This window comes from Thalassospira sp. (genome assembly GCF_030690045.1).
Taxonomy (GTDB): Bacteria; Pseudomonadota; Alphaproteobacteria; order Rhodospirillales; family Thalassospiraceae; genus Thalassospira.
This window is the reverse complement of sequence record NZ_JAUYHK010000014.1, coordinates 1-115,343: the sequence shown is the minus strand read 5'-3', so window position 1 is coordinate 115,343 and position 115,343 is coordinate 1. Positions and strand designations below refer to the sequence as shown.

Genomic DNA, 115,343 nt, shown 5'->3' with positions numbered 1-115,343 from the left:
ACGCAATCTGTTTGTCGTACTGGCCGTCACCGGCCTTCTGGTGCAGTTCGGTTTGCAGGCCCTGATCAATATGGCATCCGCCCTGCAATTGATGCCACCCAAGGGCATGACATTGCCCTTTGTGTCCTATGGCGGGTCTTCGACCGTCGCCCTTGCCATCGGCATGGGCTTTATTTTGGCCCTGACGCGAAAAAGAACCGGTGAATAATGCACGATCCGGCCTTGGCTTGAAGGGATATTAACCTTTCTGGGTTTTTATTTTCACAGCCCTTCATCCTATCGTGCGCAGGTTCTATGTCCAATATGGTATCCCCCGATTTTTCCGTTGCTGAAAAACCGCTGACCGGTCTGTGCATTGCCCTGACATCGGGCGGGACGGGCGGCCATATGTTTCCGGCGGTATCGCTGGCCCGCGCACTGGTTCGGCGCGGGGCCGATGTGATATTTTTCACCGATGAACGCGCCGCACGCTATACCGATGGTGTGGAGGGGGTCCGCACTATCATCCTGCCCGCCGGGGGACTGGCCGGAAAAGGCATTCGGGGCAGGATCAGCGGCCTGATCAAACTGGGCCTTGGCACGATGCAGGCCCGCCGCCACCTTGCCAAAATCCGCCCGGCTGCGGTGATCGGCTTTGGCGGTTATGCCTCGATCCCGGCAACCTTGTCAGCGAAATGGCTGGGCATTCCATTGGCACTGCATGAACAAAATGCCGTTCTGGGCCGGGCCAACCGGGTGATGGCCGGTGCAGCACAGCGCATTGCCACATCCTTTGCCAATGTCCGCATGCTGGCCGATACCGACCGGGCCAAAATCGTCTGGACCGGGAACCCGGTTCGCAGCGAAATTGCAGCCCTGAATACCGCCCCCTATGACACCCCGACCATTGATGGTCCGATCCGTATTTTGATAACCGGCGGCAGTCAGGGTGCGCGCATTCTGTCTGAAATTCTGCCCGATGCCCTGATCGCCCTGCCCGACGCCCTGCGTGCCCGGCTGCATGTCTCGCAACAGGCCCGCGCCGAAGACATCGAAGCCGTCACACAAAAATATGCCGGATCGGGCATTGATGTCACGTTACGGCCTTTTTTCGACGATATCCCCGACCGCCTGCGGCAATGCCATCTGGTCATTGCGCGTGCCGGGGCGTCAACGGTGGCAGAACTGACGGCGGCCGGTCGCCCGGCCCTGCTGGTACCCTTGCCAAATGCCATTGACGATCATCAACGCTATAACGCCGAACAGCTTGAGGCCGATGGGGCAGCGTGGCTGTTGCCACAGGACCGTTTCACGGTTGAAATATTATGCGACCGCCTGACGCAGTTGCTGGGCAATCCGGCGACCCTGATCCGCGCCGCAGAAGCCGCGCGGATCAGTGCAAAGCCGAATGCCGCCGAACGTCTGGCCGATATGGTTTTGGGATTATTGGGACTGGACCCGGCCGGACAACCGGAACCGTCCCCTGCAAAAAAAGACGTCCACGGAGATACAGTATGAACAGCCTGCCACTTGGCATCGGGAATATCCATTTTGTCGGGATTGGCGGCATCGGCATGTCCGGCATTGCCGAAATTCTGCATAATCTGGGCTATGCGGTGCAAGGATCGGATATTTCCGACAACGCCAATGTCAGCCGTCTGCGCAATCTGGGCATCCGGGTTTTTATCGGCCATGATGCGGCCAATGTCACCGACGCCAAGGTAGTGGTGATCTCAACCGCCGTCAAACCCGACAACCCCGAAGTCATCGCCGCACGCGCCAATCTGGTGCCGGTTGTCCGCCGGTCGGAAATGCTGGCCGAACTGATGCGCCTCAAAGCCGCCATCGCGGTCGGCGGCACGCACGGCAAAACCACAACAACATCCCTGATTGCCACCATGCTGGATGCCGCAGGCCTTGATCCGACCGTCATCAATGGCGGCATCATCAATTCCTATGGCACCAATGCACGCCTTGGCGATGGCGACTGGATGGTGGTGGAGGCCGATGAGTCTGATGGCACCTTCGTCAAGGTGCCCTCGACCATTTCGGTTGTGACCAATATCGACCCCGAACATCTTGATCACTGGAAAAATTTCGACCAGTTGCGCGAAGCCTTCAAAAACTTTGTCCAGAACATCCCGTTTTATGGCTTTGCCGTTTTGTGCATTGACCATCCCGAAGTCCAGGCCCTGATTGGCAAGGTAACGGATCGCCGCATTTTCACCTTTGGCTTTTCCCCGCAGGCCGATGTGCGGGCCGTCAATGTCCGCACCGATATCGGGCAAAGCACCTTTGACGTTATCATCCGCGACCGAATTGACGGTGCCGAACGGGTGATCCGCGATGTGCGTCTGCCGATGGTCGGGGATCACAATGTGTCGAACTCGTTGGCCGCGATTACCGTAGCACTGGAACTGGGCATTGCCGATGATAAAATCGTATCGGCCTTTGACGGTTTTACCGGTGTCAAGCGCCGCTTTACCAAAACCGGCGAGGTTGACGGTGTCACCATCATTGATGATTACGGGCATCATCCGGTTGAAATCCGCGCCGTTCTGAAGGCCGCCCGCAAGGCAACCCGAAACAATGTCATTGCCGTGGTCCAGCCGCACCGCTATTCACGCCTGCATGACCTGTTCGAGGAATTCTGTACCTGCTTTAACGATGCCGATACCGTGATTGTCGCCGATGTCTATGCCGCCGGGGAAACCCCGATTGACGATGCCAATCGCGACAGCCTGATCGAAGGATTGCGCAATCGCGGCCACCGGCAGGTCATCGCCCTTGATGGCCCGGAACAACTGGCCGGACTGGTGCGCGACACCGCCACACAAGGCGATCTGGTGGTATGTCTGGGGGCAGGTTCGATCAGCGCCTGGGCCAATGCCCTGCCCGCCGAACTGGAGGCCCTGAAATCCTGATGAGCACGCCCGGCCATCATACCCCGTTGATCGACCGCCTGCCCAAGGTGCGTGGCAAGTTGCGCGAAGGTGCGTCGCTGGCAAAGGTCACATGGTTTCAGGTTGGCGGCCCGGCGGATGTGATGTTTCGCCCGGATGATGCCGCCGATCTGGCGCATTTCCTGAAAAACCGGGATGCCGATATTCCGATAACGGTGATTGGTGTCGGATCGAACCTTCTGGTACGCGATGGCGGCATTCGCGGGGTGGTCATCCGGCTGGGGCGTCCCTTTACCGATATCACGATCACCAATGATGAAATCCATGTCGGGGCCGGAGCACTGGATTTGAATGTCGCACAAATTGCCCAACAGGCCGGGCTGGCCGGGCTGGAATTCCTGTCGGGCATTCCCGGCACAATTGGCGGGGCAATCCGAATGAATGCCGGGGCCTATGGCCGCGAAATCAAGGATGTTCTGATCCGGGCCGATGCTGTTGACGGCAAGGGTAACCTGCACAGCGTCACAATCGATCAAATGGATCTGTCCTATCGCCATTGCGGCCTGCCCGCAGACTGGATTTTCACATCCGCCATCTTGCGCGGCACGCCCGATCATCCCGCCGATATTGCCAAACGCATGGCCGATATTGCCGATGCCCGCACCGGATCGCAACCGGTCAAATCGCGCACCGGCGGGTCAACCTTTGCCAATCCTCTGCCGGAACGGGCATGGGAAGTCATTGATGCCGCCGGGTGCCGGGGCCTGACCATTGGCGGGGCGCAAATGTCGGAACAACATTGTAATTTTATGATCAATCTGGGAACCGCCAGCGCCCTTGACCTTGAAGAACTGGGCGAGGAAGTCCGCAAGCGGGTCAAAACCCGGTCCGGGATCGATCTGCGCTGGGAAATCCGGCGGATTGGTGAACGGCTGGGCCATTCTATCGTGGGGAAAGACGCATGAACAAACATGTCGCTGTCATTTATGGCGGCTGGTCGGCGGAACGCGACGTTTCGTTGTCTTCGGGCCGCGAAGTCATCAAGGCCCTGCGCGAAAAGGGGTATGAGGTGACGGCTATTGATGCCACCCGCGACCTGCCCGCCCAACTGGCATCGCTGACCCCGAAACCCGATGTAGTGTTCAACGCCCTGCATGGCCGTTGGGGCGAGGATGGGGTAGTACAGGGATTGCTGGAAATCCTTGGCATTCCCTATACCCATTCCGGGGTGCGGGCATCCGCCATTGCCATGGATAAAATGGCCGCCAAGGCGATGTTTGCCGAATATGACATTCCCTGTGCCCGCCATGTCTGGGTATCGCGGGACGATATCGCCAATGGCCATGCCTTGCCGCCACCCTATGTCCTGAAACCCAATAACGAAGGATCATCGGTAGGCGTTGAAATCATCCTGACCGCCGAAGAAGAACAGAACATGCTGGCACGGGACTGGGTTCATGGCGATGGCGTGATGCAGGAAGAATATATCCCCGGTCGCGAGATGACGATCGGTATCCGCGATGGTAAGGCGATGGAAATCATCGAAATCATGACCGGCAATCATGCCTTTTATGATTATCAGTCGAAATATGTCGCCGGTGGATCGGAACACATCATCCCCGCCAACATCCCCGAACCCCTGAGCATCCGCCTGAAACAATTTGCCGAACAGGCCTATCGGGCGCTGGGATGCAAGGGCGTTGCCCGGGCCGATTTCCGCTATGACCCGCTTCATGACCGAGTTGTCATTCTGGAAATGAACACCCAGCCGGGCCTGACACCGACATCACTGGTGCCTGATGCTGCCCGTCACGAAGGCATGAGCTTTGCCGATATTGTCGCATGGATGGTCGAGGACGCCTCATGCGAACGATAGCCGAACAGGCCCGCGAACGCAGCGAAAAGGTCAAAAGCCAGACCGGAACCACCGCCACATTGCGGCGCGTCGCCCGGTTTTGCTGGTGGACCAGCCTGATTGCAATTGGCGTTCTGGGCCCGATTGCCCTGATCAATAGCGGCAAAACGGCGCAATGGATGGAAATTGCCCATGCCGAACTGATCGACCTGTCGGTCAAAGCCGGAATGGTTGTCGAAAATATCGAGGTTTCGGGCCGTCATAAAACCGACCCCGATGCCCTTCTGGCGGCCATCGGCCAGAAACCCGGATCGCCGATTGTCACCTTTGACGTTGTTGCCGCCCGCGAACGTATCGAACAATTATCATGGGTGCGCAAGGCGCTGGTCGAACGCCGCCTGCCCCATACCATTATTGTCGAGATCGAGGAACGCCGCCCCCTTGCCCTGTGGCAACGCGATGACGGTCATGTCCTGATTGATAGTGACGGTGCCCAATTACAGGATTACGCACTGGGCGATTATCTGAATCTGCCGGTTCTGGTCGGCGAAGATGCACCGCAACATGCCGCCGAAATGATCGATGCCCTTTCATCCGTGCCGCGCCTGTTTGAACAGGTGACAGGCGCACAACGCATTGGTGAACGGCGCTGGAACATCCAGATGGCGAACGGCATGTTTATCCGTCTGCCCGAAAACGATATCAAAAAGGCCTGGGCGCGGCTGGATCAGCTGGATCAGGAAAATGACCTGTTATCGCGCGATGTCTTGATTGTCGATTTGCGTCTGCCCGACCGGACTTTTGTCCGTCTGACGCCTGATGCCGCCGAAAATCGCCGCAATCCGAAAAAAGAAGGCGCTGTCTAATCTTGCCCCGGCGGCGGGCAACCTGCCATTTGCCCATGCCGTTTTGCAAAACGTTCCTGTATATTAAAGTATTATATCCGGGCCCCTTAACCAATTTGCAACCGCTTGTGGCCGAAAACCGGCATAACAGCAATAATGACCGAGCAAACAATTGGCACGCAGCAAAACGAGATCAGGATTGATCGCGGCCCTGGATATTGGAACATCCAAGGTCTGTTGTTTTATTGCGCGCCCTGACAAGGCCGGACAGCCGAAGATAATCGGCATCGGCCATAATATGTCCAAGGGCCTGCAAAGTGGTTCCATCGCAAATCTTGACGCCGCACAGGAAGTTGTTCTTGCCGCGGTAAATGCGGCTGAGAAAATGGCGGGGCAAACCATTGATTCTGTCATCGTCAATCTGTCGGGCGGCCGCCCGGTGTCGGAAACCCATACGGTTGAAGTTGCCCTGGGGTCCCGCCCGATTGGTAATCTTGAAATCCGCAAACTGAATGACCACAAAGAAGCCCTGCTGCGTCAGGCAGGCGACGAATTGATCCATACCGTGCCGCTGGGTTTCCGGGTTGACGATGCGCAAGGCCTACAAGATCCGCGTGGCATGTATGGATCGGTGGTCGGTCTTGACCTGCATTTCGTCCGCACCCAGATTGCCGCCCTGCGCAATCTTGAAACCCTGCTGGCGCGCTGTCATCTGTCGATTGAGGAAACCGTGGTCACCCCGTTGGCATCGGGTCTTGCCGCCCTGACCCCGGATCAGCGCGAACTGGGTGCCACCGTGATCGATATGGGAGCGGGCACCACCAGCGTCGCGGTTTTTTACGGCGGACAAGTGATTTATACCGCGACCCTGCCGGTTGGCGGGGCACATGTCACCCGCGATATTGCCTATGGGCTGAACACCTCGCTGTCGCACGCCGAACGGATGAAAACCCTGCATGGCAGCGCCCTGACATCGCCATCCGACGATCAGGAAATCCTTGCGGTTCCGGTGATTGGCGATGAAGACGAAAACAACGTCAATCATGTACCGCGTTCCATGCTGATCAACATCATCAAGCCACGCCTTGAAGAAACATTTGAATTGATCCGCGATCAACTTGAAGAACATGGTCTGGCACAAATCAGCGGGCGCAGCATCGTTCTGACCGGCGGGGCCAGCCAGTTAAACGCCATTGGCGATCTGGCCGGACAGATGTTTGAACGATCCGCCGTGATTGCCCGCCCTCACGGGGTATCCGGCCTTGCCGAAGCCACCGGTGGTCCGGCCTTTTCGGCCTGTGTCGGCTTGTTATTGCGGTCGGTTGAACATCAAAACGATCCGCTCAGCGAAGCCATGCACCATATTCGCCAGTCCGGCGGACGGTGGGGCCGTTTGGGAGCGTGGCTAAAGGAAAATTTCTGAAACAGGTGTTTTTAGCACCCTTTAACGCTGTTTTTTCCGGAATCATTAAAAATATCGCATCTGCGGGCCAAGCATTAATACGGCAATAACCCTTTGCCAGCTAAAACGAATGTCAGGGTCTTGTCACGACTTGGGGAAGGTTGTGACAATCCCGAAGCTCTAAGCGCGGAGAAGGAAGAGCAAACATGAGCACAATCAATTTTTCTGTTCCGGAAACGGAAGAGAATTTAAAACCAAAAATTACGGTCATTGGCGTCGGTGGCGCCGGTGGGAACGCCGTCAACAACATGATCGCATCCGAACTTGAAGGATGTGATTTCGTCGTCGCCAATACCGACTCACAGGCCCTGATCCAGACCAGAGCCTCGCGGAAATTGCAGCTTGGCCGCAAGATCACGCAGGGTCTTGGCGCAGGCGCCCGTCCGGATGCCGGCAGTGCGGCCGCCGAAGAATCGATGGAAGAAATTCTGGCCCAGCTTGAAGGCAGCCACATGGTGTTCATCACCGCAGGCATGGGTGGCGGAACCGGCACCGGGGCCGCCCCGGTGATCGCACGCGCCGCCAAGGAAGCCGGGATTCTGACCGTTGGCGTCGTAACCAAGCCGTTTCATTTTGAAGGCACGCGCCGTATGCGCACCGCCGAGCAGGGGATCGAACAACTTCAACAATATGTTGATACCCTGATCATTATCCCGAACCAGAATTTGTTCCGGGTTGCAAATGAAAAAACTACCTTCGCAGATGCCTTTCAGATGGCCGACGATGTGTTGCGCAATGGCGTGCGGTCGATCACCGATCTGATGATGGTGCCGGGTCTGGTCAATCTTGACTTTGCCGATATTCGCACCGTCATGAGCGAAATGGGCAAGGCGATGATGGGCACAGGCGAAGCTACCGGCGAAAAACGCGCCCTTGAGGCCGCCGAAGCCGCTATTGCCAATCCGTTGCTCGAAGATGCCTCGATGAAGGGTGCACGCGCCGTTCTGATCAACATCACCGGCGGCATGGACATGGCGCTGTATGAAGTTGACGAAGCCGCCAACCGCATCCGCGAAGAAGTCGATCCCGAAGCCAACATCATTTTCGGTTCGACTTTCGATCCGAATATTGAAGGTGCGCTGCGCGTTTCCGTCGTGGCAACCGGCATTGACGCCGAAGAAGTCCGCCGTCCGAAACCGACCACCATTCCCCTGACCGGTCTTGCCGGTGGCAAAGCCGCCACCGCACAACCGGCCACTCCCTCGCTAGGTCAGTATGGCGCAACGCCACCGGCTGCCAGTGCTCCGGCACAGCAGGGCGGTTTTGCCGATGAGGGATATCAGGGGGGCGGGTCGGTCGATGAAATCCCGGCTGAACGTTTTGCCGCTACCGGCCATGCCCAGCAGCCCGGCCTTGCCAATCCGGCTGCCGACACGACTGAAACCGGTTCAATCGAACTGGGCCAGACGGTTCTGAAAACCCGTCCGGCACCACGCCCGGCCCCTCGTCCGGCACAGACAGCAACGCACCGCACCGATGACAGCGCCGATATGCAGTTCATCCCGCCGCGTGCTGCCCGTCCAAGCGATGCCGAAGCCCCCGGCCCCGATGTTTTCGAGGCCGCCGATGCCCAGAATGCCGTGCGCCCGCGTTTCAGCAATGGCATCCGCAGCCTGTTTGGCAAGGGGTCCTCGCCCGCCGGTGACCCGCATTATGATGCCCCGCGTCAGGCCGCCCCGCAGCCGCAGGCACCGGCACCGCGTCAAACCGAACTGGGTCTGGACACCGAACCATCCCCGCAACTGAAGGCCGACCCCACGGTCCGGGCGAAAACCTCGTCCGCTGCCGATGACCTTCTGGAAATCCCTGCTTTCTTGCGACGTCAGGCCAACTGACCGCAATTCTCCGCGCATAAGGGGAAAGGCTTTTGCCTTTCCCCTTTTTTAATAGGTAAATCGCCAGAAAATCTGCATAATAAATTGATTTATATGCATATTTAATCAGTTACAAAGCGTAACAAAGAGTGATTTGCCGCCTTGCGACGTCCCGGTTAGGGTGTCAGCATAACAAATGACGGTATTTCACCGTTTTAACCGGTCTTCCCAACTGAAAGCCTTTGGGGGTTAACGTGAATAACATTGCTGATATCAGCACCGCTTTTGGCGATGCGCGCGCCACAGATCAATCTGTCATCCGCCAGCGCACCCTGAAGTCCTCAATTGGCTGTGCCGGTGTTGGTCTTCATTCCGGCCATAAAATCCAGATCACCCTGCATCCGGCCCCGGCTGATCATGGCATTGTGTTTCGCCGTGTTGACCTTGCCGGTGCGCCATTGATCCCGGCCCGGTTCGACCGGGTGGTCGATACCCGTTTATGCACCTGCATCGGCGATGCCGCCACCGGCATCAAGATCGGCACGATTGAACATCTGATGGCCGCCCTTGCCGGGCAGCGCATCGACAATGCCCTGATCGACATTGATGCCGACGAAATCCCGGTGATGGATGGCAGTTCCGCCCCCTTTACCTTCCTGATCGATTGTGTTGGCGTCGAAGAACTTGACGCCCCGCGCATGGTAATCGAGGTTCTCAAACCGGTTGAAATCGAACATAACGGTTGCCGCGTTGCTGTTGAACCGGCGAACGGTTTCCATATTGATTTTGAAATTGAATTTGCCAGCAAGGCAATTGCCAACCAGCGCCTTGACGTCAGTTTTGGCGATGGCATTTTTGTCAATAATCTGGCCCGTGCCCGGACTTTCGGCTTTTTGCACGAAGTCGAAGCCATGCGCGCTGCCGGTCTTGCCCTTGGCGGGTCGCTGGACAATGCCGTTGTCCTGTCGGGCGACGAAGTGATGAACGAAGAAGGCCTTCGTTACGAAGATGAATTCGTCCGTCACAAAATTCTTGATGCGCTGGGCGATCTCTATACTGCCGGGCATCAGTTGCAGGGCAAGGTAACGGCCTATAAATCGGGCCATATGCTCAATAACATGCTGTTGCAGAAAATGTTTGCCGACGAAGACGCATGGCGTTTCATCCCGATGCGCAGCAGCCGTGCTGTCCGCCCCGAACCGGCTAGCACCCCGGTTCTTGCCACAGCCTGAAAAACATTATTTCTTTTAAAAACAGGCGGTCTTTCAAGGCCGCCTGTTTTTATTTGCGCCGATATGATGATAAAAGCCGAATTGGAGCAACACAACTACTTGCCCCCTCCCCCTGATCGCATGATATAGTCCCCGTGAAATTCGTCCTTCTGCGCCACAAATCCAAGGAACGCCCCTGTGCTTCGTTCGGCTACCCCGAAAAAAGTGATCGCAATCTGCGGCCTGACCCTGTTGCTTGCCGCCTGTGCAGGCAAGGAAGAACCGGCCTATGTTGAACGCCCGGTTTCCGAACTGTATAACAGTGCGCAGGATTTGCTGAACGCCAAGGATTATGTCAAGGCCTCCGCCGCCTTTGACGAGGTGGAACGCCAGCATCCCTATTCGGTCTGGGCAACCAAATCGCAATTGATGGCCGCCTATTCCTATTATCAAGACAATAAATACGACGACGCGATTTCAACGATTGACCGGTTTATTTCCCTGCATCCGGCCAATGCCGATGCCGCCTATGCCTATTATCTCAAGGCATTGTGCTATTACGAACAAATATCCGATGTTGGCCGCGATCAGGCGATGACGCAAAACGCCATGCAGGCGCTTGACGATGTCATCCGTCGCTTCCCCGAAAGCCAATATGCCCGCGATGCCAAACTGAAAAAAGACCTGACCGTTGACCACCTTGCCGGCAAGGAAATGAGTGTCGGCCGTTATTATCAGAAACGCGGCGAATATCTGGCGGCGATCAACCGGTTCAAATCGGTTCTGGACAATCACCAGACCACCACCCACGTTCCCGAGGCGCTGGCACGTCTGACCGAATCCTATCTGGCACTGGGTCTGGAAGGCGAGGCACAACGCACGGCATCTGTTCTGGGTCACAACTTCCCCGGCAGTGAATGGTATCAGGATTCCTATGACATGTTGCTGGGTAATGAACCCGCCGCACGCGAAGACGATTCATGGTGGCATACCGCGACCAAACCGTTGACCAACCTGTTCTGATTATTACAAACTTACCCTGCCCGCATTCATTGGTAATCCGTCCGGACAGTGACAGATTGCCAGATCAGTGATATGTGAAGGGCCTGACATGCCTGCTTCAGACTTGCTTTCGCGCGACCTGTTTTAACAACATCAGTGCCCCGCCATGCTTCGACGCCTCAGCATCCGAAATGTTGTCCTGATCGACCGGCTGGATCTTGATTTCCGCGACGGGTTAAGTGTGCTGACCGGGGAAACCGGGGCCGGTAAATCCATCCTTCTCGATTCCCTTGGCCTGGCGCTCGGCACCCGCGCCGATAGCGGCCTTGTCCGTCATGGTTGTGACAAGGCAAGTGTATCGGCGGCCTTTGGCCTGCCGCCCGGGCACCCGGCCTTTACCCTGTTGCGCGAACAGGATATCGACACCACTGACGATGAACTGGTGGTGCGTCGTATTATCACCGCCGATGGTCGGTCCCGCGCCTATATTAATGATCAACCGGTATCGGTCGGGCTTCTGCGCGATATTGGCAATTTGTGCGTTGAAATTCAGGGGCAGTTCGATCAGCACGGCCTGCTTGATCCGTCCACCCACCGCGCCACCCTTGATTCGCATGGCAATCTGGCAGCTTCGGCCCTGAATGTCCGCGAATGCTGGCGCAACTGGCGGGCGACCGAAAAGGAACTGGCAACCACACAGGCCCGTATCGACAAGGCCCGCAAGGAAGAAGAATGGCTGCGCCATGCGGTGGACGAATTGGAAAAGCTCGGCCCTGAAGAAGGCGAAGAACAACGCCTTGCCGAAGAACGCCAATTTTTGATGCATGGCGAAAAACTGATTGCCGCCCTGACCGATGCCGAAAGTGAATTGTCACGTGGCAAGGGTGCCGAAAGTGCGTTGCGATCTGCGCAGCGCCATCTGGAACGTGAAGTCCAGAAAGCCGAAGGCCGGTTTGAACCGATCATCGAGGCGCTGGACCGTGCCGCCATTGAACTGGAAGAAGCCGGACGGGCGATTGCCCGCGCCCAGGCCGACCTCAATCTGGATCCGGGCCATCAGGAAAGCGTCGAGGAACGGCTGTTTGCCCTGCGGGCGGCGGCACGCAAATATAATGTGCCGGTCGATGGCCTGAATCCGTTGATGAAAGATTTTCGCGGCCAGATCACCCAGCTTGAATTTGGGGAAAAGGAACTGGACCGCCTCAAGGCCGCCGTTCACCAACAACGCGCCACCTATGTCGCGGCAGCCGAAAAACTGCATGCCGCCCGCAAAAATGCCGCCCGCAGTCTTGATACCGCGATCAATGCCGAATTGCCGCCTCTGCGTATGGAAAAGGCCCGCTTTGTCACCGATATCCTTCTTCTGGAAGAACCGGAATGGGGTGTGGAAGGCATTGATCGCGTGCAATTCACCGTTGCCACCAATCCCGGCAGCCCGCCCGGCGCGCTCAATAAAATCGCATCGGGCGGTGAATTGTCCCGGTTTCTTCTGGCGCTCAAGGTTGTGTTGGCGCGGGTTTCTGCCGTCCCCAGCATGGTTTTTGACGAGGTTGACAGTGGTGTTGGCGGTGCCACCGCCGCCGCTATTGGCGAACGCCTGCATCGTCTGGCCGAAGAACGACAGATTTTGGTGATCACCCACAGCCCACAGGTCGCCGCCCGTGGTCGCACCCATTTCAACATCGCCAAGCGCGAAACCAATGGCGCGATGATTACCACCGTTAATGAACTGGTCGATGGCGAACGGCGCGAGGAAATCGCCCGTATGCTGGCCGGTCACAGCATCACCGCCGAAGCCCGCGCCGCCGCTGACAGCCTTCTGGACCGCGCCGGTGCGCAAGGTCTTGCCGCATCATCGTAACGGATACCCGGAAATGAACGCCGAAACCGCGCCCCCTACTTCTCTGGTTCCTGACATGCCTGCCACCGGGACCGAGGCACGTCAGCAACATGCCGACATCTCTGAGCGCATTCTTCGCTATAACGAAGCTTATTATATTCAGGATGAACCTCTGGTTCCCGATGCGCAATATGATGCCCTGTTCAATCGCCTGATCGAGCTTGAGGCGCGTTACCCGACCTTGAAGAAAAACAGCCCGACCCAGAATGTCGGCGCGGCCCCGGCCGATGGCTTTGCCAAAATCAAACATGCCCGCCCCATGCTGTCGTTGGCCAATGCCTTCTCGCGCGAGGATATTGTCGATTTTCTAGCCCGTATTCGCCGGTTTCTGAATATCGGGGCATCCTCGCCGGTTGATCTGGTGGGCGAACCGAAAATCGACGGCCTGTCCCTGTCACTGCGGTATGAAAACCGCGTTCTGGTCAGTGCCGCCACCCGTGGTGATGGCACCGAAGGCGAAGACGTCACCGCCAATGTTGCCCATATTGCCGACATCCCCAAACATTTGTCCGACGATGCCCCCGATATTCTGGAAGTGCGCGGCGAAGTCTATATGGCACGGTCCGATTTTCAGCGCCTGAACCAGACCCAGGCAGAAACCGGCGGCAAGACATTTGCCAATCCGCGTAACGCAGCGGCGGGATCGTTGCGGCAACTGGACCCGGCCATCAGCGCCAAACGCCCCTTGCGGTTTTTTGCCTACAGTTTCGGTGAATTATCCGAAAGCCTTGCCGAAACCCATTGGGATTTCATTACCAAAATTGGCGGCTGGGGCTTTGTCACCAATCCGCATACCACCCTTTTGCACACCGCCGATGACATCATGGCGTTCTATGACGAAATGGCCAATCAACGCGCAGATCTGGATTACGATATCGACGGCATTGTCTATAAGGTCAATCATTTTGAACTGCAATTGCGCCTTGGCTTTGTCAGCCGGTCACCACGCTGGGCGATTGCCCATAAATTCCCGGCAGAACAGGCAAAAACCCGCCTGCTGGCAATTGAAATCCAGGTGGGTCGCACCGGCGCCCTGACCCCGGTCGCCCGTCTGGAACCGGTCACGGTCGGCGGTGTTGTGGTGTCAAACGCCACCTTGCATAACCGCGATGAAATTGAACGGCTGGGCGTGCGGATCGGCGATCTGGTCACAGTGCAGCGCGCCGGGGATGTGATCCCGCAAATTCTGGATTTCATCCCTGAAGAACGTCCTGCGGATTCCGTCCCCTATCAGTTTCCCGATACCTGCCCGAAATGCGGCAGCCACGCCATACGCGAAGAAGGCGAGGTCGTCACGCGCTGTTCTGGCGGCCTGATTTGCCCGGCGCAGGCGGTGGAACGTCTGAAACATTTTGTCTCGCGCAACGCCTTTGACATCGAAGGCATGGGCGGCAAACATATCGAGGCATTTTTTGATCTGGGCTGGGTCACATCGCCCGCCGATATTTTCAGACTGGAAGACTCACATAGCGATGAACTGGTCAAACTTGAAGGTTGGGGTCCGAAATCCGCCGAAAACCTGTTTGCCAGTATCAATGAACGGCGCACCATCCCGCTGGACCGGTTTATCTATGCGCTTGGCATCCGGCAGATCGGGCAGGCCACGGCCAGATTGCTGGCACGGCATTACGGGTCGCTGGCACAATGGCGGCAGGCGATCCTTGATGCCCGCAATCCGGATGGAGAAGCCCTGCGCGATTTGATCAATATTGACCAGATCGGACCGGGCGTGGCCCACGACCTGATCGAATTCATGGCCGAGGATCATAACCGGGATGTTCTGGATGATTTGCAATCGGTGCTGATCATCGAAGATGTCAGCCCCCCGGTCACGGTTGAAAGCCCGGTAACCGGCAAAACCGTGGTCTTTACCGGCAAACTGGACCTGTTTTCGCGCAACGAGGCCAAGGTCAAAGCCGAACAATTGGGCGCCAAGGTTGCCGGTTCCATTTCGGCAAAAACCGATTACCTGGTTGCAGGACCGGGTGCGGGTTCCAAATTAAAGAAGGCAGAAGAACTGGGCGTGACTGTTCTTGATGAACAGGGCTGGCTTGATCTGATTGCCCCATAACATCCGCATTGCGGGAAAAAGGATAGAAAAATGGAAGACCTCAGCAGCTTTTTTCACCGCTATGCCGATGCCTATTTGCGATTTGACCCGACCTTGATGGAAGAATTTTTCCATTTCCCCTGTCTGATCAACGATCTGGGCGGGGTCCATGCCATTGCCGATGCTGACGCCCTGCGCCAATATCACATCCCGTTTTTCGCCGAACTGAAAAACGCCGACCTTGCCATGAGCAAGGCCATGCTGACCGATCAACAATCCGCCCTGCCCGGTGGCGCCCGCGCGCTGGTATCATTCCGGTTTGGCAACCGCGACAATAATCTGATTTTTGATTGCGATTATTCCTTTGCCCTGCTGCGACATGACAGCCACTGGAAAATCGTTTTCGCGCAACTGGGCGAAATCCGTTACAGTGATTTGTTCTGACGCCCCCGGCGCACCGCACGCGAAGGTTTGCCACGCACCAAAGCACCGGCAACATTGCCTGCGGCTTCGCGACCCAGGATGGCCTCGACATCCTCAATCCGGTCCAGAAATTTTAACAGACCGTATCCCTGAAAATACCTTATCCCGTGCCGGATTCCGGCGGCGATCTGATCGGTTGTTTCACAACGACATAAAATAATTCGCCCGGCAACACCGGTCGGCAAGGCCGCCAGTCCGGCTTCCAGATCGGCAACGGGTGTTGCATTCACCTTCAGAAACGCGACTAACGTCCGTTCTTCCTCACTCAGTTCCGCCAGTTCGGAAACGGGAATCCCGTCCAGCGCCATGCTGATTCCGTAATGATCAAGCCGCGCCCGGATGCCCCGACAAACCGACAGATTACTGCGCCACATCGGCAGGGCAATTTCAACCGTCATCTGGCGCACCTGTTCCATCGGCAAGGTGTCCAGCATGCGTTGAAAATTCGGGCCGACCACCCCCACCGGGTTAAGATTTAAAAAGCGTCGCCCGTGCGGGGTGCTGCGTTCCTTGGTGATATGCGACAAAACCCGGCTGTCGAGCAATTCGGTAAAACGCGCAAACATCCACGCATCCTGCAAAATCGCCTTGCCGGTGATCTGTTCCATCGCGGCGATCGAAACCCACATTTCCTCGCCAAAAACCGATGGTGCGGTATTTTTTTCAAGGTTCCAGATGGTTTGCAACCGCACATGCATCGACATGTCGGCCTGCCCGACAATCCGTTCAAGTTCGATCAATTGTCCCAACTGGGCCAGATCGGACGGGGCATCCTGATGGAAATCCGCGACATCATCCGCCGCCTGCCCGGCACCGGGCATATGACCAAGATATCCAACGCAACATTTGGCGAATTCGGGCACCTGATGTTCAAGATCAAACAGGCGACTGACCAGACTGCCATAGCGACGCGACATCAGAAAATAATTGATCTGCTCAACCAAGGCCAACATCCGGTCACACTGATCATTGGCAAAGACCAATGACACCGTATGCCCGCCCAGTCGTCTGGCCTGCAAACTGCGATTTGTCAGGCTGCGTTCTTCCAAAAACCGGATAAAGGCCTGAAACACGATCCGGCTGCGCGTCGCCGGAATCCCGGAAAAATCAAGTACGACCGAACTGTATCCCGGCTTTTGCAATCCTTCGCGCACAAGGCCATCGATCAGTTGTTGCTGGATCACCCTGTTCATGGTCAGGCCCTTTCGGAAATCGCCTCAACCTTCACCGACCGACAGCCAGTTACGGATGCCGGAAAGTCAATTTCAAGACCTTCCAATCACCAGACCAATGTATATATAATTTATTGATTGCTTATGTTTGATGTGAATCAACTGATCTTACAGTTATGACAATCATCAATTACAATAAATAAAAACGACGACTTATTGCTTCCCGGTAAAACGCAAACTCGTTATCGCCGAACTTCTGCGCCCGAAGGTTCATCGTCCGTTTCCTTGATGCCGATGTCGTTCTGCGCCGGTTTTGCCGATGGCATCCAGCGCAATGGGTGGGCCAAAAGCCGCCCCATCCCCGCCAGTGTCAGACCGTTTTTCAACAAGGCCACCCCGGCGGTGACAAAGGCAAAACCGATGATTTGCGGCAGGCTTAACACCTCACCCAACAACACCCATGCGGCAAAAAAGGTCAGGGCCGGGCCGGAAAGCGAAATCAGCGAAGCCTGCGTTGCGCCAATCCGCCGAATGCCTTCATACAGCAGGAAAAACGGAATGACCGTGCAAAAAATGGAAATGCCCGCAGTCCACAAAATGCCTTCGACAGTAAAGCCCATCGGGCGTGTGACCACCAGTTCATAGCCAATCATCCACGCCCCGGCCATGGTATTGACCAAGGCAGCAAAATGCATCGAACCAATCACCGTGATCATGCGTTGCCCGTAATAAAGATACGCCGCATAGGTCAGTGCCGAGCCAAACGCCCACAACGCCCCGACCCAAACATTATCGGCCACCGCCCCGATGCCGTCCGGTGCCACGACCAGAACCAGCCCGATATAGGTCACACCAAAACAGGCCAGTTGTCGCATCGGTGGAAATCGCCAGCGATGCAGACATTCCAGCAACAAAACAATCGCCGGAAAGGTAAACAGCACAATGCGCGATACCGTGACATCAATGATCGATACGGCGGTAAAATCGCACAGCGAAGCAGCAAAAAACAGCCCGCCATACAACAGGCCCCAACCGATATCCTGCTTTTGCATTTTGCGGTCGCCGGGCCGGTGTTTGCCAAACAGGTAAACGCCGATCCAGAAAAACGGCATGGCGATCAAAAACCGCAACAGCAACAAGCCATCCACCGTCATGCCGGTGGCATAAACATATTTCGCCAGCAACCCCTTCATGGCAAGGGCCGCCGTGGCAAGCAGCACCAGCGTCAGGGCCGATCCGGATGGTTTTACAGATGTCATGGCGGGCGGGTTCCGATCTCTCTTTATCCCTCAATCCTAGCCCGCATCAGACATTAATCAATTACAATTAAATGCTAGCAGTTATCAGTTTATTTGATATCATTAACCCCACATAAAAACACGTCCCGGAAACGTAACGGAAACCCGCCCCATGGATATCAAGCAGCTTCGCAGTTTCGTGCATATCGCCGAACTTGGCAGTCTGTCACGCGCCGCAGAACGCCTGAACCTGTCGCAACCCGCCCTCAGCCGCCAGTTGGGCCTGCTCGAAGAAACGCTCGATACCCAATTGCTCGAACGCACCGGGCGCGGGGTCAAACTGACCGAAGCCGGGCGGATGCTGGCGGAACGCGCCCGTGCCATTCTGGGCGATCTGGCAAGGCTTGAGGCCGATCTGAGCGAACGGCGCGATCAGGTGACAGGCCATGTCAATATCGGCCTTCCGCCCAGTGCGGGCATCGTCATTACCGGGATTCTGGTGGAAACCGTGCGAGAACGATACCCCGATTTGCGCCTGTCCATTGCCGAGGATCTGACCGGCGATGTTCAGGAAGGCCTGCTATCGGGGCGGATTGATGTCGGGGTTTTGCATGATGGCATGATTTCGCGCAGCCTGCATGCCGAACCGCTCTGGCGCGAGGATCTGTTTCTGATTTCGCATCCTTCGCTGGTGCCGGAAAATGCCTTTGATATCGATTTTGAAGATGTTCTTGGCCTGCCCCTGATCATGCCAACCCCCAAACACGGCCTGAGGGCCAAAATGCAGGAAGCCGCCTTTCGCGCCGGTCGCCCCCTGATCCCGGTGGTAGAAGCCGATGCGTTGCGGGTTCTGGTTGATCTGGTTCATCGCGGACTGGGCCATACGGTTTTGCCGCGCAGTTCGCTGGTCTCGGACCTGTCAACCGGGCGGCTCAAGGCACGGCGCATCATCAATCCGCAAATGTCGCGCAAGGTAATGCTGTCATGGTTGCAGGAACGCCCGCTTAGCGCCGGGGCGCAGGCGGTGATCAACACCTTGCGCGAACTGGCCGGAACCTTGCCGATGGCCGATAAAAGGCAAAACTGAAAATCCCGGCGCAAAACATCGCGCCGGGATCAATATCCGGGATCAACGATCAGACTTCTGCATCGGCATTCGAGGATTGCCGCCAGATATTCAAACCGCCATCGGTGGCGTATTTGTCGATTTCGGTCAGTTCATCGAGTGAAAATGACAGATTTTTCAACGCATCAAGGCTGTCATCAAGCTGTTCCACCGTCCGCGCCCCAATCAGCGCCGATGTGATTTCCGGGCGTCGCAACACCCAGGCAATCGCCATTTGCGCCAGACTTTGCCCGCGCTGCTGCGCGATATCGTTCAGCTTTTTCACCCGTGCCAGATTTTCATCACTCAGCATTTCCGGGCGGAAAGACGGCGCACGGGCGGCGCGTGCCTGATCGGGCACCCCGTTCAGATATTTGCTGGTCAACAATCCCTGTGCCAGCGGCGAAAAGGCAATACATCCCATGCCGAGCTCACCCAGCGTTTCCAGCAATCCATCCTCGACCCAGCGATTAAGCATCGAATAGGACGGCTGATGAATGATGCAGGGCGTGCCAAGGTCTTTCAGGATTGCCTGCGCCTTTCGGGTCATTTCCGGGGAATAGGACGACAGGCCGACATATAATGCCTTGCCCTGACGCACCACCTGATCAAGGGCCCCCATGGTTTCGGCCAACGGCGTTTCCGGATCGACCCGGTGCGAATAGAAAATATCGACATAATCGATCCCCATCCGTTTCAGGCTTTGATCCAGACTGGAAATCAGATATTTGCGCGATCCCCATTCCCCATAAGGACCGGGCCACATGCGATAACCGGCCTTGGTCGAAATCACCAGTTCATCGCGATGGGCGCGGAAATCCTTTTGCAGGATCACCCCAAAATTTTCCTCGGACGATCCGGCGGGCGGGCCATAATTATTGGCAAGATCAAAATGCGTCACCCCGCAGTCAAAGGCACGGCGCACCATGGCACGCTGATTTTCAAACGGATCAATCCCGCCAAAATTCTGCCACAAGCCAAGGGTGATCGGCGGCAGTTTCAACCCGCTGCGCCCACACCGGTTATAGGATGCTGTTTCGTACCGTGCCGCGTCCGGCAACCAGCCTTCTTGCAACGATGCCATTTTTTCCTCCTGATATTTTTAAAAATCCCCGATCATCCGCCCGGAATTGAATCGATCCAATATTCTATTGATACGCCATCAATTGCCCTGCTGTCAGCGCCGAAATCAAAAAGGCCACCCGATATCCGGATGGCCTTTGAAGGGAATGCTGTATGGTCAGGCTGTCGGACGACATAGCGGGGCCGTCGCCTTTTGCAGCCACAAACGATGATCTTCGTCCAGATCATCGGCATACATGCCATAGACTTGGGCATGATAATCATTCAGCCATTTCAATTCGTCATCTTCCAGCAACGCCACATCAATCAGGCGGCGTTCAATCGGGGAAAAGGTCAGGGTTTCAAAACCCAGCATCGGGCGATCCGCACCGGACGGGGCCTTGATTTCGGTTACCGCCATCAGGTTTTCAATGCGGATGCCATATTCGCCTTCCTTGTAGTATCCCGGTTCGTTCGACAGGATCATGCCCGGTTTCAGGGCGATGGTATTGGCCGCCTTGGAAATCCGCGCCGGTCCTTCGTGAACGCCCAGATAACTGCCAACCCCGTGCCCGGTGCCATGATCATAATCCAGCCCCGCCGCCCACAGGGGCGCACGCGCGATGGTGTCAAGCTGCTGACCGGTGGTGCCGACCGGGAAAATCGCCCGCGCCAACGCAATATGCCCTTTCAAAACCCGCGTGAAGCGGTCCCGGTGTTCATCGGACGGTGTGCCGACGATGGTGGTGCGGGTGATATCGGTGGTGCCGTCCAGATATTGCCCGCCGGAATCAATCAGGAAAATCTCGCCGGGTTGCAGTTTGCGATTGGTTTCCGGGGTACAACGATAATGGCACAATGCCCCATTGGGGCCGCTGCCGGGAATGGTGGTAAAACTGCTGCCGCGAAACAGCGGGTCTTCGGCGCGCAAGGCCAACAATTTTGCCGCCGCCCCTTCTTCATCAAGATCACCCTGTGCCACCGCATTTTCCAGCCAGGCAAAATAACGGATGATTTTCTGACCATCTCGGCAATGGGCGCGGCGCGATCCTTCCAGTTCCACCTCGTTCTTGCAGGCCTTGGGCAAGGCAACCGGATCGCGCCCGACCCGGACCGTCGCGCCGGCATCAAGCAATTGCAACCGGAACCAGTCCGCCCCCGTCGCATCATCCAGCCGCACCGATATATTGCCAAGGGCACGCAGCGCAGCAGTCAGTTCACCGGGATGGCGCAGATTGGCATCCCCCCGCAGCCAATTTTTGCTTTCTTCGGGGAATTTGCGTTCATCCATAAATACATCCACCGACCCGTCGCCAAAAATAATGGCATAGCCCAGCGCCAGCGGCGTTTGCGGCACATCACCACCGCGAATATTAAGCAACCACGCCAGACTGTCCGGGGCCGAAATAATCGCTGCTTCGCATTCCAGCGTGCTCAGACTCCGGGCGATTTGCATGCGTTTGTCATGGCTGGATTTCCCGGCATGGGCCATCGCCTGCGGGCGGACCGGGGCAACGGGCATGGCGGGTTGATGATCCCACAGGGCATCAATCGGATTGGGGTCAATCGCCACCAGTTCCGCCCCCACTCCCTCGCAGGCTTCGCGCAATTGCGTTGCCTGTTTGACCGTATGGACCCACGGATCATAGGCCAGTTTCTGTCCGGGCTTCAGATGATCATGAATCCAGCCAACCGGCGGTTCATCGACCAGATGGCGGTATTCATACAAATCACGATCCACCTGTTGGCGGACCTGAATGGTATAGCGGCCATCGACAAAAATCGCGGCGGCATTTTGCATCACCACCGCCGCCCCCGCCGAGCCGGTAAAGCCGGTCAGCCATGCCAGACGTTCGGCGCGGGCCGGAACATATTCACCCTGATGTTCATCGGCACGCGGAATGACAAATCCCTCGATTCCCTTGGCCGCCAGATAGGCCCGCAAACGCGAAAGCCGGTCTTGAGCATTGAAATGGTCTTTGGCCTGCCAGAAAGACGGGGCGCGTTCCGCACGCGCAGCCAGTAATTCCACCTTCAATTCATCGCTGACATCGGTGCCCAGCAGATCAAACCAGTCGGTCCGGCTGGTGCCGTCGGCACTGGCAAGAATACCGTCGATCAGATCGATAACGCCGGTCACGTCCCGGTTTACGCGGTCGCGTTTCAGCAAACCGGCAAGATGTGCTTCGCCCGAATAGGTCATATAGGTCCTCATATTGCTGCCTGCCAGCCCGCCGGGATCGGGCGGACGCCTAAGGGATTTTGCTTATTGTATACAATCCATCCTGCCGGAAATCAAACCCGCGATCAGCGTTTCTGCATGGATATATCCAAGCCATGTTCAGGAGGTATGCATGCCCTGCATTACTGGCAATGCACAAATTAACGATTTTTTATTATGACAGGGAAGTGACAAAAAAATGTCCAGTCGGGACATTAATTTGCAGGAGAAAATGCTCGGTGGTCCGTTTTCCGATTACTGCCCAAAGTGTTCATCAATCGCGTCGTCGCCAGACAGCCTATGACGGCCTTGAGTGCCTTTCCCAAAAGGAACGTATTGCGCTCGGCTTTGAAACAGGTTCCGCCCAACTGGGGTCTGACGCCAAATTGATGACCAGTCCGGACAGTGAAGCCGTTCGCGGCATCTGAAACAACGGATCAGTTCCCGCCCGACCGTTTTTTGCTGCGTGATTGATGGCTCGCGAGATTGAGGTTCACAATCTTCGTGATTTTTTTGTTTCTTCCCTCTGAAACGGCCCCGCTTCCCTAGCGGGGCCGTTTCTTTTTGCGCAACCGGCATCGCCCTGCCATGATCGGTAAAACATAGATCATCATGGGGAATGCGAAAATGTCCAAAACCGTTCTGATCACCGGTGGTTCACGCGGCATCGGTCGCGCCACCGCCCTTCTATGCGCACAGCAGGGCTGGAACATCATTTTCAGCTATGTCGGCAATCCCGACGCCGCACAGGAAACCCGCACCGCCTGCGAACAGGCCGGGGCAAAGGTTATCTCGCATCGCTGTGACGTGACATCCGAAACCGATGTCATCGCCCTTTTTGCCGCCGGGATTAAAAGTTTTGGCCGTATTGATGCGGTGGTCAACAATGCCGGGATCGTCGCCCCGGCGGCCAGACTGGCCGATATGGACATCGCCCGCATGAAATCGGTTTTTGATACCAATGTTCTGGGGGCCTATCTGGTGGCACGCGAAACCGCCCGCCATATGTCAAAAAGCCGGGGTGGCGCAGGCGGAACACTGGTCAATATGTCCTCGATGGCCGCCCGGCTGGGATCGCCTGGCGAATATGTCGATTACGCGGGCAGCAAAGGGGCGATAGATGCCATGACCATTGGTCTGGCCCGTGAACTGGGCCCCGAAGGCATTCGGGTCAACGCCATCCGCCCCGGCATCATCGATACCGACATTCATGCCAGCGGCGGCCGCCCGGATCGCGCCCACGAACTGGGCCCGACCTGCCCGCTGGGTCGCGCCGGTACGGCTCGCGAAGTCGCCGACAGTGTGATCTGGCTGGTCGGCGACCAGTCATCCTTTGTGACCGGCGCGATTATTGATGTATCGGGTGGACGTTAACCCACCACCAGCGTCGTCCAGTTTTCAACCGGAAACCGTTTGATCAGGTTCAGTCCGACATCGCGATAGGCTGACAGAACAAACTGTTCCTGATGCGACAACAGGCCCGACAACACCACAACGCCGCCATCAGCAAGCGTTGATGTTAAATCGCGGGCCATATGGCGCAACGGACGGGCCAGAATATTGGCACAAATAATATCGTAAAACCCGGCATGGCGAATGCGGGTATCGGCAAAACCGTTGGAATGCAGGGCCGTAACCAGATCGGAAATACCGTTGATTTTGGCGTTTTCACGCGCCACCCGCACCGATGCCGGATCAATATCGGCCATCATCACCGGACAGCGCCAGATTTTCGCACATCCCATGCCCAGAATGCCCGATCCGCATCCCATATCAAGGGCATTGCGCCGTTTGCCCTGCTTTGCCAGCCAGTCGATGGCGGCCAGGCAGCCCTTGGTGGTTTGATGTTCGCCCGATCCAAACGCCAGACCGGCATCGACCTGCAAACCGATTTTCGCCAGTGGCAAATCGCCATCCCAATGCGAGCCGTGCACATAAAACCGCCCAACCGAAATCGGCTTGAAACTGCGCAGATTTTCGCTGACCCAATCTTTGGGTTCGTAACTGCCATAATGGACGACCGGAACAGAAACCCCCATCGCCCCCGCCATCAGCGACAGGGCCGTTTCAACGGCAACCTTGTCAATCTCGGTGCCCGAAAATCCTTCGATCCGCCACGGCGCATCCGGGTCGCCCGGTCGTTCAAAATGCGACAGGGCATCACAATGATCATACAGCACGTCGGAAAAGACGCTGGCATAAGCCCCGTCAATCTCGAAAGTGAAATTATAGCAGCGTACGGTTTCGCTCATGGCTTCTCTCGCTTGGGCGGCAACACCGCCATTCTGATAATATAGTCTGATAAACAATCCGCCGGGATTAGCCCGGCAAAATGAAACTGTCGACCACCTTTTTCAGTCCGGCATCGCGAAAATCAATTTCCAGCTTGTTGCCTTCAACGGCACGGACCGTGCCGGGGCCGAATTTGCGATGTTTGACCGCATCGCCGACCTTGTATTTCGCCGAACCGGAACTGCTGATATTATAGGATTTTTCCCCATCCGACGGCACATCAATAATCTTGCTGCGCATCCGTCCCTGCCAGCCGGTACTGGCAAAACGCCGTTCGGATGCTTGTGATGCTGATGCCGTGCCGCTTTCGGACCAGGACGGCATTTTCATCCAGTCATCTGCCCCCCACGCACCGGGCGAAACCGCGCCACGTCCGCCCGAAAGCCCGGTATCGCTGGTGCGTTCGATATGGTCTTCAGGCAATTCATCGATAAAGCGCGACGGCAAGGCGCTTTGCCATTGATTGTAAATGCGGCGATTGGCGGCATAGGCCACGGTGGCGCGTTTCCGCGCCCGTGTGATGCCGACATAGGCCAGACGGCGTTCTTCCTCCAACCCCTTGATGCCACTTTCATCCATCGCACGCTGATGGGGGAAAACGCCTTCTTCCCAGCCGGGCAAAAAGACATAATCAAATTCAAGACCCTTGGCGGCATGCAGCGTCATCAGGGTGATTTTTTCGCGTTCGTCCGACTGGTCATTTTCCATCACCAGCGACACATGTTCCAGAAACACCGTCAGATTCTCGAACTCGCCAATCGCCGATACCAATTCCTTGAGGTTTTCCAGCCGCCCCGGCGCATCGGGTTCGCGGGCCTGTTGCCACATTTCGGTATAGCCGCTTTCATCCAGAACGATTTGCAACACATCGACATGGGATTTTTCCGCCAGCATCGCCCGCCAGCGATCAAAATCATCCAGCAACCCGCCCAGCGTCTGCCGCATCTTGGGCTTTAAATCCTCGGTGCCCAGCAATTCCCGCACCGCGATGGGCAACGAGACCGACCGGTCGCGGGAATATTGATGCAACATCTGCAAGGTTGCCTTGCCGATACCGCGTTTGGGCACATTGACAATGCGCTCAAAGGCCAAACTGTCATCGGGTTGCGCCACCATGCGGATATAGGCCAGCGCATCGCGAATTTCCTGGCGTTCATAAAACCGCGGCCCGCCAATCACACGGTAAGGAATGCCCAGCGTGATCAGACGTTCTTCAAATTCGCGGGTCTGAAACCCGGCACGAACCAGAACAGCCATGCGCGATGCCCCGATGCCCTCACGTTGCAGGGCCTCGACATCCTCTCCGACCAGCCGCGCCTCGGCCTCGCCATCCCACACACCCTTGACCTGCACCTTGTCGCCATGGTCAAGCTCGGTCCATAATTCCTTGCCCAGACGGCCTTCATTATGGGTAATCAGGGTGGAGGCCGCCGCCAGAATATGCGGCGTGGACCGGTAATTCTGTTCCAGCCGAACCACTTTGGCACCGGGAAAATCCTGATCAAACCGCAAGATATTGCCGACCTCGGCCCCGCGCCAGCTATAGATCGCCTGATCGTCATCACCGACACAGCAAATATTGTGATGCGCCATCGCCAGGGCACGCAACCACAAATATTGCGCAACATTGGTATCCTGATATTCATCAACCAGAATATAGCGGAAACTGTTCTGATATTGCCGCAGAATTTCCGGATTCTGTTGAAACAGCGTCAGGCAATGCAACAGCAAATCGCCAAAATCTGCCGCATTGAGCACCGCAAGACGGTCCTGATAAATCCGGTATAGTTCCTTGCATCGCCCATTTGCAAATTCGCTGGTTTCTGTCACCCGGTCGGGTGTCTGACCGCGATCTTTCCAGCGCTGGATAATCCCCATCAATTGCTTGGCAGGCCATTTTTTGGCATCGATCTGTTCGGCATCCAGAATTTGTTTCAGCAGCCGCACCTGATCGTCGGAATCCAGGATGGTGAAATTCGGTTTCAGACCGATCAGCTCTGCATGGCGGCGCAACAGCCGGGCCGCCAGCGAATGAAACGTACCCAGCCACCATCCTTCCACCGGACGGCCCAGCGCGCTTGCCACCCGTTCCTGCATTTCCCTGGCCGCACGGTTGGTAAAGGTCACGGCAAGGATTTGTTGCGGATGCAGATATTCCGGGGCGCCAGATTTGCTTTGCAGCAAATGCGCCAGCCGGGTTGTCAAAACCCGCGTCTTGCCGGTGCCCGCCCCGGCCAGCACCAGAAGCGGCCCGTCCAGGGTTTCCACCGCCGCCCGCTGTTCCGGATTCAGATTGGCAAGATAATCGGGTGCCGGGCGGTCCCCGGCAACAGGACCGCTATCCAGCCGCATGTCGGGGGCGGCACTGCCTTCATCAATTTCAAAAGGATCATTCATCATGGCCGCATATATAGCATGCCCGCCATCTTGAACCAGTACGCGATTGCGATTTGAGGCAACAAAAACGGGTTACCCGATACCCGGTAAAAAATGCCGGGTGGACTGACTTCATCCTGCTTTATAACCACTTTCCAATCCCTTGCCCCTGTCAAACCACCTGCCAGCCCCAACTGGTTTGAAAATTGCTTGGATTTCGGATGCCTGACGAACCGGTACGTTATCCCGGCAAATCATGCCCTTGGCCATGCGGGTGATGTCCGGTCTGATCAGGTTTCGTGTCTTTGATTTATAGGGGATATCGAATGACGAGTGGTATCAGTTCTCTGAGTTCCGGCATGCAGATTTATGCAAGCCAGCGTTCCGGGACAACCGCCCTCGGTGCTATCGAAGAGATCGCAGGTTTTGGCGCAGGAAGTGCCGCATCCGGGGCGCAATATACGACGGCAACATCCGGTTCGGATAATGCCGTCAGCTTTTCCGAACAGCTTTCCGAAGCCATGCGGGTCGCCATGTTGCAATTTCAGGAAAGCGACGACACGGACAAATCCGACGGTTTGCCTGATGCCCGTGACATGTTCGCAAATCTTGACAGCGACGGCGACGGTTTGCTCAGCAAGGAAGAATTCCTGGCAGGCAAGCCCGATGGTGTCAGTGATGAACAGGCCGAAAATCTGTGGAACCGGATGGCAGGCGATGATGCCACCTCCATCGGGGAAAATGATTTCCTGACGGCCATGGCATTGCGCCCGCCCGCCGCCGCTTCATCCGATGCGGCTGAAGAAGACAGCCTTGCCGGTCTTGACGGTGTGTCTGGCGAGGAAGAGGAAGAACAGCAATATCACCCGCTTGATATCGACCGGGATGGTACGGTCAGTCTGGTGGAATTGCTGACAGCACAGACTACCAGCGCCACGTTGAACCCTGCGGATTCCACCCAGAAACAGGGCGGCAACAATTCATCTGCGGTTCATCTTGATAACCGCCTGATGGCACAATTGATGTCCACCGGCGGTATGACGCAAGCCAGCAACCTTGCCGCTGCGGCCTGAACATGATCTCACCCCGGGAACACATATTTGCGTTTCCGGGGTGAGGATTGAAAACATTTTAAAATTTCTGCGCCAGTTTTTCCTGCCCTGTCCGTGAGAACAGATAGCCGACGGTGTGTCCCCCTAAGCAATCCGTCGGCCTGACATCTTTTGCCGGGCTCCCCAAGCGCCCGGCAAAAGACCCCGCAGGCAGACAGGAGCATATCGTCATGAGCAGCATCGACAGCCTCGGCAGCAGCAGCCTTGCACAAATTCTGGCAAGTCAGCGCACCACAAGCAGTTCGGGCATCGAAGCGATCGAAGGCATTTCCGCCTTTGACAGCAATACATCATCGGGCACAACCAGCAGCAGCGACACCACAATCGCCGCCGACACCGCCCTTACCTCCACCGAACAGCTTTCAGAAACCCTGAAGGCCGCCCTGCTGGCCTTGCAGGAAAGCGATTCCGGCAGCGCCACCGATAGCGACAGCGAATCCTCCTTTGCAAAAGACATGTTTGCCTCGCTTGATACCGATGCCGATGGCACCCTGACCAAAGAAGAATTTCTGGCCGGAAAGCCGGATGATGTTAGTGATGAACAGGCTGAAAACCTGTGGTCGCAAATCGCCGGTTCGGATGCCCGAAGCATGGATGAAGCCAGTTTTACCACTGCAATGTCGGCAACGCCCGCACCGCCTGCATCATCGGATGACAGCAGCAGCACATCTGGTGGCGGAAGTAGCAGCAGTTCTTCGGAAAATTATGATCCGCTTGATACCAACAAAGACGGCGTAGTCAGCCTTGAAGAACGCATGGCTGGCAATGGCAGCGGTGAAGACCAAAGCGGCCTTGGCACCAAGGTAATGGCGCAACTGATGGCATCGCTGGACGCCGCCTGATCAGTTAAACAGTTTGGGCGGCGCATCGCCGCGTTCTTCGCCCTGAATTTCCAGAAGGGCGCGGTGATAGGCCATCATCGCGTCCTTTTCATGGACAAAGCCGACCACAAGCCGGTCTTCGGCGTTGGAAATCACCGGCAAATGTTCTTCGCCCGATTGTTCCATCAGTTTGATTGCACTTTCGATACTGTCATCGGGCAGCAAAACCGGCGGTTTGATCCGCGCCACCTGCCCGGCGGTAACTTCATCGCCAATATCGGGATTAAAGGCCGCATGACGCAAATCGGCCAGCGTGATCGTACCATGCAATCGGCCGCCGTCATCGATCACAAACAATTCGCCATACGGCGCATCGACCAGTTTGCCGCGAATAGCCGGAATACCTTCGGACAGGGTAACCGTCTGGTATTTTTCATCCATGATATCGGCGACCTTCATCGTCCGCAGCAGATTGACCTCGCGGCCCCAGCGCGTATTCAGACCCCGGCATTGTAACTGCCAGGCAAAGAACGACCCGTGGCGGCTTTGATCGACAATCACCGATGCCACGACCGAGGCCACCATCACCGCCATCGTCAATTGATAATCGCCGGTCAGTTCGAATATGATCAGGGTGGTGGAAATCGGCGCACCCAGCATGGCGGCGGCCACCGCCCCCATCCCGACCAGCGTATAGGCCCCGTGGCCCGATGACAGATGCGGGAAAATTTCGGTAGCCGTCACCCCGAATGCCCCGCCCAGCATCGCGCCCAGAAACAGGGCCGGGCTGAAAATCCCGCCCGCAAAACCAAGCCCGATACACACCACAATCATTGCCGCCTTGGCAAACAGCAATTCCATCAAAAATGACCAGGAATAAGCCTGATACAGCGCATCATTCATCGCGCCATACCCCACCCCGACAATCTGCGGATAGCGAATGGCAACAATCCCGACCAAAGCCCCGGCAATGGCTGGTTGCAGCCAGCCCGGCAGCCGCGCCCATCCGGCAACCCCGCGCACCACCGGAATCGAACGGATCACCAGAATGGCACAAATGCCCGCCATCACCCCCAACAGGGCAAAGGCCGGAAATTCCAGAAAGGATTCGATGCGATAGGACGGAATCAAAAAGGCGACATCGCTGCCATAAAACAACCGGCTGATGATGGTGCCGGTCACCGAGGCCAGGACAATCGGCGCAAAGGCCGTAATGGCATAATGACCCAGCACCACTTCGTGAGCAAACAGCGCCCCGGCTATCGGCGCATTGAAGGATGCCGCCACCGCCGATGCCACGCCACAACCCAACAATGTGCGCGACGCCCCGCGCCGCAAATGCAGAATCCGCGCCAGCCACGCCCCGAATGTCGCCCCCATATGGACCACCGGTCCTTCACGACCCAGCGATGACCCGGTGCCCAGCGACACCATGCTGGCAAAGGCCGCCTTGACCCCGCACCGGGACGACATCCGCGCATCATGAAATGCCACGGCATCAACCACATCGACCACACCGTGCGGTCGTTTCCCTGGCAGAAAATAATGGATGAACAACCCGACAAACAACCCGCCCAGCGTCGGCACCAAAATCAGATGCCATGCGGGCAGAGTCGCCAGAAATCCATGCACCGATTCACGGGCCGACCCGAATGTCAGTCCCTGTATCAGCAACAATCCTTCGCGAAACAGGATGGTGCCCGCCCCGGCCATCGCGCCAACGACAAGGGCCAGGATCGACAACACAAGCTGTTCACTGCGCAAAATACGCCGCAAATGACCAACCAGCATATTTGATTTCAGCAGATTCCGGGCCAAAACAAGGATCCGTTACGAAACATGAAAAACCACAAGACCATCATCATGCCAAAGCCTTGCCAATAAAAGGTAAAGCTTTTCAAAGGTCGATGGTTCCCCTTTGCATAAAATGGACCTTTGCCGGGTGTTTACCCGTCGGTTACCCGCCTTTGACCAACGATAAGGCATAACAAAGCCAAAAGAGAGAGATGAGGCGGTCATGCAATATCAGCTTACGATCAATGGAGAGTCCCGCACCGTTGATGCCGAACCCGGCACCCCGCTGCTTTGGGTTCTGCGCGACGAATTGAAACTTACCGGCACCAAATTTGGTTGCGGCGTTGCCTATTGCGGTGCCTGCACCGTGCATGTGGATGGTTATCCGACCCGATCATGCCAGACCTTTGTCGAGGATGCGGTCGATGTCCAAATCACCACCATCGAAGGTGCAACCGACAAGATTGCCCAAGCGGTTCAGGCTGCATGGCGCGAAAAGGATGTGGTCCAGTGTGGCTGGTGCCAGTCCGGCCAAATCATGTCGGCCATTGGCCTTCTGAATGAAAACCCGAAACCGACAGATCAGGAAATCAAGGATTACATGCACGGCAATGCCTGTCGTTGTGTGACCTATGTCCGCATTAACGAAGCCATCAAGCTGGCATCTGAAAAGCTGGAGGCCTGAGCCATGACAATCACTGTTTCGCGTCGCGGCTTCCTGAAGGCAACAGCCGCAGGCACAACCGCCCTTCTGGTTGGTTTGAACACCAAAGGCGTTTTGGCGGCTGGCAGTTCTGCCGCGGCCACAACCGATCTCAATCCGTTTGTCAAAATTGATGCCGACGGCACGGTCACTGTCATCATCAAGCATTTTGAAATGGGTCAGGGAACAACCACCGGTCTGACCACCCTCGTTGCCGAAGAACTTGATGCCGACTGGGATCGTGTGCAGATCGATTTTGCCCCCTCTGACAATAACCGGTACGCCAACCTGTTCTTTGGGGCGCAGGGAACCGGCGGTTCCACCTCGATTGCAAATTCGTTCATGCAATACCGCGAAGCCGGTGCTGCTGCGCGGGATATTCTGGTGCGTGCTGCGGCCCGGCAATGGGATGTTGATGCCAGCACCATCACCGTTGAAAACGGCATCCTGACATCCGGCGGAAATTCCGGTCATTTCGGCGAATTCGTGGCTATTGCCACAACGCTTGAGGCGGTCGAAAAACCAATGGTCAAAACACCCGATCAGTTCAAACTGATCGGAAGCAACAAACTGCACCGCAAGGACAATTCCGGTAAAACCAATGGCACGGCAATGTTCGCAATGGATGTCAATCTGCCGGGCATGATCTATGCCGTGATCATGCGCAGCCCCAAATTCGGAGGCACGGTTGTCTCCTTTGACGATAGTGCCGCCAAGGAAGTCGGGGGCTTTATCGCAGCACAAACCCTGCCGAACAAGGCAGGCGTTGTTGCTTTTGGCAAAAACACATGGGCGGCGTTTCAGGCCCGTGATGCCCTGTCCGTCGAATGGGATTTCAGTCAGGCTGAAACGCGCAGCACAGATACCATGATCGCCGATCACAAGGTCCTGCTTGACGCACCTGAATTTGATGCCAACCACGAAGTCCCGCTGGCTTCTGTTGCCCCGCTGATTGCAGAAGCCGCCAAAACGATTGATGCAGAATTCACCTTTCCGTTTCTGGCCCACGCGCCACTGGAACCGGAAAATTGCGTGATCGAGCCGACCGAAAATGGCGTGCGCGTCCATGACGGCTGCCAGTTCCCGACCTTGACCCAGCCGATGGTTGCCGCCGCGCTTGACCTTGATCCGTCGCAGGTCGAAGTCAAAACGCTATATGCCGGTGGTTCGTTCGGTCGCCGGGCCAATGCAAGTTCCGACTATAATGTAGAGGCCGCAATGGCCTATGCGGTATCGGGTCGCAAGGTTCCGGTCAAACTGGTCTGGAGCCGCGAAGACGATATCAAGGGCGGCTATTATCGTCCCATGTCGGCCCATAGGGCGAAAATCGGCCTTGATGCCAATGGCAAGATCATGGGTTGGGATCATCGCGCCGCCGTCAAATCCATTGCCAAAGGCGGCCCGTTTGAAGGCATGGTGCAGAAGAACGGCGTTGATCCGACCTCTGTCGAAGGCGTCTCGGAAAGTCTGTACAGCATCCCGAATTTTGGCATCGGACTAAGCGATTTCAAAACAGCCGTCCCCATCAACTGGTGGCGTTCGGTCGGGCATAGCCATACCGGGTTTGTCATGGAAAGCCTGATGGATATGGTGGCAAAAGAAACAGGTCAGGACCCGATTGAAATGCGCCTTGCTATGCTTGATCCAAGTGGTGCCAATCAGGCCCGCATGATCGAAGCGATCAAACTGGTGCGCGAAATTTCCGGCTGGAAAGAAGGGGATCAACGCGGCTTTGCAAGCCACTATTCGTTCAATACCTGTGTGGCGGTTGTTGCCGATATTACGGTCGAAGAAACGACTGTCCACGTCAACAAGCTGTTCATGGCCGTGGAATGCGGGGTTGCCGTGAATCCCGATGTTATCCGTGCGCAGATGGAAGGCGGGGCCGGTTTTGCCCTTTCAGCAATCTTCCGCAACGAAATCACACTGACTGACGGGGAAGTCGATCAATACAACTTCCCGGATTATGAATTACTGCGCAATCAAGAGATGCCAGAAATCGAAGTCGCGATTGTTCAGTCGAACAATGCACCGACTGGCGTTGGCGAACCGGGTGTTCCCCCGACCGCTCCGGCTGTTGCCAATGCCATCTTTGCCAAAACCGGAACGCGAATCATGGATCTCCCCATGACCAGGGCCGGTTTCGACTTCGTGTAAGGCATACTGCCCGGGGGACCAAATTCTCCCCCCTCCCGCGTCCTCCGGGCAGGACTTCCCTTGAAGGGAACAAATGATGAGCAACCAACTCTCTGCAATGCTGGATGTCTGGCACGCCAACCGCGATGTCACGCAATGGGTTTTGGGTACGGTCTATCGCACCCAAGGATCGGCCTATCGCAAGGCCGGGGCGATGATGCTGATCAATGGGCATGGCCAACAATTCGGATTGCTGAGTGGCGGTTGCCTTGAAGCCGACATCATCCGCAATGCCCGCAAGGCGATGCTGACCCAAAAGGCTGTCATGCTGGTCTATGACGGCACGGACGAGGATGATCTGTCCTTCAAACTTGGTGTGGGCTGCGGCGGTGCGGTTTACATCATGCTCCAACCGATCACGGCAACCAATGATCTGGGTCTTTCGGATTTGCATCACGCCCTGCAACAGCGCGAAGGCGGCCTTTATGTCCAAAAGATTGGCGATGTTGTTGGCCATTTTCGCTCCGGAAACGTTTCGGCACCTTCCCCCGCCCATATTGAAACCCGCGCAGATGGCGAATGGCTGGTCACGCCAATCTGCCCCGAACCCCATATTCTGGTGGTTGGCGGTGGCATGGATGCCCGCCCGGTCATCAATATCGCCCATGAAATGGGATGGAAAACCACACTTGTTGATCCGCGTGCCGCCAATGCCCGCGCCGAACATTTTCCCCGTGCCGATACCATCCTGCGCAAGATTGATGACACCCTTGCCAGACACGTTACCGATCAGAAAATCGATGCGGTGATTTTGATGGCGCATAGTGTCGCCATTGATGCCGGTGCGCTTGCAGTTCTTTGCAATGCCCCGATCCGGCATCTCTCGGCTTTGGGGCCCCGTCATCGTTTCAACGATGTCTTGCATCATGCCGGGATCCATCGTGCGGATCTGGCCTTTGACATATCAAGCCCGGCGGGACTTGATATCGGGGGGCAATTGCCCGAAAGCATTGCCCTTTCGATGTTATCGGGCATTCATGCCGCCCTGTACAAACAACTTGCCGCCCCGGCCATGGCACAGGCGGCTGAATGACCCTGAACAACGCGCCTTCCCCGCAAACACCGCGTCTGGCCGCCCTGATACTGGCGGCCGGTGAAAGTGCGCGTTTTGGCGGACGCAAACAACTTGCCGATATAGGCGGTAAACCGATGATCTGCCACTGCATGGATGTGCTGGACACCATATCCGGGCTTGATCTGTTTGTCGTACTGGGTGCCTTTGCCGATGAAATCATTCCCGTACTTGGCCCGTCCCGACGGGTCATTACAAATAAAGACTGGGCCTCTGGCATGGGAAGTTCGATTGTGTCCGGCATCGCCGAAATCAATAATCGCGGCGGATATGACGGGGTGCTGATTACCCTGTGCGATCCGGTGCAACTTTGCGCAACCGATTATCGAAAACTCATTGCAACATTTGATGGTCATGCCATCACCGCCACCCGCCACAAGAACGGTTTTGGTGTCCCTGCAATCTTCCCGTCACATTTATTTGATGTACTGGCCAACCTTTCAGGCCGGACCGGTGCCCGTACTATCCTGAATGGTTCGGGGTATGATGTCATCGGTATGGATATGCCAAATGCCGGTTGCGATATCGATACCCGCGATGATCTGGTTGCGTTTCACAGGCAAAAGGCATGACTGATCTATATGATGAGTCCCGCATGTTTTGGGCTGACCGCAAACCGGAATTGCGGCATGCTGGACACCCGGCAGGCAAAAGACGACGTGAATGAAAGCAACAGCAAATATCATGGTCCTTCTGGTCGAGGACAACATGGATATCGCCGCAACCGTCAGCGACTATCTGACGATTGAAGGGATTGAATGCGACCATGCCTATGACGGGGAAACCGCCTATCAGCGGGCGCTGACCGGTGAATATGACGTCATCCTGCTGGACATCATGCTGCCCTTTCGCGATGGGATCAGTGTTTGTCGTGCCTTGCGCGACGAAGGGATCGACACGCCTGTCCTGATGCTGACCGCGCGCGACACCCTTGATGACAAAGTCGAAGGGTTCCTTGCCGGGGCGGATGACTATCTGGTCAAACCGTTCGAGCTTCAGGAACTTCTGCTGCGCACAAGGGTTCTCTCACGCCGCCGCAGTGGCGAAGTCAAACGGTTCACCCTTCGTGACCTTGTGATCGATTTTGAAGGCCGTTCAGTAACCCGTTCCGGACAAAACATCAATGTATCGCCGACCGGCTGGACGATTTTGGAAGTTCTGGCCCAAAACAGTCCGCGCGTTGTAACGCGCTCGCGCCTGTCCATGGCCCTGTGGCAAGGGGACCCGCCCGATACTAATGCGCTTAAAACGCATCTTTACAAATTGCGCCACCGGATCGACAAACCGTTTGAACAAAATCTGATCCATACAATTCCAGGCCAGGGCGTCGCCCTTCGCGAGCAATCGTCATGAAAACCTGTTGTGCACCGAAAACCAGATCCTTTTCACGCTTTGTCCGTAATTACGTCCTGCTGGGACTGGTGCTTACGCTCGTACTTTATACGGTTGTGGTCAATTTCTACATGATGTACGGCAAAAGGATGGTCACATCCTTCCAGCTTCAGGCCATCGCCGAACAATATGACGCCGAACTTGCCACAAATCCTGACACACCTTTGCCCAGCGGTTTCAATCTCGAAACCTTCACCCGTTTTGAAAATCTGCCGGGTGAATTACGTGCACTGATCTCGCCCGGTGACCTCGAAACAGGCAAGCTTGTCTATCTCGACACAGACAAATATGCCAAACAGAAACATCCTCAAAATCCGCTTTTTCTTGTCTTTCCCTATGAACTCCGCAATGGCAGCGAAATCCTGCTTTTGCAGACCTATCAGGCTGGCTATGAAGACAGCATTTATTTCACACGTCTTCGTATGCTGGCGATGCTGTCGATTCCCTTTGCCCTGGCGGTTGTCGGTATCTTTGCATGGTTTCTGTGGGTCATTGGCAAGCGCCTGACCAAACCATCGGAAAACCTGCAATCATGGGCCAACAAACTGACCGCTGAAAAACTGTCCGAGCCAATCCCCGATTTCGGGTTTGAAGAACTGAATGACGTGGCCCGCGATCTGCATCAATCACTCAGCCGCATCGATCAGTTCGTCGCGCGCGAACGTGAATTCCTCCGTCAGGCCAGTCACGAACTGCGCACCCCGATTACCATCGTTTCAGGCAATGTCGAATTGATGGAAAAAAGCCCGCTCAACCAGACACAATCGCGTGCATTGGGCCGGATTAAACGCGCCAACCGCAATATGCAGCAATTGCTTGAAACGCTTTTCTGGCTGGGTCGCGAAAATGCACCTAACGGCGAAAATGAAAAGATCAATTTTCTGGCCTTCGTCGAACAGGAAATCAGTGACCTGTCCTATCTGACGGATGGCAAAAACGTCACTTGCACTTTTATCCCCGATCAGACCGACACGATGATTTTTACATCGCGTGCCGCCCTGATGATTGTTGTCTCCAACCTGATCCGCAATGCTTTTCAACACACACCAAAGGGACAGGTCACCATCACACTGAACGGCACTGTTCTGACCGTCGAAAATACGCACAATATCTGTAATGGCGAATGCCGCACCCCGCAGGGCGAGGGCATCGGCCTGCATCTTGTCCGGCGCATCTGCAAACGGCTGGATTGGGATTGCATTCCGACCCCGCTATCTGACGGAGGCATGTCTGTCACCTTTGACCCCGGCCCGGACACACTGGTCAAAGCCGAACCCGAACGGATTACGGTTCATTAGAAATGGTCCAGAGCATGTCATTCTGATTAAGAGACTCAAGACGTGTCCTGACAATTCAAAAAACCGTCATTGATCTTTCCCCCCAGTCTGACGCATTCTGCTGGCAAAACAGGCCGCTATCACGCGACCCCATTCTGACATTCAGGATTTTCTATAAATGACCACAAGTCACACCACGACACGGGGCCCTTCCCGCCCTGTGCCAGCCTTCGTCGAATTTGTTACCCTGATGGCCCTGACAATTGGTCTGGTCGCGCTGTCGATTGACAATCTTCTGCCGGCCTTTGGCCCGATTGCGGCGGACTATGCCGTTGCCAACAGCAATGATGTCCAGATGCTGATCTATGTTTTCATGATCGGCTTTGCGGTAATGCAGATTGTCTATGGCCCGCTGGCCGACAGTTTTGGCCGTAAACCGGTTTTGATGGCAGGCTTGCTGATCTATGGCATCGGCACCGTGATGGCAATTTTCGCCGACAGTTTTGAACATCTTCTGATTGCCCGGTTTGTTCAGGGGCTGGGGGCTGCCGCCCCCCGTGTTCTGGTGATGGCAATTACGCGCGATTGTTTTGATGGCCGCGAAATGGCGCGGGTGATGTCGTTTATCATGATGATTTTCATCGTGGTGCCGGTCTTTGCCCCGGCATCCGGCAGCCTGATTCTCGCCCTTGGCAACTGGCACATGATTTTTGTCAGCACGCTGGTTCTCTCCATGATGGTTGCTATCTGGCACTGGCTGCGCATGCCCGAAACCCTGCATCCGGAATACCGGCACAAATTGTCGGCACGGCGAATTGGCCGCGACATGCTGACCACCATCACAAACCGCCAAAGCCTGGGTTACAGCACAGCGATGGGGCTGATGTTTGCCTGCCTGATGGCCTATATCGGCTCGGCCCAGCAGATTTTTGAAACCGAGGTTTACGGGCTTGGCATCTGGTTTCCGCTGGTATTTGGCCTGATCGCTGCGGCCATGAGCGTCTCGTCCTTTGTCAATGCCCGGCTGGTGCGCAAGGTCGGCATGCACAAACTGTCACAGGGCGGGCTTTTGATCCTGTGTACCGGCAGCCTGATCAATCTGGTGATTGCGCTGGTTTTTGACGGGGTGCCGCCACTGCCGGTTTTTGGCATAGGCCTGACGGTCACACTGTTTTGTTTTTCCCTGACCATGCCGAATTTCAATTCGCTGGCGATGGAACCGCTTGGCGCGATTGCCGGAACGGCATCCTCGGTAATCGGGGTTTACAGCACCCTGATTGGCGTAATTGCGGGCGGTATCATCGGACAGGCCTTTAACGGCACCGTCATCCCGCTGGTGGCGGGCTATCTGACATTGGGAATACTGACCCTGATCATCATCGCCATCATCGAACGCGGTCGTTTGTTCCACGCCACGCATCAACCCTGACCGGTCAAGAATGTCTCTTACCCCGCCAGACGAAACTGGCGGGGTTTTTGATAGGTCAGGAAGCCTGCCGGGCCAACGGTCCGCCTTCGTCATAATGACGCGGTTCGTAATTCAGGTTCGGTGCCAGCCAGCGTTCGGCCTCGGCCAAAGTCATGCTCTTGCGTCTGGCATAATCTTCGACCTGATCACGTTCGATCTTGCCAAGGCCGAAATATTTGGCATCGGGATTGGCAAAATAAAATCCGCTAACCGACGATGCCGGGGTCATGGCGCAACTTTCAGTCAGGCGCACCCCGACGGTGTTTTCCGCATCCAGCAACTGCCACAAGGTACGTTTTTCGGTATGTTCCGGGCAGGCCGGATAACCGGGTGCCGGGCGGATACCCTGATATTTTTCGCCAATCAGATCGGCATTGCTCAGTGCCTCGTCCGGGACAAAGCCCCAGAATTCCTTGCGCACCCGTTCATGCATACGTTCGGCAAAGGCTTCGGCAAAACGGTCGCCCAGCGACTTGACCAAAATGGCATTGTAATCGTCATGGTCGGCTTCAAGTTTTTTGGCAATTTCCTCGACTTCCGGCCCAGCGGTAACAACAAACCCGCCAATATAATCGACCTTCCCACTGTCTTTGGGCGCGATGTAATCGGCCAGTGCGCGGTTGGGGCGTTTGTTGTTGTCACGGAACATCTGCTGGCGCAGGGTGCGCAACATCACCGGTTCATTCTGATCGGGGGCCGGGGTAACTTCAATATCATCCCCCACCGCATTGGCAGGCCACAGACCAATCACCGCACTCGGTTTGAACCATTTTTCAACGATAATGCGTTTCAGCATCTTTTGCGCATCGTCATAGAGGGACCGCGCCGTTTCGCCGACTTTTTCATCCTGAAGAATATCAGGGAACCGGCCATGCAGTTCCCATGTTTCAAAAAACGGTTTCCAGTCAAACCGTTCCACCAGTTCGGCCAGATCGTAATCGTCAAACACCGTGATCCCCGGACGGGCCGGCACCACCGGTTCAAACGCGGCCCAATCAATCGGCACCTTGTTGGCGCGGGCCGCTTCGATGGTAAATCGCTTTTTCTCAAGCTGCTGGGCGGCATGGCGTTCGGCCATGGCTTCGTATTCCGCACGGGTTTCGGCAGCGAAATCTTTGCCCTGTGTTTTTGACAACAACTTGCTGGCAACCCCAACGGCACGCGAGGCATCGATGACATAGACCACCGGCTTGCTGTAATTCGGGGCGATTTTAACCGCCGTGTGGACCTTGGATGTCGTCGCGCCGCCAATCAACAGCGGAATGTCCAGACCTTCACGCTCCATTTCGGCGGCGACATAGGTCATTTCTTCCAAAGACGGCGTAATCAGGCCGGAAAGCCCGATCATATCGACCTTTTCCTGTCTGGCGACTTCCAGAATCTTCTGGGTCGGCACCATAACGCCAAGGTCAATCACATCGAAATTGTTACATTGCAACACCACGCCGACAATGTTCTTGCCAATGTCATGGACATCGCCCTTGACCGTCGCCATCAAAACCTTGCCGTTGGTTTCGCGTTTGCCACCCTGACCCGCCTCGATAAACGGGATCAGATAGGCGACCGCCTTTTTCATCACCCGTGCCGATTTGACCACCTGGGGCAAAAACATCTTGCCCGCACCAAACAGGTCTCCGACAAAATTCATGCCGTCCATCAGGGGGCCTTCGATCACATCCAGCGGCTTTTCCGCCTGCAAGCGGGCCTCTTCAACGTCGTCTTCGACAAATTCGGTGATGCCATTGACCAGCGCATGCTTCAGGCGTTCATTGACCGGCTTGCCGCGCCATTCCAGATCAACCTTTTTCTCCGGCCCGCCATCGCCCTTGTATTTATCGGCGACTTCCAGCAGTCGATCGGTGGCGTCCGGGCGACGGTTCAGGATCACATCCTCGACCCGTTCGCGCAGATCGGCCGGGATTTCCTCATAGACCACCAGTTGCCCGGCATTGACAATGCCCATATCCATACCCGCCTGAATGGCGTGGTACAGAAACACCGAATGCATCGCTTCGCGCACCGGATTATTGCCCCGGAACGAGAAAGACACATTCGATACCCCGCCGGAAATCTTCGCATAGGGCAGTCTGGCCTTGATCAGCTTGCAGGCTTCGATGAAATCAACGGCGTAATTGTTGTGTTCCTCGATACCCGTGGCGACAGCAAAGATGTTCGGATCGAAAATAATGTCCTCGGGCGGAAAATCGACCTGATCAACCAGAATGCGATAACTGCGTTCGCAAATGTCAATTTTGCGCGCAACCGTATCGGCCTGTCCCTGTTCGTCAAACGCCATGACCACCACTGCCGCCCCATACCGGCGCAACAGTCTGGCCTGCCGGATGAACGGTTCCGGGCCTTCCTTGAGACTGATCGAATTAACGATGCCCTTGCCCTGCAAACATTTCAGACCGGCCTCGATCACGTTCCATTTGGAACTGTCAACCATGATCGGCACACGGGAAATGTCGGGTTCGGCCGCCACCAGATTGATGAAATTCACCATCGCGGTTTCGGCGTCCAGCATCGCATCATCCATGTTGATGTCGATGATCTGGGCACCGTTTTCGACCTGTTCACGGGCAACATCAAGGGCGGCTTCGTAATTTTCCTCGACGATCAGCTTTTTGAACTTGATCGACCCGGCAACGTTGGTCCGTTCGCCGATATTGATGAATCTGGAAATGTCGGTCATCGCTGTTTTCGATCTCTCTCGGCTCAAGCGGCTTCAAAGGGTTCAAGGCCCGAAAGGCGCATTTTAGGCGTTAATTTGGGGACAAGGCGCGGCTTGCAATCCTTCACCGCATGGGCAATCGCCTTGATGTGGGCCGGGGTGGTGCCACAACATCCCCCCAAAAGATTGATAAAACCCTTTTCCGCCCATTCCCTGACCAAAGCCGCCATTTCATTGTCGGTCTGGTCATATTCGCCAAATTCATTGGGCAATCCGGCATTGGGATAAACCGAAACCCGGCATTCGGCAATACGCGACAATTCAACCACATAGGGGCGAAGCTGCTCTGCACCCAATGCGCAATTCAAGCCAATCGAAAACGGCCGCGCATGACGAACCGAATTATAAAACGCCTCAGTCGTCTGACCCGACAGGGTGCGACCCGACGCATCGGTGATCGTGCCCGAAATCATCACCGGCACTTTTTCACCACGTTCTTCCAGAACCTCGTCAATCGCAAACAATGCCGCCTTGGCGTTCAGCGTATCGAAAATCGTTTCAACCAGCAACGTATCCGCCCCGCCATCCAGCAAACCATTGGCGGCTTCCTTATAGGCAATCCGCAATTCGTCAAAGGTCACACCCCGATAACCGGGATTATTGACATCGGGCGAAATCGACGCAGTACGGTTGGTCGGCCCGATGGCACCATTGACAAAACGCACATCACCCGGATGGGTGGCCTCCCATTCGTCACAGGCTTCGCGGGCCAGTTTGGCGCTGGCGTAATTGATTTCATAAGCCAGTTCTTCCATGCCGTAATCGGCCTGGGCAATCGTCGTCGCACTGAAAGTATTGGTGCCGTTCAGATCGGCCCCGGCGGCAATATATTGCGAATGAATATCCTTGATGATCTGTGGCTGGGTCAGGGACAGCAAATCATTATTGCCCTTCACATCCTGTTTCCAGTCGGCAAACCGGGTGCCGCGATAATCGGCTTCGTCCAGTTTGTGTTTCTGGATCATGGTGCCCATCGCCCCGTCCAAAATCAGGATTTTCTCGGCCGCACGTTTATAAAGAAGGTCAATGCGTGTCTGACGGTCATTCATGATTTTTTCCAATCCCGTTATCTTATGCGGCAAGGGCCGCTGCACCGCGAATGCCCAGTGCGTGGCAAATCGCATAGGTCAAATCAGCGCGGTTAAGCGTATAAAAATGAAAATCCGTCACCCCTTCGGAGATCAGGCCTTCAACCTGTGAAATCGCTTCGTGGAAGGCGACCATTCGGCGCGTTTCCGGATCTGCGTCCAGTCCCTCGAACCGCCAGCGGAACCGGTCCGGCACCCCCGCCCCACACATATCGGCAAATTTCAGCAAGGTGGCAAAATTGGTCACCGGCAAAATACCCGGCACCAGCGGAGCCGTAATGCCTGCCTTGGCGCATTTATCGCGAAACCGCAGGAAAGCATCGTTATCAAAGAAAAACTGCGTCACCGCCCGGCTGGCCCCGGCATCAATCTTGTGTTTCAGATAATCGATTTCAAATTCGGCACTGGGCGCATCGGGATGGGTTTCTGGATAGGCCGCAACCGAAATATCAAAATCGGCAATTTTTTTAAGCCCCTCAACCAGATCAACCGCATAGGGGTATCCGCCCGGTGTTGGAATATAACGTCCGCCCGCCTCGGGCAAATCGCCGCGCAGGGCCACGATGCTGCGAATGCCTTCATCCCAATATGTCCGGGCGATCTGTTCGATTTCGTCGCGGGTATGACCGACACAGGTCAGATGGGCCGCCGCCGGAATGCCGGTTTCGCGCTGAATACGGGTCACACTGCTGTGTGTGCGGTCGCGGGTTGATCCACCCGCACCATAAGTCACCGACACAAAGGACGGGTTCAACGGGGCCAGACGATGGATCGACCGCCACATGGTTTCTTCCATCTGTTCGGTTTTCGGCGGAAAAAATTCAAACGACACCCGAATGTCGTTCTGACCAAAAGCCGTTTCTGTGCTGCCCGTCTGAACCGTCATCTGTTTTATCCTGTCTTGTGACGCCGCCCCGGTCTTGTTCTCCCGGTGTCGTCTGCTGATTGAATGTCTTTATTCGGCGGCCTTGGCCGCAATACTTTTGGGTTCCGCTGCCTGCGCAATCCACAACCGCACCGTCAACGGTTTGCCGGGCAGATTGATCACATCGCACGATGTCAGGCCTGCGGCCTCGAACCAACCGGTCATTGCCGGATCATCAAATCCCAGACGGCGATGTGCATGTTCTTCGCGCAAATCCTCGCGGTCATGGGCGGCGAAATCGACCACGACAAGCCGCCCGCCGGGGGCCAGCAACCGGGCCGCCTCGGCAATCGCGGTTTCGGGTTTTTCGGCATAATGCAAAACCTGATGCAGGGTAATCAGATCAAATGTCGCTGCCGGATAGGGCAATTGATACATGTCGGCCTGCCGGACCAGACAATTGCCCAGTTCGGCGCGCTGCAACCGTGCACGGGCCACCGCCAACATCTCGCGCGACATGTCCACGCCAACCCCTTCTTCGGCATATCGGCCCAGTAATTCCAGAATACGCCCGGTGCCGGTGCCGACATCCAGAATGCGCGCGCCGGACAAATCGCCTGCGGCGGACAACAGGGCCTGTTCAACTTCAGCCTCGTCGATATGCAGGGACCGAATCCGGTCCCATTCCCCGGCATTGGCCCGGAAATATTCAGTGGCAATCTGTTCGCGCTGTTTTTTGACCTGTTCCAACCTGTCGCGATCCAGTGACAGCGTTTCATCCCCAAGCGGCAACAGGGCAAGGATCGGCTGCAATAATTCCGCCCCCGGCCCATTATGGGGGGTGCGGTAAAAAACCCATGTACCCTCGCGGAACCGCACCAGCAACCCGGCCTCGCACAACAATTTAAGATGGCGCGACACACGCGGCTGACTCTGGCCGATAATCTGGGTAATTTCGCTGACGGTCAGTTCGCATTCGGCACAGATCACCAGCAAACGCAACCTTGTTGCCTCCGCCGCAGCCCGCAATCCTGCCAGAATCTGATCCATCTCGCCCTCCTGATTTCCCATGCAGATATAAAGATATCTTTATGTTTATTCAAGAAATTTCTTCACGCCACATTCCCGGACCAGCAGTGCAAAAATGTCACACCTGCTCCGTCAACATGACATGAGAATTTTTTGTCTGCTGGTGTTTAAACGAACCCTATGCTACCCAAATAACAAGCGAGACGTATAGGGTGGCGTTCACGAACCATCGTGCTGCGTTGCGTATCCCGGCGGGCAAACCCGCCATCCGGATCGCATCAGGGGTGACGTGTCGTTTTGGGGACCATTAGGTTGTTTTGTAAGTAATTGGCAAAAATAATGAAATTGCGAAACATACGGGCACTTTCCATCGGGGCCGCCCTGTCGGTATTGACCGCTTGCGCATCGACGCAACCCGCACAGGACCAGACAGATTTTGATCCGATCGAACCGGTTAACCGGGTCGTTCATCATTTCAATCAGGCTGTCGATTTCGTCATCCTGTATCCGGCGGCCATGGCCTATGGCGAACTTGCCCCCGAGGGAATGAAGACCTCTGTGCGCAGTTTCACCCGCAATCTTGGCGAACCGCTGAATGCTTTCAATGCGTTGTTTCAGGGCGACCCGGTTCAGGCCGCCGATTCGATGCAACGCTTTATTATGAATTCGACCATGGGTCTGCTTGGTTTTTATGACCTTGCGGCTGATTTTGGCATCCCGTACCGCAAGGAAGATTTCGGTCAAACCCTTGCGCATTACGGCATTGGTGCCGGTCCTTATATCGTGCTGCCGTTGCTGGGTCCGTCGAATCTGCGTGATACCACCGGCATCGTTGCCGATTATTTCATGGACCCGGTAACATGGGCGGCTGAAAACAGCGACACCACCAATGCCGTGCGTTGGGGTGCCATAGGTATGCGGGCAATTGATGCGCGTTATCGTGCCGCCGACCAGCTTGCCGAACTTGAACGGACATCCATTGACTATTATGCTGCGCTGCGCAGTCTTTATCGCCAGAACCGCAATGCGATGATTCGCAATGGCGCACCGGTGATGGCTGCCGATTATGATGAAAGCGCATCGTTCGATTTTGACGATGATATTCAGGAAGTAACAGCAGCCCAATGATCCAGATTTTATCGCCTCTCAAACCCGGTAAATTGATTGTCGCCATGTCGATTTTGGCGATTGCCGGGCTGGGAAGCACATCCGGTGTTCTTGCCGCTGACCGACCCGTTACGGAAATCGCCGCCACCCAGGGGACCCCTTCGGATTTCATCCGAGGTCTGGGAGAACGCGCGATTGCCGAACTGACCGGCAACGACATTGACGACACCACCCGCCGTCAGCGTTTTGTGACGCTGATGGATGACCATTTCAAGATGGATATGGTCGCACGGTTTGTTCTGGGCCGGTACTGGCGCGAATTGTCGGATGCCGAACTGGCCGATTTTGCCGATTTGTTGCAAGATTATCTGGCACTGGCCTATGCTAATCAGTTCCGCAATTTCAATGGCGAACAATTTGTCGTTGGCAATGCCACCGTCAACAATAATGACACCTTTGTCGCATCGCAAGTTCTGCGCGCCGATGGCCCGCCGATCAATATCAGTTGGCGCCTGCGCGATTTTGACGGCGAATATCGCATCATCGACATCAGTGTCGAGGGGCTTAGCATGGGCATCACCCAGCGCGATGAATTTGCCTCGGTCATTCAGAATAATGGCGGTCGCGTCAGCGCCTTGACCGATGCCCTGAAACAGAAAATCGGGAAATAATCCGGTTTTCTTTCTGTCTTGGCCTTTTTAAAACCACCCGGTTTCGGGTGGTTTTTTTATGGCATGATCCCGCCCCCAAACCAGCAAAAAGGCCGCCCCTTCCGGGACGGCCTTTTGGTCACTCAACCGCGGGTCAACGGCTTGTATTTGATCCGGTGCGGACGGTCGGCCGCATCACCAAACCGACGTTTGTAATCGGCTTCGTATTCCTGATAATTGCCCTCAAACCATTCGACATGCGAATTGCCTTCATAGGCCAGAATATGGGTCGCGATACGGTCAAGGAAGAACCGATCGTGCGAGATGACCACGGCACAACCGGCAAATTCCAGCAACGCTTCTTCAAGGGCGCGCAGGGTATCGACATCCAGATCGTTGGTCGGTTCGTCAAGCAGCAGGACATTCGCACCGGTCCGCAACATCTTGGCAAGATGAACACGGTTGCGTTCCCCGCCGGACAATTGTCCGACCTTTTTCTGCTGATCCGCCCCCTTGAAGGCGAATTGCGACACATAGGCACGGGAATTCATCACCCGTTTACCCAGAACGATTTCGTCCAGACCATCGGAAATTTCCTGCCAGACCGTCTTGTTCGGGTCCAGGGCATCACGCGACTGATCGACATAGCCCAGCTTGACGGTTTCGCCGATTTTCAACGTGCCGGAATCGGGTTTGTCCTGCCCGGTGATCATTTTAAACAGGGTGGTTTTACCCGCCCCGTTCGGGCCGATCACCCCGACAATCCCGCCCGGCGGCAAGCGGAAATGCAAATCATCAAACAGCAATTTGTCATCGAACGCCTTGGTCAGGCCTTCGGCGGTGATCACCTCGTTCCCAAGGCGTTCGGCAATCGGAATAACGATTTTGGTGGAATCGGGCACCGCATTGGCGGCCTGAGCGACCAGATCGTCATAAGCCCGGACACGCGCCTTGCTTTTGGCCTGACGGCCCTTGGGATTCTGCCGGATCCAGTCCAGTTCTTCGGCAAGCTGTTTCTGGCGGTTACCTTCCTGACGGGATTCCTGGGCCAAACGTTTCTGTTTCTGTTCCAGCCACGACGAATAATTGCCTTCGTACGGAATGCCCTGTCCACGATCCAGTTCCAGAATCCAGCCGGTCACATTATCAAGGAAATACCGGTCATGGGTGACCAGAACAACCGTGCCTTCATATTCTTCCAGATGGCGTTCCAGCCATGCCACCGATTCCGCATCCAGATGGTTGGTCGGTTCGTCAAGCAGCAGCATATCGGGTTTCGACAGCAACAGGCGGCACAAGGCAACCCGGCGGCGTTCCCCGCCCGACAGTTTGGTCACATCCGAATCCTTGGGCGGGCAGCGAAGCGCATCCATGGCGATTTCAAGGGTGCGTTCCAGATCCCAACCATTGGCGGCGTCAATACGTTCCTGCAATTCGCCCTGTTCGGCCAACAGGTCATTCATTTCATCGTCGGTCATCGGTTCGGCAAAGCGCGCACTGATCTCGTTAAAACGCGCCAGATCGTCCACAACCGAACCGCAACCTTCCATGACATTGCCCAGAACATCCTTGGCCGGGTCAAGATGCGGTTCCTGTTCCAGATACCCCACCCGGACACCTTCGGCCGGCCAGGCTTCGCCGCCATATTCCTTTTCGATCCCGGCCATGATTTTCAGCAGGGTCGATTTACCCGCGCCGTTGTTCCCCAGAACACCGATCTTCACACCCGGTAAAAAGGACAGCGTGATGCCCTTGAACAATTCGCGACCGCCTTGCAGAACCTTGGTCAGGTCCTTCATGACGTAAATATACTGGTAGGATGCCATTAAATTCCCCATCCGAAGTGATGATTGGCCCCGATGATCCGGGGCGCATATGCGGTTGCCCGTTTGTAACCGAGGCGCCCCCGACAAACAACGGCAAAGACAGCATGGCTGTGTACAGCCTGCCTGAACCACTGGCGACCCGATACTATCCCAACGGATGCCAAACCAAAAATATCACCACCCCACCGATTATCCTCTTGCCCGCCAGACACGCACAAGGCACTCTCGCGAAAGGTTAATAATTCATTTCAGAACATTTCGGAACATGTCGGCAGATGACGCTCAAATCCGAAAAAAAGACTTTTCCTGTCCACCATATCGGCACATCGCCGACGATGGAGGTTAAATATTGGCCGGAATCCGACGACCATCAGTTTCATGGCAATCTGTCTGCCGATATGGCACAGGATGCCCTGCGGGCAATTGGCCTGCCCGTTTATGTCAAAAATCATATCGGGCAATTTGTCGGTTTCAACACAGCCTTTTCGCTGTTGCTCGACAAGGCACCGACCGAAATTCTCGGCCGCACCATCGAAGACCTGATCAGCGACCCGTCTTTATGTGAAAAAGCCCGCGATACGGATCGCACCATTTTGCAAAATGGCGGCAATGTGACCTACGAAGCCAGCCTCAGCATGGCCGATGGCACCGAACAGTTTGTCATGTTTGGCAAATCGCGCCTCACGGGCCGCAATGGCGACCCAAACGGCCTGATCGGCATGGCGCTGGATCTGACCGCCCGGTTTCAGGCCGAACAGGCCGTGCGCTCGATGGCCCTGACCGATCCGGTCACCGGCATTGCCAACCGCAACCATTTTTACGTTTCACTTGAAAGTGCGTTCAAACGCGCCCGGCGTTCGGGGCGGACATTCGGCTTGCTGCTGGTCGATCTGGATGGTTATAAAACGGTGAATGACCAATATGGTCATATTGTCGGCGATGCCGTTCTGGCCAGTGTCGCGCGGCATCTGTGCGATACCCTGCGCGACAGCGATCTGGTCGCACGATATGGCGGCGATGAATTTGCCGTCATTACCGAAGACCTTGCCGGGCCGAACGATGCCGACGCCATTGCCGCCAAAATTCTGGCCGCCCTGAATGAACCGCTGGAACGGCACGATCACCCGGTCGTACGACTGGGGGCCAGCATCGGCATTGCCTGTTGCCCGACCGATGGCGACAGCATACAGACCCTGTTGTCCAAGGCCGATGCCGCCCTTTATCATGCCAAGGGCAATGGTCGCTGCTGTCATTTTTCATGGACCCAGATGCGAAAAATGGCCGACGCGGCACCCGATATCGCCTGAAATCCCCCTGAAATGCTCTCAAAAACCGGAAAATCGGGCAAAATCAGCCCCTTTTGGAAAATTTACTGATAGAAACTCGCAACCGCGCATCCCGCAGGAAACGGCGCTTTTGCAAGACATTCCAGCGCGTTATCCCATTTTTTCCACTTGCCAATACGACTAATGATTATCTTCTGGCACGCGCCAAAAGCTGTTAGTGAGCAAGTAAGGTGAAACAACCGTCGATGGACAGGTTGTCGATCCATTTATGTAATCGCCAGATATCAAAAGACCCAAACAACAACAATCTGGCGGGGGAAGTTTTCATATCTAGGAAGGAGACGCGCTATGGATAAATCCGGCGCAGCCTACTGGAAACGCAATCTCAGGCTGGTGACGATCTCTTTGATCATCTGGTTTGTCGTTTCTTACGGCTTCGGTATCTTGTTCGTCGATGCGATGAACAATATCACAATTGCGGGCTTTCAACTTGGTTTCTGGTTTGCCCAGCAGGGATCCATCTATGTGTTTGTGGCACTGATCTTTGTTTATGTCGCCAACATGAACAAGCTGGATCGGGAATTCGGCGTTCGCGAAGACGATTGATAACGTCGTTCATTTTCTAGATCCGGGGAGACAGACAAGATGGATCTCAAGACACTAACCTATATCGTCGTCGGCCTTAGCTTCGCGCTGTATATCGCGATTGCTATCTGGTCACGCGCAAGCACCACCGGCGAATTTTATGTCGCAGGTAAAGGTGTCAATCCTGTCGTCAATGGTATGGCGACCGCCGCAGACTGGATGTCTGCCGCATCCTTTATTTCGATGGCCGGCCTGATTGCCTTTTTGGGCTATGGCGGTTCGGTTTACCTGATGGGCTGGACCGGTGGTTACTGCCTGCTGGCGATGTTGCTGGCACCGTATTTGCGCAAATATGGCAAATTCACCGTACCTGAATTTATCGGCGACCGTTTCTATTCCAAAACAGCCCGTATCGTTGCGGTGATTTGCCTCATCTTCATCTCGTTCACCTATGTGGCGGGCCAGATGCGTGGCGTTGGTATCGTGTTTTCGCGCTTCCTCGAAGTCGAAATCCTCACCGGCCTTGCTGTCGGTATGAGCATCGTCTTCATCTATGCCGTTCTTGGCGGTATGAAGGGCATTACCTATACCCAGGTCGCACAATATTGCGTGCTGATCATTGCCTACACTGTTCCGGCAATCTTCATTGCCTTCCAGTTGACCGGCAATCCGATTCCGCAGTTGGCCTTTGGCTCGACGGTAACGGGCACCGGCGACTTCATGCTGGATCGTCTTGATCAGGTCGTGACCGAACTGGGCTTCCTCGCCTATACCACATCAAACAAAACCACCATCGACATTTTCTGCATTACCTTGGCCCTGATGGTGGGTACGGCCGGTCTGCCGCATGTGATCGTCCGTTTCTTCACCGTGCCGAAAGTCCGCGACGCTCGTTCGTCTGCTGGCTGGGCGCTGGTCTTTATCGCCCTGCTTTACACCACCGCACCGGCTGTCGGCGCGATGGCCCGTCTGAACCTGACCGAAACCATCCAGATCGGTGCGGTTGGCGATCCTGAAGGCAACCTTGCCTATGAAGATCGTCCGGACTGGTTTGGCCGTTGGGAAACCACCGGTCTTCTGACCTTTACCGACAAAAACGGCGATGGTCGTATCCAGTACTATAACGATGCCAATGCCAATTTCGCTGCACAGGCTGCCCAATATGGCTGGGCTGGCAACGAACTGCGCGTTGACAACGACATCATGGTTCTGGCCAACCCGGAAATCGCCCAATTGCCGAACTGGGTGATTGCCCTGGTGGCAGCAGGCGGGATTGCCGCCGCACTGTCAACGGCAGCGGGTCTGTTGCTGGTGATTTCGTCCAGTATCTCACATGACCTTCTCAAGGGGACCTTCACCCCGGACATGACCGAGAAACAGGAATTGCTGGCCGGACGTGCAGCAGCGGCGGTTGCCATCCTGATCGCCGGTTATCTGGGATATAATCCTCCGGGCTTTGTGGCGCAGGTGGTTGCCTTCGCCTTTGGTCTCGCGGCTGCATCCCTGTTCCCGGTTATTATGATGGGCATCTTCTCCAAGAAGGTGAACCGCGAAGGCGCGATTGCCGGGATGCTGGTCGGTCTGGTCTTCACCATGGGCTATATCATGGCGTACAAGGGTATCTTTATCCCTGTGCTGATTGAAAACGTCCCCGCCAACTGGTTCCTCGGCATCTCGCCGGAAGGTATCGGCGTGGTCGGTATGCTCCTGAACTTTGCTGTTGCTTTCGGGGTGTCAAAAGTCACCGCCGAACCGCCTGCACATATTCAGGAAATGGTCGAAAATATCCGTATCCCGCAAGGGGCCGGAGCAGCCGTTGACCATTAATCCGGTCAACCGGTTTGCCTGAAACCTGTTGCTGGCCCCCGGGACGTTTGTTCTGGGGGCCATTTTCTTTTCGGAATGATAACAGGGTGCATTATGGCACCGCCAACCTCCGGCCCCTTTTGCGAGGCAAGACATGACACTGGAACTGAGTGACATCCGTGATTTTCTCAAGCGCCATCACCCGTTTGGTCTGTTACCCGATGGTGCACTTGCCGATTTACCATCGCGCCTGACGGCGCGCTATTTCCGCAAGGGTTCGGTCATTCTCGATGTTGAACAGACCTGTCTTCACCTGCATATCATCCGCAGCGGCGCGGTCGAAACCCGCGACCCGTCCGGCAATTTGCTGGCCCGGCTGTCCGAAGGCGAATGTTTTGGTGTGCGTGCCATGTTCCGGGGCGGCAAGGCCGCCAACCGCATCACCGCGATCGAGGATTGTCTGGTCTATCAATTGCCGGAACAGGATTTCCATGCGCTGGCCGGGCAATATCCGCAATTTTCCTATTTCTTTGAACTGATGGGCGGGGCGCGCCTGCGCGGCGGCATGCAACTGATCGAAGAACGCGATGATGACCAGTTAAAACTGATGAGCCTGCGGGTCTCCGACCTGATTGCCCGCGCTGTTGTCAGTCTGGAGGCCACCGCCACCATCCGCGAGGCCGGACAGCGTATGAGTTCGGAACGGGTATCGTGCCTGTTGCTGATGGCAGGCGAAAAAATTGTCGGCATCATAACCGACCGCGATTTGCGCAACCGGGTGGTCGCCCTGGGCCGCGATCTGAACGAACCGGTCTCAAACATCATGACCGCCAACCCGATCAGCATCCGCCCCGATGCCTATGCCTTTGACGCCTTGCTGACAATGACGCGGCACAATATCCGCCATTTGCCCGTCCTTGACGATGGCAAGCCGGTTGGCGTTGTCACCACCACCAATCTTCTGGCCCGGCAATCCTTGTCGGCGGTCTATATGGCCGGGAATATCAGTAAACGCGACACAGCCGAAGGCATGGCCGAAGTCATCGCCCAGGTGCCGGAATTGCTCAGCCATCTGATCGAGGCCGGGGCGACATCGCAAAATGCCGGGCATATCGTCACCACCCTGTCGGATTCGACCACCGCCCGTCTTTTAATGCTGGCCGAGGAAAAATTCGGCCCGCCGCCCGTGCCCTATGTCTGGCTGGCCGGGGGATCGCAAGGCCGACAGGAACAAACCGCCCTGTCCGATCAGGATAATTGCCTGATCCTTGACGATGCTTATGACGCCGCAAAACACGGCGATTATTTCAAGGCGATGGCCGATTATGTCTGCGACGGATTGAATGTCGCGGGCTATGTCTATTGCCCCGGCGACATGATGGCGAAAACAGATGAATGGCGCCAACCGGTCCGGGTCTGGCAGCAATATTTCAACAAATGGATCGAACAGCCTGAACCCAAGGCCCTGATGCTGTGTTCGGTCTGGTTTGATCTGCGACCGATCCACGGCAGCACGGAAATTTTCGACGAATTGCACCGGATGATACGCACAAAGGCGAATGGCAACCGCATTTTTCTGGCCTATATGGTTGGCAATGCCCTGACCCATCATGTGCCGCTGGGATTTTTCCGCAATTTTGTGATGATCCGGGGTGGCGACCATCATCAGACGCTGGATATGAAACATAATGGTGTGATCCCGATTGTCGATATCGCCCGTATTCATGCGCTGGGCAATGGCATTGCCAGCGTCAATACCTATGAACGCCTGCATGCCGCCATGCAAACCAGCTCCATCAGCCAGCAAGGGGCACGGGATCTTCTTGATGCCTATGAATTTATCAGCATCACCCGCCTCAAACACCAAACCCGCCAGATCCGCGAGGGTCAGGCCCCCAACAATTTCCTGCATCCCGACAGCCTGTCTGCCTTTGAACGCAGCCACCTCAAGGATGCCTTTTCGGTCATCAAATCCATGCAAAATGCCCTTGAAACCAGTTTTGGCAAAAGCGGCACCTAGGGTCAGATAAAATGGGCTTGCGACAGAAAATCTTCGACAGTCGTCCCTATCGCCAGATCATCCAGCGACAGGCGACCGGGCCGTTGCGCGCCTTTTACGATATCCCGCCGGTTTCCGGCGACAAGGCGATCCGCGATGTCGAATTCATCGCGCTGGACCTTGAAACCACCGGACTGAACCCTAAAAAGGACGAAATCGTCAGTATCGGCTGGATTCTGGTGCGCCAGATGGCGGTTGATTTCGGGTCCTGCGAACATCTTCTGGTCCGGCCCAAGGCCGACATGACCGAAAGTTCGGCCATCGTGCATCATATTTTCGACAGCCATGTTGAAAATGCCCCCGATATCGGGGTGGCCCTGCATCATTTATTGCCGATCCTGGCCGGGCGGGTGATGATTTCGCATCATTCCCCGATCGAGGTCGGGTTTCTCGGGCAGGCCTGCAAAAAATATTTCGGGGCCCACTTGCAGGTGCCGACCGTCGATACCCTGATCCTTGCCCTGCGCGATGTCCACCGGCGCGGGCAACCTTTCCGGCCCGGTGCCCTGAAACTGCAAAATCTGCGCAAGCAACACAATCTTCCGCCCTATCAGGCGCATAATGCGCTGGCCGATGCGATTGCGGCGGCCGAACTGTTTCTGGCACAAATGAGCAAGCGTGATCCGAAAGGCGACCTTGAGCTTCGCGACGTCCTGCGTTAACCAGATAAGATAAAGCCTTTTTGGAGAATTTCGGCACAGATGTATGTTTTTATTTTTACGACCGTCGTCATTGGCTTTGCCTGTGCCGGACTGGTGATGATCGGATCGCGCCTGTTACGGCGCAAGGCCCCGAAATATATGGTGCCGATTGCCGCCGGTCTGGGCATGTTTGTTTATATGATCTGGGATGATTATACATGGTTTGACCGCTATGCCGGGCGGATGCCGCCGGAAATCCTGATCGTCGAAAGCTATGAAACCCAAACCGCCTTTGCCCCCTGGACGCTTCTGGTCGCCCAGACGGATCGGTTTACTGCGATTGACACCCGCAAAACCGTCCCCAATCCGGGCAATCCCCGGCAAAAACGCATCACCACCCTGCTGGCGAAAAAGGGATCGGAAACACTGGCCCTCAATCATCTGATGGATTGTTCGCGCCGCGCACGGGCCTATATCACCACCGACATGCCACTTGATGACAACGGGTTTCCGGTTGAAATCACCGAATGGTTTGAGCTGACATCAGATGACACCTTGCTGGCCTATGCCTGTAGCTAAGCCGGGTTCCCCTGCAAACTTTCAAAACAGGCCCCGAAACGAGCCTATGTAAAATCAGAATTTGTGAGACTGCCCGGAATTTGGATTTCGGGCAGTTTTTTCATGTACGGCTTATTGGACGCCATTTCCGATTGCGGATGTATTCGAGGAAAGCCCGCATGGCCGCGCTGGTATGCCGTCGGCTCGGATAATACAGATACCAGCTCGGCAGCTTTTTCTTCCAGTCACCGAGCAATTCGATAACTCTGCCCTGTTCCAGATCGTCCCGGACATAATCCTCAAACAGATGAGCGATTCCCGATCCCGCAAGTGCAGCCTGGAGCTCCTGATGCGCTGAACTCAGCGTCAACCGGCCTTTCGGGCTGATTTCCACTTCGTCCCCGTCCTTCTCAAATTTCCACGTGACCATGGTTCCGCCGGGAAAACGGCGACGAATACAGTCGTGCTGTAAAAGATCGTGCGGTGAGTCGGGTCGACCGCGCTTGCGAAGATAATCGGGCGAGGCCACGATTGCATATCGCAAGGCGGGGCCCAAAGGCATGGCGATCATGTCCTGGGCGAGTTGATGCCCGAAGCGTACGCCTGCGTCGAACCCCTGCTCCACAATATCAATGATCGCAGCATCACTAATAATCTCGACATTAATGTCGGGATAAATTTTCATGAACTCAAACGTTAGCGGGCACAGAATATGGTCGGCAGCCGGGCCCGGTGCATTGATCCGCACGGTTCCGGACGGATACTCCCGAAGCTGATTGAGATCGTCTATCGCTGTTCTGATGTCGTGAAGGGCGGGCCCAAGTCGCTTGAGAAGCCGTGCTCCTGCTTCAGTAGGCGCAACGCTGCGTGTCGTTCGGTTCAGCAGCCGGATGCCCAACGCTTCCTCAAGCACGCTGATCGATTGGCTGATGGCTGACGATGACACACCCCTGCCAAGCGCGGCGGCTCTAAAGCCACCACAGCGCACGACGTCTTCAAAAATCTCCAGGCTGTCAAGGCGTAGCGGCCGCATTGCAAAGTCCTGCTTAATAAGTTGATCCATTTTTATTAGCTTATCCGCACACCCGATCTGTGTCATCCTTAGAAGACATGCTACGAGGCCGTCGCTTGCGGATAAGCGTGGCCCTGACCGACACGATATTTGGATGGGATGGCAAGTATGAGCGGAATCACATTAAATCGCAGGAAGATCATGCTGACAGCAGCGTCGGCAGCGGCAGGGCTGATCTTGCCAACCGGTGGCATGGCCTTTGCGCAAACTGCGTCCGGCGCGTCGCCCCTTGCCCAAGGTGGAAATGTCGGCCATTACCGCTTTCGCGTCGGCGACATCTCCGCAACCGTGTTGAGCGACGGGCTGATCGGCGGTCCTCCGCGGATCTACGCCAGCAATGCGCCGGAGACCGAACTGGAAGAAGTTCTGAGACAGGCTTTCCTGCCAACGGACCGCCTGACGCTGAATCTCAACACGCTTCTTATAGAAGCGAATGGCAGGCGGATCCTCCTCGAAGCCGGAGCCGGGCAGACCATGGGGCCGCAAGGCGGTCGCATCTTCGCGAACCTTGCCGCCATCGGTTTACGGCCCGAGGACATCGATGTTGTGGTTATCTCGCACACCCATCCGGACCATGTCGGCAACCTTCGAACAACCGACGGCGGCAAGGCATTTCCGCGTGCGGTCGTCTTTGCGCCTCGTGCAGATTGGGATTTCTTCGTCCGTAACGATCCGGACCTTTCCTACATGCCGGTGCCCGAGGATTTCCGACGCAATTTCGCTGCGGCGATCCGGCAGAGCGTCGAACCCGTCACGAACGGGATTGAGTTATACGAAGCTGGCGAGGAGATCGTCACCGGGCTGACCACGCTTCCGGCATTGGGCCACACACCCGGCATGGCGAATTTCCTTGTTCAATCCGGAAACGATCAACTCCTGCTGACGGCCGACCTCGCTTACCACCCGATCGTCAATGTCGATCGGTCATGGCTGCCCGGGCCAGATCGCGACAAGGATACCGCTCTTGCCTCCCGCCGCCGCATCTTCGACATGGCAGCAGCAGACCGGCTCCTCGTTCTCGGCTTTCACTATCCGTTCCCGGGTCTTGGCCGAATGCTCAAGACGGATACGGGCTATGCCTGGGTCCCGGTCAATTGGGAATTTTGATCCGGCACATAACGGAGGCCCCGCAGGCGACGGCATCGCGGCTTTCGCCCCTCATCCGCGAACACGCATGGGGATATTACACAGGTTCCGAAACGGGCCGGTTTCCTGGTTCAGTTTACCGGGGTCACCAGCACCCCAGTATCGAACCACGCCGCAAGGTTATCCACAACCAATTGCGCCATCGCATCGCGGGTCTCAACCGTGCCACTGGCATGGTGCGGATATAAAACCACATTTTCCAGCCCGGCAAAGCCCCGGTCCATATGCGGTTCATTGGCAAAAACATCCAGCCCCGCCCCGGCAATCACCCCATCGCGCAGGGCGGCAATCAGGGCCGGTTCATCCACCACCGATCCACGGGCGATATTGACCACATATCCCGAAGGGCCAAGGGCACGCAGCACCGCATCATTGACAATGCCCTTTGTCGCCTCCCCACCCGGGCAGGAAATCATCAATATATCGGCCCATCTGGCAAGCCCGGTCAGTTCCGCCTCGTAATGATATTCGACCGGCTTTTTGCTACGGCCATAATATCCGATTTCCATGCCAATCGGAGTGGCTCGGCTGGCAATCGCCTGCCCGATCCGGCCCAGCCCGACAATGCCCAGTTTCTTGCCGCGTGCCGTGGTGGTCAGCGGCATGGCACCCTTTGCCGACCAGTTGCCACTGCGCGCCCATTGATCCCCCACCACCAGACGCCGCAGGGTGGCCAGCATCAACATGATTGCGGTATCGGCCACATCATCATTCAGGACATCGGGGGTATTGGATACCTTGATCCCCCGCGTGCGACAGGCATCGATATCAATGGAATCATATCCGACGCCAAAACTGGTGATGACCTTCAGGTTCGGCAATCTGTCAATCAGCACGGTTGGCACCCCGACCCCTGCTGTACTGACAAGCGCGGTTATTTTATCGGCCACATCCGCCACAAACCCGTCCTTGTCCGCCGCCTGATCATAGCGATGCAGGATATATTTCGCCGCCAGTACGTCCATATGACGCGGACGAATGGCCGAAACAACAAGAACATGGCAGGACATGCGGCAACTCCGTAACTGCAAAACAGAAAAGCCAGCCTAAGGGACAGCGCCCGTTAAGACAAGAAAGCAGGGGAGCATTACGTCTTTTGATGCATCAAAAGCGGTGCGACAAGCAGGGCTGACAATGCAGAAAGATCTTTCAGGTCGCTTACCGTATAAACGCCTTGGGCATGCAGGATGCTGATCGCGCCGATCGATTGCCCCGCCGCGACCACCGGCACACTCAGACAGGACTCACATCCAAGGCTTTTGATCAGTTCATGATCTGGAAACGTCGTGCGCATCGCGGCTTCGTCCGGCCCGAACCACGGTGCCTGATCCTGCAAAACGGTCTGGCCCCACCTGGTCGGTCCCATTTTCTTGCCGGTCGATGTCGGGTATTTTTCCGGGTTGTTCGACCAGACCCGCTGACAAAAATCATCGCCGCTGTTCCATGCAAAAAAGGTCATCAAACGCGGGGTAAAACGGTTTTGATAAAGGGCGGCAACGGCCTCGAAAGAGGATTGCGGCTGGGTAGCGTCGGCATAGGCAACGGCCAGTTGGCCAAGGGAAATATCAGTCATAAAGCGAACCCGGCAACCAAAGAGCAATTTCAGGGAACCAGACAAGCAGCGCGATTGCGCCGAGCATCAGGATAAAGAATGGAAAGGCATAAACCGCCACCCGCCCGACAGGTTGCCCCGTCAGGCTTTGCAGGATGAAAAGATTGAACCCGACCGGCGGTGTAATCTGGCCCAGTTCGACAGTCACAATCAGAAAGATACCAAACCATACCGGATCAATCCCGGCCTGCAATGCAAGCGGCAGGGTAATCGGCAGGCTCATCACAATGATCGATACCCCATCCAGAAAAAGGCCCAGCACAAGGTAAAACAGGGTCAAAACAACAATCAGCATGGTCGGCGACAACTGCCATCCCCCGATGGTACGGGCGATTTCGGTCGGGATATGCAGATAACCCATGGCAGTTGAAAGAAATGCCGCCGCAATCAGGATCGAACAGATCATCGCACTGCTGACCACCGCCCCCAGCAAGGTCCGGATCAGCATCACAAGTGAAAACTGACGCAGGCAAACCGTGATGACAATCGCCCCAAACACACCAACCGCGGCGGCCTCGGACGGTGTTGCAACCCCCGAATAAATGGCGCCAAGAACAATGACCATCAAGGACATGATCGGCAGCAAATCGACAAGGGCACGACCAAACTGGCGCAAATCCGTTCGCGTATCGGCCTTTGGGGCAATGTCGGGCTGAATAACCGCCCGCAACACAATATAGGATGAAAACAGAACGGCAATCATGATGCCCGGCAAAACACCGGCAGCAAACAGGCGACTGATCGAAACTTCGGCCAGAATACCATAAACAATCATGACGATGGATGGCGGAATCAACAGGCCAAAGCTGCCTGCCCCGGCAAGGGAGCCAAGGGACAAGGACTGATCATATCCGCGCCGTGACAGCTCGCTGGTGGTGATTTTCCCAACCGTTGCGGCGGTTGCCGCACTCGATCCGCTGACCGCAGCAAACAGCGTACAGCCCAGAACATTGGTATGCAGCAACCGGCCCGGCAGCCAGTTTACAAACGGGGTAAGGCCGCGAAAAATGCGATCTGAAATATCGGTCCGGAAAATAATCTCGCCCATCCAGATAAACATCGGAATGGCCGCCAGTTCCCAGGTCGTCGAATAACGATAAACGATATTGGCGGCAATCGTCCCGATGCGCCCAATATCCATACCGGCCACCAGCGCAAGCGATATGCCACTGACCGCCAGCAAGCCGACAAAAATCCAGACGCCAAGGCCAAGAAACAAAAAGATCAGGGCAAGAACCAATCCCGCCGACAGAAGTGCATCCATAAAAATCCGGTCTCCGGTTACAATTTCAATGCGTGAAACGACACAAAATCATGACGTTTTGGCATCGGGATCCGGTCCCGCGATGAATTGTCTGAGGATGAGGGCAACCAATTGAAGAAACAGCAGACACAATCCGGTCAGGATCACGCCTTCTGGAATCCACATCGGTACTTCTGCAATGCTGCTGCTGACCGAATTGCGGGCCCATGCGCGCGCCACCCGCAACCAGACGAATGAAATCAGCACCCAGACAACGCCAAGCCCGACAAGACAACTGAAAATTTCAAGGCATTTGCGATATCTGACCGAAACATGGCCCAGCAACAATTCGACACGAATGATGGCCCCCTCGCCAAGCGCATGGGGCAACGCCAGAAACGTCGCCGCCGCAACCCCATACCCCACCATTTCATCCATGATGAAGGTTGAACTGTCAAAAACGGTACGCAGAACAATTTCAAACAGGATGAATGACACCATCACAATCAACGTCAAGGCTGACAGATACGCGCCGAACTTCGACAGACTCTCGATGAATTTGACAAGGAGTTTCATTTTGCCATTCGCAGTCATTCTGTCAGGCAGGGTGGATGCCATACCTGACAGAGGGTTGAAAGAGATACGGACTACTGCGCCAGCAGCGACTGATAGGTCTCCATCAGCGTTTGCGCATCGTCGCCAACACGGTCTTTCCACTGTTCCACTTCGGGGGCAGACGACGTTTGCAGCAGGGACAACAAATCCGCAGATACTTGCGTTGTCACCGTGACCTTGTGTTCAGCCAGTTTGGCATAATTGTCACGCACCCGGTTTTCCAGTGCTTCCCAACCATATGCTTCGGCCTTTTTTGCCGACTCAAGAACCGCTTTTTGTTCTTCTTCGCTCAGCGCGTCAAAGGCATCGCGGTTCATATGCGTCACCTGCAACGGCAGGGCATAATTCACTTCGGTAAAATCCGAAAGATATTCCCAGAACTGTGATCCGGCACCGCCATCGGCCGAGGTCAAAACGGCATCAATCCCATTGGTCGTCAATTGCGGCACGATATCGCCCCAGCTTAACTGAACCGGCGATGCCCCTGCTGCCTGCAAGGTCTTGGTCCCCGGCGTATCAAAAGTCCTGATTTTCAGGCCCTTGAGAGCCTCGACCGTCTCAACCGGCTGATTGGCCCAAAAGCCCGAGGCCGGCCACGGTGCGGCATATAAAAAGACCTGATTGTCCGCCTCAAGGGCTTTTTCATAATAAGGGCGGGTGACTTCATAAAGCTTCTGCGTATCGTCGATCGAGGTGGCCAGAAATGGCAGGGACGACACCAGAAAGATCGGGTTGATCCCCGACCAGGCCCCCGAAAACGACGATGCCAGCTGGACCGCACCATCGCCGACCGCATCATAATGATCGACCGATTTGTAACCAAGTGCGCCACCATGATGAACGGTGACATTGATCGCACCGGCAGTTTCCTCGCCAAGGGTCTTCGCAAAAAAATCGGCGGTCTGGGCATGAATGGAACTGACGGGGTATTCGCTCGACATATCAAACTTGGCGTCGGCATGGGCCACCGTCGCCCCCATTCCCAGCAAGGCGGCAAGGACCGGCAGGTTAATCTTGTTCATTGTACTTTCCTTTGTGTTCAGGTTCAGCGATCACATAACCGGCCTTACAGGGAACCGGTATTCTTGAATATCCGGCCGCCCTTCATGATCAGGGGCATATGCAAACCCTGACGGGTCAGCAACGACAAATCCTCAAGCGGGTTGCCATCCACCACAATCATATCGGCAAAGGCACCCGGCGCGATAACGCCGATTTCCCCGACTTTGCGCAGCACCCTGGCCGCATCGATGGTGGCAGACCGGATGACATCGCGGGCTGGCAGATACCGCCCGCGCAGCAGGAATTCCTCGGACTGGTGATCATGCATTTCACCCAAAAGGTCAGAACCATACCCCATCACGACACCAGCCTTGTGCAGATGTGTCAGGCATTCCAGACCGGCCCCCCGAACATCTTCGATCTTGGCAACCGATTCCGCCGGAAGGCCAAACCGTGCCCCTTCCCGCGCCAGCAGGTCATAGGTGATATTGGTCGGGATTACGACGGCACCTGCCTCACGTACAAGGCTGGCGGTTTCGGGTTTCATCAGATTGGCGTGTTCAATCGATTCCACCCCGCATTCAAGGGCGCGGCGAATGGCTTCGTCGGTATAAAGATGCCCGGATACATAAAGCTGTGCGTTCTTTGCTTCTTCCACCGCCGCCTTAAGCTCCTCGGTCGAAAATGCCAGCACCGCAATCGGGTCGGTCGGGGACGAAACCCCGCCATTGGCCATCACCTTGATGAAATCGGCACCGCCCTTGATCTGTTCTCGGGCCGCCCGGCGCACTTCATCGACACCATTCACCACCACGCCCAGCGACCCGATCTGGTTTTTGTAATAATCAACCGACCGCTGGTTGTGACGGCCACGATAATCGGTATGACCGCCGATTTGCGACAATGCCTTGCCACAAATCACCAGACGCGGGGCAGGCAGGTTATCCTGTTCAACGGCCTCGACCAGACCATAATCCGCGCCGCCCAGATCGCGCACGGTGGTAAAACCGCGCATCAGCATCCGTTCCATGATTTTGGCAGACCGCAATGCGACAAGCGAATTCGGGAGATCGGCGTTTTTGCCAAGGCTGGTCGTCGTCGCAATCACATGCACATGGCAATCGATCAGCCCCGGCATCAGGGTCTTGCCCCGCAAATCGATCACATCGGCATCCGGCGAGGTCGCATCGGCCGAAACTTCGCAAATACGATCCCCCTCAATCAGGATGTTCTGCGGTTCGGTCGGTTCGGCCAGCGAACCATCGACGATACGGGCATTCTTGATCAGTGTAAGCGTCATGGGTTTTCTTCTTTTGTGGTGGAGCAAGGGAGAAATTGACGGGGTTTTTTCATCAACGATAGGCAAGCGTCGGCAGCCAGAGTGATATCGCCGGTATCAGGATGAGGATGATCAGGGTGAAGAAATCCATGGCGATGAACCATCCGACACCGCGAAAGACTTCCGGCAATGTCACAAGGTTTCCAAGGGCCCCCTTGATCATATAGACATTCAGCCCGACCGGCGGGGTGACAAGCCCGATTTCCAGAAGCTTGATCAGGATGATCCCGAACCATACCGGGTCCAGCCCCGCCCCATGCACCAGCGGCAGGATCAGCGGCAGCGTCAGCAGCAACAGACCGATTGAATCAATCAACATGCCCAGCACGACATAAATCACCGTCACCGCAAGGAATATCCACCACGGTTCTGCACTAACCCCCAGGATGGCATCGGAAAATGCCGCCGGAAGACCGCTCAGCGCAAGGAAACGGGTAAAAAACACCGACCCGATCAGGATCACGAAAATCCCGGTTGACGCCACAATGGTATCGCGCAAGGCAAGCCGGATGGCATCCCGTGTCAGGGTGCCGCGCACCGCCGCAATGACCGTCGCAACAAATGCGCCGATGGCACCCGCTTCGGTCGGGGAAAACATGCCGGAAAAAATCCCGCCCAGCACCGAAAAAATCAAAACCGGTAATGGCCAGATTGTTCTGAGTGCCGCCCGTTTTTCTTCTCTGGTCGCGCGCACCGTCACCGTCCCGGCCAGCGACGGTTTCAGCTTCACCCGGATCATGATCATGGCCATATAGATCAGGGCCGAAAGCACACCGGGAATGAACCCGGCCATAAAAAGCTGTCCCACCGAAACCTTGGCATAGACCCCATACAGGATCAAAAGAACGCTGGGCGGAATCAGGGACCCCAATGTCCCAGACGCGGCAATGGTGCCGGTTGCCAGTCCCTTGTCGTAATTGTTGCGCAACATTTCGGGTACAGCGATGCGCGACATCGCCGATGCCGTCGCAACACTGGACCCGGCGGCGGCGGCAAAAAAGGCGCAGGCACCGACACTGGCAATCGCAAGACCGCCCGGCAGACGCGACAGATACAGCCGCAAGGCCTCAAACAGCCCCTTGGTCATCTGGGTCGATGAACAGATAAACCCCATCAAAAGAAACATCGGGGCGGCGGTCAGTTCCCACTGTCCGACATATTCAAAAGGCGTTGCCGATATGGTGCCCAGCGCCACATTGATGTTGAACATCGCCGCGATCCCGCCAATCGAGACAAGGCCAAGGCTGATCCCGATCGGGATGCGCAGGGCAATCAGGCCAAGCGCAACAAGAGTGCCGATAATACCGATATCAAGATTGCTCATTTCGCCCTCTTACAGCGCACGCCAGCGGCTTAAGGATTTCAGCAGGTTACACAGGATGGCCAAAAGGCATCCGACAAACCCGACCGGCAAGGCCCAGCGGCTGGGCCAGATATAAAACAGAAAATTGGACATGATGGTTTCCTGGGACTGCGTTGCCCGGATGGCATCGATCATGCTTTGCCATGCCAAAAACCCAAAAAACGCAAACCCGGCACCACAGGCCAGAACATACAGAATGACCTGAGCCGAACGGGGCATTTGCTGCACAAACAAATCCACACGAATATGCTCGTTATGCAATTCCACATACCCGGCCGCCAGAAAAATGGCGCACACCATGTAGTAATAGGAAACCACCTCAAGCGTCCCGGTAATCCCGACATCCAGAACCATTCTCAGCAGCACATCTGCCGTCACATGAACCATCATCAGCACGACAAAAATGGCCGATATCACAAGGAATGCCGTATTCAGCCACGCGACGCTGCGATACAGCAGGTTTGGTGCGCCGGTTTGGACATCGGCCAAATCACCATCGGAATTAAGGGACATTGCAAACACTCTGCTGTGTGCCGGAATTGAAATTCAGTGCCGGTTTATCGCGGCCCCAAACAGGCAGGCGAACTGGTGCCGCGCCCGGATGGATGCGGCACCAAAACCTTACTGAATACCGTAGGTCGCCGGATCAAGGGTGCCGTAGATTTCCTTGCGGGCCATGTCGGCCAGTGCCCCAATGTCGGAACGATCGACATTTTCAAGCAGCTTTTCCCATTTGATATAGGTAAAGCGGAAATCCTCGATCAGGGATGCGGCATCGGACACACCGTATTTTTCCTGGGCAATATTATAGATGTCCCCCAGAACCTTCTCGCGGAAATCCTCGACCGATGCCATCAGTTCCGGCGAAGGCTGATAGATTTCATTGCCCTTCTCTTTTGCTTCTTCAAGGGCCGCATCGGAACGGGCAAGATAATTGACAACCATATTGGCCATGCCATGCGCCGTCGCATCCATCAGTTGCTTGCGCTGTTCCGAGGTCAGATCAGCCCAGAAACCGGTGTTAAATCCCCATTCCGGACCGGACCAGTACATGCCGGTCGGAAGCACGGTGGTATAACGCGCAACTTCCCACAACGAACGGTCAATCAGATCATTCGCCGCATTGGTGGCACAATCCAGTGTGCCGCGTTCAAGGCCGGTATACATCTCGCTTGACGGAACATTGACCGGAATGCCGCCAACTTCCTCGACCCATTTGGAAACGCTCGATCCTGCCGTTCTGATCCGTTTACCCTTGATTTCCTCAAGTGTGCGCACAGGTTTGTTGCAAAACAGGATATAGGGCGGCGTGGCATAGGCTCCCAGATAAACGATGCCGTTATCCGCCCATTCCTTCAACTGAACCTCGTTATGCATGCTGAAATCGGCAACCGCAAAAATGGCGGTCAAGGGATCGGAATAGTTAAAGCCAAGTTCCTGAACCGCATTGGCAACAGGCAGTTCCGACGGCGTATAAACCGCCGCAATATTGGCGACATTGGCGATATTGTCACGGGCCCCCTGAAGATTGGCACGCGGGGCCAGCAAAACACTGCCGGTATAAACTTCGGGGTTCAGATCGCCGCCCGATATTTCTTTCACCGTTTTGGCCCATTCGATATAGCCAAATTTGGTCAGCGGATGTTCCGCATCATAAAACGAATTGGCGATAAAGCCGGTTTCCGCATGCAGCGGCAAGGCAGCCCCGCCCGCCAGCAATGCGGCAACAAACGGGATAATTTTTTTCGTGCTGAGCATCAAAGTCTCCTGATTCAGATCGTGAGATCGCCATCCTGATTTGGGAAAATATCCCCACCGGTTTGCGGATCCCCGTCTTCCGGTTCTTGTTTACAACAAAAACATACAGACTAGCCTGCTTGTAAATGTCAACTGTTATAATTAGGCTTTGGGATTGAGGATGGTTGGAATAAGGTCCCAATCGCCAGTGAATGCAGGAGTATATCGTCTTATGGCATTGGAAAATCAGGCTGCGGGGCCGTTGGACACACCAAATGAAAAACCGGCCCGCCGCACGCGCAGAACCCAGTCGGAACGTTCCAGCGATACGCGAAAACGCGTATGCATGGCGACGTTACAGGCGCTGACCGAAATCGGCTATGAACGCATTTCGACTCAGGAAATCGCCAAACGGGCACATGTCTCGCGCGGTGCCCTGACCCATCAGTTCCCGACCCGCAACGAACTGATCGTCGCCGCCTTTGAATATCTGATCCAGTCCTGGGAATATGACTGGCCCTTTGACGACACGCAGGGCCACCCCAAAATGCAAACCGACGAGCTGATCGACGTTCTGTGGGACAAACTGTTTGCGCCCGATACCTATATGGCGGCCCTTGAACTAATGCTCGCGGCACGGCTTGACGATGATCTGGGCATAAATTTGCGCAATGCCATGTCGCGCTGGACCACCAAACGCGACAATATCATCGCCGAAATCCTTGGCGTGACGCAGGATTGCGAACAAACCCGCACCTTCATCCAGATCAATCTCTGTATGCTGCGCGGCCTCGCCGTCCATAAAAGCTTCGACAGCGAACCGGACGCCGCCCGCAAGATGCTCGACCAGTGGAAGGAAATCCTGCGCGAATTGTCAAAATCCGGGCAGTTTCTGAGGTGAACAATACCGATTAACGATACACGGCAATGGCTCCGGCGAAATCTTCCCCCACCAGGCAAGGCATCATATCGCATACTGGTTGGATCAGGGGATCGGTAACGCCCGTAGCCTTGAAATTTGCCTCGTAATTGCACCAGGCCTGATAAAAATCGCGATCCGGCGGTCCTTTATCAAACAGCCAACGAGACAGCCCGGCAATGTCGCGATGCGGGTCGCGATATTCGATATCAATACCAATCAGCATATCGGGCCGCGCGGCAAGAGCCACAGCAACGGTATCGCGGCTGTGGCTGATACTCGCGCAAAATTGCATTTCCCCGCGCCGGATAACCGGTCGTCCCGACGGAGTGCGAACAGCATCAAACCTGGATGCAGTTCCTGCCAGCACCGTCTGCGCAAGGACATCCAACACCCGCCACGCGCAGGCCGAACTTGCGCGGCGACGTTCTGCCCGTGTGTCTGGCAAACCCGGCAACCGGCACCAATGCCAGAAAATCGTGTTATCAAAAGCCGTTTCAATCTGCATCAGTTCTAAATTCGGTATCCATTTGGCAAGTTTCAGTTGTATCAACCGTAATGATTTAATTAAAACCAATGTGTTCGCCCTGTCCGGGCAGACCATTTTATTCGGATCACATGGATCATAACAACAAAAGGCAGGTTGGATATGCGCAGTTTAAAATTTGCAGTCGTCGGAATACTCGCCCTTGTCATGGCCGCGTGCCGAACCACCCCGGTCGAGAACGTCAGCAGCCAACCGTTTCCGGCCGATGCCGCGAAACTGAGCATGGCACAGATTGAAGAAACCATTATCAAAGCTGCCGGTGGACGCGAATGGATCGTAACCCGCAAAGGTGAGGGCGAACTGATCGCCACCTATTCCCCACGCAACCATACAGCCAAGGTCGAGATTGATTTCGACCAAACTGCATTTTCCATCACCTATGCTGACAGCACCAACCTGAATTATGATGGTACTTCGATCCATTATAATTACAATCGGTGGGTCAATAATCTGCGACAGGATATTTTGCGCGATGTGTCGGCACAGGCCACCCTCGCAAATTAGGGTTTCATATGACGCTGCTGCACGCCCGGATGACGCATTGGGCGTTTTGGGAAAACCGCGATGACCATCCGGTTCTGAAAACCCGAACACCTGACGGCGTGATAACCCCGACCATTGGAATGACCAGTGCCAATCTGGCGCACAGCCTGAAACCGGTATGGCGGCGGCGGCTTGATCTGTATGGTCGTGCCGCCGCCGAGGTTCTGGCAAGCACCCTTGCGCCGGGGGGAAATCCTCCTGTCGTTTTTGCCTCCCGGCACGGCAATATCAGCCGCACACTGAAACTTTTGCATCAGGTGGCAATAGGTGAAACCCTGTCGCCTGCCGATTTCAGCATGTCGGTTCATAATGCCCCTGTCGGAATTGCCTCCATCAACTGGTCGATTACGCAAAGCCATACGGCAATTGCCGCCGGTGCCGACAGCTTTGTCGCCGGAATGACCGAAACCCTGTGCCAACTGGCAGATCAGGGCGAGCCGGTTATCCTGTGTTATGTTGATCTGGCACTGCCCGATGTTTATAACGATAACGATCCTGACGATATTTTCGGGGTTGCCTTTGCCGCCCGGCTGGAACCAGCAGGTCAAAAATCCGGCGATGTTTTCGGGTTCAGTCCTGAAACCCGACGCCTGCCCGATCCTCAGCCCCATCGACAAATCTGCGCCCTTGCCGCTTTCCTTGAAAACCCCGACGGTGCGTTCTGTCTTGCCGGAAAAACAGCAGGATGGTCGATAACGCATAATGACTAGGGGGACCAATCGGGGGATAAACTGGTACTGGCGGCTGGGGGCAACGGGGTTTGCCTTTTGCATCTTTGGGCTTGGCGGGCTTTTTTTGGCGGTCACCCTTTTTCCCGCCATGATGGTGATTTTGCAAAACCGGGCCAGGCGGCGCAAATATGCCCAGTTTGTCATCTGTCGCGGCTTTCGCGTTTTCACATGGATGCTGGACGTGACCGGTGTGGCACAGGCCGATACGGCCCATATCGAACGTCTGCGGTCTGCTCGTGGCGCGTTGATTATCGCCAATCATCCGACCCTTTTGGATGTTGTGATGATTTTGGCCCAAATGGACCGGTGTCAATGTGTGGTCAAGCACGAACTGTTTCGCAACCCGTTCATGGCGGGCGTGGTGCGGGCGGCGGGATTTATTCGGAATGACGACAATCCGGAAAACCTGATCGCACAGGCGCGCGCGCATTTGCAATCGGGTGCCTGCATCCTGATTTTCCCCGAAGGCACACGAACACCCAGCGGGGGCAAACTGGGCCCGCTACAACGCGGCGTTGCGAATATCGCGATAGAAACACAAGTCGACTTGATTCCTGTAGTTGTGCACTGTAATCACGACACATTGAAAAAGGGGGTACCGTGGTATCGCATTCCGCCATCGAAGATTCGTTATCGGTTGATGGTCGATACCCCGCTATCAATTGGGGACATTGCTGATCCGTCATTGTCACGCGCCAAACAGGCACGTGCCGTAACACGGGTCATCAAGAATTATTTTCTGGACAAACTGACCGATGACTTCGCTGGAAACAGAACTTAAAGCCTTCATTATTGAGACGCTTAATCTCGAAGACATAAGTGTCGAGGATATCGACAGCGAAGAAGCCCTGTTTGTGGACGGGTTGGGGCTTGATTCCATTGACGCCCTCGAACTTGGCGTCGCCCTTCAGAAAAAATATGATGTGCGGATTGATGCCAAAAACGAGGATGTCAAAACCCATTTTGCATCCGTGCGCAATCTGGCCAAATTCATTCAGACATCGGGCAAGGAGGGATAATCATGCAAAGCCGCGACGACGTTTATCAACAGCTGCGCGATTATCTGGTCGATCTTTTTGAAGTTCCGGCCGAAGACATCACCCCGAATGCCCGACTGATGGAAGACCTTGATCTGGACAGTATTGATGCCGTCGATCTGATCGTCAAATTTCAGGAAATCACCGGCAAGAAAATCCCGGCACTTGAATTCCGGTCTGTGCGTACCGTCGATGATGTCGTCGAGAAAATTCATGTCCTGGTCAGTTCTTAAACGGGTCGCGACATTTGCGCTTGCCTGCCTGGGCGTTGCCTATCCGGTTCTGGTCTATTTCGGGCTGACGACATTTTCCCCACGAATCATTCTGACCGGATTGATGATTGTCGTTCTGCTGCGTGCAACAATGTTTGCCGTCACAAAGCGGTATGTCGCAACCGGGCTTGTCGTCATGGTCGCGATCATTCTTGCAATTGCCGGGATCGCCAGCGAACTGGTCGCCATCCGCTTTTATCCGGTGATCGTCAGTCTGACGATGGGAACGGTATTCACGATTACGCTGTTTTCAAAAGCCCCGATGATCGAACGCCTCGCCCGGATCAAAATGCCGGACCTTGATGACTATGCGATTACCTACACAAGAACACTGACGAAAGTCTGGATCGGGTTCTTTATCGCCAATGCGATGATTTCGGGATGGACGGCATATTATGCCAGTATGGCAATCTGGACGCTTTATAACGGTCTGGTTTCCTACATTCTGATGGGCGTGCTGTTTATTGGTGAGTGGCCGGTCCGGCGCATCCTGCGCGCCCGGCATGATCGCAAAATCAAGGGCAACGCATGAACGGTTTTATCGAAAACCTTCACAACCCGGAAAATGCCGCCACCCTGTTGTGTATCGAAAGTGGCAAGGTCTTTCGTGTGGGCGATGTCTGCCCCGATATCGGGCGGCTTTCCCCGGTCCTGCGGCCCTATGATCGCATCGCCATTCATTGCCAGTCGGCCCGATTGTTCCTGATTGCCCTGACGGCCGCCTGGCGGGCTGGATCGACTGTGATTTTCCCGGCAACAGACCGCGCAGCGTATCTTGACGCCATTGCCGACCGATTTGATCTGTATCTTGACGATGCCGCAATCCTTGAAAAACTGTCCGCCCCCTGCCTGCCCCCTTCGGAAAACGACACGCTCCCGAACGCACAGGATTGCCGGGCGGTGTTTTTCACCTCCGGCTCAACCGGGGCACCCAAACCGGTTCACAAGAATCTGGCCCAGATTGAGGCCGAAATCAGTGTGCAGGAACCGCTGTGGCAACCGCGCATTCCGACCGACGCAAAAATAGCAGGATTGGTATCGCATCAGCATATTTACGGCCTGATTTTCCGGATCATCTGGCCGGTGATGACCAAGCGCGCCTTCTCCGCCGATCCCGCCGCCTATTGGGAAATGATGCAGGGCGATTTGCGTGATGGCGATGTTCTGATCACAAGCCCGGCTCATCTCAAAAACCTGCATCCCGACCTTGTCAACGTACCGCGTCCGTCGATGATTTTTTCGTCCGGTGGCCCGCTTGATCTGACATCGGCCCGCGAAACCACAGAAATGCTGGGTACTTGCCCGACAGAAATATATGGCAGTACCGAAACCGGCGGCATAGCCCATCGTCAGCAGATGGATGCCAACAGCATCTGGCTCCCCTTGCCCGGCGTCGATATCGGCCTGAACGATGCCGGATGCCTGCGGGTTCGCGCCAGATATATTGCCGGGGATGACTGGTATCAAACCGAAGATATTGCCGATATTGACACAAAAACCGGCTGCTTTCGGCTGCGCGGACGTGCGGACCGGGTGGTCAAGATCGAAGGCAAACGCATTTCGCTTGGCGCGGTTGAACGCCATTTGCGTAATTGCGATCTGGTCGAGGATGCGATTGCCCTGCTCCCGGACGAGAATGACCACAGACTGGGTGTCGTGGCTGTCTTGACGCCAGCAGGCTGTGACATGCTTGATGACATCGGACGGTTTCGCATGGGACGTCAATTACGGCGCGAAATTGCAAAATTCGAGGATGACGCCGCCCTGCCGCAACGCTGGCGCTTTGTTGAACATCTGCCATCCGACAGTCAGGGCAAGCGCCCGCTTCATCTCTTGCGCGCTCTGTTTGCCGACAAGGAACCCGGACCCCCGGAAATCGTTATACAAAGTCGCGATGGTGATCGGGTCAATCTGTCACTGCACCTGTCGGCCGATCTTGTTTATTTCCATGGGCATTTTCCCGACATGCCGATCCTGCCCGGTGTCGTGCAATTGCATTGGGCGGTCCATCAGGCAGCGACAATCTTTGATATACCCGTCACCATTGGCGAAGTGGCACAGCTTAAATACCGAAAACCGATCACACCGGGGTCAAATGTCATGCTGGAACTTGATTGCGACCGGAAAAACGCGAAAGTCAAATTCCGCTATTACTCAGTAACAGAAGGTGATCACAGCTCCGGCATTTTGAAGTGGCGCGAGGTTTTTGCATGAAAATGTGTGCGGTCATCCCGACCCATAATCATCATCACGTCCTTGGCGATGTGGTGGCGCGCATTCGTGCGTATGATCTGCCAATTTTTATCATCAATGACGGATCAAACGCAAAAACCCGCAACGTGGCTTCAGCCCTGCACAATCCGGAAAACGGCATTACCTGCCATCATCTGGATGAAAATGGCGGCAAGGGCGTTGCCGTCATGGCCGGTATCGCAATGGCCGACCGCGCCGGTTTTACCCACGCAATTCAGGTTGACGCCGACGGGCAGCACAACCTTGACCGGATCAAGGATATGATCCGCACCGCGCACGAACATCCCGAAGCCCTGATCACCGGTCTGCCGGTCTATGATGACAGCATTCCGGCAAAACGCCGGATCGGCCGTTGGGTTTCGCATGTCTGGGTCTGGATCGAAACATTATCGACCCATATTCGGGACAGCATGTGCGGCTTTCGCGTCTACCCCGTTTCCGCAAGTCTTGCTGTCTGGCGCGAGGAAGGATGCGGTCACAAAATGGATTTCGACACCGAACTGATGGTTCGGCTTTACTGGCGCGGCGTCCCGGTTTTGCATATCCCGACCGAAGTCACCTATCCCGAGGACAACACATCAAATTTCCGGATGTGGGATGACAATGTTCTGATCAGTTGGATGCATACGCGGCTGTTCTTTGGCATGCTGATCCGCCTTCCCGGTTTCATTCTGAACGGCGGGCATTTCGGGCCGAAAATCCGCAAAACCGGAATCGTCAAAAACCCCGGCGAAAGTTCCGGCCATTGGGCCGAAATCGACGAACGTGGTATTTATTGGGGTGCCCGGTTTCTGGGCATGGTCTATCGTTTTGGCGGGCGCAGACTTTGCCTGGCCGTCATGTTTCCGGTCATCGCCTATTTCTTTGCCACCGGGCGGATGGCCCGCCGCGCATCACACGATGTCCTGACCCGCATTGCCAAAATCAAGGGCACCTCGAAACCGACATGGCGGGACAGTTTCCGCCATTTCATGACTTTCGGGGAAAGTGCACTCGATAAAATCGCGGCATGGTCCGGTGCAATGAAGATCGACGATCTTGATCTTCCTGATCATGCCCAAAGCCTGTTTTCCTATATGCCGCGCGATCAGGCCGCGATTCTGTTTGTATCGCATTTTGGCAATATCGAACTGGTGCGTGCGATTGCCAGCCGGGATCGCGATTTTCGTGTTAATGTCCTGTTGCATCAGAAAAATGCGGCACGCTTTGGCCGGGTCTTGCAAAAGCTGGCCCCGGAAAGTCAGGTTGATCTGATCGAGGTTGCCGATATCGGCCCGGATACCGCCATCTTGCTGCGTGAAAAAGTTGCACGCGGTGAATGGATCGTGATTGCGGCGGATCGTCTGGCGATTGGTGCCCGTGACAAATCGGTCAGGGTGCCCTTTTTGGGCAGCCCGGCATCCTTTCCACAGGGTCCGTTCATCCTTGCCCATCTTTTGCAATGCCCGGTTTTCATGGTTGCGGCATGGCGCAATGGCAAACGCTTTGACATCGCCTGGGAAAAGCTTGCCGATCAAATCATTCTGCCGCGCACGGATCGAACCGGAAAAATCGCACATTATGCCGGGCAATATGCCGAATGGCTGGAAAAGCTTGTTGTTACGCAGCCGCTGCAATGGTTCAATTTCTATGATTTCTGGGCGAAAAAAAAGGACGACAATGAATAACAGCCGCACCCCTGTTTTGTTTGGTCAGGATCATTTGCGCATCGAGGATATCGTTGCACTGGCCGAACAGCGCGCCCAGCCTGTCCTTTCAACCGATCCGGAATTTTGCGCCCGCATTCAGGCCGGGGCGGATTTTCTGGATCGTCAATTGCGCGATCACGGTCATATCTATGGCGTTACCACCGGTTATGGCGATTCCGTATCGCGGCGTGTACCGCCGGAACTGGTTGCCGAATTACCCCTGCATCTTAGCCGTTTTCACGGCTGTGGTCTGGGAGAATTGCTGTCCCCGAATCAGGCACGTGCGGTTCTGGCGGTGCGTCTGGCATCGCTTTGTACCGGTTATTCCGGTGTCAGCCCTGATTTATTGCGGCAATTGGCAGGCCTTCTTGAACACGACATCACCCCCCTGATACCGCAAGAAGGATCGGTCGGTGCCAGTGGCGATTTGACACCTCTATCGTACGTTGCCGCCACCCTGATCGGGGAACGCGATGTGATCTATCGTGGCAATCAAACCACCGCCGCAACAGCCCTTGCCAAATCCGGTTTAACACCCTTAACCCTGCGTCCCAAAGAAGCCCTGGCGATTATGAATGGCACAGCGGTGATGACCGCCCTGATGTGTCAGGCCTTTGTCCGGGCCGATTATCTGTGCAAATTGACCGCCCGCATCACATCCCTTGCCAGTATCGGATTGCTGGGCAATCCGGCGCATTTTGATAAACGCCTGTTTGCCGCCAAGCCCCATCCGGGGCAGGCCCGCATCGCGGCCTTTATCGAAGGAGACCTTGGCGATCTTGGTTCGGGTTATGTCCCCGCCCGTTTGCAAGATCGTTATTCGCTGCGCTGTGCGCCGCATGTGATCGGCGTTCTGGCCGATATGATGCCGACATTCCGAACCACGCTGGAAACCGAACTTAACAGTGCCAATGACAATCCCCTGATTGATGTAGAAGGCGAAACCATCCTGCATGGCGGGCATTTTTACGGCGGGCATGTTGCCTTTGTCGCCGACGGCATGAAAATCCTGATTGCCAATCTGGCCGATCTGATGGATCGGCAGATGGCGCTTCTGGTCGATACCAAATTCAATCACGGCCTGCCGTCCAACCTGTCGGGGTCCACCCCGGATCGCGCATCGATCAATCACGGCCTTAAGGCCGTTCAGATCGGTGCGTCGGCATGGACGGCCGAGGCGCTTAAAAACACCATGCCGGCCAGCGTGTTTTCGCGATCCACCGAATGCCACAATCAGGACAAGGTCAGCATGGGCACGATTGCCGCACGCGATTGCCTACGGATTTTGCAACTGACCGAACAGGTTGCCGCCGCCAGCCTGATCGCCGTGCGACAGGCCATCGTGCTGCGCATAAAAAATGGCGACGTCAAAGACAGCCAGCTTGGTCGCGATCTTGCCGGTTTCCTTGACGCCCTTGGCACCGACATCCCCTTCATTGCCGAAGACCAGCCCCTTGAAGGCACCTTGCGCCTGCTGATAACACGCATTCAGGATCGGCACTGGTCGCTTTATGGCGGGGATATCGCAGAATGATCAGCGCATCGGTCCATGAAACGGTTCAGTTTTATCACCTTGACCCGATGAATGTGGTCTGGCATGGCAATTATGTGCAGTTTTTTGAGAATGCCCGCTGCGCCCTGCTTGATAAAATGGATTACAATTATCCGCAAATGGATGCGTCGGGTTATGTCTGGCCGGTGGTCGATATGCGGATCAAATATGTCCGCCCGTGCCGGTTTGCGCAGGAAATCACCATTACGGCAACGCTGCTGGAATATGAAAACCGGCTTAAAATCAATTATCTGATATCTGATACCAAAACCGGCGAAAAACTGACCAAGGGTTTCACCATTCAGGTCGCCGTGGAAAAAAACAGCGGCGAAATGCTGTATCGCAGCCCTGATTTCTTCATCGCCCGGATGGAGGCTCTGGTTTGAGCAAAATCGGCCATATCACCGCCACCGCCCTGACGGCGGTTCTTCTGGTTTGCGCAACGGTCACGCCCCCTCATGCCCAATCCCGAAATCCGGCGGGGATCGGACAGGATCAGTATTTGCAGGGCCAATTTTCGATGGACCGTCATCTGGCCGGATTTGACAAACCGCTGACCTCGGAGGGTGAATTTACCCTGTCCCCGGCAACCGGCCTGATCTGGCATACGATAACGCCGTTTCCCGGCATGACCGTGCTTGATGATCATGGCATCACGCGGATCGATGATCAGAATAACCGCGAAAACCTTGCCGGTGGCGATCAGTTTCGCCCTTTTATCGAACTGATTTCGGCGGTCCTGGCCGGGAATTGGGACCCGTTGCGCGAACGGTTTGATATTGTGCAGCAAACAGCCAAAGGTAACGATCCGTGGCAAATTGTCCTGACCCCAAAGGGGGGAAGCCCAATAGCCGGGCAAATCAGCAAAATCACCGCCACCGGCACGCAATTTGTCGATGTCGTGCAAATAGCAAAACCGTCCGGGGATCGTGATGCCATCACCCTGTCGGGTCAGGAATTGCACGATATGCCCTTGCCCGCCGATCTTGCCGATATTTTTGCAGGTCCGGCAAACTGATGACAATGCGCGCATCCATCTGGGCAATCTGCCTGCTGGTGATGGCCGTCTTTGGTGGCGCGCAACTGGTGGGCGGGCATACCGGAATTGATGCCGATTTCCTGTCGCTGATCGGGCAGGAACAAACCGGCGATGGCACCACCCCCGATGATATCCATACAGTACGCGATCTTCTGGCGCAGGATGGCCGACAGGCCATTTTCATGCTGTTTTCCCCGGATCGCACCAAACTGGAAACCGCAGGCACCCATCTGGCCAACGCGCTTTCGACCCTTGCCGGAACGAGCAGCATCACATTGCCCGGTCAGGGTGCGGATCGCCTGAACGAGCTGATGGATTTTTACGGCCCCTATGCGCACGGATTGCTTTCAGATACGGATCGGGAAACCCTGCAAAATGGCGAGGGCCACCGCCTTTATCGCCGGGCGGTACAAAATTTGTATTCTCCTGTCACAACGCTTGGCAGTCAGACGCTTCAGCATGACCCGTTTGCCCTGTTACCTGCCTTTTTATCCGGGCTGGGCGACAAACTGGGCAACGGGGCTGGTATCATCCAACGCGATGGACAATTTTATCTGCCCCTTATGGTCCGTCTTTCACCCGATCTGCGCCAAACCGGACAGGATTCAATCTGGGTCACGGGTGCGAACGATGCGATTAACGCCACCCTTGCCACGGCACCCGGCCTGAAAATTGCCAAAACCGGGCAGGTTTTCTTTGCCGTGGCCGAAGCCACGCGCGCCAAATCCGACGTGCAACGCATTGCAATCCTGGCGACCATCGGCATTGTTCTGATGATCGGGCTGGTATTTTATTCCCCCGTGCCGCTGATCGGCGCACTTCTGGTTGTCGGCAGCGGGCTGATTGCAGGCATGGCAGCCGTCACCCTGATTTTCCCGGCGATCCACGCGATTGCGCTGGTCTTTGGCGCAAGTCTGATCGGGATATCGGTCGATTATGCCCTGCATTATCTGGTGATGCCGCCCCATAGCGGCACCGCACAGGAACGCATCGCCAAAATCCGGCCGGGGTTAAGCCTTGGCCTTCTGACATCCGTCATCGGCTTTGGCGCGCTTTCCGTCAGCCCGACCCAACTTTTGGCGCAGATCGCGGTGTATTCCGTCGCCGGGCTGATCGCCGCCTATATCAGTGTGTTATGCCTTCTGCCTCTTATCCCGTGCCGCAAGGTTCAAACCTCATCACCAATCCATCGCTTTCACCATATCCTGCAAACCGGCCTTGCCAAAACGCGCACAGGCTTTATCGCCCGGCTTTGCCTTGCTGCGGCAATTTTTGCGGGGTTGATGGCGTGTCTTGTCGTGATTCCCGGCAATAACGATATAAGGCAACTGGGCCATGGCAACCCCGCCCTGATTCAGGAGGCAGCGCAAATTTCCGATGTGATGGGAATTGGCGGGCAACCGTTATTTCTGCAAATCCGTGGACAGGATGGCGAGGCCCGATTGCAAACCGCCGAGGCGGTGCGCAATGCCCTGACCCCGCTTTTGGCCAACGGATCGCTTGGCGGTATGATCGGGCTGGCTGATGTCATTCCCTCCATTGCACGACAAAGCGAAAACCGCAAACAGGTCAATGATGGACTGTATCGCCCGTTTGCCGATCAGCTTTCAGAACTCTTGCCGGTTACGGTGGCGGCACCCGATGAAAAGGCTCCGTTCCTGATCTTCGATGACCGGGCGGCATTGAACCTGCCCGAAATCACCGGTTTGCGTCTTGACGGTTCCGATATCATCCGACTGCGTGCCGCAACCGGAATTGATGCCATTACAACCGCGATTGCCGCGATCCCCGATACGCATGTGATTGATCCAGGCGCGACGATTTCTGCGCAATTTGCGCAATATCGCCACTGGGCGCTGATTGCACTTGGCATATCGCTGGGCGTTGCCGGTATTCTGGCGATTGTGCGATATGGCCTGATCAGGGGAATTTGTGTCTTTGCCGCCCCGGCGGGCGCAATCCTGATCGCGGTGATCGGGGGGCATTTGATCGGCATATCGCAGAATTTCTTTACCACCATGGCACTGTTTCTGGTGTTCGCGATTGGCGCAGATTATGTGCTGTTTCTGGCCGAAAGTCGCAATAGTGACCACAACAACGATACCCATCTGGCGGTCTTGTTATCCCTGATCAGCAGCGTTCTGACCTTTGGCCTGCTGGCAAGCAGTTCAGTGCCGCTGGTTAGCGATATCGGTTCGGTCATTGCCATCGGGCTTGTTGGGGCGTGGTTTCTCGCTTACTGGATGACCGCCCCGACCATCAAAAACAACAAGGAAACACCCCGTGACACCTGATTGCGATATTGCCGTGATTGGTGCCGGTCCGGCCGGATCGGTTGCCGCAAAATTTCTGCACGACGCCGGACTTGCCGTCACCGTGCTGGAGGCGCAAACATTTCCGCGATTTGTCATTGGCGAAAGCCTGTTGCCAAATTGCATGAATGTGATTGAACGGGCCGGTTTGCTGGATGCCGTCACAGCCGCCGGGTTTCAGTTCAAAAACGGGGCAGTTTTTGAATGTGGCCCACAGTATAAATCCATCGATTTTCGCGAAAATTTTGAACCCGTCGGCTGGGGCACAACATTTCAGGTGCAACGCGCCCGGTTCGATCAGATTTTGGCCGGTGAAACCGCCCGTGCCGGTGTCGATATGCGGTTCGGGCACAAGGTCACGGATGCCTGCCTGAAAGACGGCGATTGCCGCCTTGATTTTACCGATGCGGATGGCAAACCCGGCCAGTTGCGCACCGGATTTGTGGTGGATGCCAGCGGTTATGGCCGGGTATTGCCGCGCATGTTGGGCATTGCGCAACCCGGCAAATCCATCGAACGCCGGGCATTGTTTACCCATATGCGCGATCACATCACCGATCCCGCCTATGACCGGGAAAAAATCCTGATTACGGTCCACCCGGTTCGGTACGAAATCTGGTACTGGCTGATCCCGTTTTCCGACGGCACCGCATCGGTCGGAGTGATTTACCCCGATAACGATCCGACATTTGCCGCAATGACCGATCAGGATATTTTCAAACAACTGATCGACGATACACGTCTTGGAATCCTTTTATCGAACGCCGAACCGATCCGCGATATCTGTGCCATTGCCGGATACAGCGCCCAATCCGGACAGCTTTATGGCGATGGTTATGCCTTGCTCGGCAATTCGGCCGGGTTCCTTGACCCGGTATTTTCATCCGGTGTGACAATTGCCATGCATTCGGCGGAACTGGTGGCAAAGGCACTTGTCACCCGCCATCATGGCAAACCGGTTGACTGGGAACAGGATTTTGCGGCCCCCCTTTCCAGAGGGGTCGACACCTTTCGGGCCTATGTCGATGCCTGGTATGACGGGCGGTTGCAGACGATCATTTTCAATCAGCCCGATGATGATTCCCAACTGAAACGTATGGTCGTTTCGATCCTTGCAGGCTATGCATGGAATATGGAAAACCCGCTGGTTGCCAAAACCGGCCGTTATCTGGAAATGTTGCACGATCTATGCGCACCGTCATCCTGACCATTCTTTTATCGCTTGGCCTTGCTGCCTGCGGCACGCCTGCTGATCTGTCGCGCCTGTCCATGCCCGATCTGTCCATGCCGGCCCTGTTTTCGGGCGGGGTAAAACAGACCGTGATGCTGGATGACAATGCGGAATTCACCCTGCCCGGCAATCCGTGGGCGGGGGATGACAACCTTGACATCAGCCAGCAAATTCAGGCCCGCTGGGCCAAGGATGAACAGGGCACCTTTCAGGCCCGCATCGCACTTGCGCCCGGCGCGGTAAAAATCGTGATGATTGACGATCTTGGCCGACGGGCGATTGATATCGACTGGGATGCCGATGCCTTAACGATCCAGACGGCGGACTGGTTGCCCGAAACATTTGATGCCCGTCGGTTGCTTGCTGATATCGTGATGGTTTACTGGCCGCTTGATGCCCTCAAAAAGGCCCTGCCCGGTAGCATGTCGGTCACTGAAATCTTGGAACAACGTGTGATCCGCATAAATGCAACAGGCCGGATTTATGCCCGGATCGACCGCCCGTCGCGCGATATCTGGCAAGGCGTCGCCAGCCTGCGCAATGAACGGTTTGGCTATGACATCGCCATTCGATCACAACGCATGGACCCGTGACCATGCGCACTGATCCGGTCTGGCTATCCTCCCTTGGTATTGTTTCATCGCTTGGCAACGGCCTTGATGAAACCCGCGACACCATGTTTGGTGACCGGCCCGCCGATATGATGGCGCGGGACGGTTTTCTGTCTGACCGTCCTGTCATGCTTGGTTCTGTTACCGCCAAACTGCCACCCCTGCCCGATCATTTACAGCGCCATGACACACGGAATAACCGCCTGCTATGGGCCGCCGCCGCTCAGATCAAAACCGAAATCGCGGCGCTGATTGCGCAATACGGACGCGACCGCATCGGCATCATTCTGGGCACCAGCACATCGGGGATCGAAGAAGGCACGCAGGATTATCAGTCTTTGCTGGAAACCGGCAGCTTCCCTTCCGGCTTTTTATACAGCCATCAGGAAATCGGATCACCGGGGGATTTCCTGCGCGATGCGTTTGATCTGGGCGGCCCGGTCTATGTGATTTCAACGGCCTGTTCATCCAGTGCCAAGGCCTTCGCTGCCGGAGCCCGTCTGATCCGTACCGGGTTGTGTGATGCTGTTCTGGTTGGCGGTGTTGACAGTCTGTGCCGCCTGACCGTACGGGGATTTGATGCATTGCAATCGGTTGCCCTGGGCATCTGCAACCCCATGAGCAAAAACCGCGACGGGATCAATATCGGCGAAGGTGCCGCTCTTTTTATCATGCAGCGTGCCGCCGGTGACATTGCCCTGCTTGGGGTTGGTGAAAGTTCCGACGCCCATCACCCCAACGCCCCGCATCCCGATGGCAAGGGGGCCGCCGCCGCCATGCAAAATGCGCTGGATCATGCCGGAATAATGCCATCCGACATTGCGTATCTGAACCTGCATGGCACGGCCACACCGCTAAATGACGGGATGGAATCCCGTGCCGTTCGGGATGTCTTGGGTGATAACGTCCCATCCAGTTCGACCAAACCGATGACCGGCCATACGCTCGGTGCCGCCGGTGCAATAGAAGCCGCAATTTTGTGGCTGTCATTGCAGGATGCCCCCAATGGGGCGCCATTGCCCCGCCATATCTGGGACGGTGTCGCAGACGCAGATATTCCGCCCCTTCATCTGGTCGTGGCCCATAATGCCCGCCTTGCCCCAATGACAAAATGCGCGATGATGAGCAATTCCTTCGCCTTTGGCGGCAGCAATGTCTCGGTCATTCTGGGGCGCGGCTGGCATGACGGGAATACACCGGCATGAACAGCAACAAGGACCAAAATCCGTTCCCTCCGGTCGCCAGTCTGGTGCTGCATGCCGCCCCGATGCTGCTGATTGATCGGGTCATTGCGGCGGATGAGGACAGCATGCAGACCGAAATTTACATTACCAAAAACAGCCTGTTCTTTATCCCCCGCCACGGGGTGCCGGGCTATGTCGGGATTGAATATATTGCGCAAACAGTTGCGGCCTATAGCGGCTGGCGCGCGCAACAGGCCGAACCGGGCAGCAAACCCAAAATCGGATTTTTGCTGGGGTCGCGCAAAATGACGATGACCCGCGACTGGTTTGCCGCCGATACCCGGCTTGAAGTTCATGTCAAAAACATCTTTGAAGACGGCGAAATGGGTGTCTTTGACGGTGAAATCCGCGATGGCAATGATGTGGTTGTCAGTGCACGCATAAATGTCTATCAACCCGAAGATCCATCCGGGCCATCCGAACCTTCGGCCAGCACAAGAAAAGACACGGCAGAACAATGACAGAAACCATCTTGGTAACAGGGGCCAGCAAGGGCATCGGGGCGGCAACCGCCCGCCGTCTGGCAAAGGACGGCTTTGATATTGTTGTCCATTATCATTCTGACCGCGACGGCGCGCAAAAGGTTCTGGATGACGTTATCGCTCTTGGTCGGGCCGGACGCCTGATCCGGTTTGATCTTGCCGACCGGTCGGCAACCCGTCTCGCGCTGGAAAATGAACTGGGCGAATATGGCGCACCTTACGGGGTGATCCTCAATGCCGGGCTGACCCGCGACGGGCCGTTTCCCGCGCTGGAAGACGATGACTGGGATCGGGTTCTGCACACCAATCTTGATGGTTTTTACAATGTGATCAAACCGCTGGTGATGCCGATGGTTCAGCGACGCAAGGGGGGCCGGATCGTCGCCCTGACATCGATTGCCGGCATCGCGGGCAATCGCGGACAGGTCAATTATGCCGCGTCCAAGGCCGGGATTATCGGGGCGGTCAAATCGCTTGCCCTTGAACTTGCCAAACGCAAAATCACGGTCAATGCGGTTGCCCCAGGTGTTATTGCCACACAGATGACCGATGATCTGCCCGAAGACGAGGTAAAGGCCATGATCCCGATGCGCCGCTATGGCACAACGGACGAGGTTGCGGCCACCATCGCGTTTTTATGCAGCGCAGATGCCTCCTATATCACCCGTCAGGTCATCAGCGTGAATGGGGGGATGCTATGACCCGGCGCGTTGTCGTCACCGGCATGGCCGGAATTACCGCCCTTGGCAATGACTGGGCCACAATTTCATCGCGTATGGCCGCAGGCGAAACCGGCATTCGGCGAATGCATGACTGGGATGGCAAATATGATCTGCGAACCCGCCTTGCCGCCCCGGTCGCGGATTTCAACCTGAAAGGAAAATTCAACCGCAAACAATTGCGCAGTATGGGCCGGGTCGCACAAATGGCCGTCGCCGCAACCGACAATGCCCTTGAAATGGCGGGCTTGCGCAATGACACCGCCCTGTTGCAAGGCGGGCGGCTTGGCATTGCATATGGGTCATCCTTTGGCAGCACACCACCGGTCATTGCCTTTACCCGCCTGATGGAAACGGGCGACAGCAATGGCATCACCGCGACCAGCTATATCCAGATGATGAGCCATACCGCTGCGGTCAATATCGGGGTTCTTTATGGCATTTCAGGACGGATCATTCCGACATCAACCGCCTGCACATCGGGCAGCATGGGCATCGGTTACGCCTATGAGGCGATTAAATTCGGCATGCAGGATGTGATGATCGCAGGCGGGGCCGAAGAACTTTGCCCGACCATGGTTGCCGTCTTCGATACCCTGTTTGCCACCAGCACCTGCAACGATACCCCGGAACTGACCCCGCGCCCCTATGATGCGCGACGCGACGGCCTTGTGATTGGCGAAGGGGCCGGTACGCTGATTTTGGAAGAATACACACATGCCAAAGCCCGCGGTGCGACCATCTATGGGGAAATTATCGGCTTTTCCAGCAATTCTGACGGTGCGCATGTGACGCAACCCGCCGCCGACAAAATGCAAATTGCCCTTGGCAAATCGCTTGAAACTGCCGGTTTACAGCCGGGTGACATTGATGTGATCAATGGCCACGGCACCGCAACCGATCATGGTGATCTCGCCGAAACCACGGCAACACGCGCTGTCTTTAACCGCGCCATCCCGATCCATACCCTGAAAGGCCATTTCGGTCACAGCCTTGGCGCATGCGGTGCCATCGAGGCATGGCTGGGCCTTGAAATGATGCGCGAAGGCTCCTTCGTCGCTACGGCCAATCTGGCACAGATCGACCCGCAATGCGCCGACCTGGATTATATCTATAGCACCCCCCGCAAGATGACCGCCGAACATCTGATGAGCAACAATTTCGCCTTTGGCGGAATTAATACGTCACTGATTTTTCGGCAGGTTTGATCTGCGTAAAATTGGTTATCTTTTGATAGTGTATTTTCATCATCGAAAAATTCTACACAGATCTACCCGCACAGCCGAGGCGGTGCGTCGTACAATGCGGCAATCCCCCGCTTTCAATGGGGGATTACCAAAGTTTTTATGCCCCCGGAGGGTGTCAGGCGCCACAAAAGGTGACATTTGACTTGCTTCTAAATCAATTACTTAGCATTTCAAATTGACACAAAACTGCAGGATTGGCAGAGAAAGTGACATTTCTCATTTTCGCCATGACCGCGTAGTTCAAAAAGCTTTTATGCATCAAAAACCAACGAGAATTTTCGTCACCCTGCATTAAACACCGAACACCTTATGTGTCCCGCCTCTGCTATGAATGCCCGTTGTCAGCCCTGGCGAGGACTGACGGCAGGAATGGGCTCTGTGGGCGGCGCTTGTTGAAGCGGGAATCTATACGAGGCAACTTCCCCCGGCCCAGATCAAGGCCTTTGCGATGTCGCGAGGGACGCGAACCAAGACGGATCGTATCGACGCGGAACTCATCGCCCGGTTTATGCTGTTCCGCCCAGAAGCCGGACGGACATTGCCAAGTGATAATCTGCGCATTCTCAGAACCTTAACGACAAGAAGGGCTCAAATCGTGGATATGCGCAAGCGACTTTCGATGCAGATAGCGGCGCGCCAAAAGCAAGGCATTTCCGCCGATGTTGAGGATATGGACGATGTCCTCAAGGCCTTGCTCAATACCTGGATCGGAGACATCGAAAGTCGGATTGAAAGTGTCACTGCACAGGAGAAAACCACTGCTGTGAAAGCAAATCTCCTGCGATCGATTCCCGGCATTGGACCGGTTTCAGCGGCCATGCTAATCGCAGAAATGCCGGAACTCGGTCGGATGACATCAAGGCGAGGCGGCGGGCATTGCGACATGTGTTGTTCCAAGCCGCACTCGCCGCGCATATCACAACCCAATGCTAAAGCCCGTCGCACAACGCCTCAAGGAGCGTGGAAAACCGCACAAGCTTGTCATCATCGCAATCGCAAACGCGATCCTCAAAACCGGTGAAACATGGCGACATCAACCTGACCGATAGACACAGTTGCTGTCAGAGCTTTGCAATAAACTTAAAGATTCCTCCCCCAAAGGCACAAATTTTGCCCGAGATGCTCAATCAGCATTTCGGTAAGTACTTGAACTTTTCGTACAGGGTGCTGGCCAGGTGGTCGGACAACATATGCGGCCGCAGGTGGCGGAGGGTAACTTGTCATGACCGGAATCAGTGCACCGGATCTTAAATATTCACAGATCAAGCTGTCGGGAAGGTACGCAAGGCCCAGCCCGGCTGTTGCCGCAGCGGTAAGAGCTATGCCGTTGTCGGATTTGAAGCGTCCCTGTGGCTGGACCGTGATGACCTTGTCGCAATCCATAAATTTCCAGGACTCTGTTCCCTGCATAAGGGCCTGATGCGCTATGAGTTCCTCTGGCGTTTCCGGAGCTCCATGTGCCTCGATGTAAGACGGGCTTGCGACAAGTTTCAAATAGACGGGGCCGATGCGTTTGGCGAGCAGGTTGGAATTCCGAAGGTAGCCCACCCGGATCGCGCAATCAAAACCTTCGGTAATAAGGTCAACAAAGCGGTCGCTATAGGAAGCATGAAGCTGAAGCTGGGGATAACGCTGTGCCATGTTCGCAAGCATGGGGGCAAAGTGTATCGGCCCCAAGGAGAGCGGCATGGCAATTCGAAGGCGACCGCGAAGATCACCCGTTGGCATAATCGTGTCCCTTGCCAGTTCGATTTCGGCACTGATCCTTGCGGCGTGTTCTCGAAATGCAACGCCGGCTTCAGTGAGGGCGGCACCGCGTGTTGTTCGCGCAAGAAGCTGGACACCAAGCGCTGCTTCAAGCCGAAAGAGCCTGCGACTGACAATTGATTTGGATACACCGAGCCGTCGCGCAGCGGGCGAAACTCCCCCCGCATCGGCAACCCCAACGAATGTTTCTAAGTCTTCTATATTCAATTTGGCGTTCTCTATTTCACAACACTGCAGCACGCGAAGGGGTGTTTGTTTACCGCGCGCGGAACTAAGCATGTCCATCTCATTGATGAACAGCGGGTGCTGGTTGTGACCTCAGAAAAAGACGTTTTGAAAAGAGCGCTAAAGCAAGGCCGGACCGGCTTGGCTGTCGTGGAAGCATTCCGTCACAGCGGCTCAATCCGGCAGTGGGATGTGCTCATCACGGTCATTGATAGGAAGATCGAAACGTCCCTTGCCCCAGTTTGCTGCGCGCCATTCGGCTTTGGCTTCTTCGATGCGCTCCTTGGATGAGGCAACGAAGTTCCACCAGATGTAACGTGGTCCTTCAAGGGTGGCGCCGCCGAGGATCATGAGCCGCGCGCCTCTTTCGCCAGCCGATACGGTGATTTTATCTCCTGGACGGAAGACCATCATTTGAGAGGGTTGATATTCCTGTCCGGCGATCAATATTGAGCCTTCAACGATGTAGATGCCTCTGTCCTCGTGATTGTCGGGCAAAGGCAATCGCCTTCCCGCTTCAAGCACCACATCTGCGTAAAAGGTTTCGGAGAACATTGTCGCAGGCGCAACCTTGCCATAGGCGTTCCCGAGAATAAGCCGAACCGTGACGCCAGAATCCTCGATTATCGGCAGCGTCTCTTTGTTATGGTGCTCGAATATCGGCGCCATATCCTCATATTGGTCGGGCAGGGCTAGCCAGGTCTGTATCCCGAACAAACTGTTGGGACCGCTCCGGGCCGTCGCAGAAGTCCGCTCCGAGTGGGTGACGCCACGCCCGGCAACCATCCAGTTCAACTCGCCGGGACGGATGATCTGATCTGCCCCTGTACTGTCCCGATGATGGAAATCACCGCGAAAAAGATACGTAACTGTGCCAAGACCAGTATGCGGGTGAGGTCTTACATCGACACCTTGACCGGTCAGGAACTCGGCCGGTCCGGCTTGATCAAAGAAGATGAAAGGCCCCACCATTTGCCGCTTTGGCGCAGGCAAGGCGCGACGAACTTCGAAATCGCCAAGATCCCGCGCGCGCGGGACAATAAGTGTCTCAATCGCGTCCGTATCTACATCATCGGGGCAGCCCGGTTGCAATGCTGGATTCCAACTCATACGCATCTTCCTCTCTGATCATTTTCTCGTTCTGATCTGGCATGCACGATGCTCTACCAGGCCGACGGATACCTCAGAGTGGCGTATGTTTTTTCGCTCCGCTAGTCACGCTATGCGCTTAACTGTGTCGCGCGAAGTGGAATGTCTGCCGGGAATACGCTTGTCCGGGACCTCTGGGTTGGCTCTTGCTGGCATGTCAGGGGCTTTGTTCCCAGAGATGGGGATTGGATTGGACATGTTCAATGAGCATTTCGGTCAGTATGCGCACTTTCCGGTCCGGGTAACTTCCGGGTGGACGGACCACATAGGCAGCCCCGGATTTGGGTGGATATTGAGGCATCACCGGAACGAGAGCACCGGAGACCAGATATTCATGGGTAAGGCAATTGGGAAGACACCCAATGCCAAGACCTTCTGCGGCAGCAGCGGTCAGTGCTATGCCATTGTCGGACTTGAAACGCCCTTGCGGCTGCACCGTAACGATTTTGTCACCGTCCATCAGATGCCAGGACTCGGTGCCCTGTAGAACGGCTTGGTGGAATGCAATGTCTTCGGGCGTTTCAGGTGCGCCATGCGTCTTGATGTATGAGGGGCTTGCAACGAGCTTGCCATGGATCGGCGCAATGTGCTTTGCAATAAGGTTGGAATCGGGAAGAAGGCCCAACCGGATCGCACAATCAAATCCCTCGGCAATAAGGTCTACGAAGCGATCACTATAGCAGGCATTGATCTGAAGCTGGGGATGGCGTTGCGCCATTTTTGCAAGCACGGGGGCAAAGTGTGTCGGACCGAACGAAAGCGGCATGGCGATACGAAGCCGGCCACAAAGTTCACCCGTTGGCAGCAGTGTGTCTTTTGCCAACTCCAATTCATCCCGAATCCGCGCAGCATGTTCGCGAAATGTAGTCCCGGCTTCGGTAAGTGCCGCCCCTCGGGTCGTGCGCGCCAGAAGCTGGACACCAAGCGCCGATTCCAGACGCAAAAGCCGTCGACTGACGATTGATTTGGATAGACCCAGTCGACGCGCAGCAGGGGAAATTCCCCCGGAATCAGCAACTTCTACAAATGTTTCTAATTCTTCTATATCCAATTTCGTGTTCCCCGTGTTGCGACACAGCATATCATATACGGGCACTAGTGTCTTATCCAGAGACCTGCGACTGTCGATTCATAGGGCACCTGAAAAATCAAATCGAGCAAACGAGCCCTGATTACAAAGACAGAAGAGGACAGTCTTATGAATATTCGTAATGGCCTTGATTCACTCCTTCGCCCCGAAGACTCCGTACTTGTGCTGATCGACCATCAGCCCTACCAGCTTGCGAACCTGAACAGCCACGATCCTCATATGGTGGTGAACAATACGGTGGGGCTGGCGAAAGCAGCCAAAGCTTTCGGTGTTCCTACTATCCTGACAACCGTGATCGCACGTCAGGGCGGGAACATTTTTCCCCAGATTACCGATGTTTTCCCCGGACAGGAAATCATTGACCGGACTTTGATCAACACTTGGCAAGACCCAAAAGTGGTAGATATCGTCAAGGAAACAGGCCGCAAACAACTTGTCATTGCAGGCCTGTGGACCGAAGTCTGTGTTGCGATGCCAACGATTCAGGCCCTTGGCGAAGGGTGGGACGTTACGGTCGTCACCGATGCATCCGGCGGTGTTTCAGTCGAAGCCCACGAAGTCGCCATCCAGCGCATGATCGCGGCTGGGGCGAATATGATGACCTGGATGGCAGTGGCTTCGGAATGGCATCGCGATTGGGCTCGGAGCGAGCACATTGCCGAGTTTTCGGAAATACTCAAGCAACACGCTGGCGCAAGCGGCATCGCGTACTTGTGGGAGCAGCAACTGCTTAATACGCCTGTACCCGGTCAGGGATAATCAATGGACTGATCAGACTCCAGATGAACGCCCGAGGGTTTGTCACGGCTCTTCATCACTTCTTGAGAGTCAGACCAGAAACGGCACCTTGCTTTGTAAAAAGGCAGGGAAACTATTGGGCTACTTTAACCCTTTCTGTTTCGTTGAACAAATTATTGCCTTGGGTGCGCGATGGAATTATCATCCTATCTTGCTTTTATCCTGATCAGCGCAGCTCAAAGCGCGACGCCTGGTCCATCGACATTGTTTCTCGTAAACAATGCTCTTGCCTTTGGGTGGCGTCGCGCATTGGGTGTGCTGAGCGGTGACCTTGTCGCAATTGCACTGCTGGCGACACTTTCGGTGGTGGGCCTGGGTGCTTTGCTCGAAGCGTATCCGCTGATTTTTCTCAGCCTGCGCTTGCTCGGTGCGCTCTATGTCTTGTGGCTGGGATGGACCTATCTCAGACCCACCGACCAACCGCAAGAGGCCAAGGGAACTGCTGAGATAGCACGTGGACGCGCCGGATTGGCTCTCTGGTTTCACTCATTTGGTGTCGGGATCAGCAATCCAAAGGCCGTTCTGTTTTTTGCGGCACTGTTCCCGCAGTTTATTCCCGCTGAGAGCGGCCCACCTGTTCTGGCACTTCTGGTTTTAACGTTCGTCGTTGCAAAGCTTGTTGTTCTGGGTGGTTACGCGATCGGAGCGCGGCACGTCGTAAGGCTATTTCACAAGCCGGAACATGCAAGGCGTGGTCGTGCGTTAACCGGCATCATATTTGTCGTTTTTGGTGTGCTTATGATCGTGTCTGCGATCCCGACTTCCTAGGCCTAGGCCATTCCCCGGCGTTTATTGCATTCAGGCAATGACGTTCTCTCAAACAGGAGACCTAAAATGGAAAAGCTTGAACTTCTTACCCCGAAAAACTCGCAGCTCATCTTCATTGATCACCAGCCGCAGATGGCCTTCGGCGTTCAGTCGATTGACCGTCAGGTTCTTAAAAACAATACCGTTGGCCTTGCAAAGGCCGCCAGGATTTTCAACATTCCGACGACAATCACGACGGTCGAAACCGAAAGCTTCTCTGGCCATACCTATCCTGAACTTCTGGCAGTCTTCCCCGAAGCCCCGCTTCTGGAACGCACCTCGATGAATTCCTGGGATGATCAGAAAGTCCGAGATGCCCTGGCTGCCAATGGCCGCAAGAAAGTGATCGTTTCCGGTTTATGGACTGAAGTCTGCAACAACTCGTTCGCGTTCTGTGCAATGCTTGAAGGCGGATATGAAATCTACATGGTCGCAGATGCATCAGGCGGCACATCCGTTGATGCCCACAAATACGCCATGGATCGCATGGTTCAGGCCGGTGTCGTGCCGGTCACCTGGCAGCAGGTTCTTCTTGAGTGGCAGCGCGACTGGGCACATCGCGAAACCTACAACGATGTCATGGCACTCGTGAAAGAACATTCCGGCGCCTACGGCATGGGTGTCGATTACGCCTACACCATGGTTCATAAGGCGCCGGAACGGGTTGAACACGGCCAGCGTCTTGCGCCGAAGGCAGCATCCTAAAACAACAAAGGAAGCACGGCAGAGAGAACACTCTGTCGTGCCTTTCTTTTTTGATACCGACCGCAGCGCAATCATTCCAAGGCATTGCAGATAAACACGCTGTTGGTTTGATGCCGATGAAAAGCTTCAATTCGAAGGTGGTTAAAGATGAAACGGCGCGCATTTGTTCAGGGTCTCGCAGCCAGCACCACGCTTGGTGCAATTCCATTCAAACTGGCAAGGAGCAACGAAATGAACCAGACGGCACAAACCATTATCTATAACGCCAGAGTCACAACGCTTGATCCAAAGAAGCCAGAAGTGGACGCCATTGCGATTACCGATGGCAAGGTTCTTGCGATCGGGGACGAGGCCAGCATGCGCCGACTGGCCGACAGCAAGACCAAAATGATCAATGCTGGTGGACGTCGGGTCATTCCGGGTCTGAATGACAGTCACACCCACCTTATTCGTGGCGGTCTTAACTTCAATATGGAATTGCGTTGGGAAAATGTGCCGTCAATTGCCGATGCCCTGCGCATGCTTAAGGCGCAGGCTGCCGTTACACCGGCCCCGCAGTGGGTACGTGTTGTCGGTGGCTGGTCGGAATTCCAGTTTGCCGAACGCCGGATGCCAACCCTTGATGAAATCAATGCGGCGGCACCCGATACGCCGGTTTTTATTCTGCACCTTTATGGACGCGCCCTTTTGAACCGTGCAGCAATCAAGGTTCTTGGTTTTGATAAAAACACCCCAAACCCACCGGGCGGTGTCATTGAAAAGGATGCCAAGGGCAACCCGACCGGTCTTTTATTGGCAAAACCGTCTGCTTTGATCCTGTATTCGACGCTGGCCAAGGGGCCGAAGCTTCCGATTGAGGATCAGATCAATTCCACCCGTCACTATATGCGCGAAATGAACCGTCTGGGCATCACCAGCGTGATTGATGCTGGCGGCGGGGGCCAAAATTATCCCGAAGATTATGATGTCATTCAGCGTCTGCATGATGACGGGCAGATGACGGTTCGCATCGCCTATAACCTGTTTGCGCAAAATGCCGGGAACGAGCTGAGCGATTATGAACGCTGGGTCGGGATGACCGAACCGGGGGCTGGCGACGATATGCTGCGGATGAATGGGGCTGGTGAAAACCTTGCCTGGTCTGCCGCGGATTTTGAGAACTTCCTTGAACCGCGCCCCGATCCGGCACCGGTTATGGAAAGCGAACTGGAACCCATCGTCGAATTGCTGGCCGAACGGGAATGGCCGTTCCGCATTCATGCGACTTATGATGAAACCATCGACCGTTTCCTTGGTGTATTCGAACGGGTGAATGGCAAACAGCCGTTCAAGACACGGTTCATCATTGATCATGCCGAAACCGTTTCCGAACGCAATATCGAACGGATCAAGGCACTGGGCGGTGGTATTGCGATTCAGCATCGGATGGCATTCCAGGGTGAATATTTCGTCGATCGTTACGGCAAGGATGCGGCCATGGCGACCCCGCCGGTCAGCAAAATGTTGGAATATGGTCTTCCTGTTGGTGCAGGAACGGATGCAACCCGCGTTGCATCCTATGATCCCTGGGTCGGCCTGTACTGGCTTACCACCGGTAAAACAGTTGGCGGCATGCCGCTTTACGACAATGACAATGTCCTTGATCGTGAAACCGCACTTATGCTGTGGACAAAGGGTTCCGCATGGTTCTCGGGCGAGGCGGATGTCAAAGGTACGCTGGCACCCGGACAATATGCCGATCTGGCAATCCTTTCCGCTGACTATCTGAGCGTTCCACCCGAAGAAATTCGCCGGATCAATTCGGTCCTGACCATGGTTGGCGGTGAAGTGGTCTATGGCGAAGATGGTTATCAGTCCCTGTCGCCGGACATCCCGCCGGCATCTCCCTCCTGGAGCCCGGTTTTGCATCACGAAAGCCCCGGTCAGCGCCCGGAATCCGGCGCGCGTCATACGGAGCGCTCATGCCATGACGCTTGCAATCATGGCTGTGGTGTCCACGGACATGATCACGGGATCGCCTGGAATAACCCTGTGCCGGTTGCCGATGCGAAATCGTTCTGGGGCGCGCTTGGCTGTTCTTGTTTTGCAGTCTAACCAGGGAGGAGAGAATGAACCTGTCCCCTTACATCGTTTCTCTTGGCATCGGACTTGGCGTTGGCGTTGTCTATGCCTTGCTGGGAACCCGATCACCAGCCCCTCCTGTGATTGCCCTGCTGGGACTGCTCGGCATGCTCGCCGGTGAAACCGCTGTCACTTGGGTCAAAGACAGAATGTCACTTGAGGAAGCGGCGGCACATTGCCTGCATGGCAAATCCTTTCACATGGCAAGTGATGACAATCGCACTCAAACCGGGTGTGACTCAGCATCGCCTGAGAAAAAATCATAACCCCCTGGTGCGCCGGTCAATTCCAATCGGAAACCGGCGCACCGAACCAGATCTGTTACGGCGCAACTGCCAAATTCCGTTTCCTTTACCATGAGAACAAAGTCATGACGCCAACCCCCATTTCGAAATTGTTAAACAGCTTCGCACTGGAACTTATTGTCCGGGTTGCTCTGACCTGTCCGTTCTGGCTGTCTGGTTTGGCAAAACTGTTCAACTGGTCGGCGGCGATAGGTGAGATGAACCATTTTGGACTTTCACCCGCAGCACCGCTGGCAGCAGGCATTATTCTTCTGCAACTGAGTGGTTCTATTGCAATCATTCTGGGGCGCCAGGTGTGGCTGGCTGCCGGCGCATTGGGAATATTTACCGCGGTGGCGACCTTCACTGCACATGCGTATTGGACGTTCCCGGAGGCGGAACGCGCCGCACAAAGCAACATATTCTTTGAGCATGTTGCGATCATTGCCGGGCTCGCACTTGCAGCAATTCTGTCCGAAAAAACATCCCGACGCGTTTAAAGCGTTTCGCGGTCTTGGTTGCTGACAGCGCGGTGCCATCTTCAGATCAGGAAACAGGAAAAATGAACGAGACCAAACCAGTTGATACAGGTCCATGGGCACCGTTCCGGCATCGGGCATTTGCTTTTTTGTGGGTGGCAACCGTCATATCAAATGTCGGCACCTGGATGCACGATGTCGGCGCAGGCTGGCTCATGACAGAGCTGTCCCCCTCTCCGTTGGTTGTCTCGCTGGTTCAGGCTGCGACCACATTACCCGTATTCCTGTTTGCAATCTTTGCCGGGGCGCTTGCGGATTTGCTGGATCGCAGAAAATTACTGATTGCCGTCAATTTTGTCATGGCCGGGTTGGCAGCAGGCCTGTCGGCGATGGTTTATCTGCAATTGGTTACGCCTTCGATCCTGATCCTGTTTACATTTTTGATGGGAAGCTGTGCCGCATTGATGGCACCGGCATGGCAGGCGATTGTTCCGGGGCTGGTTGACAAACCACGTCTGGGAGCTGCGATTGCCCTGAATTCCATGGGCATTAATGTCAGTCGCGCAATCGGCCCGGCATTGGCCGGGTTTCTGATTGTCAGCGTTGGTCTGGTGTCTCCCTTTGCGCTCAATGCACTCAGTTTTCTTGGGATTCTTGTCGTTCTTGTCTTCTGGAAACCTCAGGAGAATTTACAGACCATGCCGCGAGAGCGCATGATTGGTGCCATGCGCGCCGGCCTTCGTTATGTGTTTAACAGCCCGCCGGTGATTGCCACCCTGATCCGGGCTGTTGCCTTCTTTCTGTTTGCCAGCGCCTATTGGGCGATGCTGCCGCTGATTGCACGCAATATGCTTGACGGGGGGGCTCAGCTTTATGGAATTTTGCTGGCCAGTGTCGGCACAGGCGCCGTAACCGGCGCGTTTGTTCTACCAAAAATCAAGGCACGGCTTGGTGCTGACAAAACCGTTATGGCCGGTACGATCGGGACGGCTCTTGTGATGGTCAGTTTCGCTTTGGTACAGCACCCCGTCGTGGCCGTCGCGGCCTCCTTCATTGCCGGGGCGTCATGGATTGCGGTTTTATCTTCGTTGAATGTGTCTGTCCAAACGGCTTTGCCTGACTGGGTGCGTGCACGGGGGTTGTCGGTATTTCTGACGCTCTTCTTCGGGTCGATGTCAGGCGGCAGCGTGGTTTGGGGCTGGTTTGCCGAAAAGTTCTCGATTGAGACGGCTTTGCTGGCTGCCGGGACAGGCGCAATCATTCTGATGCTGGCAACAATGCGTATCCGGCTCAATCAGGGGGCGGATCTCGATCTCAGCCCATCGATGCACTGGCCTGAACCGATCCTGTCTGAAACCATTGAACAGGACCGCGGCCCGGTCATGATCAGGATTTCATACCGGATCAATCCAGAAAATCAGGAAACTTTCCATAACCTCATGAATGAAATGCGCAAGGCACGTCAGCGGCATGGTGCCTACCATTGGGGGCTTTATCAGGACAGCATTGAGCACGACCTGTTTGTCGAAACATGGTCAGAAGGGTCATGGATCGAACATTTACGTCATCACAAACGGGTATCTGGCGCGGATCGCGATATTCAGGAAAAGGTCAACCGGTTGCATCAGGGCAGTACAAAGCCGAAGGTCGATCATTTTATCATGACATCGTGAAAAGATAAATTTCGTCAGTCAGATCACAGGCCCAACAAGTGCTTCTGGTCACTTCTTGGGCCCCGTCCCTTACGAAAGAAAGTCCGTACATCAGGTTACGGCAACAGAAAGGAAAGTTGATGGCTGATGCAAGCCTGGGGCAAACGATTGGACCCGCGATCCTGTTGATGGGGGCCGCGGTTGTTGCCGTGCCATTATTCCGGCGCCTCAATCTTGGATCGGTTCTGGGCTATTTTGCTGCCGGTGTCCTTGTGGGCCCATCGGTATTCGGGTTTATCACCGATGCCGCGTCCATCCTGCATTTTTCCGAACTCGGGGTGGTCATGTTCCTGTTCGTGATCGGACTGGAATTGCGCCCGCCCAAGCTCTGGGCGATGCGGGGGCATATTTTTGGTCTGGGCCTTGTGCAGGTCGCAACCGCGATCACCATCCTTACGTTGACAGGATCGGTGGTTTTCGATCTTTCCACGTCGGTCGCCTTCGTTGCCGGGGCGGGCTTCGTCCTGTCCTCGACGGCTGTCATCATGTCGTTGCTTCAGGACAGGGGCGAGATTGCCAGCAGTGAGGGCCAGAAATCAGTTGCGATCCTCCTGTTCGAGGATTTGATGATCGTTCCTCTTCTGGCGTTGGTCGCTTTCCTGTCGCCTCTGGCAGACGGGCAGTTGGGCTGGACAAACATTCTGGTGGCGGCCGCCGCGCTGCTGGCGCTCCTGGCGGTATCGCGTTTTGGCCTAAACCCCTTCTTCGCGCTGCTGGCGCAGACACGGGCGCGAGAAGTTCTGACGGCGGGTGCGCTACTGGTCGTTCTGGGTGCTGCCCTGCTGATGGAGGTCGCTGGCCTGTCAATGGCGCTGGGCGCCTTTCTTGCTGGTGTAATGCTGTCAAGTTCAAGCTACCGGCACCAGATCGAGAACGACATTGAACCCTTTCGTGGCCTGCTGATGGGACTGTTCTTTCTGGCCGTCGGCATGTCGCTCGACCTTTCTATCGTAACCGCCGAATGGCAGCTTCTGCTGTCCATGCTGATCGCGTTGATGACTGTCAAAGGTGTCGTTGTCTACGCGGTTGCACGCCTGCTCGGCAGTTCCAATCATCGTGCTCTGCAGCGAACCTCCATGTTCCTGCAAGGCGGGGAGTTTGCCTTTGTGCTCTATGCGGCGGCGGCCTCGGGCGGCGTCATTGATGCGCGGGAAAATGTGCTGTTTTCTACGGTTGTGATCCTGTCGATGGCCCTGACACCCTTGCTCATGATCGCAACTGATCGCCTGTTTCGGGCCAAAGTTTCGATGGACGGGATTGACGTTGCCCGCGACCTTAAGGGGCGTATCCTTGTTATCGGTTTCGGCCGCTTTGGTCAGATCGCCGCCCAACTCCTGTTGTTCAAGGGGGTTGATCTTTCCGTTATTGACCGCGATCCCCAACGCATCCGCGACGCAGGCCGGTATGGCTTCAAGGTCTTTTTTGGCGATGGCGTCCGGCTTGATGTCCTGCGCAGTTCGGGGGCGGGAAACGCCGATGCCCTCATGATTTGTATCGACGATCCAAAGGCCGCAATGCAAATCGTCAAACTGGCGCAGCATGAGTTTCCTCAGGCCAAACTTCTGGTGCGCAGCTATGATCGCGGACACGCGATAGAACTGATACGTGCAGGGGTGGACTATCAGGTTCGCGAAACGGTCGAATCTGCCTATCTGATGGGAACGGCGGGCCTTCGGGCCCTGGGTTTCGCCGAGATCGATATCGAAGAAGCCACCGATGACATCCGACAGCGAGATACAGACCGCCTTTCCGAACAGGTGCAGGGAAATATCATGTCGGGCCGCGACCGGCTGCTCACCCAGCCCATCCCGGAACCGCTCAGCGGAAGATCGGCATCAAACCAGGTACCATCGCCAAAAAATCCTGAAGCAGACAGGAGAAACGCGTGAAAGCAGAAGTCTATGACAAATGCGAACGACCAGAAGCTCTGATCTCGGCCACTGCCTTCGCCGCAAGCTTAAAGCTTAGCCTTTCCCTTGGGCACCACGCATGCTGCGGTGCCTGCCAGCCACGACGTTCCAGAAGGAGAAAACACCATGGGCTATATCACGACTGACGACGGCGTACAGATTTTCTACAAGGACTGGGGACCAAAGGACGCACAGCCCATTGTGTTTCATCATGGCTGGCCGCTCAGTGCGGATGACTGGGACGCTCAAATGCTTTTCTTCCTGTCGAAGGGCTATCGCGTTATTGCGCACGACCGCCGTGGACACGGTCGATCCGAACAGGTTTCCGAAGGCCACGACATTGACCATTACGCAGCAGATGCATTCGCTGTCGCCAAGGCACTTGATTTGCGGAACGCGGTTCACATCGGCCACTCCACTGGTGGCGGCGAAGTTGCACGGTATGTAGCACGACACGGACAACCGGCAGGTCGGGTGGCCAAGGCTGTTCTTGTTGCTGCCATCACACCACTGATGTTGAAGACCGGGGACAATCCCGAAGGCACGCCAATGGAAGTTTTCGACGGTTTTCGGGCTGCTTTGGCCAGCAATCGCGCACAGTTCTTCCGCGATGTTCCGTCCGGTCCGTTCTTTGGATTCAATCGCGAAGGTATGGCTGCGAGCGAAGGCGTGATCCAGAACTGGTGGCGTCAAGGCATGATGGGCAGTGCCAAAGCACATTATGATGGTATCAAGGCGTTTTCGGAAACAGACCTGACCGACGACCTCAAAGCGATTAACGTGCCAACTTTGGTGCTACATGGAGAGGACGATCAGGTCGTTCCGATCGCCGCCTCAGCTTTGAAAGCCGTTGAACTGCTGCCAAATGGTTCCTTGAAAACTTATCCTGGGTTTTCTCATGGCATGCTGACCGTAAATGCAGATGTACTTAACGCCGACCTCTTGAAGTTCGTTGCCGACTGATGTGCCTCGTTGTTTTTCAGACAAATACGTCATGTACTGTCGAGGCTGCCGCAACCAAATGGCTTCAGCTCAGCTTCTGGCGCTATGTAAACGTAGCAAGAATACTGCGAGAGCCTAAAGCATGCCCCCATATCATACATGACGCTCTGCCTGCAGTGACCTGACGCCGACTCAGGTGTATTTCGCCAATTACCAGAAGGGCGATGCACCGTTGGTGGCGGCCACCATAGTCTCGATATGACCATAACTTGAATAATTGAGAACGAGGATTTTGGTCATATCATTATCCGAATTCAGACGTAATCAGCCCTTATAAAGCCCGGGCTTCAAGGCGATATGCTTGTACTCGATAAAGTCCTCGAGGGCGGCGAGGCCGTTGAGCCGTCCGAGACCAGACTGCTTGAAGCCGCCTTCCTCCGTATTATCATAGACTTTGGCCCAGTCATTGACCCATACGGTCCCCACCTCAAGTGCCTGGGCCAACTTCAAGGATCGGTCGACGTCACGGGTCCAGATGCTGGCGGCAAGGCCAAATTCGCTATCATTCGCGAGCCGTATCGCCTCTGCCTCGTCGTGAAACCGCTGTATTGTCAATACAGGACCGAATGTCTCCTCCTGAAGGATCGACAGGCTGTTGTCGGTGACTTCCAGCAATGCGGGCCGGAAAAACGCACCTTTCGAAAGCGGCCCGGCGGAAACAGGACCGCCCCGCACAACAACATGCGCACCTTCAGCAATTGCATTTTTGATCACCTGATCTACCCGCAGCACATTTTCTCGATCAATCAGTGGCCCCATGTCGCTTGAGGGGTCACTTGCCGGGCCAACTTTCACATCGTTCAGTTGCTGGGCAAGAGCGTCGCGAACCCGCTCAAAGATGCCGTCCTGAACAAGCAGGCGTGATCCGGTCATACAGAATTGGCCGGAAAAGACGGTCAGTGCCTTCTCGATCACAGGTAAGGCGGCATCGATATCGGCATCGTCGAACAGGATCATCGGCGTCTTACCGCCAAGCTCCATACCGAAACGCTTCATTCGTTTGGCACCAACGGCGCCAATGGCGCGGCCTGTGCCGGTGCTGCCTGTGAAGCTAATCGCGGGAACATCCGGGCTTTCGACCAAATACGCAGATCCTTCCGGACCGCTTTCAAAAAAGAGGTTGATTACGCCATTCGGGAGATCCTCGGCCTCGGCCATGATTTCTGCCATGACACTTGCAGTCTGCGCGATTTGTGCCGGAAGCTTGATCACTGCGGTGCATCCGGCTGCGAGTGCTGGCGCCAGAGAGCGAATGGTCAGAACCGCAGGAGAGTTCCAGGGCGCAATAATGCCAGCGACACCCATAGGCTGTTTCAGAATCACAGACAGGCTTCCCGGTTTCGGTGTGACCGCACGGCCGCTTTCCATCAGAACCGTTGCCGCCGAATAACGCAGTTTGCTGGGGATCATATCAATTTCGAAGGCAGCTTCACCTTTCACCTTCCCGTTTTCAAGGGACAGGATTTCTATAAGGCGATCACGGTTACACTCGAATGCAGCGGCTAGCTGATTTAGAACGTGCGACCGCAATTCATGATCATACGCCCAAGTCGTTTCTTTAAAGGCCTTTGAGGCAGCCGCAACTGCAGATTTCACGGCCTCTATACCATTTTCAGGGTAATATCCGATGATATCGTAAGTGGCCGGATCGATGGACGGCTTCAATTTCCCGTCATTTGTCTGGACACCGTTGATCCAGTTGAATGCTGTTGCCTGAACTGCCATGCCAGATTTGCCCGGGGCATTGATGGCAACCTTGTTGTCGTTGTTCGTCATTGAAGTTATCCCTTTTAATTGTCTGATGGTGCAGAACGTTTAACTGGCGCGGTGTTGTTGACCAAAGGAGCAGCGTTGGAGCGAAGGCCGGGTTTGCGAAAAGTGCGCCTCAGATGGTAAAAGACCTTTCCGACAAGGGGGTCAGTGACATTCGATACAATGATGACGACGACAAGTGTCGAGACGAGAACTCCCAGAGGAAACGGAAATTCTTTAAGCGCATCACCAAATATCGTTAGAAAAACAAGCACTGTTGGATAGACGGCGAGCCATATCCGCGTGGTCTTTTTCAACCGCGACATGAGGGAATGTTTAAGCTGTCTATACATTGAAGAAGCTCCAATACGGATGGCTCTGATTGTGCAAATCTATTGATACTGGAGGTGACACTAATGAGGTTCTCATCAATTTCCTCCTTGGCGGCATAGATCGTGCGCCATCGACTATCTAAAAAGAACCACCTTGACGGAAGAGGGCTCCGTGTCTCATTATTCCGGACAATATGTCAGCAATAACTTCTTTGGAATCTTTGAGCGGCCTTGTGGCCTTTTCCGTCACGTTGGAGCTGGGAAGCTTTGCGGCGGCAGGGCGCAAGCTTGGTCTCTCCGCATCTGCGGTCGGTAAAGCGGTTGACCGGCTCGAGCAGCGGCTTGGCGTCAAATTGCTAACGCGAACGACGCGCTCGCTCACTCTCACGGGCGAAGGGGAAATCCTTTACCGATATGCTAGCCGTATTCTCAGCGACCTGCAGGAAGCAGAACTGGAGCTATTTCGCGCGCAAAATACGCCCCAGGGGCGGCTTAAGATCAGCGTGCCAACTGTCATGGGGCGAAGCATTGTCTTGCCCGCTCTTGGTACATTCTCAGCCGACTATCCGGATGTGACGCTTGAAATCTCTCTTGATGATCTGAAAGTCGACCTGATCGAAGGCGGATATGATCTGGTGGTTCGTCTGGGAGAGCTTGAAGATTCCAATCTTCATGCCCGTCGGATCGGGCCGCACGCCTTCACTACCTGCGCCTCACCCAGCTATTTTGCGAAACATGGGACGCCGCAAACGCCAACAGACCTTGATTGTCATTGCTGTGTTTTATACCGCTTCCCGACAACGGGCCTCCCCGAAAAATGGGCATTTAAAGGCGAATATCGCGGGATGATCATCAAGCCCGGGATTGTGCTTAATGATGGAGGAGCTCTCGCCTCGGCCGCGCTGGCCGGGCTTGGAATTGTACAGGCACCGCGTTACCTCGTTACCGAGGATATCAAAGCTGGACGATTGGTATCCATACTGGATGAATTTACAGACAATCGCGGCACTGTCTCTGTTGTGTGGCCATCATCGCGAACGAAGGTGGCACGTGTGCGCGCATTTGTTAATTTCATCTCTCAATGTTTGGTAGATAAGATTTAGATCATTTGCCAAGCCTTACCGTGACTGCATTTCTTTGATTATGCGCTACCCCGGTTGGGATGGGATGCGCATAATCAACAATGGTCGGTCAATACCATGGTGACCGCATCATGATCTCCATTAAGAATTGTTGTCCTGAGGGTTGAGTTCGGCAGTTCAAGACATTTTGTCTGGAATGAAGCGACAGACAGCCTTCTACAATACATGTGCCACTTATAATATTTCTAAGATGTCGGAAATTCATAAGAACCGTCATTCGATAGGGATATACCTTTGGTGATGTCCCGCGGGTTCCACATCAGGAAAGGCACGAGGACAAAATCATGAGCGACACTCAGAACAAAACAGGTATTAATCGACGGGATTTCATCATCGGTGCATCCGGCGCCGGACTGGCCGCTATTGCCTACAGCGGTGCTTTTGCAAAAACGAATGATGGGTCGTCTTCTTTTGATGTAATCATCGTCGGAGGAGGATCGGCTGGAGCCGTTTTGGCCAGTCGTTTGAGCGAAGATTCTTCCAGACGGGTACTGCTTCTCGAAGCTGGCAAGTCGTATGCGCCGGAAAGTTATCCGGACGCCGTTCGTCTGCAAAGCATCATTGGTGGCGATTCCGAGCATGATTGGGGCTTCACCTCTGAGCCGGGATGGGGTGATACGTCTTTCCCAGTGCCCCGCGGAAAGGTTCTCGGAGGATCATCCGCAGTGAATGCCGGTGTTGCAATGCGGGCGACAACCTCCGACTTCGAGCGCTGGGCAAAGGCCGGGCTGCCCAATTGGTCGGCTTCGGACGTCTTGCCATTCTATAAAAAGAGTGAACGCACGGTAAGTGGTGCCGATGAACTTCACGGTCGTTTTGGTCCGTGGCCGATCCATCAGCTGCAGGACGATGAAATTTCAGATATGCAGCGCGCTTTTATAAAATCCGCCCAGATGGCGGGTTTCCCCAAAGTCGATGATTTTAACGGGAATCAGCCTTTAGGTGTCGGCCCTTATCCGATGAATAATCGTATGGGAGAGCGGCTTAACACTGGCATGACATATTTGTCCAAAGCTGTCCGGGCACGCGCTAATTTGACCATCAGAAGCGAAGCGCTTGTTGACCGGGTAGACATTCGCCAAGGACGTGCCGAAGCCATCATTCTCGAAAATGGAGAACGCATTACCGGTGGTGAAATTGTGCTTTCGGCGGGAGCCTATGGAACTCCGGCCATTCTGCTGCGATCAGGCGTTGGCCCTGCCGACAACCTGCGTGCAATGGATATTCCTGTTATGGCCGATCTGTCGGTAGGCCAACGATTGCAGGAGCATCCGTTTTTCTACACAATCTGGGCGGCAAAACCGGAGCGTCTTGGGCTTCCGGTTCCGCCTGTTGGCGCCATTCTTTGGGCGCAATCTTCAAAGGCTGGCCCCGGAGAAGGTGATTTCCATGTAAGTGCTGTGCATTATGGCGACCCGGCCTCTTCACCAACCGGTGCCATTTTCATGCTTGCATTGGCATTAACACGCCCGAAATCCATCGGCACTGTGACCTTGCGAGATCGCAAGGCGACGACATCACCTCGTATCGCCCTCAACATTCTCGGTGAAGCCGAGGATCGGCAGAAAATGGTTGAAGGTATCGAGATGATCCGCCGGATCACAAGTCAAGGGCCGCTTTCCGATATCATTGTTCAGGAACTCGTTCCAGGAGCCTCGCTCACTAGCTCCGCTGATCTTATGGCCGCGTTGCCAAAGGCACTTGATATCTATCACCATCCGACTTCAACGGCACCTATGGGTGGTCACAACTCCCCCCATGCGGTAACAGACTATCAAGGACGCGTGAACGATATTGGAAATCTGAGGGTTGCGGACGCATCCAGCTTCCCCGATGTACCTTCGGTTGCCACAAATCCAACCGTTATCATGCTGGCAGAACGCATCAGTGACTGGATGCGCGCGTAAAACGATGCAGCCACCCCTGCGCTTCCGCCAATAGGCCATCTTAATTATCAAAAGTCGCCCGCGATTGCCTCGGATACGAAGCCCGAGCCCCCGGCTCGGGTTTCTCGTATATGCGGAAGTTTAACCCGGTACGGCAATCATCATCACTGCATTGCCATTTGCCAAACAGCAAAACAATCTCATTCCTGACAATTGAACCTATTCACACCGGTTAAGTTGCGAGACATGCTGTTGCGCTTTCTGCGACACAGCTTTCCATCATGCCCGACTATCGCCCCTTAAGATCAAGTAATATCCATATTTTCACAGAGCTTACGAAAAATAACGCATGACCACGTGCCTGCTTTTCGCACGTGAATCGAAACTTGATTTTGAACCATTGTGGTTCGCGTTCTCGACCTCTGAAGCAGTCATCACAAACGGTTTGAATAGCTTCTAGATTTGTAGACACCTTGCCCCCTAGAAATGAGGACAAGGAGAAGATTATGAGCAGCCCCCGATTTACCGAAGATTTCAAGATTGACGCGATCAAGCAGATTACCGAGCGGGGATATTCCGTTAGTGATGTTTCGCAACGATTGGGCGTCAGCACACATTCCCTTTATGCTTGGATGAAACGGTATTCAGCGTCTCCTGGTGGCGTGGCAAGGGACGATCAGTCGTCCGAGATCAGACGGTTGAAGCAGGAACTGGCGCGTGTCACCGAGGAGCGTGACATCCTAAAAAAAGCAACCGCGTACTTCGCCAAGGATGCAAAGTAAGTACGCGTTCATCAAGGCGCATCGCGTGCAGTTCAGCATTCGTGCCATATGCCGGATGCTTTGTGTTCATCCGAGCGGATTTTATGCCTGGCGCAAGAACCCATTCAGCAAAAGAGCCACTAAAGATCAGCGGCAGACTGAGTTGCTCAAGGAAGCGTGGCAGGACAGCGGCAAGGTCTACGGTTATCGCAAGCTGCACGATGACCTGCGTGATCAGGGTGAGACGTGCTGTCCGAACCGTGTAGCCCGACTGGCAAGGCTGGCAGGGATTAAAGCACAGATTGGCTATAAACGCCGCGCCGCCAAGTATGGTGGTCAGCCCTCATCGTGCTTTTATGCTTCTATGACTTTCTCTGCCTAAAGCGATCAAACGCTACGGCTATCACAATAAACAATCCAACAAACGTTCCCTGCCAAAATGTGCTTATACCAAGCAAAATAAGACTGTTGCGGATCACTTCAATCAACAACGCACCAACCACAGCACCGAAGGCAGTGCCTCCGCCGCCGGCAAGATTGGCTCCGCCAATTACAGCAGCCGCAATTACGGTCAATTCCATGGCCTGACCAAGATTGGTCGTCACTCCGCCAAGCCAGCCAACTTCCAGAACCCCAGTAATACCGGCCATCAGCGCGGAAAACATATACACGCTGACTTTTATACGTGCGACCGGAATGCCGGTCAGAACCGCCGCGTTTTCGTTACCACCAATCGCGAACAAGTGCTGCCCCCAGCGTAATTGCCTGAACGCGAACGCCGTCAGACAAGCCAGAATCACCATGATGATCAACGGATGTGGAAGACCGAGGGTAGAACCGCCACCAAGCCAAAGCAAAAATTCATGATCCGGACCGAACTCATAGATCATTTTGTTGTCAGAAAGCACCATCGCCAAACTGCGTGCGACCGACAGCATTCCGAGCGTCACGACGAATGGCGGCATTCTTGCGTAGGCAATCAGCACACCATTGACCGCACCCACAAGCAGTGAAACTGCAAGTGCTGCAATACAACCGACCCAAAACGGCATTCCAGCGGACATGATGACGCTGACCGTCATCGCGGAGATCACCAACGTAGAGCCAACAGAAAGATCAATCCCGCCTGATGCAATGACGGCAGTCATGCCAAGCGCGACGATCCCGACAAAAGCAAAATTTCGAGTAACATTAAAAAGGTTTCTCTCGGTCGCGAAGCTGTCCGTGAGCATGGACAATGCCAAACAGGCAAACACAGCCGCCAGAAATACCCAGAAAATCTGCTGACTGGTAATCCACGCGATCAATCCATGATGCTGAGAACGGTTGATAACTTCAGCAAGAGTTGGAGTTGCCATATTCATTGTTCCTTTTCAAGTCCACTCATGCGTGCTCAATCGCGCCGGTGATCAGCCCTGTAATTTCTTCTGGCGATGACTGGGATGCTTTCTTGTCAGCAACAAGCTCCCCTCGCCGCAATACAACAACCTTGTCTGCGACCTCAAAGACATCCGGCATTCGGTGGCTGATTAGAACGACCGCTATTCCGTGGTCACTAAGCTGCCGGATAAGGTTCAGGACCTCCGCCACCTGCCGAACGGAGATTGCAGCAGTTGGCTCGTCCATCAGGACGATCTTTGCATCACTCAAAAGGGTTCGTGCGATTGCAACTGCCTGACGCTGCCCGCCGGACATTTTGTGCACCAGATCACGTGGACGGGTTTCTGATTTCAACCGCGCAAACAGCTCAGCGGATTTGCTGCGCATGAAGGCATAATCAACAACCTTGATCGGCCCGATTTTGCGGGTCGGTTCACGCCCCAAAAACACGTTCGAAGCTGCACTCAAATTATTGCAAATCGCCAGATCCTGATAGACGACTTCGATGCCAGCTTTCTGCGCATCCAACGGCTTGTGAAACTCCACTTTCTGCTCAGAAATGAGGATATCACCCGATGTTGGGGCAAAGTTCCCAGCAATCACCTTGACCAAGGTGGATTTCCCGGCCCCGTTATCCCCCATAAGTCCGACAACTTCGCCCGGTGCAATGGCAAGGGACACATTATCGAGTGCCTGAATGGCGCCATAGCGTTTGGATATGTTTTTAAGTTCAAGCACATTCATGAAGCCCCTCCTCTGCTGGCACCTCAACGTGGCAATTAGCAGACGATTTTCTTTTGTGATTTATGGCTTTTGCAGCAAGCCCAGCGCTCTCTCGGTACTTTTTCTGGTGCGATAAGCCGCGAATTGTTGATCAGCCAACACACCAAGCAAGATCACAGCCCCCATTACCGCGAAATTTAGTGAAGATGGGATTCCCAACAAGTTCACCAGGTTTTGCAGTTCTTGCAGCAACACGGCACCAAGAACAATCCCGATGACCGAACCTTCGCCCCCACGCAAAGAACATCCGCCCAACACAGCAGCCGCAATAGCGTACAGTTCATAAAAGTTACCGTGCGAAGACGGCTGGACTGACTTGGTGAACATTGCGAAATATATGGCCGCTATGGATGCGAGCACGGCACAGATAACGTATGCCATAACCGTGACGAACCGTGTATTTATCCCCGAAAAGCGCGCGGCTTCCTCGTTCTTGCCGACCGCGCAGAGGTGACGGCCAAAAACAGTGTGATGCAAAACAACCCACATCACAGCCGCCACAATGAGCATCGCAAGGAACGAGTGCGGAACGCCGAAACTCCGCCCAATTGTAAGCCATTCGAGCTGCGGATAGCTGGAGCCAAAAGGAAATCCTGCGGTGGATTCCGCTGTGTATCCACGTGCGATGCCGCGATAAATCAAAAGCCCGCACAAGGTAACGACAAATGGCTGTAGCCTAAATCTTGTAATCAGGATCCCGTGTGCCAGCCCGATCAGAACGCCAAGGCCTATGATGATCGCCACGGCCAAAGGCCACGGAACGCCGAATTTACCGACCATGTCGACAAACAACACGCCAAGCAGCGCGATCACCGATCCGACGGAAAGATCAATACCGCCCGTCATGATGACAAACCCTTGTCCAATGGCAAACAGGCCAAACAGGCCAATCAGGTTTGCAGTATTGCCAAGGTTGATGGGCGATAGAAATAGCGGGTTGTGCATATATACAATTGCGCCGACCACGATAATCAGAATACCAAGACCAATATCTTTTTTTTGCATTTCTCAGGCCTCTTCCAACACTTTACCGACGGCAAGACTGAGTACATTGCTCTCGGAAAACCGAAAGCGCGGCAATTCCCCTGTAATCAACCCGTCTTTCATCACGACAATCCTGTCAGAGACCCCGATCACTTCTTCCATATCGCTCGATATCATCATCACCCCTACTCCACGATCGGCCAGTGATCGCATCAATCCATAAATCTCGGCTTTCGCACCGACATCGATCCCCCGGGTCGGCTCATCGAAAATGATGACTTTCGGATCCATGGACAGCCACTTTGCCAAAACGACTTTTTGCTGGTTCCCACCAGACATTTCATTGGCAGAACGGCGGACATCATGTGCTTTGATCGCCAATGCGCCGCATTGGGATTCGGCAACTGCGATCTGACGCTTTTGGGAAACAAGCCCATGCGATGCGTAAGCCGACAGGTTAGCCATTGTAATGTTTTCCAATATCGGAAATTCCAGGATCAATCCGGCCCGCTTGCGGTCTTCGGGCACAAGATAAAGCCCTGCCGCGATGGCACCGGCCGGGCTATTAATCTCCGTCTTTATGCCATTAATCAAAATTTCTCCGCCAAGCTTGTCGCCAACACCAAATATTGCCTCGGCCAAGTCTGTACGCCCTGCCCCGATCAATCCTGCGACGCCAAGGATTTCTCCGGCCATCAAGTCGAAGCTGGCAACACGGTCCGGCTTCCTTTTGATCGAAAAATTTTTGACAGAAAGGACGGGTTTGGTCGCATGCACTGAAGGCGGCGTGTAAAGTGCCTTGAGGTCTCGTCCGATCATCATGCGGATCATCGCATCATGCGTAACCGCTTCACGGTCGAGCACTCCGACATTTTGACCATCACGCAGCACAACAGCCCGGTCGACACATTCCTCTACCTCACTCAGGCGATGCGAAATATAGACAACCGCAATTCCTTGCGCCTTGAGGTCGGAAATAACCTTTAGCAACATGTTGGTTTCAGAAATCGTGAGGCTTGATGTCGGCTCATCCATAATGACCAACCGCGCATTCATCGACAAAGCCTTGGCGATTTCCAGCAATTGACGTTCTGCCAATGACAATGTGGAAACCGACGTTTCTGGCTTGAATGGTGCGCCAACACGTTCAATAAGCGGCTGCGCCATTTTATTCATAGCGTTGCGATCAATCAGTCTCAGCGGACCACGAACCATCTCACGGCCGAGAAAGATGTTTGCAGAAACATCCATGTTATCAAAAACATTCAGTTCCTGATGTACAAACGCGATACCCGCTTGCTGAGATTGCTTGACGTCAAACGCGTCATACTGCTGGCCATCGAGAATGATCTTCCCCGACGTCGGGGCAATCAGCCCCCCTAGAATCTTCATCAGGGTCGATTTTCCGGCCCCGTTTTCACCAAGCAGTCCAACAACTTCACCAGCCTTGATCTGCAACGAAACATCATTAAGGGCAACCACACCGGGATATACCTTGGTGACACCTTCAAGCCTCAGATCAATCCCATGCACTGCACTCATATACCCGACTCCCCAATGTCCATTCGACATCATCAGAAAAGTGCGAGCGGGCGCACTCGCAGATTTTGTGCGTCCGCTCGCTAGGCAGGGGGAAGAAAAATTACCCGCCTATTCTTTCCTTAACGACAGCCTCGAACTCATCAACATTGGATTTGTCGATTACCTGGGTCGGCACGATGATCAAACCATCTGCGGGCACCTTGGAAGTGTCACCCTCAAGGTAATCAGCCATCAGGTGCATGCCCTGATACCCCCACTGATACGGATCCTGCACGACCGTACCGGCAAAACTGCCCTCACGGACCGCGCCAAGAGTCACGGGATCTTCATCAAAGGCAATGACGGTCACCTGCCCCAACTTGCCAGCAGCCTGCAATGCTTCGTAAATTTTGGGCGGATTGTAGGAATAGAACCCGACCATGCAATCAATGTCGGGATTTGCCGCGAGTACGTCATCGACATTTGAGCGTGCGCGCGCAAAGTCGACATCATCGCCACGCACATCCACAAGCTCAATACCACTGCCCTCAACAGCCTGACGGAAGCCTGCGATGCGCTCAATTGCGTTGTCTGCACCAAGGAAACCGACAAAACCCATGCATTTTCCGCCATTTGGCAATGCTTTCATGGCAACTTCACCGGCTTGGACTCCTGCGGCAACGTTGGATGATCCAAGATAGGCGATGCGGTTGCTTTGCGGGGCATCACTGTCGGTGGTGAAGAGCGGCACCTGGGCTGTGATGCGATTGAACGCATCAATAGAGTTCTTTGGATCTGCCGAAGAAATCATGATCGCGTCAGTCCCCCCGGCGACCAAGTCATCCATCAGCGCATTCTGCAATGCTGCAGTCCCCTGTGCAGGATACCGGAATTGCAGCTCATATTTGGGTAGTTCTGCCTGTGCTGCCTCGACCCCTGCTTCTGCAAGTTTCCAAAAGTCCGAGGCTGCATTCACGACGAATGCAAGCTGTTGCTTTTCTTGTGCAAGCGCCCCGCCAGCCAGAACCATCGACAGACCAAGGGTTGCGAATGTTGTTGCAAGTTTCATGCGTTTAATCCTCCCGATTAACGATCCGCACAACTGTATTTATGAATTATCTGTGCGGCTCTTAATTAATAATATCATTAATAATTTTGGATCAAGCGTTTTTCACCCACGGTTGCGTAAGTCGATGGTTTTAATCACAGATTAATCCATGTTTTTTGCTCTTCACTCGCAAAAACCCCGTCAAGAACGCGCATGGAGGCAATCGAATCCTCAATGCCGTAGGGCAAAGTTGCTCCTGTTAAAATGGCCCGGGCGAACATTTCTGTCTGTTCGGTGTATTGATCACACGCAGGCAGGACCTCGCAGTCCGCCAAACTGCCATCCAGGCTCTCGCCCGTGTCAACAATCAGGGCAGTTTCTTCATCTGCAGGTGCGTTGTACGGGATCATAATTTCAACGCGCGCCTTCGTGCCAATCACGCTCAAGGTCTGATACGGGCACAACTGCGTGGAAACCATGAATGACAATTGCCGACCGCCCCCGAAATCCGCGACAACACTTGCCATGCGGTCAGTCTTGAACGTGGGATCACGATCAATCAGCGCCATTACACGCAAGGGCTCGTTCTCAAACAAAAAACGACCCGCTGTGATGGGGTAGCAACCGATATCCATGACTGCACCGCCGCCGGTCTCAGGCTTGTTGCGAATATCCTGCCCGTCATTGTTAAAGTAACTGAATGCCGCCTGGATCGCCCTCACTTCACCAAGTTCGCCGCTTCTGACCATCTCCCGGACGCGGATCCATTGCGGGTGGTAGCGCACCATAAAGGCCTCAGCGACCAATACATTTTTCGGACACCCGCGTAATCGCTCTGCATCGCGCGCACTTAACCCGACGGGCTTTTCGCACAGCACATGCTTGCCTGCCTGCGCCGCGGCAAGGGTCCAGTCGACATGCATGTTGTTTGGCAATGGGTTGTAAATCGCATCGATTTCCGGATCGGCAATCAACGCCTCGTAAGACGCGTAAGACTTTTGAATTCCAAGGTCATTGGCTACCTTCGCCGACCGCCCGGCATTGCGCGATGCAATTCCCAACACATTCGATGAGGGAGATTTCTTGATTGCTGGAATAACTTTTTCCACCCCGATTTTGGCCGTTGAAAGAATGCCCCAGTTGATTTTTGCACTTGTCACGTCGTCGTCCGCCCTGTGTGAGTCCGGTAAAAATCGAGCCGGATCTGCTCACCAGACCCGGCCCAGTCCATCACGGTTTAGTATTAGTTGTCCGCGCAGAAACCCGGATCCGATTGATTGCAAACATCAAGCCCCGTAAAGAGCGGATCATCCACTTTTTTGCCATTGATCAAGTCGATCATCACGTCAGGCGCGCGATACCCCATTTCAAACGGACGTTGACCGACCTGGGCATGACTGCGCCCGTCGCGGAATGCCTGCGTCTGCGGGGGCAGCGTGTCGCCCGCAATCAGGATCAGCTCTTTGGATTTCAACCGATCCATGACCTGATCGGTAACCTGCGCATAGGCTTGCGGTGCGAACTGCGCCCAACCGCCAATCAGAATAAAGGCATCAAGATCTGGATTTGCCGTAAAGGTATCGGCCATCTGCTGATTGGCTAGATCGACTTGGTCATTCGTAAACACCGGGCAGCCGTCGATTTCCGTCCATCCATCGGTGCTATCAAGGCGCTCAATGCCTTTTGCTCCGGCAATAGTGTCCCGGAAACCAGTAGCACGCGCATTAATGTTGTCTGCTGCCACATTTCCCAGCTGCAAGCATACAGTTCCGCCGTCCGGCTTTAGCGCCATGGCTTCTTCGGCCATCTTGACGCCCATGAGATAGTTGTCCGTCCCAAGATATGTCGTGCGCAAATCACGATCTTTTTCAAGGAAGTCAGCGTCAATCGTCATAACCGGCACGTCCGGACTGATCTGACGAATGCGATTTGCCATTGCCGGCGCATTTGATGGTGAGATTGCGATCGCCGCAACGCCACGTGTCAGCAGATCATCAACGATCTGAACTTCACCGGCCTCGTCAGTACTCGATGCGGGTCCTGTGTAAAGGCACTCGTACTCCGAATCTTGGTTCTCGGACATCCACTTCTGACACCCCATATTAATTTGCTCGAAGAATGGGTTGTCCAAGCCTTTTACCACAATGGCCAATGTCTTTTTCCCATCGGCATTTGCAGCGCCAACACCTGTCGCAAAAATCAGCGCAGATGTAAGGGTTAGTAACATTTTATGTTTCACGTTTCGCTCTCCCTAGTTGGTCTGGCCCGGAATTGATTACCCCGGATACCAGATTTTCCGAGGATCGCTCGGGCTTCTCTCATATGCCCAGGCCCGCTCGATCATCCCCTCGAAATCTACTTGCGGCCGCCAACCAAATGCGTGCCGCGCCTTGGTGTTGTCCAGCCAGTTACTGTGAAACGGTGTGGGTATTTCCACCGATTCCATGCCGCGCGTTCGCACCAGGTATTCTGCCACCTGCGCGTAATCGACCGGCTCGCCCATAGAGATATTGAAAAGCTCCTGCATCGCGGTAGGATGATCAAGTGCGGCCATCAATGCAGCGACAAGATCGTCGACATGAACAAAGTTGCGTTTAAGAGACGCACCTGTTCTGTCGCGCATTAACGGCACAAAATTGCCCTCTGCAAGGCGCAAAGACTTCTCTGCGCTCATCAAGTCGCTCCAGATCGGACCACCAAACTGGTCAACCCCAAACGAAAGGGCATATTTGAAATCATCTTTTTCCATGATCCAGGGTGCGCGCAAAACGGTGCCATTCAGGCCATACTGGATCTGATATTGCTCTATCATCACCTCTTCGAGCACCTTGGTCAGCGCATAGCAGCCGCTATAAGCCTGCCTTGGGGAGGTTTCTGTGATGGGCGCCGGGTATTCCTTGAAAATATGCCCAACAGAGCAATCGCCGCCAATCAGAATGAACTGCTTCAGGGTCGGCGACTGACGCGCCGCCTCAAGAAGCAAGAACATCCCCTTGATCGCAACATCAATGACCAGATCAGGGCTTTCTTTCACTGCCGCCATATGAAGGACGTGGGTGACGCCATCCATCGCATACGCGACTGCTTCCGGGTCAGACAGAGAACCAGTAATGATCTCCACCCTTTCGCCCACCTCAATCTTCCGGTTGTGGCACAGCGCCACGACCTTGGTCGATGCATATTGCTGGTTATCAAGAAATGCCGCCAAAAATGCCTTGCCGACCTTTCCGGTTGCACCCGTGATCAAAATTTTCATTAATTATCCTCCCTATTGAATTAATAATATTAATTAATATTATTGAGTCAAGTGACCTTGAGGAGGAATGTTGATATAAATTCAACCATAAGGGTGATTACTAATTATATGGCAGGCGCACCAGACGGGTTGTCTTGATCAAGTTGAAAAGGTATTACCAATGTCGGCTTGGTGGATTAAGCATTCGCCAAACCATTCAATTCTCAGGGCCAAAACGCCACCTACCAGTCGTTTTCGCACCATCTGACGCAATCACTGCAAGATATCGCTTGGCTAAAAGACCAGAGGCAAAACGAGTTCTATGTCGCAAAAGAAACATTACGGTGGCAAAAATCGCCCGACGATGATGGATGTCGCCTCAATGGCTGGCGTATCGCAAGCAACCGTGTCGCTGGTCCTGAACGGCAGCCCCGCCAAATTGACAGAATCCACACGACAGCGCGTGATCGATTCCGCCAACAAACTTGGCTACCAGCTTGTTCGGCGTGAAAACCAGGTGGCGCCAAGCAACAAATCACGATCAGTCATTATCTTCATTGCAGATGAAATCAGCACCGACCCCTGGATGGCTCTGGCCTTCGACGGGGCGCATAACAAGGCCTTGGAATACGGAATCAATGCTTGCATGGCTGTCAGCCATGGTAATGCGAACATCGAAGCAAACATCGTCAATCAACTGGCAGACTCGAACGTCATTGGCATTATCTACGGTACAATTCTTACACGACTGGTGGAATTGCCATCGGCCCTGTCAAAGAAACCAACAGTTCTTGTCAATTGTTACGATAGCACCCGCACCCTTCCGTCAGTTTTGCCTGGTGACCTTTTGGGAGGACGGGCAGCGACAGAACGCTTGATACAAGCCGGTCGCAAACGCATTGCCATTATTAATGGCCAAAAAGGCGTCGATGCGTCGCGTGACCGCCTCAAAGGATACCGTCAGGCGCTTTCCAGCAATGACATACCGTTTGATCCGACGCTCGTCTGTCCGGGCAACTGGGAACCGTCAACCGGTTATTCGATGACTCATGAACTCATGGCACTCGATAATCCACCTGATGCGATTTTCTGCGCCAATGACCTGATGGCACTGGGGTGTTATGACGCCTTGCGCGAACTTGGATTAAGCATTCCCGATGATGTGGCTGTGATCGGCTTTGACGACCGCGAAATTGCGCAGCACACCCACCCTGCTCTTACGACGCTTATTCTTCCGCACTACGAAATGGGAGAAATTGCTGCCGAACTGCTGATAGACAGCATTGGTGGTCTTTTGGCAACACCAAACCAGATCAAGGTCGAATGCCTGATGGTCGAACGCGATTCTGTGGAGAAATCCAAAGAGAACGCTTGATCGCAGCCGCCTTATTCGGACAATCATCCACAGGTTATTGGACAGTGACAACTGTCACGTGCCACAAAAGGCGGCATTCGGCTTTCTGCGAAATCAATTACTTAACATTTTCGATTGCCAGATAAGTTGTAAGCGTCGTGTCACGGCTACCTTGACAGGGCCTGCGATATCCTTTCGGAGAGTGGATCAGTCCTGGAGGTCTATAGTTCCAAGGAAGCAGGTCGTCGATCTTGTTGATCGGATGATCTGCAATGCGCTCAAGGACGGCGCTGAGGTATTTGCGCGGATCAAGGCCCTGCATCTTTGCTGTCTTGATGAGACTGTAAATGGCCGATGGCCAAAGGCCGGATGGCGCGTTCTGCGGCATTGTTGCTGATCTCGCATCTGCCGTCATAAGCATACGTCCCACCGGGTCAGGGCATAACGCAACGCCCCGGCCAGATCGCTTTTGCCCGGTATCTTGCGCAAGGAATGCTCGAAGCAGTTTTTTGTTTCGTCAA

Annotated in this window: 101 protein-coding genes and 2 pseudogenes (1 of these 103 running past the window's edge); 67 read left to right on the top strand and 36 right to left on the bottom strand. The window is 55.0% G+C overall.

Going from position 1 to position 115,343, the window contains the following annotated elements:
• From ftsW to Q8O73_RS10935, 13 genes are all read left to right on the top strand, one after another.
• Positions 1-208, top strand: partial view of a putative lipid II flippase FtsW gene (ftsW, locus tag Q8O73_RS10995; RefSeq protein WP_305558204.1) — the 3' portion only. 932 nt of this gene lie to the left of the window's left edge; the window shows 208 of its 1,140 coding nt (coding positions 933-1,140); its start codon lies beyond the left edge, outside the window; the stop codon is at positions 206-208.
• A gap of 86 nt (positions 209-294) precedes the next feature.
• Entirely contained in the window at positions 295-1,497 is a 1,203-nt protein-coding gene (gene murG / locus Q8O73_RS10990) for an undecaprenyldiphospho-muramoylpentapeptide beta-N-acetylglucosaminyltransferase (protein ID WP_305558203.1), read from the top strand.
• Positions 1,494-2,903: a UDP-N-acetylmuramate--L-alanine ligase gene (gene murC, locus Q8O73_RS10985; protein ID WP_305558202.1), complete on the top strand. Its 1,410-nt coding sequence runs from the start codon at positions 1,494-1,496 to the stop codon at positions 2,901-2,903. Before murG ends, murC begins: the two co-directional genes overlap by 4 nt.
• Positions 2,903-3,847 (top strand): UDP-N-acetylmuramate dehydrogenase, encoded by a 945-nt coding sequence (gene murB, locus Q8O73_RS10980; RefSeq protein ID WP_305558201.1) that lies wholly within the window; start codon positions 2,903-2,905, stop codon positions 3,845-3,847. The genes murC and murB overlap by 1 nt, the downstream gene beginning before the upstream one ends.
• Complete coding sequence (locus tag Q8O73_RS10975) at positions 3,844-4,758, top strand: D-alanine--D-alanine ligase (protein WP_305558200.1); 915 nt, start codon at positions 3,844-3,846, stop codon at positions 4,756-4,758. The genes murB and Q8O73_RS10975 overlap by 4 nt, the downstream gene beginning before the upstream one ends.
• A complete protein-coding gene (locus tag Q8O73_RS10970; protein WP_305558199.1) occupies positions 4,746-5,603 on the top strand; it encodes a cell division protein FtsQ/DivIB in 858 nt (285 codons plus the stop codon). The genes Q8O73_RS10975 and Q8O73_RS10970 overlap by 13 nt, the downstream gene beginning before the upstream one ends.
• A 151-nt stretch (positions 5,604-5,754) precedes the next feature.
• Positions 5,755-7,005, top strand: a complete 1,251-nt coding sequence (gene ftsA / locus Q8O73_RS10965; RefSeq protein ID WP_305558198.1) for a cell division protein FtsA — start codon at positions 5,755-5,757, stop codon at positions 7,003-7,005.
• 185 nt (positions 7,006-7,190) lie between these two features.
• Entirely contained in the window at positions 7,191-8,879 is a 1,689-nt protein-coding gene (gene ftsZ, locus Q8O73_RS10960) for a cell division protein FtsZ (RefSeq protein ID WP_305558197.1), read from the top strand.
• A gap of 233 nt (positions 8,880-9,112) precedes the next feature.
• A complete protein-coding gene (lpxC, locus tag Q8O73_RS10955) occupies positions 9,113-10,090 on the top strand; it encodes a UDP-3-O-acyl-N-acetylglucosamine deacetylase (protein WP_305558196.1) in 978 nt (325 codons plus the stop codon).
• A 177-nt stretch (positions 10,091-10,267) separates the two neighbouring features.
• Positions 10,268-11,092 (top strand): outer membrane protein assembly factor BamD, encoded by an 825-nt coding sequence (locus Q8O73_RS10950; protein WP_305558195.1) that lies wholly within the window; start codon positions 10,268-10,270, stop codon positions 11,090-11,092.
• Positions 11,093-11,237: 145 nt separating this feature from the next.
• Positions 11,238-12,932 (top strand): DNA repair protein RecN, encoded by a 1,695-nt coding sequence (gene recN, locus Q8O73_RS10945; RefSeq protein WP_305558194.1) that lies wholly within the window; start codon positions 11,238-11,240, stop codon positions 12,930-12,932.
• A gap of 43 nt (positions 12,933-12,975) precedes the next feature.
• Positions 12,976-15,042 carry an NAD-dependent DNA ligase LigA gene (gene ligA / locus Q8O73_RS10940; RefSeq protein ID WP_371135080.1) on the top strand — a complete coding sequence of 689 codons (2,067 nt, stop codon included), beginning with the start codon at positions 12,976-12,978 and terminating at the stop codon, positions 15,040-15,042.
• Positions 15,043-15,072: 30 nt separating this feature from the next.
• Positions 15,073-15,465: a hypothetical protein gene (locus Q8O73_RS10935; protein WP_305558192.1), complete on the top strand. Its 393-nt coding sequence runs from the start codon at positions 15,073-15,075 to the stop codon at positions 15,463-15,465.
• On the opposite strand, the gene Q8O73_RS10930 is transcribed toward Q8O73_RS10935, so the two are convergent.
• The gene (locus tag Q8O73_RS10930) at positions 15,447-16,697 is read right to left on the bottom strand and encodes a hypothetical protein (protein WP_305558191.1); all 1,251 of its coding nucleotides are present in this window, start codon (positions 16,695-16,697) and stop codon (positions 15,447-15,449) included. The two genes, Q8O73_RS10935 and Q8O73_RS10930, sit on opposite strands and share 19 nt — an antisense overlap.
• Before the next feature lie 221 nt (positions 16,698-16,918).
• A complete protein-coding gene (locus tag Q8O73_RS10925; protein WP_305558190.1) occupies positions 16,919-17,935 on the bottom strand; it encodes a DMT family transporter in 1,017 nt (338 codons plus the stop codon).
• A 151-nt stretch (positions 17,936-18,086) separates the two neighbouring features.
• On the opposite strand from Q8O73_RS10925, the gene Q8O73_RS10920 reads away from it, so the two are divergent.
• Positions 18,087-19,001 (top strand): LysR family transcriptional regulator, encoded by a 915-nt coding sequence (locus Q8O73_RS10920; RefSeq protein WP_305558189.1) that lies wholly within the window; start codon positions 18,087-18,089, stop codon positions 18,999-19,001.
• A gap of 49 nt (positions 19,002-19,050) precedes the next feature.
• Here Q8O73_RS10920 and mgrA read toward each other — a convergent pair whose 3' ends face one another.
• Complete coding sequence (gene mgrA, locus Q8O73_RS10915; RefSeq protein ID WP_305558188.1) at positions 19,051-20,103, bottom strand: L-glyceraldehyde 3-phosphate reductase; 1,053 nt, start codon at positions 20,101-20,103, stop codon at positions 19,051-19,053.
• 156 nt (positions 20,104-20,259) lie between these two features.
• Entirely contained in the window at positions 20,260-22,284 is a 2,025-nt protein-coding gene (locus Q8O73_RS10910) for an aminopeptidase P family protein (RefSeq protein WP_305558187.1), read from the bottom strand.
• Positions 22,285-22,541: 257 nt separating this feature from the next.
• Here Q8O73_RS10910 and Q8O73_RS10905 point away from each other — a divergent pair, with 257 nt between their 5' ends.
• Together Q8O73_RS10905 and Q8O73_RS10900 are read left to right on the top strand one after the other, a co-directional pair.
• Positions 22,542-22,730 carry a hypothetical protein gene (locus Q8O73_RS10905; RefSeq protein WP_305558186.1) on the top strand — a complete coding sequence of 63 codons (189 nt, stop codon included), beginning with the start codon at positions 22,542-22,544 and terminating at the stop codon, positions 22,728-22,730.
• Positions 22,731-22,929: 199 nt separating this feature from the next.
• Entirely contained in the window at positions 22,930-23,676 is a 747-nt protein-coding gene (locus Q8O73_RS10900) for an SDR family oxidoreductase (protein ID WP_305558185.1), read from the top strand.
• Here the strand turns inward: Q8O73_RS10900 and Q8O73_RS10895 are convergent.
• Together Q8O73_RS10895 and Q8O73_RS10890 are read right to left on the bottom strand one after the other, a co-directional pair.
• Complete coding sequence (locus Q8O73_RS10895; protein ID WP_305558184.1) at positions 23,673-24,554, bottom strand: 50S ribosomal protein L11 methyltransferase; 882 nt, start codon at positions 24,552-24,554, stop codon at positions 23,673-23,675. The two genes, Q8O73_RS10900 and Q8O73_RS10895, sit on opposite strands and share 4 nt — an antisense overlap.
• A gap of 67 nt (positions 24,555-24,621) precedes the next feature.
• On the bottom strand, positions 24,622-26,991 hold the full coding sequence (locus Q8O73_RS10890; protein WP_305558324.1) for an ATP-dependent helicase: 2,370 nt from the start codon (positions 26,989-26,991) through the stop codon (positions 24,622-24,624).
• A 305-nt stretch (positions 26,992-27,296) separates the two neighbouring features.
• Between Q8O73_RS10890 and Q8O73_RS10885 the strand changes: the two genes are divergently transcribed.
• Entirely contained in the window at positions 27,297-28,043 is a 747-nt protein-coding gene (locus Q8O73_RS10885; RefSeq protein ID WP_305558183.1) for a hypothetical protein, read from the top strand.
• 209 nt (positions 28,044-28,252) lie between these two features.
• Complete coding sequence (locus Q8O73_RS10880; RefSeq protein ID WP_305558182.1) at positions 28,253-28,924, top strand: hypothetical protein; 672 nt, start codon at positions 28,253-28,255, stop codon at positions 28,922-28,924.
• On the opposite strand, the gene Q8O73_RS10875 is transcribed toward Q8O73_RS10880, so the two are convergent.
• Positions 28,925-30,721 (bottom strand): chloride channel protein, encoded by a 1,797-nt coding sequence (locus tag Q8O73_RS10875; protein WP_305558181.1) that lies wholly within the window; start codon positions 30,719-30,721, stop codon positions 28,925-28,927.
• Between the two features lie 199 nt (positions 30,722-30,920).
• Between Q8O73_RS10875 and Q8O73_RS10870 the strand changes: the two genes are divergently transcribed.
• The 7 genes from Q8O73_RS10870 to Q8O73_RS10840 all read left to right on the top strand — a co-directional run bounded on the left by Q8O73_RS10870 (position 30,921) and on the right by Q8O73_RS10840 (position 38,766).
• The gene (locus tag Q8O73_RS10870; RefSeq protein ID WP_305558180.1) at positions 30,921-31,382 is read left to right on the top strand and encodes a (2Fe-2S)-binding protein; all 462 of its coding nucleotides are present in this window, start codon (positions 30,921-30,923) and stop codon (positions 31,380-31,382) included.
• 3 nt (positions 31,383-31,385) lie between these two features.
• Positions 31,386-33,557 carry a xanthine dehydrogenase family protein molybdopterin-binding subunit gene (locus Q8O73_RS10865; RefSeq protein WP_305558179.1) on the top strand — a complete coding sequence of 724 codons (2,172 nt, stop codon included), beginning with the start codon at positions 31,386-31,388 and terminating at the stop codon, positions 33,555-33,557.
• A gap of 76 nt (positions 33,558-33,633) precedes the next feature.
• Positions 33,634-34,629, top strand: a complete 996-nt coding sequence (locus tag Q8O73_RS10860; protein WP_305558178.1) for an XdhC family protein — start codon at positions 33,634-33,636, stop codon at positions 34,627-34,629.
• Positions 34,626-35,240: a nucleotidyltransferase family protein gene (locus Q8O73_RS10855; RefSeq protein WP_305558177.1), complete on the top strand. Its 615-nt coding sequence runs from the start codon at positions 34,626-34,628 to the stop codon at positions 35,238-35,240. The genes Q8O73_RS10860 and Q8O73_RS10855 overlap by 4 nt, the downstream gene beginning before the upstream one ends.
• A 91-nt stretch (positions 35,241-35,331) precedes the next feature.
• Positions 35,332-36,021 (top strand): response regulator transcription factor, encoded by a 690-nt coding sequence (locus Q8O73_RS10850; RefSeq protein WP_305558176.1) that lies wholly within the window; start codon positions 35,332-35,334, stop codon positions 36,019-36,021.
• On the top strand, positions 36,018-37,358 hold the full coding sequence (locus tag Q8O73_RS10845) for a HAMP domain-containing sensor histidine kinase (RefSeq protein WP_305558175.1): 1,341 nt from the start codon (positions 36,018-36,020) through the stop codon (positions 37,356-37,358). Before Q8O73_RS10850 ends, Q8O73_RS10845 begins: the two co-directional genes overlap by 4 nt.
• 157 nt (positions 37,359-37,515) lie before the next feature.
• Positions 37,516-38,766, top strand: coding sequence for a multidrug effflux MFS transporter (locus tag Q8O73_RS10840; protein WP_305558174.1), 1,251 nt, complete (start codon positions 37,516-37,518; stop codon positions 38,764-38,766).
• Positions 38,767-38,821: 55 nt separating this feature from the next.
• On the opposite strand, the gene metH is transcribed toward Q8O73_RS10840, so the two are convergent.
• The 4 genes from metH to Q8O73_RS10820 form a co-directional block, all read right to left on the bottom strand.
• Entirely contained in the window at positions 38,822-41,500 is a 2,679-nt protein-coding gene (gene metH / locus Q8O73_RS10835; protein WP_305558173.1) for a methionine synthase, read from the bottom strand.
• A gap of 23 nt (positions 41,501-41,523) precedes the next feature.
• Positions 41,524-42,588 carry a homocysteine S-methyltransferase family protein gene (locus Q8O73_RS10830; RefSeq protein ID WP_305558172.1) on the bottom strand — a complete coding sequence of 355 codons (1,065 nt, stop codon included), beginning with the start codon at positions 42,586-42,588 and terminating at the stop codon, positions 41,524-41,526.
• A 22-nt stretch (positions 42,589-42,610) separates the two neighbouring features.
• Entirely contained in the window at positions 42,611-43,513 is a 903-nt protein-coding gene (metF, locus tag Q8O73_RS10825) for a methylenetetrahydrofolate reductase (protein ID WP_305558171.1), read from the bottom strand.
• 69 nt (positions 43,514-43,582) lie between these two features.
• The gene (locus Q8O73_RS10820; RefSeq protein ID WP_305558170.1) at positions 43,583-44,542 is read right to left on the bottom strand and encodes a metalloregulator ArsR/SmtB family transcription factor; all 960 of its coding nucleotides are present in this window, start codon (positions 44,540-44,542) and stop codon (positions 43,583-43,585) included.
• A 318-nt stretch (positions 44,543-44,860) separates the two neighbouring features.
• On the opposite strand from Q8O73_RS10820, the gene Q8O73_RS10815 reads away from it, so the two are divergent.
• On the top strand, positions 44,861-45,649 hold the full coding sequence (locus Q8O73_RS10815; RefSeq protein ID WP_305558169.1) for a VacJ family lipoprotein: 789 nt from the start codon (positions 44,861-44,863) through the stop codon (positions 45,647-45,649).
• Positions 45,646-46,299 (top strand): phospholipid-binding protein MlaC, encoded by a 654-nt coding sequence (locus Q8O73_RS10810; RefSeq protein ID WP_305558168.1) that lies wholly within the window; start codon positions 45,646-45,648, stop codon positions 46,297-46,299. Before Q8O73_RS10815 ends, Q8O73_RS10810 begins: the two co-directional genes overlap by 4 nt.
• A gap of 122 nt (positions 46,300-46,421) precedes the next feature.
• Here Q8O73_RS10810 and ettA read toward each other — a convergent pair whose 3' ends face one another.
• Positions 46,422-48,104, bottom strand: coding sequence for an energy-dependent translational throttle protein EttA (ettA, locus tag Q8O73_RS10805; protein WP_305558167.1), 1,683 nt, complete (start codon positions 48,102-48,104; stop codon positions 46,422-46,424).
• Between the two features lie 275 nt (positions 48,105-48,379).
• Between ettA and Q8O73_RS10800 the strand changes: the two genes are divergently transcribed.
• The 6 genes from Q8O73_RS10800 (at position 48,380) to Q8O73_RS10775 (ending at position 55,060) form a co-directional block, all read left to right on the top strand.
• Complete coding sequence (locus Q8O73_RS10800) at positions 48,380-49,411, top strand: bifunctional diguanylate cyclase/phosphodiesterase (RefSeq protein ID WP_305558166.1); 1,032 nt, start codon at positions 48,380-48,382, stop codon at positions 49,409-49,411.
• A 327-nt stretch (positions 49,412-49,738) separates the two neighbouring features.
• Positions 49,739-49,996, top strand: coding sequence for a DUF4212 domain-containing protein (locus Q8O73_RS10795; RefSeq protein ID WP_305558165.1), 258 nt, complete (start codon positions 49,739-49,741; stop codon positions 49,994-49,996).
• A gap of 39 nt (positions 49,997-50,035) precedes the next feature.
• On the top strand, positions 50,036-51,802 hold the full coding sequence (locus tag Q8O73_RS10790; protein WP_305558164.1) for a sodium:solute symporter family protein: 1,767 nt from the start codon (positions 50,036-50,038) through the stop codon (positions 51,800-51,802).
• Positions 51,803-51,935: 133 nt separating this feature from the next.
• Positions 51,936-53,801, top strand: coding sequence for a putative nucleotidyltransferase substrate binding domain-containing protein (locus tag Q8O73_RS10785; RefSeq protein WP_305558163.1), 1,866 nt, complete (start codon positions 51,936-51,938; stop codon positions 53,799-53,801).
• 11 nt (positions 53,802-53,812) lie between these two features.
• Complete coding sequence (locus tag Q8O73_RS10780; protein WP_305558162.1) at positions 53,813-54,502, top strand: exonuclease domain-containing protein; 690 nt, start codon at positions 53,813-53,815, stop codon at positions 54,500-54,502.
• A 39-nt stretch (positions 54,503-54,541) separates the two neighbouring features.
• Positions 54,542-55,060 carry a hypothetical protein gene (locus Q8O73_RS10775; protein WP_305558161.1) on the top strand — a complete coding sequence of 173 codons (519 nt, stop codon included), beginning with the start codon at positions 54,542-54,544 and terminating at the stop codon, positions 55,058-55,060.
• Positions 55,061-55,160: 100 nt separating this feature from the next.
• Here the strand turns inward: Q8O73_RS10775 and Q8O73_RS10770 are convergent, their stop codons facing one another.
• Complete coding sequence (locus Q8O73_RS10770) at positions 55,161-56,102, bottom strand: LysR family transcriptional regulator (RefSeq protein ID WP_305558160.1); 942 nt, start codon at positions 56,100-56,102, stop codon at positions 55,161-55,163.
• 117 nt (positions 56,103-56,219) lie between these two features.
• On the opposite strand from Q8O73_RS10770, the gene Q8O73_RS10765 reads away from it, so the two are divergent.
• Positions 56,220-57,218 carry an MBL fold metallo-hydrolase gene (locus Q8O73_RS10765; RefSeq protein WP_305558159.1) on the top strand — a complete coding sequence of 333 codons (999 nt, stop codon included), beginning with the start codon at positions 56,220-56,222 and terminating at the stop codon, positions 57,216-57,218.
• Between the two features lie 110 nt (positions 57,219-57,328).
• Here the strand turns inward: Q8O73_RS10765 and Q8O73_RS10760 are convergent, their stop codons facing one another.
• From Q8O73_RS10760 to Q8O73_RS10720, 9 genes are all read right to left on the bottom strand, one after another.
• Positions 57,329-58,267: a 2-hydroxyacid dehydrogenase gene (locus tag Q8O73_RS10760; RefSeq protein WP_305558158.1), complete on the bottom strand. Its 939-nt coding sequence runs from the start codon at positions 58,265-58,267 to the stop codon at positions 57,329-57,331.
• A 77-nt stretch (positions 58,268-58,344) separates the two neighbouring features.
• On the bottom strand, positions 58,345-58,830 hold the full coding sequence (locus Q8O73_RS10755; protein ID WP_305558157.1) for a GAF domain-containing protein: 486 nt from the start codon (positions 58,828-58,830) through the stop codon (positions 58,345-58,347).
• Entirely contained in the window at positions 58,823-60,133 is a 1,311-nt protein-coding gene (locus tag Q8O73_RS10750; RefSeq protein ID WP_305558156.1) for a TRAP transporter large permease, read from the bottom strand. The genes Q8O73_RS10755 and Q8O73_RS10750 overlap by 8 nt, the downstream gene beginning before the upstream one ends.
• A 48-nt stretch (positions 60,134-60,181) precedes the next feature.
• Positions 60,182-60,688, bottom strand: coding sequence for a TRAP transporter small permease subunit (locus tag Q8O73_RS10745; RefSeq protein ID WP_305558155.1), 507 nt, complete (start codon positions 60,686-60,688; stop codon positions 60,182-60,184).
• A gap of 71 nt (positions 60,689-60,759) precedes the next feature.
• Positions 60,760-61,749, bottom strand: coding sequence for a TRAP transporter substrate-binding protein (locus Q8O73_RS10740; protein ID WP_305558154.1), 990 nt, complete (start codon positions 61,747-61,749; stop codon positions 60,760-60,762).
• A gap of 44 nt (positions 61,750-61,793) precedes the next feature.
• Positions 61,794-63,029: an amidohydrolase family protein gene (locus tag Q8O73_RS10735; RefSeq protein WP_305558153.1), complete on the bottom strand. Its 1,236-nt coding sequence runs from the start codon at positions 63,027-63,029 to the stop codon at positions 61,794-61,796.
• 52 nt (positions 63,030-63,081) lie between these two features.
• Positions 63,082-64,392 carry a TRAP transporter large permease gene (locus Q8O73_RS10730; protein WP_305558152.1) on the bottom strand — a complete coding sequence of 437 codons (1,311 nt, stop codon included), beginning with the start codon at positions 64,390-64,392 and terminating at the stop codon, positions 63,082-63,084.
• Between the two features lie 9 nt (positions 64,393-64,401).
• A complete protein-coding gene (locus Q8O73_RS10725; protein WP_305558151.1) occupies positions 64,402-64,944 on the bottom strand; it encodes a TRAP transporter small permease in 543 nt (180 codons plus the stop codon).
• 108 nt (positions 64,945-65,052) lie between these two features.
• Positions 65,053-66,189 carry a C4-dicarboxylate TRAP transporter substrate-binding protein gene (locus Q8O73_RS10720; RefSeq protein WP_305558150.1) on the bottom strand — a complete coding sequence of 379 codons (1,137 nt, stop codon included), beginning with the start codon at positions 66,187-66,189 and terminating at the stop codon, positions 65,053-65,055.
• 325 nt (positions 66,190-66,514) lie between these two features.
• Between Q8O73_RS10720 and Q8O73_RS10715 the strand changes: the two genes are divergently transcribed.
• Complete coding sequence (locus tag Q8O73_RS10715; protein ID WP_305558149.1) at positions 66,515-67,069, top strand: TetR/AcrR family transcriptional regulator; 555 nt, start codon at positions 66,515-66,517, stop codon at positions 67,067-67,069.
• Between the two features lie 10 nt (positions 67,070-67,079).
• Here Q8O73_RS10715 and Q8O73_RS10710 read toward each other — a convergent pair whose 3' ends face one another.
• Positions 67,080-67,691, bottom strand: a complete 612-nt coding sequence (locus tag Q8O73_RS10710) for a 4'-phosphopantetheinyl transferase superfamily protein (RefSeq protein WP_305558148.1) — start codon at positions 67,689-67,691, stop codon at positions 67,080-67,082.
• Between the two features lie 45 nt (positions 67,692-67,736).
• Between Q8O73_RS10710 and Q8O73_RS10705 the strand changes: the two genes are divergently transcribed.
• The 19 genes from Q8O73_RS10705 to Q8O73_RS10615 all read left to right on the top strand — a co-directional run bounded on the left by Q8O73_RS10705 (position 67,737) and on the right by Q8O73_RS10615 (position 85,616).
• On the top strand, positions 67,737-68,138 hold the full coding sequence (locus Q8O73_RS10705) for a hypothetical protein (protein ID WP_305558147.1): 402 nt from the start codon (positions 67,737-67,739) through the stop codon (positions 68,136-68,138).
• Positions 68,139-68,146: 8 nt separating this feature from the next.
• Positions 68,147-68,887, top strand: coding sequence for a beta-ketoacyl synthase chain length factor (locus Q8O73_RS10700; RefSeq protein WP_305558146.1), 741 nt, complete (start codon positions 68,147-68,149; stop codon positions 68,885-68,887).
• Positions 68,880-69,689, top strand: coding sequence for a 1-acyl-sn-glycerol-3-phosphate acyltransferase (locus Q8O73_RS10695; protein ID WP_305558145.1), 810 nt, complete (start codon positions 68,880-68,882; stop codon positions 69,687-69,689). Before Q8O73_RS10700 ends, Q8O73_RS10695 begins: the two co-directional genes overlap by 8 nt.
• Positions 69,664-69,927, top strand: coding sequence for a phosphopantetheine-binding protein (locus Q8O73_RS10690; protein WP_305558144.1), 264 nt, complete (start codon positions 69,664-69,666; stop codon positions 69,925-69,927). Before Q8O73_RS10695 ends, Q8O73_RS10690 begins: the two co-directional genes overlap by 26 nt.
• Positions 69,928-69,929: 2 nt before the next feature.
• Positions 69,930-70,178, top strand: coding sequence for an acyl carrier protein (locus Q8O73_RS10685; protein WP_305558143.1), 249 nt, complete (start codon positions 69,930-69,932; stop codon positions 70,176-70,178).
• Positions 70,159-70,749 carry a hypothetical protein gene (locus tag Q8O73_RS10680; protein WP_305558142.1) on the top strand — a complete coding sequence of 197 codons (591 nt, stop codon included), beginning with the start codon at positions 70,159-70,161 and terminating at the stop codon, positions 70,747-70,749. The genes Q8O73_RS10685 and Q8O73_RS10680 overlap by 20 nt, the downstream gene beginning before the upstream one ends.
• Positions 70,746-72,431: an AMP-binding protein gene (locus tag Q8O73_RS10675; protein ID WP_305558141.1), complete on the top strand. Its 1,686-nt coding sequence runs from the start codon at positions 70,746-70,748 to the stop codon at positions 72,429-72,431. The genes Q8O73_RS10680 and Q8O73_RS10675 overlap by 4 nt, the downstream gene beginning before the upstream one ends.
• The gene (locus tag Q8O73_RS10670; protein WP_305558140.1) at positions 72,428-74,137 is read left to right on the top strand and encodes a glycosyltransferase; all 1,710 of its coding nucleotides are present in this window, start codon (positions 72,428-72,430) and stop codon (positions 74,135-74,137) included. The genes Q8O73_RS10675 and Q8O73_RS10670 overlap by 4 nt, the downstream gene beginning before the upstream one ends.
• Positions 74,130-75,692: a histidine ammonia-lyase gene (gene hutH / locus Q8O73_RS10665; RefSeq protein ID WP_305558139.1), complete on the top strand. Its 1,563-nt coding sequence runs from the start codon at positions 74,130-74,132 to the stop codon at positions 75,690-75,692. Before Q8O73_RS10670 ends, hutH begins: the two co-directional genes overlap by 8 nt.
• Positions 75,689-76,096: a thioesterase family protein gene (locus Q8O73_RS10660; protein ID WP_305558138.1), complete on the top strand. Its 408-nt coding sequence runs from the start codon at positions 75,689-75,691 to the stop codon at positions 76,094-76,096. The genes hutH and Q8O73_RS10660 overlap by 4 nt, the downstream gene beginning before the upstream one ends.
• Entirely contained in the window at positions 76,093-76,728 is a 636-nt protein-coding gene (locus tag Q8O73_RS10655; RefSeq protein WP_305558137.1) for an outer membrane lipoprotein carrier protein LolA, read from the top strand. Before Q8O73_RS10660 ends, Q8O73_RS10655 begins: the two co-directional genes overlap by 4 nt.
• On the top strand, positions 76,728-79,043 hold the full coding sequence (locus Q8O73_RS10650) for an MMPL family transporter (RefSeq protein WP_305558136.1): 2,316 nt from the start codon (positions 76,728-76,730) through the stop codon (positions 79,041-79,043). The genes Q8O73_RS10655 and Q8O73_RS10650 overlap by 1 nt, the downstream gene beginning before the upstream one ends.
• Complete coding sequence (locus Q8O73_RS10645; RefSeq protein WP_305558135.1) at positions 79,033-80,268, top strand: NAD(P)/FAD-dependent oxidoreductase; 1,236 nt, start codon at positions 79,033-79,035, stop codon at positions 80,266-80,268. Before Q8O73_RS10650 ends, Q8O73_RS10645 begins: the two co-directional genes overlap by 11 nt.
• Positions 80,250-80,885: a DUF3261 domain-containing protein gene (locus Q8O73_RS10640; protein WP_305558134.1), complete on the top strand. Its 636-nt coding sequence runs from the start codon at positions 80,250-80,252 to the stop codon at positions 80,883-80,885. The genes Q8O73_RS10645 and Q8O73_RS10640 overlap by 19 nt, the downstream gene beginning before the upstream one ends.
• A 2-nt stretch (positions 80,886-80,887) precedes the next feature.
• On the top strand, positions 80,888-82,108 hold the full coding sequence (locus Q8O73_RS10635) for a beta-ketoacyl-[acyl-carrier-protein] synthase family protein (RefSeq protein WP_305558133.1): 1,221 nt from the start codon (positions 80,888-80,890) through the stop codon (positions 82,106-82,108).
• Positions 82,105-82,608: a hypothetical protein gene (locus Q8O73_RS10630; protein ID WP_305558132.1), complete on the top strand. Its 504-nt coding sequence runs from the start codon at positions 82,105-82,107 to the stop codon at positions 82,606-82,608. Before Q8O73_RS10635 ends, Q8O73_RS10630 begins: the two co-directional genes overlap by 4 nt.
• Positions 82,605-83,330, top strand: a complete 726-nt coding sequence (gene fabG / locus Q8O73_RS10625) for a 3-oxoacyl-ACP reductase FabG (protein ID WP_305558131.1) — start codon at positions 82,605-82,607, stop codon at positions 83,328-83,330. The genes Q8O73_RS10630 and fabG overlap by 4 nt, the downstream gene beginning before the upstream one ends.
• Positions 83,327-84,556, top strand: a complete 1,230-nt coding sequence (locus Q8O73_RS10620) for a beta-ketoacyl-ACP synthase (RefSeq protein WP_305558130.1) — start codon at positions 83,327-83,329, stop codon at positions 84,554-84,556. The genes fabG and Q8O73_RS10620 overlap by 4 nt, the downstream gene beginning before the upstream one ends.
• A gap of 415 nt (positions 84,557-84,971) precedes the next feature.
• Positions 84,972-85,616: a transposase gene (locus Q8O73_RS10615; protein ID WP_371135078.1), complete on the top strand. Its 645-nt coding sequence runs from the start codon at positions 84,972-84,974 to the stop codon at positions 85,614-85,616.
• 59 nt (positions 85,617-85,675) lie between these two features.
• Here the strand turns inward: Q8O73_RS10615 and Q8O73_RS10610 are convergent, their stop codons facing one another.
• From Q8O73_RS10610 to Q8O73_RS10600, 3 genes are all read right to left on the bottom strand, one after another.
• Positions 85,676-86,641 carry a LysR family transcriptional regulator gene (locus Q8O73_RS10610; RefSeq protein WP_305558129.1) on the bottom strand — a complete coding sequence of 322 codons (966 nt, stop codon included), beginning with the start codon at positions 86,639-86,641 and terminating at the stop codon, positions 85,676-85,678.
• Between the two features lie 120 nt (positions 86,642-86,761).
• The gene (locus tag Q8O73_RS10605; protein ID WP_305558128.1) at positions 86,762-87,697 is read right to left on the bottom strand and encodes a pirin family protein; all 936 of its coding nucleotides are present in this window, start codon (positions 87,695-87,697) and stop codon (positions 86,762-86,764) included.
• 196 nt (positions 87,698-87,893) lie between these two features.
• Positions 87,894-88,787, bottom strand: coding sequence for a LysR family transcriptional regulator (locus Q8O73_RS10600; RefSeq protein ID WP_305558127.1), 894 nt, complete (start codon positions 88,785-88,787; stop codon positions 87,894-87,896).
• 147 nt (positions 88,788-88,934) lie between these two features.
• On the opposite strand from Q8O73_RS10600, the gene Q8O73_RS10595 reads away from it, so the two are divergent.
• From Q8O73_RS10595 to Q8O73_RS10555, 9 genes are all read left to right on the top strand, one after another.
• Complete coding sequence (locus Q8O73_RS10595; RefSeq protein ID WP_305558126.1) at positions 88,935-89,585, top strand: hydrolase; 651 nt, start codon at positions 88,935-88,937, stop codon at positions 89,583-89,585.
• A gap of 171 nt (positions 89,586-89,756) precedes the next feature.
• Positions 89,757-90,392, top strand: a complete 636-nt coding sequence (locus Q8O73_RS10590; protein WP_305558125.1) for a LysE family translocator — start codon at positions 89,757-89,759, stop codon at positions 90,390-90,392.
• Between the two features lie 66 nt (positions 90,393-90,458).
• The gene (locus tag Q8O73_RS10585) at positions 90,459-91,136 is read left to right on the top strand and encodes a hydrolase (RefSeq protein WP_305558124.1); all 678 of its coding nucleotides are present in this window, start codon (positions 90,459-90,461) and stop codon (positions 91,134-91,136) included.
• Positions 91,137-91,283: 147 nt separating this feature from the next.
• Positions 91,284-93,230, top strand: a complete 1,947-nt coding sequence (locus Q8O73_RS10580) for an amidohydrolase (RefSeq protein ID WP_305558123.1) — start codon at positions 91,284-91,286, stop codon at positions 93,228-93,230.
• A 14-nt stretch (positions 93,231-93,244) separates the two neighbouring features.
• Positions 93,245-93,523, top strand: coding sequence for a DUF1427 family protein (locus tag Q8O73_RS10575; RefSeq protein WP_305558122.1), 279 nt, complete (start codon positions 93,245-93,247; stop codon positions 93,521-93,523).
• A gap of 104 nt (positions 93,524-93,627) precedes the next feature.
• Complete coding sequence (locus Q8O73_RS10570; protein ID WP_305558121.1) at positions 93,628-94,041, top strand: DoxX family protein; 414 nt, start codon at positions 93,628-93,630, stop codon at positions 94,039-94,041.
• Between the two features lie 62 nt (positions 94,042-94,103).
• Positions 94,104-95,693 (top strand): MFS transporter, encoded by a 1,590-nt coding sequence (locus tag Q8O73_RS10565; protein ID WP_305558120.1) that lies wholly within the window; start codon positions 94,104-94,106, stop codon positions 95,691-95,693.
• A gap of 119 nt (positions 95,694-95,812) precedes the next feature.
• The gene (locus tag Q8O73_RS10560) at positions 95,813-97,621 is read left to right on the top strand and encodes a monovalent cation:proton antiporter-2 (CPA2) family protein (RefSeq protein WP_305558119.1); all 1,809 of its coding nucleotides are present in this window, start codon (positions 95,813-95,815) and stop codon (positions 97,619-97,621) included.
• Between the two features lie 147 nt (positions 97,622-97,768).
• Complete coding sequence (locus Q8O73_RS10555) at positions 97,769-98,605, top strand: alpha/beta fold hydrolase (RefSeq protein WP_305558118.1); 837 nt, start codon at positions 97,769-97,771, stop codon at positions 98,603-98,605.
• 303 nt (positions 98,606-98,908) lie between these two features.
• Here the strand turns inward: Q8O73_RS10555 and Q8O73_RS10550 are convergent, their stop codons facing one another.
• Entirely contained in the window at positions 98,909-100,420 is a 1,512-nt protein-coding gene (locus Q8O73_RS10550) for an aldehyde dehydrogenase family protein (protein ID WP_305558117.1), read from the bottom strand.
• Positions 100,421-100,940: 520 nt separating this feature from the next.
• On the opposite strand from Q8O73_RS10550, the gene Q8O73_RS10545 reads away from it, so the two are divergent.
• The 3 genes and pseudogenes from Q8O73_RS10545 to Q8O73_RS10535 form a co-directional block, all read left to right on the top strand.
• Entirely contained in the window at positions 100,941-101,831 is an 891-nt protein-coding gene (locus Q8O73_RS10545; protein WP_305558116.1) for a LysR family transcriptional regulator, read from the top strand.
• 323 nt (positions 101,832-102,154) lie between these two features.
• Complete coding sequence (locus Q8O73_RS10540; protein ID WP_305558115.1) at positions 102,155-103,777, top strand: GMC family oxidoreductase; 1,623 nt, start codon at positions 102,155-102,157, stop codon at positions 103,775-103,777.
• A gap of 485 nt (positions 103,778-104,262) precedes the next feature.
• Positions 104,263-104,863: pseudogene (locus tag Q8O73_RS10535) on the top strand (transposase); the annotation flags it as partial.
• 16 nt (positions 104,864-104,879) lie between these two features.
• Here the strand turns inward: Q8O73_RS10535 and Q8O73_RS10530 are convergent.
• The 8 genes from Q8O73_RS10530 to Q8O73_RS10495 form a co-directional block, all read right to left on the bottom strand.
• On the bottom strand, positions 104,880-105,875 hold the full coding sequence (locus Q8O73_RS10530) for an ABC transporter permease (protein ID WP_305558114.1): 996 nt from the start codon (positions 105,873-105,875) through the stop codon (positions 104,880-104,882).
• A 25-nt stretch (positions 105,876-105,900) separates the two neighbouring features.
• Entirely contained in the window at positions 105,901-106,641 is a 741-nt protein-coding gene (locus Q8O73_RS10525; protein ID WP_305558113.1) for an ATP-binding cassette domain-containing protein, read from the bottom strand.
• A gap of 60 nt (positions 106,642-106,701) precedes the next feature.
• On the bottom strand, positions 106,702-107,685 hold the full coding sequence (locus tag Q8O73_RS10520) for an ABC transporter permease (RefSeq protein ID WP_305558112.1): 984 nt from the start codon (positions 107,683-107,685) through the stop codon (positions 106,702-106,704).
• Positions 107,686-107,688: 3 nt separating this feature from the next.
• Positions 107,689-109,206 carry a sugar ABC transporter ATP-binding protein gene (locus Q8O73_RS10515; RefSeq protein ID WP_305558111.1) on the bottom strand — a complete coding sequence of 506 codons (1,518 nt, stop codon included), beginning with the start codon at positions 109,204-109,206 and terminating at the stop codon, positions 107,689-107,691.
• A gap of 100 nt (positions 109,207-109,306) precedes the next feature.
• A complete protein-coding gene (locus Q8O73_RS10510) occupies positions 109,307-110,254 on the bottom strand; it encodes a sugar-binding protein (RefSeq protein ID WP_305558110.1) in 948 nt (315 codons plus the stop codon).
• Positions 110,255-110,388: 134 nt separating this feature from the next.
• Entirely contained in the window at positions 110,389-111,393 is a 1,005-nt protein-coding gene (locus Q8O73_RS10505) for a Gfo/Idh/MocA family protein (protein WP_305558109.1), read from the bottom strand.
• A gap of 83 nt (positions 111,394-111,476) precedes the next feature.
• Positions 111,477-112,472 carry a substrate-binding domain-containing protein gene (locus Q8O73_RS10500; RefSeq protein ID WP_305558108.1) on the bottom strand — a complete coding sequence of 332 codons (996 nt, stop codon included), beginning with the start codon at positions 112,470-112,472 and terminating at the stop codon, positions 111,477-111,479.
• Between the two features lie 36 nt (positions 112,473-112,508).
• The gene (locus Q8O73_RS10495) at positions 112,509-113,489 is read right to left on the bottom strand and encodes an NAD(P)-dependent oxidoreductase (RefSeq protein ID WP_305558107.1); all 981 of its coding nucleotides are present in this window, start codon (positions 113,487-113,489) and stop codon (positions 112,509-112,511) included.
• Positions 113,490-113,790: 301 nt separating this feature from the next.
• Between Q8O73_RS10495 and Q8O73_RS10490 the strand changes: the two genes are divergently transcribed.
• Complete coding sequence (locus Q8O73_RS10490; protein ID WP_305558106.1) at positions 113,791-114,843, top strand: LacI family DNA-binding transcriptional regulator; 1,053 nt, start codon at positions 113,791-113,793, stop codon at positions 114,841-114,843.
• Between the two features lie 193 nt (positions 114,844-115,036).
• Here Q8O73_RS10490 and Q8O73_RS10485 read toward each other — a convergent pair.
• A pseudogene (locus Q8O73_RS10485) lies at positions 115,037-115,343 on the bottom strand (transposase domain-containing protein); the annotation flags it as partial.

Bases quoted from the DNA above. Each gene is read 5' to 3' on its own strand.
- Q8O73_RS10700 (WP_305558146.1), top strand. From the start codon at position 68,147: ATGACGCTGCTGCACGCCCGGATGACGCATTGGGCGTTTTGGGAAAAC.
- metH (WP_305558173.1), bottom strand. From the start codon at position 41,500: ATGACCGACATTTCCAGATTCATCAATATCGGCGAACGGACCAACGTT.
- Q8O73_RS10720 (WP_305558150.1), bottom strand. From the start codon at position 66,189: ATGCTCAGCACGAAAAAAATTATCCCGTTTGTTGCCGCATTGCTGGCG.
- Q8O73_RS10515 (WP_305558111.1), bottom strand. From the start codon at position 109,206: ATGAGTGCAGTGCATGGGATTGATCTGAGGCTTGAAGGTGTCACCAAG.
- Q8O73_RS10495 (WP_305558107.1), bottom strand. From the start codon at position 113,489: ATGAAAATTTTGATCACGGGTGCAACCGGAAAGGTCGGCAAGGCATTT.
- Q8O73_RS10845 (WP_305558175.1), top strand. From the start codon at position 36,018: ATGAAAACCTGTTGTGCACCGAAAACCAGATCCTTTTCACGCTTTGTC.
- Q8O73_RS10640 (WP_305558134.1), top strand. From the start codon at position 80,250: ATGCGCACCGTCATCCTGACCATTCTTTTATCGCTTGGCCTTGCTGCC.
- Q8O73_RS10800 (WP_305558166.1), top strand. From the start codon at position 48,380: ATGACGCTCAAATCCGAAAAAAAGACTTTTCCTGTCCACCATATCGGC.
- Q8O73_RS10815 (WP_305558169.1), top strand. From the start codon at position 44,861: ATGAAATTGCGAAACATACGGGCACTTTCCATCGGGGCCGCCCTGTCG.
- Q8O73_RS10970 (WP_305558199.1), top strand. From the start codon at position 4,746: ATGCGAACGATAGCCGAACAGGCCCGCGAACGCAGCGAAAAGGTCAAA.
- Q8O73_RS10795 (WP_305558165.1), top strand. From the start codon at position 49,739: ATGGATAAATCCGGCGCAGCCTACTGGAAACGCAATCTCAGGCTGGTG.
- Q8O73_RS10770 (WP_305558160.1), bottom strand. From the start codon at position 56,102: ATGGATCAACTTATTAAGCAGGACTTTGCAATGCGGCCGCTACGCCTT.
- Q8O73_RS10705 (WP_305558147.1), top strand. From the start codon at position 67,737: ATGCGCAGTTTAAAATTTGCAGTCGTCGGAATACTCGCCCTTGTCATG.
- Q8O73_RS10890 (WP_305558324.1), bottom strand. From the start codon at position 26,991: ATGAATGATCCTTTTGAAATTGATGAAGGCAGTGCCGCCCCCGACATG.
- Q8O73_RS10840 (WP_305558174.1), top strand. From the start codon at position 37,516: ATGACCACAAGTCACACCACGACACGGGGCCCTTCCCGCCCTGTGCCA.
- Q8O73_RS10780 (WP_305558162.1), top strand. From the start codon at position 53,813: ATGGGCTTGCGACAGAAAATCTTCGACAGTCGTCCCTATCGCCAGATC.
- Q8O73_RS10935 (WP_305558192.1), top strand. From the start codon at position 15,073: ATGGAAGACCTCAGCAGCTTTTTTCACCGCTATGCCGATGCCTATTTG.
- Q8O73_RS10635 (WP_305558133.1), top strand. From the start codon at position 80,888: ATGCGCACTGATCCGGTCTGGCTATCCTCCCTTGGTATTGTTTCATCG.
- Q8O73_RS10540 (WP_305558115.1), top strand. From the start codon at position 102,155: ATGAGCGACACTCAGAACAAAACAGGTATTAATCGACGGGATTTCATC.
- Q8O73_RS10865 (WP_305558179.1), top strand. From the start codon at position 31,386: ATGACAATCACTGTTTCGCGTCGCGGCTTCCTGAAGGCAACAGCCGCA.
- Q8O73_RS10885 (WP_305558183.1), top strand. From the start codon at position 27,297: ATGACGAGTGGTATCAGTTCTCTGAGTTCCGGCATGCAGATTTATGCA.
- Q8O73_RS10585 (WP_305558124.1), top strand. From the start codon at position 90,459: ATGGAAAAGCTTGAACTTCTTACCCCGAAAAACTCGCAGCTCATCTTC.
- Q8O73_RS10785 (WP_305558163.1), top strand. From the start codon at position 51,936: ATGACACTGGAACTGAGTGACATCCGTGATTTTCTCAAGCGCCATCAC.
- Q8O73_RS10725 (WP_305558151.1), bottom strand. From the start codon at position 64,944: ATGTCCCTTAATTCCGATGGTGATTTGGCCGATGTCCAAACCGGCGCA.
- ftsZ (WP_305558197.1), top strand. From the start codon at position 7,191: ATGAGCACAATCAATTTTTCTGTTCCGGAAACGGAAGAGAATTTAAAA.
- Q8O73_RS10660 (WP_305558138.1), top strand. From the start codon at position 75,689: ATGATCAGCGCATCGGTCCATGAAACGGTTCAGTTTTATCACCTTGAC.
- Q8O73_RS10575 (WP_305558122.1), top strand. From the start codon at position 93,245: ATGAACCTGTCCCCTTACATCGTTTCTCTTGGCATCGGACTTGGCGTT.
- Q8O73_RS10675 (WP_305558141.1), top strand. From the start codon at position 70,746: ATGAACGGTTTTATCGAAAACCTTCACAACCCGGAAAATGCCGCCACC.
- Q8O73_RS10605 (WP_305558128.1), bottom strand. From the start codon at position 87,697: ATGAGTTGGAATCCAGCATTGCAACCGGGCTGCCCCGATGATGTAGAT.
- Q8O73_RS10715 (WP_305558149.1), top strand. From the start codon at position 66,515: ATGGCGACGTTACAGGCGCTGACCGAAATCGGCTATGAACGCATTTCG.
- Q8O73_RS10765 (WP_305558159.1), top strand. From the start codon at position 56,220: ATGAGCGGAATCACATTAAATCGCAGGAAGATCATGCTGACAGCAGCG.
- Q8O73_RS10880 (WP_305558182.1), top strand. From the start codon at position 28,253: ATGAGCAGCATCGACAGCCTCGGCAGCAGCAGCCTTGCACAAATTCTG.
- Q8O73_RS10755 (WP_305558157.1), bottom strand. From the start codon at position 58,830: ATGACTGATATTTCCCTTGGCCAACTGGCCGTTGCCTATGCCGACGCT.
- Q8O73_RS10530 (WP_305558114.1), bottom strand. From the start codon at position 105,875: ATGGCAACTCCAACTCTTGCTGAAGTTATCAACCGTTCTCAGCATCAT.
- Q8O73_RS10520 (WP_305558112.1), bottom strand. From the start codon at position 107,685: ATGCAAAAAAAAGATATTGGTCTTGGTATTCTGATTATCGTGGTCGGC.
- Q8O73_RS10920 (WP_305558189.1), top strand. From the start codon at position 18,087: ATGGATATCAAGCAGCTTCGCAGTTTCGTGCATATCGCCGAACTTGGC.
- Q8O73_RS10930 (WP_305558191.1), bottom strand. From the start codon at position 16,697: ATGAACAGGGTGATCCAGCAACAACTGATCGATGGCCTTGTGCGCGAA.
- Q8O73_RS10510 (WP_305558110.1), bottom strand. From the start codon at position 110,254: ATGAAACTTGCAACAACATTCGCAACCCTTGGTCTGTCGATGGTTCTG.
- Q8O73_RS10690 (WP_305558144.1), top strand. From the start codon at position 69,664: ATGACTTCGCTGGAAACAGAACTTAAAGCCTTCATTATTGAGACGCTT.
- Q8O73_RS10610 (WP_305558129.1), bottom strand. From the start codon at position 86,641: ATGCTTAGTTCCGCGCGCGGTAAACAAACACCCCTTCGCGTGCTGCAG.
- Q8O73_RS10760 (WP_305558158.1), bottom strand. From the start codon at position 58,267: ATGTCCTGCCATGTTCTTGTTGTTTCGGCCATTCGTCCGCGTCATATG.
- Q8O73_RS10745 (WP_305558155.1), bottom strand. From the start codon at position 60,688: ATGAAACTCCTTGTCAAATTCATCGAGAGTCTGTCGAAGTTCGGCGCG.
- Q8O73_RS10830 (WP_305558172.1), bottom strand. From the start codon at position 42,588: ATGAATGACCGTCAGACACGCATTGACCTTCTTTATAAACGTGCGGCC.
- recN (WP_305558194.1), top strand. From the start codon at position 11,238: ATGCTTCGACGCCTCAGCATCCGAAATGTTGTCCTGATCGACCGGCTG.
- Q8O73_RS10685 (WP_305558143.1), top strand. From the start codon at position 69,930: ATGCAAAGCCGCGACGACGTTTATCAACAGCTGCGCGATTATCTGGTC.
- Q8O73_RS10740 (WP_305558154.1), bottom strand. From the start codon at position 61,749: ATGAACAAGATTAACCTGCCGGTCCTTGCCGCCTTGCTGGGAATGGGG.
- Q8O73_RS10695 (WP_305558145.1), top strand. From the start codon at position 68,880: ATGACTAGGGGGACCAATCGGGGGATAAACTGGTACTGGCGGCTGGGG.
- Q8O73_RS10710 (WP_305558148.1), bottom strand. From the start codon at position 67,691: ATGGTCTGCCCGGACAGGGCGAACACATTGGTTTTAATTAAATCATTA.
- fabG (WP_305558131.1), top strand. From the start codon at position 82,605: ATGACAGAAACCATCTTGGTAACAGGGGCCAGCAAGGGCATCGGGGCG.
- Q8O73_RS10490 (WP_305558106.1), top strand. From the start codon at position 113,791: ATGTCGCAAAAGAAACATTACGGTGGCAAAAATCGCCCGACGATGATG.
- Q8O73_RS10975 (WP_305558200.1), top strand. From the start codon at position 3,844: ATGAACAAACATGTCGCTGTCATTTATGGCGGCTGGTCGGCGGAACGC.
- Q8O73_RS10790 (WP_305558164.1), top strand. From the start codon at position 50,036: ATGGATCTCAAGACACTAACCTATATCGTCGTCGGCCTTAGCTTCGCG.
- Q8O73_RS10525 (WP_305558113.1), bottom strand. From the start codon at position 106,641: ATGAATGTGCTTGAACTTAAAAACATATCCAAACGCTATGGCGCCATT.
- Q8O73_RS10670 (WP_305558140.1), top strand. From the start codon at position 72,428: ATGAAAATGTGTGCGGTCATCCCGACCCATAATCATCATCACGTCCTT.
- Q8O73_RS10870 (WP_305558180.1), top strand. From the start codon at position 30,921: ATGCAATATCAGCTTACGATCAATGGAGAGTCCCGCACCGTTGATGCC.
- Q8O73_RS10735 (WP_305558153.1), bottom strand. From the start codon at position 63,029: ATGACGCTTACACTGATCAAGAATGCCCGTATCGTCGATGGTTCGCTG.
- Q8O73_RS10570 (WP_305558121.1), top strand. From the start codon at position 93,628: ATGACGCCAACCCCCATTTCGAAATTGTTAAACAGCTTCGCACTGGAA.
- Q8O73_RS10580 (WP_305558123.1), top strand. From the start codon at position 91,284: ATGAAACGGCGCGCATTTGTTCAGGGTCTCGCAGCCAGCACCACGCTT.
- Q8O73_RS10620 (WP_305558130.1), top strand. From the start codon at position 83,327: ATGACCCGGCGCGTTGTCGTCACCGGCATGGCCGGAATTACCGCCCTT.
- Q8O73_RS10810 (WP_305558168.1), top strand. From the start codon at position 45,646: ATGATCCAGATTTTATCGCCTCTCAAACCCGGTAAATTGATTGTCGCC.
- Q8O73_RS10680 (WP_305558142.1), top strand. From the start codon at position 70,159: ATGTCCTGGTCAGTTCTTAAACGGGTCGCGACATTTGCGCTTGCCTGC.
- Q8O73_RS10895 (WP_305558184.1), bottom strand. From the start codon at position 24,554: ATGAGCGAAACCGTACGCTGCTATAATTTCACTTTCGAGATTGACGGG.
- Q8O73_RS10590 (WP_305558125.1), top strand. From the start codon at position 89,757: ATGGAATTATCATCCTATCTTGCTTTTATCCTGATCAGCGCAGCTCAA.
- metF (WP_305558171.1), bottom strand. From the start codon at position 43,513: ATGACGGTTCAGACGGGCAGCACAGAAACGGCTTTTGGTCAGAACGAC.
- Q8O73_RS10595 (WP_305558126.1), top strand. From the start codon at position 88,935: ATGAATATTCGTAATGGCCTTGATTCACTCCTTCGCCCCGAAGACTCC.
- Q8O73_RS10630 (WP_305558132.1), top strand. From the start codon at position 82,105: ATGAACAGCAACAAGGACCAAAATCCGTTCCCTCCGGTCGCCAGTCTG.
- Q8O73_RS10910 (WP_305558187.1), bottom strand. From the start codon at position 22,284: ATGACCTATTCGGGCGAAGCACATCTTGCCGGTTTGCTGAAACGCGAC.
- Q8O73_RS10860 (WP_305558178.1), top strand. From the start codon at position 33,634: ATGAGCAACCAACTCTCTGCAATGCTGGATGTCTGGCACGCCAACCGC.
- murC (WP_305558202.1), top strand. From the start codon at position 1,494: ATGAACAGCCTGCCACTTGGCATCGGGAATATCCATTTTGTCGGGATT.
- Q8O73_RS10820 (WP_305558170.1), bottom strand. From the start codon at position 44,542: ATGGATCAGATTCTGGCAGGATTGCGGGCTGCGGCGGAGGCAACAAGG.
- ettA (WP_305558167.1), bottom strand. From the start codon at position 48,104: ATGGCATCCTACCAGTATATTTACGTCATGAAGGACCTGACCAAGGTT.
- Q8O73_RS10730 (WP_305558152.1), bottom strand. From the start codon at position 64,392: ATGAGCAATCTTGATATCGGTATTATCGGCACTCTTGTTGCGCTTGGC.
- Q8O73_RS10900 (WP_305558185.1), top strand. From the start codon at position 22,930: ATGTCCAAAACCGTTCTGATCACCGGTGGTTCACGCGGCATCGGTCGC.
- hutH (WP_305558139.1), top strand. From the start codon at position 74,130: ATGAATAACAGCCGCACCCCTGTTTTGTTTGGTCAGGATCATTTGCGC.
- Q8O73_RS10925 (WP_305558190.1), bottom strand. From the start codon at position 17,935: ATGACATCTGTAAAACCATCCGGATCGGCCCTGACGCTGGTGCTGCTT.
- Q8O73_RS10565 (WP_305558120.1), top strand. From the start codon at position 94,104: ATGAACGAGACCAAACCAGTTGATACAGGTCCATGGGCACCGTTCCGG.
- Q8O73_RS10750 (WP_305558156.1), bottom strand. From the start codon at position 60,133: ATGGATGCACTTCTGTCGGCGGGATTGGTTCTTGCCCTGATCTTTTTG.
- murB (WP_305558201.1), top strand. From the start codon at position 2,903: ATGAGCACGCCCGGCCATCATACCCCGTTGATCGACCGCCTGCCCAAG.
- mgrA (WP_305558188.1), bottom strand. From the start codon at position 20,103: ATGGCATCGTTGCAAGAAGGCTGGTTGCCGGACGCGGCACGGTACGAA.
- Q8O73_RS10855 (WP_305558177.1), top strand. From the start codon at position 34,626: ATGACCCTGAACAACGCGCCTTCCCCGCAAACACCGCGTCTGGCCGCC.
- Q8O73_RS10775 (WP_305558161.1), top strand. From the start codon at position 54,542: ATGTATGTTTTTATTTTTACGACCGTCGTCATTGGCTTTGCCTGTGCC.
- Q8O73_RS10850 (WP_305558176.1), top strand. From the start codon at position 35,332: ATGAAAGCAACAGCAAATATCATGGTCCTTCTGGTCGAGGACAACATG.
- Q8O73_RS10650 (WP_305558136.1), top strand. From the start codon at position 76,728: ATGACAATGCGCGCATCCATCTGGGCAATCTGCCTGCTGGTGATGGCC.
- murG (WP_305558203.1), top strand. From the start codon at position 295: ATGTCCAATATGGTATCCCCCGATTTTTCCGTTGCTGAAAAACCGCTG.
- Q8O73_RS10555 (WP_305558118.1), top strand. From the start codon at position 97,769: ATGGGCTATATCACGACTGACGACGGCGTACAGATTTTCTACAAGGAC.
- Q8O73_RS10560 (WP_305558119.1), top strand. From the start codon at position 95,813: ATGGCTGATGCAAGCCTGGGGCAAACGATTGGACCCGCGATCCTGTTG.
- Q8O73_RS10550 (WP_305558117.1), bottom strand. From the start codon at position 100,420: ATGACGAACAACGACAACAAGGTTGCCATCAATGCCCCGGGCAAATCT.